The 115343-nt window shown below is 48.2% G+C and carries 96 protein-coding genes (1 of these 96 running past the window's edge); 59 read left to right on the top strand and 37 right to left on the bottom strand.

Annotation, left to right across the window (positions count from 1 at the left end; translation table 11 throughout):
* Positions 1 to 573: 573 nt before the first annotated feature.
* The 5 genes from ACO0K2_RS04460 to ACO0K2_RS04480 form a co-directional block, all read right to left on the bottom strand.
* A complete protein-coding gene (locus tag ACO0K2_RS04460; RefSeq protein WP_423016186.1) occupies positions 574 to 3162 on the bottom strand; it encodes a DUF1631 family protein in 2589 nt (862 codons plus the stop codon).
* Between the two features lie 112 nt (positions 3163 to 3274).
* Positions 3275 to 5863, bottom strand: a complete 2589-nt coding sequence (locus tag ACO0K2_RS04465; protein ID WP_423016188.1) for a DNA topoisomerase III — start codon at positions 5861 to 5863, stop codon at positions 3275 to 3277.
* Between the two features lie 170 nt (positions 5864 to 6033).
* Positions 6034 to 6498: a DUF494 family protein gene (locus tag ACO0K2_RS04470; RefSeq protein WP_423016190.1), complete on the bottom strand. Its 465-nt coding sequence runs from the start codon at positions 6496 to 6498 to the stop codon at positions 6034 to 6036.
* 277 nt (positions 6499 to 6775) lie between these two features.
* Complete coding sequence (gene dprA / locus ACO0K2_RS04475) at positions 6776 to 7885, bottom strand: DNA-processing protein DprA (RefSeq protein ID WP_423016192.1); 1110 nt, start codon at positions 7883 to 7885, stop codon at positions 6776 to 6778.
* A gap of 28 nt (positions 7886 to 7913) precedes the next feature.
* Positions 7914 to 9041 (bottom strand): LysM peptidoglycan-binding domain-containing protein, encoded by a 1128-nt coding sequence (locus ACO0K2_RS04480; protein ID WP_423016194.1) that lies wholly within the window; start codon positions 9039 to 9041, stop codon positions 7914 to 7916.
* Between the two features lie 159 nt (positions 9042 to 9200).
* On the opposite strand from ACO0K2_RS04480, the gene def reads away from it, so the two are divergent.
* The 4 genes from def to ACO0K2_RS04500 all read left to right on the top strand — a co-directional run bounded on the left by def (position 9201) and on the right by ACO0K2_RS04500 (position 12039).
* Positions 9201 to 9728: a peptide deformylase gene (gene def, locus ACO0K2_RS04485; protein WP_423016196.1), complete on the top strand. Its 528-nt coding sequence runs from the start codon at positions 9201 to 9203 to the stop codon at positions 9726 to 9728.
* Positions 9725 to 10690: a methionyl-tRNA formyltransferase gene (gene fmt, locus ACO0K2_RS04490; protein WP_423016198.1), complete on the top strand. Its 966-nt coding sequence runs from the start codon at positions 9725 to 9727 to the stop codon at positions 10688 to 10690. The genes def and fmt overlap by 4 nt, the downstream gene beginning before the upstream one ends.
* 201 nt (positions 10691 to 10891) lie before the next feature.
* On the top strand, positions 10892 to 11467 hold the full coding sequence (locus ACO0K2_RS04495; protein WP_423016200.1) for a hypothetical protein: 576 nt from the start codon (positions 10892 to 10894) through the stop codon (positions 11465 to 11467).
* Positions 11467 to 12039 (top strand): FlgO family outer membrane protein, encoded by a 573-nt coding sequence (locus ACO0K2_RS04500; protein WP_423016202.1) that lies wholly within the window; start codon positions 11467 to 11469, stop codon positions 12037 to 12039. Before ACO0K2_RS04495 ends, ACO0K2_RS04500 begins: the two co-directional genes overlap by 1 nt.
* A 29-nt stretch (positions 12040 to 12068) precedes the next feature.
* Here ACO0K2_RS04500 and nhaR read toward each other — a convergent pair whose 3' ends face one another.
* Complete coding sequence (nhaR, locus tag ACO0K2_RS04505) at positions 12069 to 13037, bottom strand: transcriptional activator NhaR (protein WP_423016204.1); 969 nt, start codon at positions 13035 to 13037, stop codon at positions 12069 to 12071.
* A 181-nt stretch (positions 13038 to 13218) separates the two neighbouring features.
* Here nhaR and ACO0K2_RS04510 point away from each other — a divergent pair, with 181 nt between their 5' ends.
* The 5 genes from ACO0K2_RS04510 (at position 13219) to ACO0K2_RS04530 (ending at position 23073) form a co-directional block, all read left to right on the top strand.
* Positions 13219 to 13905, top strand: coding sequence for a Bax inhibitor-1/YccA family protein (locus ACO0K2_RS04510; protein ID WP_423016206.1), 687 nt, complete (start codon positions 13219 to 13221; stop codon positions 13903 to 13905).
* Positions 13905 to 14858: a TerC family protein gene (locus ACO0K2_RS04515; protein WP_423016208.1), complete on the top strand. Its 954-nt coding sequence runs from the start codon at positions 13905 to 13907 to the stop codon at positions 14856 to 14858. Before ACO0K2_RS04510 ends, ACO0K2_RS04515 begins: the two co-directional genes overlap by 1 nt.
* A 306-nt stretch (positions 14859 to 15164) precedes the next feature.
* Positions 15165 to 18908: a methionine synthase gene (metH, locus tag ACO0K2_RS04520; protein WP_423016210.1), complete on the top strand. Its 3744-nt coding sequence runs from the start codon at positions 15165 to 15167 to the stop codon at positions 18906 to 18908.
* Between the two features lie 428 nt (positions 18909 to 19336).
* Positions 19337 to 20641, top strand: coding sequence for an HD-GYP domain-containing protein (locus ACO0K2_RS04525; RefSeq protein ID WP_423016212.1), 1305 nt, complete (start codon positions 19337 to 19339; stop codon positions 20639 to 20641).
* Entirely contained in the window at positions 20638 to 23073 is a 2436-nt protein-coding gene (locus ACO0K2_RS04530; protein WP_423016214.1) for a sensor domain-containing protein, read from the top strand. The genes ACO0K2_RS04525 and ACO0K2_RS04530 overlap by 4 nt, the downstream gene beginning before the upstream one ends.
* Here ACO0K2_RS04530 and ACO0K2_RS04535 read toward each other — a convergent pair.
* The gene (locus ACO0K2_RS04535; protein WP_423016216.1) at positions 23037 to 23804 is read right to left on the bottom strand and encodes a tetratricopeptide repeat protein; all 768 of its coding nucleotides are present in this window, start codon (positions 23802 to 23804) and stop codon (positions 23037 to 23039) included. The two genes, ACO0K2_RS04530 and ACO0K2_RS04535, sit on opposite strands and share 37 nt — an antisense overlap.
* 155 nt (positions 23805 to 23959) lie before the next feature.
* Between ACO0K2_RS04535 and ACO0K2_RS04540 the strand changes: the two genes are divergently transcribed.
* From ACO0K2_RS04540 to ACO0K2_RS04555, 4 genes are all read left to right on the top strand, one after another.
* A complete protein-coding gene (locus ACO0K2_RS04540) occupies positions 23960 to 24862 on the top strand; it encodes a methylglyoxal synthase (protein ID WP_423016218.1) in 903 nt (300 codons plus the stop codon).
* A gap of 90 nt (positions 24863 to 24952) precedes the next feature.
* Positions 24953 to 25444: a phage regulatory CII family protein gene (locus ACO0K2_RS04545; RefSeq protein WP_423016220.1), complete on the top strand. Its 492-nt coding sequence runs from the start codon at positions 24953 to 24955 to the stop codon at positions 25442 to 25444.
* Positions 25445 to 25548: 104 nt separating this feature from the next.
* Positions 25549 to 26124, top strand: coding sequence for a chromate transporter (locus ACO0K2_RS04550; protein WP_423016222.1), 576 nt, complete (start codon positions 25549 to 25551; stop codon positions 26122 to 26124).
* Entirely contained in the window at positions 26124 to 26717 is a 594-nt protein-coding gene (locus ACO0K2_RS04555; RefSeq protein ID WP_423016224.1) for a chromate transporter, read from the top strand. The genes ACO0K2_RS04550 and ACO0K2_RS04555 overlap by 1 nt, the downstream gene beginning before the upstream one ends.
* 40 nt (positions 26718 to 26757) lie before the next feature.
* Here the strand turns inward: ACO0K2_RS04555 and ACO0K2_RS04560 are convergent, their stop codons facing one another.
* Together ACO0K2_RS04560 and ACO0K2_RS04565 are read right to left on the bottom strand one after the other, a co-directional pair.
* Entirely contained in the window at positions 26758 to 28158 is a 1401-nt protein-coding gene (locus ACO0K2_RS04560; protein ID WP_423016226.1) for a DUF1501 domain-containing protein, read from the bottom strand.
* 10 nt (positions 28159 to 28168) lie between these two features.
* Positions 28169 to 29884: a DUF1800 domain-containing protein gene (locus ACO0K2_RS04565; protein WP_423016228.1), complete on the bottom strand. Its 1716-nt coding sequence runs from the start codon at positions 29882 to 29884 to the stop codon at positions 28169 to 28171.
* A gap of 309 nt (positions 29885 to 30193) precedes the next feature.
* Between ACO0K2_RS04565 and ACO0K2_RS04570 the strand changes: the two genes are divergently transcribed.
* Both ACO0K2_RS04570 and ACO0K2_RS04575 read left to right on the top strand, forming a co-directional pair.
* Positions 30194 to 31045, top strand: a complete 852-nt coding sequence (locus ACO0K2_RS04570; protein WP_423016230.1) for a hypothetical protein — start codon at positions 30194 to 30196, stop codon at positions 31043 to 31045.
* 162 nt (positions 31046 to 31207) lie between these two features.
* Positions 31208 to 32665, top strand: coding sequence for a PLP-dependent aminotransferase family protein (locus ACO0K2_RS04575; protein WP_423016232.1), 1458 nt, complete (start codon positions 31208 to 31210; stop codon positions 32663 to 32665).
* A gap of 97 nt (positions 32666 to 32762) precedes the next feature.
* On the opposite strand, the gene ACO0K2_RS04580 is transcribed toward ACO0K2_RS04575, so the two are convergent.
* A complete protein-coding gene (locus tag ACO0K2_RS04580; protein ID WP_423016234.1) occupies positions 32763 to 35465 on the bottom strand; it encodes a TonB-dependent receptor plug domain-containing protein in 2703 nt (900 codons plus the stop codon).
* 655 nt (positions 35466 to 36120) lie between these two features.
* Between ACO0K2_RS04580 and ACO0K2_RS04585 the strand changes: the two genes are divergently transcribed.
* The gene (locus tag ACO0K2_RS04585; protein WP_423016236.1) at positions 36121 to 37440 is read left to right on the top strand and encodes a dicarboxylate/amino acid:cation symporter; all 1320 of its coding nucleotides are present in this window, start codon (positions 36121 to 36123) and stop codon (positions 37438 to 37440) included.
* 128 nt (positions 37441 to 37568) lie between these two features.
* On the opposite strand, the gene ACO0K2_RS04590 is transcribed toward ACO0K2_RS04585, so the two are convergent.
* A complete protein-coding gene (locus ACO0K2_RS04590) occupies positions 37569 to 38825 on the bottom strand; it encodes a TCR/Tet family MFS transporter (RefSeq protein ID WP_423016238.1) in 1257 nt (418 codons plus the stop codon).
* Positions 38826 to 39094: 269 nt separating this feature from the next.
* On the opposite strand from ACO0K2_RS04590, the gene ACO0K2_RS04595 reads away from it, so the two are divergent.
* The 3 genes from ACO0K2_RS04595 (at position 39095) to ACO0K2_RS04605 (ending at position 44045) form a co-directional block, all read left to right on the top strand.
* Positions 39095 to 40399, top strand: coding sequence for a hemolysin family protein (locus ACO0K2_RS04595; RefSeq protein ID WP_423016240.1), 1305 nt, complete (start codon positions 39095 to 39097; stop codon positions 40397 to 40399).
* A gap of 71 nt (positions 40400 to 40470) precedes the next feature.
* Positions 40471 to 41745: an Hsp70 family protein gene (locus tag ACO0K2_RS04600; protein WP_423016242.1), complete on the top strand. Its 1275-nt coding sequence runs from the start codon at positions 40471 to 40473 to the stop codon at positions 41743 to 41745.
* Positions 41746 to 41819: 74 nt separating this feature from the next.
* Positions 41820 to 44045 carry a bifunctional diguanylate cyclase/phosphodiesterase gene (locus ACO0K2_RS04605; RefSeq protein ID WP_423016244.1) on the top strand — a complete coding sequence of 742 codons (2226 nt, stop codon included), beginning with the start codon at positions 41820 to 41822 and terminating at the stop codon, positions 44043 to 44045.
* A gap of 60 nt (positions 44046 to 44105) precedes the next feature.
* Here ACO0K2_RS04605 and ACO0K2_RS04610 read toward each other — a convergent pair whose 3' ends face one another.
* Positions 44106 to 44612, bottom strand: a complete 507-nt coding sequence (locus ACO0K2_RS04610; RefSeq protein WP_423016247.1) for a Spy/CpxP family protein refolding chaperone — start codon at positions 44610 to 44612, stop codon at positions 44106 to 44108.
* Positions 44613 to 44981: 369 nt separating this feature from the next.
* Here ACO0K2_RS04610 and ACO0K2_RS04615 point away from each other — a divergent pair, with 369 nt between their 5' ends.
* The 3 genes from ACO0K2_RS04615 (at position 44982) to ACO0K2_RS04625 (ending at position 47789) form a co-directional block, all read left to right on the top strand.
* Complete coding sequence (locus ACO0K2_RS04615) at positions 44982 to 45710, top strand: response regulator (RefSeq protein WP_423016249.1); 729 nt, start codon at positions 44982 to 44984, stop codon at positions 45708 to 45710.
* On the top strand, positions 45707 to 47062 hold the full coding sequence (locus ACO0K2_RS04620; RefSeq protein ID WP_423016251.1) for an ATP-binding protein: 1356 nt from the start codon (positions 45707 to 45709) through the stop codon (positions 47060 to 47062). The genes ACO0K2_RS04615 and ACO0K2_RS04620 overlap by 4 nt, the downstream gene beginning before the upstream one ends.
* A gap of 256 nt (positions 47063 to 47318) precedes the next feature.
* Positions 47319 to 47789, top strand: a complete 471-nt coding sequence (locus ACO0K2_RS04625) for a DUF2721 domain-containing protein (protein WP_423017454.1) — start codon at positions 47319 to 47321, stop codon at positions 47787 to 47789.
* Positions 47790 to 47800: 11 nt separating this feature from the next.
* Here the strand turns inward: ACO0K2_RS04625 and ACO0K2_RS04630 are convergent, their stop codons facing one another.
* Positions 47801 to 49219: a hypothetical protein gene (locus tag ACO0K2_RS04630; RefSeq protein ID WP_423016253.1), complete on the bottom strand. Its 1419-nt coding sequence runs from the start codon at positions 49217 to 49219 to the stop codon at positions 47801 to 47803.
* Between the two features lie 254 nt (positions 49220 to 49473).
* Between ACO0K2_RS04630 and ACO0K2_RS04635 the strand changes: the two genes are divergently transcribed.
* The 3 genes from ACO0K2_RS04635 to ACO0K2_RS04645 all read left to right on the top strand — a co-directional run bounded on the left by ACO0K2_RS04635 (position 49474) and on the right by ACO0K2_RS04645 (position 54347).
* Positions 49474 to 51135 (top strand): long-chain fatty acid--CoA ligase, encoded by a 1662-nt coding sequence (locus tag ACO0K2_RS04635; RefSeq protein ID WP_423016255.1) that lies wholly within the window; start codon positions 49474 to 49476, stop codon positions 51133 to 51135.
* Positions 51136 to 51775: 640 nt separating this feature from the next.
* Complete coding sequence (locus ACO0K2_RS04640; protein WP_423016257.1) at positions 51776 to 53443, top strand: methyl-accepting chemotaxis protein; 1668 nt, start codon at positions 51776 to 51778, stop codon at positions 53441 to 53443.
* A 58-nt stretch (positions 53444 to 53501) separates the two neighbouring features.
* Positions 53502 to 54347 (top strand): HDOD domain-containing protein, encoded by an 846-nt coding sequence (locus tag ACO0K2_RS04645; RefSeq protein WP_423016259.1) that lies wholly within the window; start codon positions 53502 to 53504, stop codon positions 54345 to 54347.
* Between the two features lie 29 nt (positions 54348 to 54376).
* On the opposite strand, the gene ACO0K2_RS04650 is transcribed toward ACO0K2_RS04645, so the two are convergent.
* Positions 54377 to 54592, bottom strand: coding sequence for a SlyX family protein (locus ACO0K2_RS04650; RefSeq protein WP_423016261.1), 216 nt, complete (start codon positions 54590 to 54592; stop codon positions 54377 to 54379).
* A 193-nt stretch (positions 54593 to 54785) separates the two neighbouring features.
* On the opposite strand from ACO0K2_RS04650, the gene ACO0K2_RS04655 reads away from it, so the two are divergent.
* The gene (locus ACO0K2_RS04655; protein ID WP_423016263.1) at positions 54786 to 55796 is read left to right on the top strand and encodes an HDOD domain-containing protein; all 1011 of its coding nucleotides are present in this window, start codon (positions 54786 to 54788) and stop codon (positions 55794 to 55796) included.
* 145 nt (positions 55797 to 55941) lie between these two features.
* Here the strand turns inward: ACO0K2_RS04655 and ACO0K2_RS04660 are convergent, their stop codons facing one another.
* Positions 55942 to 56286 (bottom strand): hypothetical protein, encoded by a 345-nt coding sequence (locus tag ACO0K2_RS04660; RefSeq protein WP_423016265.1) that lies wholly within the window; start codon positions 56284 to 56286, stop codon positions 55942 to 55944.
* Between the two features lie 558 nt (positions 56287 to 56844).
* Here ACO0K2_RS04660 and ACO0K2_RS04665 point away from each other — a divergent pair.
* Positions 56845 to 57345: a chemotaxis protein CheW gene (locus ACO0K2_RS04665; protein ID WP_423016267.1), complete on the top strand. Its 501-nt coding sequence runs from the start codon at positions 56845 to 56847 to the stop codon at positions 57343 to 57345.
* 122 nt (positions 57346 to 57467) lie between these two features.
* Positions 57468 to 59000, top strand: a complete 1533-nt coding sequence (locus ACO0K2_RS04670) for a DUF4080 domain-containing protein (RefSeq protein ID WP_423016269.1) — start codon at positions 57468 to 57470, stop codon at positions 58998 to 59000.
* Between the two features lie 65 nt (positions 59001 to 59065).
* Here ACO0K2_RS04670 and ACO0K2_RS04675 read toward each other — a convergent pair whose 3' ends face one another.
* The 3 genes from ACO0K2_RS04675 to ACO0K2_RS04685 all read right to left on the bottom strand — a co-directional run bounded on the left by ACO0K2_RS04675 (position 59066) and on the right by ACO0K2_RS04685 (position 61237).
* On the bottom strand, positions 59066 to 59824 hold the full coding sequence (locus ACO0K2_RS04675) for a substrate-binding periplasmic protein (RefSeq protein ID WP_423016271.1): 759 nt from the start codon (positions 59822 to 59824) through the stop codon (positions 59066 to 59068).
* A gap of 59 nt (positions 59825 to 59883) precedes the next feature.
* Positions 59884 to 60198, bottom strand: coding sequence for a metal-sensing transcriptional repressor (locus ACO0K2_RS04680; RefSeq protein ID WP_423016273.1), 315 nt, complete (start codon positions 60196 to 60198; stop codon positions 59884 to 59886).
* A gap of 157 nt (positions 60199 to 60355) precedes the next feature.
* On the bottom strand, positions 60356 to 61237 hold the full coding sequence (locus tag ACO0K2_RS04685) for a Dyp-type peroxidase (protein WP_423016275.1): 882 nt from the start codon (positions 61235 to 61237) through the stop codon (positions 60356 to 60358).
* Positions 61238 to 61491: 254 nt separating this feature from the next.
* Between ACO0K2_RS04685 and alaC the strand changes: the two genes are divergently transcribed.
* Positions 61492 to 62742 (top strand): alanine transaminase, encoded by a 1251-nt coding sequence (alaC, locus tag ACO0K2_RS04690; RefSeq protein WP_423016277.1) that lies wholly within the window; start codon positions 61492 to 61494, stop codon positions 62740 to 62742.
* 69 nt (positions 62743 to 62811) lie between these two features.
* Here the strand turns inward: alaC and ACO0K2_RS04695 are convergent, their stop codons facing one another.
* Entirely contained in the window at positions 62812 to 63306 is a 495-nt protein-coding gene (locus ACO0K2_RS04695) for a hypothetical protein (RefSeq protein ID WP_423016279.1), read from the bottom strand.
* A 9-nt stretch (positions 63307 to 63315) separates the two neighbouring features.
* A complete protein-coding gene (locus tag ACO0K2_RS04700) occupies positions 63316 to 63801 on the bottom strand; it encodes an asparaginase domain-containing protein (RefSeq protein WP_423016281.1) in 486 nt (161 codons plus the stop codon).
* Positions 63802 to 63911: 110 nt separating this feature from the next.
* Here ACO0K2_RS04700 and ACO0K2_RS04705 point away from each other — a divergent pair, with 110 nt between their 5' ends.
* A complete protein-coding gene (locus tag ACO0K2_RS04705) occupies positions 63912 to 64688 on the top strand; it encodes an L-asparaginase (protein WP_423016283.1) in 777 nt (258 codons plus the stop codon).
* Between the two features lie 10 nt (positions 64689 to 64698).
* Here ACO0K2_RS04705 and ACO0K2_RS04710 read toward each other — a convergent pair whose 3' ends face one another.
* Entirely contained in the window at positions 64699 to 65181 is a 483-nt protein-coding gene (locus ACO0K2_RS04710; protein WP_423016285.1) for a peroxiredoxin family protein, read from the bottom strand.
* 246 nt (positions 65182 to 65427) lie between these two features.
* On the opposite strand from ACO0K2_RS04710, the gene ACO0K2_RS04715 reads away from it, so the two are divergent.
* Entirely contained in the window at positions 65428 to 65967 is a 540-nt protein-coding gene (locus ACO0K2_RS04715) for a GNAT family N-acetyltransferase (RefSeq protein ID WP_423016287.1), read from the top strand.
* 41 nt (positions 65968 to 66008) lie between these two features.
* Here ACO0K2_RS04715 and ACO0K2_RS04720 read toward each other — a convergent pair whose 3' ends face one another.
* Entirely contained in the window at positions 66009 to 66983 is a 975-nt protein-coding gene (locus ACO0K2_RS04720) for a D-2-hydroxyacid dehydrogenase family protein (RefSeq protein WP_423016289.1), read from the bottom strand.
* A gap of 351 nt (positions 66984 to 67334) precedes the next feature.
* Here ACO0K2_RS04720 and ACO0K2_RS04725 point away from each other — a divergent pair, with 351 nt between their 5' ends.
* Positions 67335 to 69185: a phosphoenolpyruvate carboxykinase (GTP) gene (locus ACO0K2_RS04725; protein ID WP_423016291.1), complete on the top strand. Its 1851-nt coding sequence runs from the start codon at positions 67335 to 67337 to the stop codon at positions 69183 to 69185.
* A gap of 103 nt (positions 69186 to 69288) precedes the next feature.
* Here the strand turns inward: ACO0K2_RS04725 and ACO0K2_RS04730 are convergent, their stop codons facing one another.
* Both ACO0K2_RS04730 and ACO0K2_RS04735 read right to left on the bottom strand, forming a co-directional pair.
* Entirely contained in the window at positions 69289 to 69669 is a 381-nt protein-coding gene (locus tag ACO0K2_RS04730; RefSeq protein ID WP_423016293.1) for a DUF2798 domain-containing protein, read from the bottom strand.
* 55 nt (positions 69670 to 69724) lie between these two features.
* Positions 69725 to 70042 carry a hypothetical protein gene (locus tag ACO0K2_RS04735; RefSeq protein ID WP_423016295.1) on the bottom strand — a complete coding sequence of 106 codons (318 nt, stop codon included), beginning with the start codon at positions 70040 to 70042 and terminating at the stop codon, positions 69725 to 69727.
* A gap of 136 nt (positions 70043 to 70178) precedes the next feature.
* On the opposite strand from ACO0K2_RS04735, the gene ACO0K2_RS04740 reads away from it, so the two are divergent.
* From ACO0K2_RS04740 to ACO0K2_RS04750, 3 genes are all read left to right on the top strand, one after another.
* A complete protein-coding gene (locus ACO0K2_RS04740) occupies positions 70179 to 71159 on the top strand; it encodes a LysR family transcriptional regulator (RefSeq protein WP_423016297.1) in 981 nt (326 codons plus the stop codon).
* Positions 71160 to 71557: 398 nt separating this feature from the next.
* Positions 71558 to 73567: a sensor histidine kinase gene (locus ACO0K2_RS04745; protein ID WP_423016299.1), complete on the top strand. Its 2010-nt coding sequence runs from the start codon at positions 71558 to 71560 to the stop codon at positions 73565 to 73567.
* 143 nt (positions 73568 to 73710) lie between these two features.
* Positions 73711 to 74421, top strand: coding sequence for a riboflavin synthase subunit alpha (locus ACO0K2_RS04750; RefSeq protein ID WP_423016301.1), 711 nt, complete (start codon positions 73711 to 73713; stop codon positions 74419 to 74421).
* Positions 74422 to 74504: 83 nt separating this feature from the next.
* On the opposite strand, the gene ACO0K2_RS04755 is transcribed toward ACO0K2_RS04750, so the two are convergent.
* Positions 74505 to 74891 carry a carboxymuconolactone decarboxylase family protein gene (locus ACO0K2_RS04755; RefSeq protein WP_423016303.1) on the bottom strand — a complete coding sequence of 129 codons (387 nt, stop codon included), beginning with the start codon at positions 74889 to 74891 and terminating at the stop codon, positions 74505 to 74507.
* A 219-nt stretch (positions 74892 to 75110) separates the two neighbouring features.
* Between ACO0K2_RS04755 and ACO0K2_RS04760 the strand changes: the two genes are divergently transcribed.
* The gene (locus ACO0K2_RS04760; RefSeq protein WP_423016305.1) at positions 75111 to 76622 is read left to right on the top strand and encodes a DUF3369 domain-containing protein; all 1512 of its coding nucleotides are present in this window, start codon (positions 75111 to 75113) and stop codon (positions 76620 to 76622) included.
* Here the strand turns inward: ACO0K2_RS04760 and ACO0K2_RS04765 are convergent.
* Together ACO0K2_RS04765 and ACO0K2_RS04770 are read right to left on the bottom strand one after the other, a co-directional pair.
* Positions 76600 to 78573, bottom strand: coding sequence for a GAF domain-containing protein (locus ACO0K2_RS04765; protein WP_423016307.1), 1974 nt, complete (start codon positions 78571 to 78573; stop codon positions 76600 to 76602). The genes ACO0K2_RS04760 and ACO0K2_RS04765 overlap by 23 nt on opposite strands.
* A gap of 86 nt (positions 78574 to 78659) precedes the next feature.
* The gene (locus tag ACO0K2_RS04770; protein WP_110254407.1) at positions 78660 to 79118 is read right to left on the bottom strand and encodes an Lrp/AsnC ligand binding domain-containing protein; all 459 of its coding nucleotides are present in this window, start codon (positions 79116 to 79118) and stop codon (positions 78660 to 78662) included.
* A gap of 150 nt (positions 79119 to 79268) precedes the next feature.
* On the opposite strand from ACO0K2_RS04770, the gene putA reads away from it, so the two are divergent.
* The 3 genes from putA (at position 79269) to ACO0K2_RS04785 (ending at position 85625) form a co-directional block, all read left to right on the top strand.
* A complete protein-coding gene (gene putA / locus ACO0K2_RS04775; RefSeq protein WP_423016309.1) occupies positions 79269 to 82928 on the top strand; it encodes a trifunctional transcriptional regulator/proline dehydrogenase/L-glutamate gamma-semialdehyde dehydrogenase in 3660 nt (1219 codons plus the stop codon).
* Positions 82929 to 83372: 444 nt separating this feature from the next.
* Entirely contained in the window at positions 83373 to 84935 is a 1563-nt protein-coding gene (locus ACO0K2_RS04780) for an alpha/beta hydrolase (RefSeq protein WP_423016311.1), read from the top strand.
* A 15-nt stretch (positions 84936 to 84950) separates the two neighbouring features.
* On the top strand, positions 84951 to 85625 hold the full coding sequence (locus ACO0K2_RS04785; RefSeq protein WP_423016313.1) for an OmpW/AlkL family protein: 675 nt from the start codon (positions 84951 to 84953) through the stop codon (positions 85623 to 85625).
* 524 nt (positions 85626 to 86149) lie between these two features.
* Here the strand turns inward: ACO0K2_RS04785 and ACO0K2_RS04790 are convergent.
* From ACO0K2_RS04790 to ACO0K2_RS04805, 4 genes are all read right to left on the bottom strand, one after another.
* On the bottom strand, positions 86150 to 87016 hold the full coding sequence (locus ACO0K2_RS04790) for a hypothetical protein (protein ID WP_423016315.1): 867 nt from the start codon (positions 87014 to 87016) through the stop codon (positions 86150 to 86152).
* Between the two features lie 1225 nt (positions 87017 to 88241).
* Complete coding sequence (locus ACO0K2_RS04795) at positions 88242 to 89366, bottom strand: hypothetical protein (protein ID WP_423016317.1); 1125 nt, start codon at positions 89364 to 89366, stop codon at positions 88242 to 88244.
* An 18-nt stretch (positions 89367 to 89384) separates the two neighbouring features.
* A complete protein-coding gene (locus ACO0K2_RS04800) occupies positions 89385 to 90599 on the bottom strand; it encodes a DUF3419 family protein (protein WP_423016319.1) in 1215 nt (404 codons plus the stop codon).
* Between the two features lie 253 nt (positions 90600 to 90852).
* Positions 90853 to 91209 (bottom strand): hypothetical protein, encoded by a 357-nt coding sequence (locus ACO0K2_RS04805; protein WP_423016321.1) that lies wholly within the window; start codon positions 91207 to 91209, stop codon positions 90853 to 90855.
* A 263-nt stretch (positions 91210 to 91472) separates the two neighbouring features.
* Between ACO0K2_RS04805 and ACO0K2_RS04810 the strand changes: the two genes are divergently transcribed.
* The gene (locus ACO0K2_RS04810) at positions 91473 to 91736 is read left to right on the top strand and encodes a hypothetical protein (protein ID WP_423016323.1); all 264 of its coding nucleotides are present in this window, start codon (positions 91473 to 91475) and stop codon (positions 91734 to 91736) included.
* 47 nt (positions 91737 to 91783) lie between these two features.
* Here ACO0K2_RS04810 and ACO0K2_RS04815 read toward each other — a convergent pair whose 3' ends face one another.
* The 4 genes from ACO0K2_RS04815 to ACO0K2_RS04830 all read right to left on the bottom strand — a co-directional run bounded on the left by ACO0K2_RS04815 (position 91784) and on the right by ACO0K2_RS04830 (position 94284).
* Positions 91784 to 92182, bottom strand: a complete 399-nt coding sequence (locus ACO0K2_RS04815; protein ID WP_423017456.1) for an FKBP-type peptidyl-prolyl cis-trans isomerase — start codon at positions 92180 to 92182, stop codon at positions 91784 to 91786.
* Positions 92183 to 92311: 129 nt separating this feature from the next.
* A complete protein-coding gene (locus ACO0K2_RS04820; protein ID WP_423016325.1) occupies positions 92312 to 92584 on the bottom strand; it encodes a hypothetical protein in 273 nt (90 codons plus the stop codon).
* On the bottom strand, positions 92584 to 93315 hold the full coding sequence (locus tag ACO0K2_RS04825) for a substrate-binding periplasmic protein (protein ID WP_423016327.1): 732 nt from the start codon (positions 93313 to 93315) through the stop codon (positions 92584 to 92586). The genes ACO0K2_RS04820 and ACO0K2_RS04825 overlap by 1 nt, the downstream gene beginning before the upstream one ends.
* Before the next feature lie 75 nt (positions 93316 to 93390).
* Entirely contained in the window at positions 93391 to 94284 is an 894-nt protein-coding gene (locus tag ACO0K2_RS04830; protein ID WP_423016329.1) for a LysR family transcriptional regulator, read from the bottom strand.
* A gap of 173 nt (positions 94285 to 94457) precedes the next feature.
* Between ACO0K2_RS04830 and ACO0K2_RS04835 the strand changes: the two genes are divergently transcribed.
* From ACO0K2_RS04835 to ACO0K2_RS04870, 8 genes are all read left to right on the top strand, one after another.
* Positions 94458 to 95954: a CoA-acylating methylmalonate-semialdehyde dehydrogenase gene (locus ACO0K2_RS04835; RefSeq protein WP_423016331.1), complete on the top strand. Its 1497-nt coding sequence runs from the start codon at positions 94458 to 94460 to the stop codon at positions 95952 to 95954.
* Positions 95955 to 96001: 47 nt separating this feature from the next.
* Complete coding sequence (locus tag ACO0K2_RS04840) at positions 96002 to 97042, top strand: NAD(P)H-dependent flavin oxidoreductase (RefSeq protein ID WP_423016333.1); 1041 nt, start codon at positions 96002 to 96004, stop codon at positions 97040 to 97042.
* A gap of 39 nt (positions 97043 to 97081) precedes the next feature.
* Complete coding sequence (locus ACO0K2_RS04845; RefSeq protein WP_423016335.1) at positions 97082 to 98704, top strand: GMC family oxidoreductase; 1623 nt, start codon at positions 97082 to 97084, stop codon at positions 98702 to 98704.
* Positions 98705 to 98877: 173 nt separating this feature from the next.
* Positions 98878 to 99651 carry an ABC transporter ATP-binding protein gene (locus tag ACO0K2_RS04850; protein ID WP_423016337.1) on the top strand — a complete coding sequence of 258 codons (774 nt, stop codon included), beginning with the start codon at positions 98878 to 98880 and terminating at the stop codon, positions 99649 to 99651.
* Positions 99648 to 100370 carry an ABC transporter ATP-binding protein gene (locus ACO0K2_RS04855; protein WP_423016339.1) on the top strand — a complete coding sequence of 241 codons (723 nt, stop codon included), beginning with the start codon at positions 99648 to 99650 and terminating at the stop codon, positions 100368 to 100370. The genes ACO0K2_RS04850 and ACO0K2_RS04855 overlap by 4 nt, the downstream gene beginning before the upstream one ends.
* A 158-nt stretch (positions 100371 to 100528) precedes the next feature.
* Positions 100529 to 101740 (top strand): ABC transporter substrate-binding protein, encoded by a 1212-nt coding sequence (locus ACO0K2_RS04860; RefSeq protein ID WP_423016341.1) that lies wholly within the window; start codon positions 100529 to 100531, stop codon positions 101738 to 101740.
* A gap of 209 nt (positions 101741 to 101949) precedes the next feature.
* The gene (locus ACO0K2_RS04865) at positions 101950 to 102834 is read left to right on the top strand and encodes a branched-chain amino acid ABC transporter permease (RefSeq protein WP_423017458.1); all 885 of its coding nucleotides are present in this window, start codon (positions 101950 to 101952) and stop codon (positions 102832 to 102834) included.
* Positions 102835 to 102845: 11 nt separating this feature from the next.
* Positions 102846 to 103817: a branched-chain amino acid ABC transporter permease gene (locus tag ACO0K2_RS04870; RefSeq protein ID WP_423016343.1), complete on the top strand. Its 972-nt coding sequence runs from the start codon at positions 102846 to 102848 to the stop codon at positions 103815 to 103817.
* Between the two features lie 427 nt (positions 103818 to 104244).
* On the opposite strand, the gene ACO0K2_RS04875 is transcribed toward ACO0K2_RS04870, so the two are convergent.
* Together ACO0K2_RS04875 and ACO0K2_RS04880 are read right to left on the bottom strand one after the other, a co-directional pair.
* A complete protein-coding gene (locus ACO0K2_RS04875) occupies positions 104245 to 105396 on the bottom strand; it encodes a CsgG/HfaB family protein (RefSeq protein ID WP_423016345.1) in 1152 nt (383 codons plus the stop codon).
* A 145-nt stretch (positions 105397 to 105541) separates the two neighbouring features.
* The gene (locus ACO0K2_RS04880; protein ID WP_423016347.1) at positions 105542 to 106699 is read right to left on the bottom strand and encodes an iron-containing alcohol dehydrogenase; all 1158 of its coding nucleotides are present in this window, start codon (positions 106697 to 106699) and stop codon (positions 105542 to 105544) included.
* 163 nt (positions 106700 to 106862) lie between these two features.
* On the opposite strand from ACO0K2_RS04880, the gene ACO0K2_RS04885 reads away from it, so the two are divergent.
* From ACO0K2_RS04885 to ACO0K2_RS04935, 11 genes are all read left to right on the top strand, one after another.
* Positions 106863 to 107624: a TSUP family transporter gene (locus ACO0K2_RS04885; RefSeq protein ID WP_423016349.1), complete on the top strand. Its 762-nt coding sequence runs from the start codon at positions 106863 to 106865 to the stop codon at positions 107622 to 107624.
* A 248-nt stretch (positions 107625 to 107872) separates the two neighbouring features.
* Complete coding sequence (gene mnmG / locus ACO0K2_RS04890; RefSeq protein ID WP_423016351.1) at positions 107873 to 109828, top strand: tRNA uridine-5-carboxymethylaminomethyl(34) synthesis enzyme MnmG; 1956 nt, start codon at positions 107873 to 107875, stop codon at positions 109826 to 109828.
* Positions 109828 to 110478, top strand: a complete 651-nt coding sequence (rsmG, locus tag ACO0K2_RS04895; protein WP_423016353.1) for a 16S rRNA (guanine(527)-N(7))-methyltransferase RsmG — start codon at positions 109828 to 109830, stop codon at positions 110476 to 110478. Before mnmG ends, rsmG begins: the two co-directional genes overlap by 1 nt.
* Before the next feature lie 20 nt (positions 110479 to 110498).
* Positions 110499 to 111275 (top strand): ParA family protein, encoded by a 777-nt coding sequence (locus ACO0K2_RS04900; protein WP_423016355.1) that lies wholly within the window; start codon positions 110499 to 110501, stop codon positions 111273 to 111275.
* 2 nt (positions 111276 to 111277) lie between these two features.
* A complete protein-coding gene (locus ACO0K2_RS04905) occupies positions 111278 to 112171 on the top strand; it encodes a ParB/RepB/Spo0J family partition protein (RefSeq protein WP_423016357.1) in 894 nt (297 codons plus the stop codon).
* A gap of 94 nt (positions 112172 to 112265) precedes the next feature.
* Complete coding sequence (locus tag ACO0K2_RS04910; RefSeq protein ID WP_423016359.1) at positions 112266 to 112823, top strand: RBBP9/YdeN family alpha/beta hydrolase; 558 nt, start codon at positions 112266 to 112268, stop codon at positions 112821 to 112823.
* Between the two features lie 172 nt (positions 112824 to 112995).
* Positions 112996 to 113340, top strand: coding sequence for an ATP synthase subunit I (locus tag ACO0K2_RS04915; RefSeq protein ID WP_423016361.1), 345 nt, complete (start codon positions 112996 to 112998; stop codon positions 113338 to 113340).
* On the top strand, positions 113337 to 114176 hold the full coding sequence (gene atpB / locus ACO0K2_RS04920; protein WP_423016363.1) for a F0F1 ATP synthase subunit A: 840 nt from the start codon (positions 113337 to 113339) through the stop codon (positions 114174 to 114176). Before ACO0K2_RS04915 ends, atpB begins: the two co-directional genes overlap by 4 nt.
* An 89-nt stretch (positions 114177 to 114265) precedes the next feature.
* Entirely contained in the window at positions 114266 to 114508 is a 243-nt protein-coding gene (gene atpE, locus ACO0K2_RS04925; protein ID WP_186911982.1) for a F0F1 ATP synthase subunit C, read from the top strand.
* Positions 114509 to 114574: 66 nt separating this feature from the next.
* Positions 114575 to 115045 carry a F0F1 ATP synthase subunit B gene (locus tag ACO0K2_RS04930; RefSeq protein ID WP_423016365.1) on the top strand — a complete coding sequence of 157 codons (471 nt, stop codon included), beginning with the start codon at positions 114575 to 114577 and terminating at the stop codon, positions 115043 to 115045.
* A gap of 2 nt (positions 115046 to 115047) precedes the next feature.
* A protein-coding gene (locus ACO0K2_RS04935) for a F0F1 ATP synthase subunit delta (RefSeq protein ID WP_423016367.1) crosses the window boundary here: on the top strand, positions 115048 to 115343 show its 5' portion. Its footprint extends 238 nt past the window's final position; only the first 296 of its 534 coding nucleotides appear in the window; it begins with the start codon at positions 115048 to 115050; its stop codon lies beyond the right edge, outside the window.

Raw genomic sequence — 115343 nt, forward strand, 5'->3', positions numbered from 1 at the left:
AGCCAGGATCAAACTCTTCAGTTTAATCTCTGTTTTTGTGTTCATTTCTGAACCTTGTCCTTGCAGACAAGTCGCTCACTCAAAATACTGACAGTTCCGTCATTCATTGCTGAACGACTTTCCTATTTCTTATTTCTTGTGAAGCATTTGATATTTTTTAAGCATACCGATCTGTTAAAAACACATCGGCGCGCTTTCATCAAGTGCTCACATTTATTGACTGTTAATTGTTAAAGAACCGAATGGTTTAAATTCTTTTCCACTCAAATCAAGGTACTTATTGACCTGATTTAGCAACGAAGCGTTGTGTTCGTTTGCAGCAGAGAAGCGAGATTATGCAGCACTTTATTTACCCTGTCAACTCCCTGACTGCTTTTGCTGTTCTTTCTGATCAATCTTGTCGCTTTCGCGACAACTTCATCAAATCAAACCGCCGGAGTTGCTGGCTGCTGCTTTCTTCTAACTTCCCGTTTTAGCGGGAGGCGAACTATAGCAAAGTTAACCCTCTCGGCGCAAGGGAATATGAAAATAATTTAGATTATTCACTAGAGCAGGCGAGATAACTCGCTCATGTTATGTATCTAGCGCATCAGCTGATTTGAGCACAGATGCGATGGCTCTATCAAACAAACTGGCTGGCTCAACCAATAAGGCGGTGCCACGACTGAGGTGAGTACAAAAGTGGTCGATCGTAATTACTGCGGGAGCGGCATGTGATTTAAAACTAAGTACCATCATGTTCGTGCTATGACCAATCCAGTGAATACATCCTCGCCAGAATTTATCATTCAAACTCATTTCAATGGCAGCCCCTGCCACAAGACGTTGACGCAGAGCGTCAATATCAATAGTCCGAGTAGGAGGGGTCAAGCGGATCTCCGCATCGGGCGTAGCATAAGAACGATATTCTTCCCCCGTCAGCATCATGACATTAAGACCGAGCTCAAATAGGATATCGACGAGGTACTTGCGCATTTCGTCCGCTTTGTCTTCGGTAGCAATATCCGATATGACGAGTGCAGGCTGTTTAATAAAATCGTTAAACGTTGTCCGCACTTTTTGCAAAGACAACTCCGGCTGTGCGTCAGGAGGAGGATTCTGTGCGCGTTGATGCGCATCACCCAACCAATTCAATAAGGCATGCTGCTTAAACTGGTTGAGATCCATGAGCTCCATACCAACCCGAAGGATCTCCATCAGCGATGGCATCATCCGTGAGAATTGCTCCCGATCGTCTTGACTAACTTTGGGTCGAATACTCCAGACGACATCAGGAACAAAAGCGCGAAAATCACTCGCTAATACCGGATCTTTACGATCAGCGGTATTGATAACTTTGACCCACTCGGTTTCAAGAAAGGTGACGAACTGTGCTGGGATGCCGAACGGTACAAGTGCCGCATGCAGACTAATAGCAGTTTGTTCAAATTGGCTATAACGAATTTGTGCTTCTTCGATCGACTTCACAGTCCGTCTGATGGACTTATCCTGGATGCGCAGCTCTCGTAAAACAAAGATGTCAAAACGGTTGATAATGCGTTGGAACAACCCTGGGATCGTGCAATCGTGTTTTGCCAAGGTTTTAAAAATGCGCTCAATGTCGATATCAAACTGTAATTTTTGGGAATCGATGTGTTGCACGCCAATGCTGACTGTCGCGATACGGTTAAGTAATAGGCGTGCCGGATGCTGCCCTGAGCGTAAGAAATCCTTATCGATCAGCGCCAGCTGTAAAAACAGAAATTGGATACGAGCAATCTGGAGGCGGAGTTCAAATGGAATTAAGTAGTCAAATAAGATTGATTCGAATAGTAATGTAACAACATCAATTTTCATTTGCTCTTCACTTGAACGCGCAAGCTGGAATAACACTTCGCGCTCTTGATGAAGCAAATTAATGATGTCACCTTGTGCATTGACCAACTCGCTACGCTGGGGCGTCAGTAATTTGTGCATTAACCCGACAATGGCCGGAAAATCTAATCCAGCAAATGAAAACTTTTCAGACACGCCCCTGACGCCATCAGCAACCGTAGAGGCTGCAGCTTCATGTGCGTGCTGGAGACGCTGAACCAGCGCTCGCATGACAACCACGTTTTGAGTGGCAACTTTCTTCGCTGCAAGCACAGCAGGCGACAATGGTCGGCCACGTGATTTCGTTTCCCAACTCAAATCTTCTTCGGCACCCAAGGCCATCCTTAAGATGTCCCCTAACCCCGCTCCACCCTCAAGCCAAAATAAGGGTTGTGGTTCATGCTCGCTCGAAATGGCATGGTCAGTTGGCGGCCTAGAAAAACCTGCTGTCCCCCGCACAGCCAACAATAATTGCTCAATATTGACCGTATGTTTCGTAATTAACTGTGGAAATGCGTCATTTGTCGCTGCGTACGTGGTCGGAGGGGAAGAGGAAGGTGCGGGCGCAACACGCTTCGTTGGGCGACTAACGCCCAAGTGATGTGATTGCGCATCTTCTAATAATGTGGACAAGCTGACCTTCGGTGCCGCTGGTGGGGTTTTATTGAACTTCAATGACATATTATTCGACACACCGTGCTTCGCCAAATCTGCATTGGCTCGCTGATACATCGTTTTCACGTAGCTGCTCAACGTTTCGCCTATTTGGGTGACAAGAATGCCGGTCAGTGCCGGAGATACGTCTAATGTTTCTACCGCCTCTGAAATAGAGCGCGCTAATAAATAGGGGCGAAACGGATTTTCACGTTCACGAATATCGCTATCGTTGAACATCACTGCAAGGCGAATGTTCAAGTTCACGAGCTCTTCTTCGGCGCAGTCGCGAAACAACTGAACGACGTTGTTGAAGCGCAGGGAATCCTCAAACGCCGACGAGTCGAGAAGACCGATATTTTCTAGAGATAGGGATAATGCAGAAGAAGTTGGACGAAAGGTTTGATATGTCGTTTCAATACTACGGTCCAGCAACTGCCCGATGTGTATGTTTAGCTGACGGATTATCTCTTGGCGATTCTCTTGGAGAATAACGCGGGCATGAAAAATTTCTGCTTTTTCTAGCGGTGAATGACATGCATTCGCTTTCGCAAACAGAGACTCAATCGCTGGCGGAACAATAAATTGAATCGCGCTTTGAAAGCTATTGAGAAACTCTGCCCGTGCACTTTTGAGTAATTCCTTTGGCTGCATACAGATCCTATTGCATAAATTCCTTCATACAATATACAAAATCCGCTTTGTGTTCTGCAAAAATGTGTAAAAAGTGATGAATGACTGATGTCTTTTTTGAGAATCAATCCCTTCAAGCTGCTTTCTTTTTGCGCACAGGAACCTTTTTTGCCGCGACAGCAACAACTTCAGTCACTTCTTCGGCATTTTTTGTTTTCGCGCTAGCCTTCACCGCAGGTGTTTTCGCTTTACGCTCTTCAAATTCAAAACTGACCTTACCGTCTTTTCCACGAACGAGGAACGCTTTGAAAGGGCGGCGTGTGCGCTGTGAAACGAAACCAGGCAACAAATCAGTTTTGCCTTCGCCTAATAACTTCGCCATCTGCTCCGGTAAGATTTCTTGTTGCAGAATAATTCTGCCACTACGGAAATCGCAGGACTTCGGTTTAGCCATCGATTTTTCGCACACATAATTGAGCGGCATTTCGTATACGCCGCTGCCACACTTAGGACATGGGCCTAACGATGTTTGCGCGCTGAAATCTACGCCCTCGCCATCCTCTCCCTCGTCTTGATTCTGACCAAAATCAAATTCCAGCTTGAGATTGTTATGCTCTGTATCAGGCACAATTTTCAACACAGCAGCAAAGGGGCGACCCATTTTCGAGCGGAATCCTTGTAATGGACCAATCTCGCGTTTGGACAATAACTCTTCGACCTCAGCCACTTCGAATTGACGGCTGCCAGGTGTCTTGCTCATTGAAAATTCGCACTTAGTACAAGCAAAGCGACGGTAATTTTCTTTTACAACGCCGCCACAATGAGGACAGGGCGTATGTAGTGTTGCGTAGTCACCAGGAATCGTGTCGTTGTCGTATTCCTTCGCACGTTTGACGATAATTTGCGTCATCTGGGCAATTTCGCGCATGAACTCTTCGCGGCTGATTTTGCCTTTTTCCATTTGCGAAAGTTTGTATTCCCATTCACCGGTTAATTCTGGTGACGTCAGTTCATCGACACCCAATCCCCGCAACAAGGTCATCAATTGTGATGCCTTTGCCGTCGGAATCAGCTCTCGACCTTCACGTAATAGATATTTTTCGGTCAGAAGACCTTCAATAATCGCGGCACGTGTTGCTGGCGTGCCGAGGCCTTTACCTGCCATCGCGTCACGTAAATCACCGTCGTCCACTAATTTGCCCGCGCCTTCCATTGCAGAGAGCAGGGTCGCTTCACTATAACGTGCGGGCGGTTTCGTCACCAGGCCATGCGATGTCACTTGGTCAGCCAAGACCTTCTCGCCCTTGGCGACGGCAACTAAGGTTCCTTTACCTTCGGTGTCTTTTTCTTCTAATGCTTCTTTACCGTAAATCGCTAACCAACCGGCGTTGGTCATGACCTTACCTTCGGTTTTGAAATGGTGTCCGGTTACTTCAGTGATACGCGTTGTGACTTGGAACTCAGCAGCGGGGAAAAACACCGCCATGAAGCGCCGCGTCACCAGGTCGTAAAGCTTTTGTTCTGGCTCAGACAGGTTTTTTGGCGCCTGCCCTGTTGGAATGATCGCAAAGTGATCACTGATCTTACTATTATCAAAAATCCGCTTGTTTGGTTTGACCCAGTTATTGTTGAGGATCTGCGCGGCAAATTGATAATAGTTGTTATTTTCAGAAATGGTACTGAGCGTCTGCTTGACGGTTTCTTGGTAATCTTCTGGCAGATGGCGAGAATCAGTACGAGGGTAAGTCAATACTTTGTGCTTCTCGTACAAAGCCTGTGCAAGACCGAGTGTGTTTTTCGCTGAAAAACCAAATTTGGCGTTGGCTTCGCGCTGTAAGCTCGTCAAATCGAATAAACCAGGTGCCATTTGCGTTGCAGGTTTGGACTCTTCAGTCACATTACCTTGACGACCACGACAAGCAGCGACAATGGTGTCTGCTGCTAATTTGCTCCACAAACGTTCTGCTTTCTTTTCGGGATCATGTTCATCTTTTTTGAACTGTTGATCCATCCACCGCCCTTCATAAATGCCGGCAGCACAAACAAATTCAGCGCGAACTTCCCAGAAGTCACGAGAGACAAATTTTTTAATTTTTTCTTCACGCTCGACAACGATTGACAAGGTCGGCGTCTGAACACGTCCCACAGTAGTGAGATAGAACCCACCTTCTTTGGAGTTAAACGCTGTCATGGCACGTGTGCCATTGATACCAATTAACCAATCCGCTTCCGAACGGCAACGCGCAGCATCTGCCAAGGGCATCATGTCATCATCGCTGCGCAATTTCTGGAAACCATCACGAATAGCGGCGGGCGTCATGGATTGCAACCACAACCGTTTCACTGACTGTTTCGCTTTCGCATGTTGTGCGATCAGCCGAAAAATAAGCTCCCCTTCGCGGCCCGCGTCACATGCGTTAATCATGGCGGATACATCTTTGCGCTTAATCAACTTCGTCAGCACTTTTAGACGTGTTTCGGTTTTTGCGATGGGGTTTAAGGCAAAATAAGGGGGAATCATTGGCAAATGTGTGAAGCTCCACTTGCCACGTTTCACGTCGAATTCTTCTGGTACGGTGATCTCAAGTAAATGACCGACCGCGGATGACAGGACGTAATCATCGGATTCAAAATAATCATCATGCTTGGTGAAACCTCCCAAGGCTTTCGCGATATCGGCTGCGACGGAGGGTTTTTCGGCAATGATGAGCGTTTTTGTCATTTCGTGATTCTCGAATGGTGTTCTGTGCGTGGGAAACAATGTCGAATGTGCAACATTTTTCCTAAATAAGCGTAAGACTAACCTAAATTAGCGGGAAATGATAAGCGTGATGATCTAAAAATCACGATCAATATGCGATTTTTGTCAGAAATCTACGAATATTGAAACGATTAATGTAACAGGCGAGTAGCATTGTCGTCATCTGACAACAATAATTCATCAAACATCAACATATCTGGCTCAGTACCCTGACTCCACAACATCATCAGGACGATGATGCGTAACTTATCTAGCGGTAATGGTGACTCGTTGACAGCCAAAGCGCGTTCGATCACGATTTCTCGTTGCAATGAAGTTAACAAACCGGCAGATTCTAAAAATTGAATAAACCCGATTGCCTCGGTACCTAAAGCAGAGAGCTCAACTTGTGCATAGACGCGGAAGCCACTTGAACTCTTCGGTGCGGGCTGGGTTTCATCCGTTGTCATCGCTAAACCAGTCAGCCAGTCCAACGCTTCAGAAATTTCGTCGTCAGGAAAACCAACCGCTGACAATTTTTTGACCAAGGCTGCCGTATCCGGGCAGGCATCTGGCCGGTAATAAGTTTCGTAGAGGTAAACAAGGATATCAAACATGGCACTACTCTATCTCGTGCAGCAGTTTCGGACAAGTACCTTCGGCGACAATACACCACAGATTTTTGATTTATATTGATTTCCGGCAACACAACAGGGCGACCGGATCCATAAAATAAACTGAAGATTACCAAGAAATAACGAATAAACAAGGAGGCATTGTCCATCATGACAAAAAGTCGCGCGCCTGACGTATTCCGCTGAAATATGAACGATATGAAGGTGTCGTCATCAGATTCTATATATCAAATCGTCGCCTTTACCGCTTTTTTGCGGTTCATCCTAAACGGCGAATCAGCCCCCCAGGCAGGGATTCCACTCTTCCCGCCAGTTCTAGCTCTAATAATTGCGAGGTCAAGGAACCAATATCCAAGCCAGTATGTTGCGCTAACAAGTCCAACGGCTGGGGATCGTGTGTCATTGCTAACAATAGCGTATGCGTTGGCAATGAGTCATGCGATGTCTCCACGTCAGTCGGCGTTGGCGAAGTCGACGCGACTAGCGATACGGGCGTAAAGCGCAACTCTTCAAGAATATCCTGCGCAGACTCCACCAGCTTTGCACCCTGTTTGATGAGATAGTGGCAACCTCGCGCCAACGGAGAATGAATCGAGCCAGGTATCGCGAATACCTCTCGTCCTTGCTCCATGGCCATTCTTGCGGTAATCAATGAACCGGACTGCGCGGCCGCCTCAATGACCAGTACACCCAAGGCCAAGCCCGAAATGATTCTGTTGCGACGGGGAAAGTTGGAAGCAACCGACGGTGATCCAAGTGAGTATTCACTGACAATACAACCCTTATCCACAATAGCGTGTGCAAGATTTCTGTTCTTCGCAGGATACACAATATCAATACCAGTACCAATCACAGCAATCGTTCCGCCAACGCCTCGCAATGCACCCTCATGGGCCGCAGTATCAATGCCAGCGGCAAGTCCTGAGCTGACTGTTAAGCCAGCATGACTCAGTGCTTCCGAAAATTGGCTAGCGTTACGAATGCCCTGCACCGTCGCATGACGACTACCAACCACACCAATACTAGGGGCAGCTAATAGTTCAGGCTGTCCTTTGACGTACAGTAAGATGGGCGGATCTGGGATCTCCAGCAGCATGCGCGGGTAGTGGGGATCAGCTAAGGTAATGACGTAATTATGCGCTTGCTCTGACCACACTGCGGTCTTCTCATACAGCGCCAGCAGATCCGCACTGGGTGGCTGCAGCAAAGCTCTCGCGATTTTAGGACTGACAACGGTCGTTAGTTGTTCGTAACTACAGGCGAATATCTTGTCAGGTAAGCCAAAGGTTTGTAATAGGGCCTTTGCAGTGATGGCCCCCACGCCTGGTGTTTGCTCAAGTCTTAACCAGGCGAAAAAATCAGAAAACAACGACCACCCTCAATACCAAGGAAAACAATTATTGCGGTGAGCGGGCAACGTCACCCACTTTGACGATGTCTTTGACTTGCATAATCAAGCCATAAGACATGGTATCGAATACACGGAAAATAAAGACGTCGCCGTACAATTCATCTGGAAGTTTCACGAGGCGGTTATCATCGGTTTTGTCCCTGATCGTTTCCCCATGACGCTCTAAGGACAAGACAGTGCCGACATCAAGGCCACTCTCACTACCGCGGTTAAGGGCAACGATCTGGTTTTGTCCAGCGACGTTCACACCACCATATACACTCACGACGCGAGATTTGATTTCTTGAGATGGAGGATGAGGGACATAATTAATAATAGGCGTGGGCGGTTGAGGAATCAAACGATCACCGACCGACATTTCTTCTTTTGATTTCACGACAACGAACGTATGCACATCGCCGTCGTCACCAGCTTCGCGATCCAATTTCATTGTGCCAACAAACGCTGCCTCATAGCCGATCACCAATCCAGTGTCCGGATCTTTCAGCGCAACACCTGGTCGGAAGACTTGGAACGACGTACCGCCGTCGAGGTCACCCCGAACGTATGCTTTTTCACCTTGCCCAATGTTGACACGACCTTCACTCGCAGAAATGATGCGTGGTGTTCGGTCAAGTGCGTTGCGCTCGATCACCAGCGGCTGTGACAAAAAAGGATCGATGATTGCGGAAGGAATAGAAGGGATCGCGTCGGCACCAAGCCCCTCAACGCGGGAACGAGGTGTCCATTTAACAACAGGCACGCCCCCAGCAGCACCATCACCGACGCCGCTACCACCGACATTAGCAAGGCGTAGGCGTTGGTTCACGCGATCAAAATAAACGATTTGCCCAGGATAGATCCAGTGAGGGTTACGAATATCCTCTTTGTTCATACCCCAAACTTGGGGCCAGCACCAAGGATTTTGAAGAAACTGCGCAGAGATACCCCACAAAGTGTCACCCCTGACAACCAAATGCTTATCTGGTGCATCAGGCAAAAATGTACATTTGCTATTGTTTGCAATAGCTTGCGCCTGAGCGATCGTCGCTTCCGCAGGAGAAGCAAAAGAAACTCCTTGCGTAAATGAAAGACCTGCGGCGAGGAGGGCGGCGATTGTGCTAAACTTTTTCATGTACATTATCCGATGCAAGATGCTGCAAAACAGCAAACTGGCAAGCACGCAGGCAAACGCCGGCAAAACTTGCCAAATTGAATCAAATTCTGCCCATAAATCCTTGAACTAGCAAGAAAAACAGCGCAATTGCCTCCTCGGCTTGTTGTGAAAAGTCTTATGTCTATATTAAATATTTTGCGTTATCCCGATCCGCGCCTGCATAAAAAGGCAAAACCGGTCACTGTATTCGATGAGCGTTTAAAGAAACTCATCGCTGACATGGCAGAAACCATGTACGACGCGCCTGGTGTCGGTCTCGCTGCGTCGCAGGTTGACGTCCACGAACAACTCGTCGTGATTGATACATCAGAAACCAACGATCAACTGCAAGTCTTCATTAATCCAGAAATCATCTGGGCCAGTGAAGAGAAAAAGGTCTACGACGAAGGTTGTCTCTCGGTACCGGGTGTGTATGACGGTGTTGAGCGACCTGCTGAAGTCAAAGTGAAAGCACTTGATGCGGATGGTAAGCCGTTCGAAATTCACGCTGATGGCTTGTTAGCGGTGTGTATTCAGCATGAGATGGACCATTTGCAAGGCAAAGTCTTTGTGGAATATCTCTCGCCCCTCAAACGCAATCGTATCAAGACAAAGATGATCAAAGAAGAGCGCGAAATCGCTCGCAAAGAGGCCCATCGCCGATGAAAGTCATTTTCGCCGGTACCCCAGAGTTTGCCGCGACGGCACTGGCTGCTTTACATCAAGCAGGGCATGAGATCGTTCTGGTGCTGACGCAACCCGACCGTCCTGCGGGGCGTGGTATGCAATTACAAGCATCTGCCGTCAAGCAATACGCTGTTGCGCACCAGATTCCCGTCGCGCAACCGGTCTCTTTGCGTTTGAACGGTAAGTATCCCGAAGTTGCTGCCGAAGCAGATACCCTGCTGCAAAACACACCACATGATGTGATGGTCGTGGCTGCGTATGGGCTGATTCTGCCGTTATCGATCCTAACAATTCCCCCGCGTGGATGTCTCAATATTCACGGTTCTTTATTGCCACGTTGGCGCGGCGCCGCGCCGATTCACAGAGCCATTGAGGTCGGTGATAAGGAGACGGGAATCACCATTATGCAAATGGAAGAGGGACTCGACACAGGCCCTATGCTTCTCTCGCGTAAGGTGACCATCAGCGACACAGAGACCACGGGCAGTTTGCACGATACTCTAGCGACATTGGGCGGTGAGATGATTGTCGAAGCACTGCGTTTACTGGAACAAGACGCTCTGCCCGCAACAGTCCAGCCAGAAGAGGGCGTCACTTACGCTTCGAAGATCAGTAAAGAAGAAGCCGCGCTCGATTTTCATCAACCTGCCGACGTACTCGCCAGAAAAATCCGTGCATTTAATCCTTTTCCGGGTACACATGCGTCGTATGCGGATAAAGCCATCAAAATCTTCGCAGCACGTGCTATTCCAGATCAGCCACAGACACGGCAGCCAGGTGAGGTGCTCCGTGCATCTGCGCAAGAAGGAATCATTATTTCCTGCGGTCAAGGTTCCCTGCAACTGCTCGAATTACAAAAACCTGGTGGAAAACGTCTGCCGGCAGCCGAGTTTTTACAAGGCTTCCCACTCACGGTCGGTACCGCGCTGAACGTCAAGTGACCAACGCTATGCAGCAAAAAAACGACAGCCGAGGCGATTTTTCAGCCTCGGTTTGTCAATTGAACGTGAAAACATCTGAAACCTTGTTGGTATAGAGCAAATTCTTTGTTGTGCGGTAATACTTGTTGTATTCTCTTAGGCTCAATGATGGTCGTATCGTCTGTTGAGTCGGTCGTAACAAGAATTCAAAAAGGTAAGCGCATGAAGATACTTCTACCCGTTGCCGTGGCTGCGGTTTTACTGACGGGTTGTTCCACGCCGTTTTACGATGTTGCGAAAACAAGTGCCCCTGCCTCAGAAAAAGGAGCAGGAACACCGGTGGCGTCGAATTGGTTGCTGATTGCAAAGGACGTTGCTGATCAAATCAAGTTAGGCACCGACAAAATCGGCGCTCCTGTATTTGTGACGCCACCAGCCCATAGCAGTAAATTCGCGCAGGCGTTTTATACGCAAGTGGTCACGTCGCTGGTTAATCAAGGAGTCACTGTCAGGAAGTTTAACGACGGAACGGCTCAGATTATCGACATTGATACCCAATTGGTGCGTTTTTCAGCTGAGAAAACTGAAAACCGCCGCTTCCTTGGTATAGCGGGGATGGGTACATCGACAGACAACGCCGACGCTGCGCCTAAATACGAAGTGATTGTGACGACCTCACTAATCAAAAATGCGCAATATGTTGCAAGAAGGACGGATGCTTATCCCGTCAACGAATATGACGCATCGCTTTATAACAAAGATGCAGAATTTACTTTTAAAGTCACCGGAGGCCAATAATGTTAAAACAATTTGTACTTGCTGTTAGCTGCGGCGTGTTATTGAGTGCTTGCTCATCAATGAGCGGTTTCGGTGGCAGCAATAGCAACACTTCCGCTTCAGCCCTGTCTTGGAAAGAAGCGGAAACCAACGAATTTATTCCAACAAACCAAAAAGCGGCGGCAGCATTGATTGCAGCAGCGAGCAACTCGTTAGATAAATCACGTCCTCTGATCGTTGCAACACTGGCCAATATCAATGCGTTAGAAGAATCGTCTCCGTTTGGACGGATTGTTGCCGAACAAGTTGCTGGTCAATTCTCACGCTCTGGTTATCAGATGGTGGAAATGAAGTTCCGCGATAAAGTGTTCATTAAACAAAACGTCGGCGAGCTGTTACTGACCCGTGAAATTAAAGAAGTTGCGCAAAACCACAGTGCACAAGCAGTGATCGTTGGTACCTATGCAGAAAGCGAAAAACTGGTCTTCGTTAATTTGAAACTGATTCGTCCAGGCGACAACATCGTTCTGAGTACCTACGACTACGCGTTACCAATGGACAGAACTGTTCGCTCTTTGCTCGGTCACCGTTAATCTTCCTTGCTCGTCGTTCATTCCCCTCATTACATCTCCTCATCACTCATCTTGTTACCGACAGGATGAGTGGCGGTGGATGGATCAGATGGCGTCGATGCTCTAAATAACGATCCTTGTGCGGCATGGCTGATGGCTAATACAGCGGGATGCGTGAGTTTGCGTTGAACAGAAATCGCAAAAAATCGCTCACGGATCTCGTCCGTACTTCCGATCAAATTCACATCGTATTGCCGCATTACCATATCAGCAATCACCGATGGCGCAGCGAACATGCCAGCGCCAGCCTGCCCGAAAGCACTCATCAGTGCGCTATCATCAAATTCCCCCGCAATGCGCGGACGCAATCCTTGTTGGTCCATCCATTGTTGCAAGACGGAACGCATCGCGGCATCTTCTCCTGGAAATAAAAAGGGCGCAGCGTCCAGACATGCGGGAAAATCGGCGGGGTACTGTTGACGTAATGCCGACGTTGCAAAGAAGCTGACCGACGACTCACCTAGTAAATGGTTATACGCACGGACTTTGGTTGTCGCTGGCATCGGACTATCTGAAATCACTACATCTAGCTTGTGCGCGGCAAGGTCGGCCAACAAGATATCAAATTTTCCCTCGCGACAATTGATGCGCAAAGTTTGTGATAACTGCAAAGCGGGTTCCAATAGCTTGTACGCCACAATTTTAGGCACCGCATCTGACACGCCAACACGTAATTGCAATGTCCGCTCGGTGGGACGATGATGTAGTACCTCTTCGAGCTCTTGTCCGAGGGCAAAGATATCCTCCGCGTAACTCAGCACCAGTCGACCCGCCTCGGTTAATGCAAGATTGCGGCCACTCTTACGAAATAGTGTCTCTCCTTGGGTCTGTTCAAACAAACTTAACTGCCCACTAATGGTTTGAGGAGTAAGATGCAGTTGCTCACTGGCGCGAGCAATACTGCCCGCTTTTGCAACAGCCCAAAAATAGTACAGATGCTTGTAATTTAAATTGGACACAATGGACTCATTCTTTATTAACCGTGTTCAGCGTCGTAATTCATCGATTTTTACGAAGTATTTATCAATTATATTCGACTTTTATTACTATTCATTTGCTACTACACTGGTCTTGCTCTTCTAAAGAGCACCAAGACATGTCGCCAGACAGCAATGTCTTTATTATTTTCAGGAGAAAAGTATGAGAATCACTGGTCGTACCACACCACGTAACGTGCAAACTGTTGACTTTACCGACGCAACGGCGAGCGAAAGTTTGAAAGTGCTGCGCAACACCTACATGTTGCTTTCGATGACTTTATTATTTTCCGCGTTGACGGCAGGTCTGACGATTGCTTACGCGATTCCTGGTCCTGGCTCTATCCTCACGCTGGTTGCTTATTTTGGTCTGCTGTTCGCAACGACCAAGTTACGTAACAGCGCTTGGGGTATTTTGTCTGTCTTCGCCTTAACTGGATTTATGGGTTACAGCCTCGGCCCCATTTTGAGTCACTACCTGCATATGCCAGGCGGTACCGCCATTGTGATGACGTCGATGGGCATGACAGGGTTAATTTTCTTGGGTCTGTCTGCTTACGTTCTGATCAGCAAACGTGACTTCAGCTTTATGGGCGGCTTCTTGATGGCAGGCATGATTGTCGTGCTGGTCGCAAGCCTGGGTGCGATCTTCTTCCAGATTCCAGCGCTGTCATTGACGATCTCGGCCGTCATGGTGTTACTGATGTCCGGCATGATTTTGTTCGAAACCAGTAACATCATCAACGGTGGAGAAACAAACTACATCATGGCAACGGTTAACTTGTATGTAACGATTTTCAATCTGTTCATCAGTTTGTTGCAGCTGTTAGGCTTTGTTGAAAGAGAGTAATGATGTTGCATTCCGTCGCTCAACCCTGGATGTGGGTCGTATTTATTGGTTTTGTCTTCGCGATGTTGGCGATTGACGTATTTGCACTGGGTGGCTCACGCGCCCACAAGGTGAGCATCCGGGAAGCGGCGGTATGGTCTCTGATCTGGGTGAGCCTCGCGCTGGGGTTTGATGCGGGGCTCTGGTATTACCTCAAGCAAACGGTAGGCGTTGAGATTGCCTCGGCAAAAGCCATGGAGTTCCTGACTGGGTATGTGATTGAGAAATCACTGTCTGTCGATAACGTCTTTGTCTTTTTGCTGATCTTTGGTCATTTTTCAGTGCCAATTCAATACCAGCGCAAAGTCTTGCTTTATGGCGTCGTTGGTGCGATTGCCATGCGTATTGTGATGATTCTGGCGGGAAGCTGGGTCGTGACGCAATTTGCGTGGGTCATGTATGTGTTTGGCGTATTTTTATTGATCACTGGGGCAAGAATGTTGCGCTCTTCGGGTCACGAAGATAATGTCGACGATAATCCAGTACTGAAATTGGCAAAGAAGCTGTTGCCTTTCACAAACGAATTCCATGGTGAGAAATTCAGTATCCTACGGGACGGTAAGCGCATTTTTACCCCCTTACTGCTGGTACTGATTTTGATCGAAGTATCTGATGTGATCTTTGCCGTGGATTCGATTCCTGCGATTTTTGCAGTGACAACGGACCCGTTTATTGTTTTCACTTCGAATATTTTTGCCATCATGGGCCTGCGTGCCTTGTATTTCTTGCTGGCAGATATGGCTGATCGTTTCCATTTATTGAAATTTGGTCTGGCATTTGTGCTGATGTTTGTCGGTATCAAGATGTTAATTGTTGAGTGGATGCATGTCCCAACCGATGTCTCCTTAATGATCATTGGCTTCTTTCTCGGCGCATCTATTATTGCTAGTTTGCTCAGCACCCGAGCAAAATAAGTCGTCAGCTTCCAATTTGACAAGGTCTGTTTCCATGAAACAGGCCTTTTTTTTGGTATCAATGATTTCTGTCGGCATCGACCTTACGCAGACATCGTATATCGATCTAACCACAATGTATAAGCAAAAACCCGTAAAACGGCCACCTATTGCGTCCAAGCCATTGATCTGACGTATAATTTACGCTCTCAGCGCCGATTTGAGATTCAGATTGCGGGCGCGTAATAAGTGCTGCTAAAAGGACGTCGCCCGATCCGCCTGCATGCACAAGCCGATCGGGTTTTTTGCTTTTTGCGAGTGAACATCATGAATTTATCCCTGCCCATCTCTGCCACCGAAACCCGTTTGCGCGATATTTTGCGTCAACGCATCATGATCTTGGACGGTGCGATGGGGACCATGATTCAACGCTACAAGCTGACGGAAGAAGACTATCGCGGCGAGCGCTTTAAAGATTTTGTCGTACCGGGCAAAGAACTATTCGTCAAAGGTAATAACGAGTTATTAACCTTAACGCAGCCGCACATCATTCAAGAAATTCACGAACAGTATCTGGCGGCAGGTGCGGATCTGATTGAGACGAATACGTTCGGTGCAACGACGGTGGCACAAGACGATTACCATATGGCGCATTTGGCCTATGAGATGAACGTGCAAGCAGCCAAAATCGCTCGCGCTGCATGTGACAAGTACGCAAGCCCCGATAAACCACGCTTTGTCGCTGGGGCACTGGGTCCAACACCAAAAACGGCTTCCATTTCTCCGGACGTCAACGATCCGGCAGCCCGGAACGTGACCTTTGATCAATTGGTCGCTGCGTACCTAGAGCAAACGCGTGGTCTGGTCGAGGGTGGTGCCGACGTCTTATTGGTCGAGACCATCTTCGATACGCTCAACTGTAAAGCGGCCTTATTTGCTATCGATCAGTTTTTTGAAGAAACAGGCCAAACATTACCTATTATGATTTCGGGTACAGTGACCGATGCGTCAGGACGTATTCTGTCAGGTCAAACAGTACCTGCATTTTGGAATTCAGTCCGTCATGCCAAACCGCTCACGATCGGCTTAAACTGTGCGTTGGGAGCAGCATTAATGCGCCCCTACGCGGAAGAGTTGTCGAAAATTGCGGATACGTTTGTGTGTATCTATCCTAATGCCGGATTGCCCAATCCAATGAGTGACACGGGCTTTGATGAATTGCCTGCGGATACATCAGCGTTATTAAAAGAATTTGCAGAAGCTGGCTTTATTAACATCGCTGGCGGCTGCTGCGGAACCACGCCACCGCACATCAAAGCAATCGCCGATATCCTACAAACACAAGCACCGCGGGTTGTACCAACGATCGAACCAGCGATGCGTTTATCCGGATTAGAGCCCTTTACGATTGATGCACAATCCTTGTTCGTCAACGTCGGTGAACGAACCAACGTCACAGGGTCGAAAGCTTTTGCTCGTTTGATTTTGAATGAACAGTATGACGAAGCCTTAGCCGTTGCACGCCAGCAAGTTGAAAATGGCGCACAGGTGATCGACATCAATATGGACGAGGCAATGCTGGATTCTCAAGCAGCGATGACGCGCTTTTTGAATCTCATTGCCTCAGAGCCAGATATCGCCCGCGTACCACTGATGATCGACTCCTCCAAATGGTCTGTCATTGAAGCAGGCTTGAAATGCGTGCAAGGCAAAGCAATTGTTAACTCTATTTCGATGAAAGAAGGCGAAGCGGAGTTTTTGCGTCAGGCGACTTTATGCAAACGCTATGGCGCGGCAGTCATTGTTATGGCGTTTGATGAAACAGGCCAAGCCGATACCTACCAACGCAAAATTGAAATTTGCGAACGTGCTTACCGCTTGTTGGTCGATAGACTCAACTTTGATCCACAAGATATTATTTTCGATCCGAATATTTTTGCGGTGGCAACGGGTATTGAAGAGCATAACAACTATGCCGTCGATTTCATTGAAGCGACACGCTGGATCCATCAGCATTTACCTGGTGCGAAAATCAGTGGCGGCGTCTCCAACGTCAGCTTCTCGTTCCGTGGCAATGACCCAGCTCGCGAAGCAATCCACACTGTCTTTTTATACCATGCGATTCAGGCAGGGATGACAATGGGTATCGTCAATGCAGGAATGATTGGCGTCTACAGTGAACTCGATCCTGAACTGCGTGAGCGCGTTGAGGATGTTGTGCTCAATCGCCGCGCGGATGCAACAGAACGGATGATTGAATTTGCGGCGACCTTAAAAGCCGGTGGTAAAAAAGAAGAAGCGACCCTCGAATGGCGCAATGAACCCGTCGCAAAACGTTTAGCGCATGCGATGGTACACGGTATTACGCAATGGATTGTTGAAGATACCGAAGAAGCGCGTCTCGAGATCATGAACGGTGGTGGTCGTCCGATTCAAGTGATCGAAGGTCCGCTGATGGACGGTATGAATATCGTCGGCGATCTGTTTGGCCAAGGCAAAATGTTTTTGCCACAAGTCGTTAAGTCTGCGCGGGTCATGAAGCAGGCGGTCGCGCATCTTGTGCCGTTTATTGAAGAAGAAAAAAAGCGCAGTGGCGATAATAAGCCAAAGGGAAAAATTGTCATCGCCACTGTCAAAGGTGACGTCCACGACATCGGTAAGAACATTGTCACCGTGGTCCTGCAATGTAATAACTTTGAAGTCGTCAATATGGGCGTCATGGTGCCTTGTTCAGAAATTTTGGCGAAAGCAAAAGCCGAAAATGCCGACATCATCGGTCTATCAGGCTTGATCACACCTTCGTTGGAAGAAATGGCTTATGTGGCCAAAGAGATGCAACGTGATCCCCATTTCCGCATGATGAAGATTCCGTTAATGATCGGCGGCGCCACCACAAGCCGTGCCCATACCGCCGTCAAAATTGCACCGAACTACGAAGGTCCCGTCGTGTACGTTCCCGACGCCTCTCGTTCTGTATCGGTAGCACAGTCCCTGCTGACACCAGAGAGCCGTGATCAATACATTGCCGATCTGGGGACAGATTATGAGCGCATCCGCGTCCAGCATGCGAATAAAAAAGCGACCCCAATGCTCACGTTGGCACAAGCACGTGCCAATAAAATGAAGTTACGATTTGATGGTGAGAACACACCGATCAAACCTAAATTTATTGGTCGCCGTGTATTTAAAAATGTGGATTTAGCGACACTAGCAAACTACATTGATTGGGGTCCATTTTTCCAGACTTGGGATTTAGCAGGTCCGTATCCAGCGATTCTGACCGATGACGTTGTTGGCGAAGCGGCGAGTAAAGTCTTCGCTGAAGGTCAGGCGATGTTGAAGAAGATCATTGAAGGACGCTGGCTCACTGCCAACGGCGTGGTGTCATTGTTGCCGGCAAATTCGGTCAACGACGATGACATTGAAATTTATACAGATGATCAACGTACGAACGTGGCATTCACGTATTACGGCACACGCCAGCAAACAGAAAAGCCGGTCATTGACGGTGTTGCCCGTCCTAACCAATGCTTATCCGATTTCATTGCCCCCAAAGACAGTGGCATCGCCGATTACATCGGTATGTTTGCCGTCACTGCAGGACTAGGAATCGAGAAATACGAAAAACGTTTCGAAGAAGCCCATGACGATTACAGCAGCATCATGCTCAAATCGCTTGCCGATCGTTTAGCAGAAGCATTTGCCGAATACCTGCACGAACGCATTCGGACAGATCTCTGGGGTTATGCCGCCAACGAATCGCTCAGCAACGCCGAGTTGATCGAAGAAAAGTACACAGGTATTCGCCCTGCGCCTGGTTATCCAGCCTGTCCTGAACATACCGTTAAAACAGAGATGTTTAAACAAATGCAGTGCGAAGAAATCGATATGTTTATCACGGAATCGTGGGCCATGATTCCGGGTGCTGCTGTCTCAGGTTTCTATTTTGCACACCCAGAATCGAAATATTTCAGTGTCGGTAAGATTGGTGACGATCAGGTCAGTGATATGGCGAAACGACGTGGTGTTCCTAAAGAGGACGTTGAACGCTGGTTAGCACCTAACTTATAAAACTGTTTCCACGACCCAAGTGCCTCTGGCGCTTGGCCGTCTTACAGTGAAGCGAAGGAGAAGTGATGAAACAATCACTTCTCCTTTTTTTTGCTCCGGAAAACAAATAGTTTGTCGACGATATGCGAAGCAAATAGTTTCCTAAAAGAAAGAATGATAAACTACAATCACTTTTTTTAATATTTCTTTGCAAAAATGCACTTTTTAGCATATTACGTAGAGAGACATTGACGAAGGCAATTGTGTGGCTCATCGACGAGAAAAATGATCCGGTTTGTTGCTTCATACCGAAATATAGTGATTTTTTTACAATTACTTACTGTATCATCATGTTAATAAGTTGCATTTAGTGAAAATATCAAAAATACTATTTCAATGACTATTGCAAGGTATATTGCTATTGAGCACACGCACCGCGAGCGGATACGATGACTGATATTCATACCCAATTTATCGATTTATCCGAATTACGTCTGGGTATGTTTGTCTACCTCGACGTCGGCTGGATGGAGCATCCATTTCCAGTCAGTCATTTCAAAATCAGTCATCCCTCGCAGATTGATACGCTCCGCTCATTGGGGCTACAACGCATTCGCTATTCGCCAGACAAAAGTGATTTACCCCGAGCTGCCGTTACGCCGTCCCTGCACCAAGACGCCGATACCGATGACGTCGTAAATGCCCAAGAAGTCGAAGAAAGTGAAGAAGAACGCGCGACACGGCTTCGTCGCGACCTATTGATTAAGCAAGCGGCGAGTCTTCAAGTCTGTGAAAAACAATTCACGAGCGCGGCACAGACTTTCAGGCAAATCGGCGACCACATGCATGCCCAACCAGAAGTAGCAAGGGCAATGACCGAGCAACTCATCCATAATTTTCTCGGACAAATTTTAGGTGAAGACGAAGCGGCAATCCGGCTTTTGTCAGAAAAAGCGGGTGAAAAAAGTTCGCTACATTCTATCAATGTGACGGTGATTTCACTGCTTCTTGGGAAAGCACTGAAGCTTGATAAAACAGACATGCTGCATCTGGGTATCGGCAGTCTCTTGCACGACATCGGCAAACTGGAATTACCTGATCGTTTGCGGTGGTCTGACGAGCAATTTAGTTATGCTGAAAAGCAGATTTTTCATGAGCACGTCAGCCATAGCGTCACACTAGGTAAAAGCATGGGCTTACCTGCGAGTGCCTTACTGTTAATCGCCCAACATCATGAAAACGTTGATGGTAGTGGCTATCCAAGCCGAGTGAAAGGTGACAAATTAACACCGATCAGCCGAATTGCCGCCTTGGTTAACTTTTACGATAACCTCTGCAACCCCGCCAATCCTGCATTAGCCATCACTCCGCATGAGGCGCTATCGCAACTCTTTACACAGTACAAAGCCCGCTTCCATGAGCCCACATTAACGGCATTTATCCGCATGATGGGCATCTATCCACCGGGCTCGGTTGTGCAATTAACGGATGACCGTTACGCCTTGGTGGTCTCCGTCAACTCTGCGCGCCCGATCAAACCAAAAGTGATTATTCATGATCCTGCTTATCCACGCGAAGAAGCCTTGATCATTAATCTTGAGCAAGAGAAGCAGCTCGGCATACGCCGAAGTCTGAAACCTCTACAATTGCCGAAAGCGGCGTACGACTACCTCTCCCCACGCAAACGCTTATGTTACTTTTTTGAGCGCGGGTTGGAAGTTAACACGCACTTTGTGGCGGAAGGTAGCCCATGAAATCACATCAACTGCAATCATTAATTGATGGAATGTTGGAAGCGGTGATTCTGGTCGATCCGATTCAATTGCGGATTCTGACCGCCAATCGCACGGCGCACCAACTGCTCAAACTCGCGCCTGGGTCGCTGATAGGAAAAGGGATTGTCGATATTGCAGCTGCACCGGAAGATCTCTTTTTTTGGGAAGATGTGGCGGTCGGCCTGACAGAAAATATTCACTCCGAAACGCTCTTGCAGTGTGCTGATAACAGCATTCTGCAAGTCGAGCGCCGTGTTACTTTGGTCAACGTCGGCATGGATAGTTCCTTCTACGTTGTTGCTATCAGTGACCGCAGCAACCAACGGAAAGTTGAAAACGAACTTGAAAAATTGATTGCCGAATTAAGGGGCACTTTAGAGTCTACCGCTGATGGTATTTTGGTGACGAGTCTTGACGGCGGCATCCGCAGTTATAACCATTTGTTTTCAGAGTTATGGGGATTGCCCGACGAGCTCATGACACAGCGCGACGATGGTGCAATCTATGCATGGATGGACAAATGCATGATCGATGCGGAGCATTACACCGAACGCCTCGGCACAATCAGCCGATCTCCCTTGATGGAAGCAACCGACATTTTAGTGCTGCGTTCAGGGAAAATTTTAGAGCGCGTAACCTTGCCGCAATTCGCGCGTGGCAGACCGATTGGTCGTGTTTATTCCTACCGCGACATCACACAAAAATTAGCTGACGAAGCACGATTACAATTAGCCGCAAAAGTCTTCGAATCCAGCACCGATGCCATTTTCATCACCGACCACGAACAGAAAATAATCACTGTTAACCCCAGTTTTGAAAAATTAACGAGTTACACCGAAGCTGAAATGCGGGGTCAAACACCACGCGCGTTTTTTTCTTCAGAAAGTAATGCGGAGCTCATTGATCAATTGCTATCTCGGTTAGAAATCAAAGGATCCTGGGAAGGTGAGTTGTGGAATCGACGTAAAAATGGTCATGCCTATTTATGCATGATTACTTTGGTCAAGCTTCAGGATGATCGAGGCAATACCATCAACTATATTGGCTTTTTTAAAGACCGCACTGAAACACACGCGGCTAAACAAAAGATCGAAGAACTGGCTTTTTCTGATGCGCTTACTGGTCTACCAAATCGACTGTTGTTGGCGGAACGCATTCATCAAGCCATTACCCATGCGAGCCGCAAAGATGGCTCGTTTGCCTTACTGTTTCTCGATCTCGATCACTTTAAACAAATCAATGACTCACTTGGCCATCCATTTGGAGACCGTGTGTTACTTGAAGTCACAGAACGTTTAAAACGCTGCATACGACAAGTCGATACGGCGGCCCGTTTGGGCGGGGATGAGTTCATCCTCCTATTGCATGAAGCCGACGCAGCAGGTGCTGAAATCTGTGCGCAACGGGTGTTAGAAGAATTGTCGGCACCGATTACGCTTGATGGCATGAATTTCACGGTGACCTCCAGTATTGGCATTGCGCTTTATCCAGCAGATGGTCTGAGCATGGATGATTTGATCAAAAATGCGGATAGCGCGATGTACCACGTCAAAGAACGTGGCCGCTCGGATTTCCGTTTTTATCAACGACAAATGAACATTGGTTTGCTGTCGCGAATGAAACTGGATCATGCCATGCGGCAGGCCTTAGAAAAAAACCTTTTCCGCCTGCACTACCAACCTCAATTTGATCTGCGAACCGGCAATATCTTTGGTGTTGAGGCCTTAATTCGATGGAAAGACAAAGATTTAGGCGACGTCAGTCCCGCCCAATTTATTCCGATTGCCGAAGAATCAGGGGCGATTGTCCAAATAGGTCATTGGGTCATGCAGACGGCAATGCGACAGGCCGCAGAATGGAATCGCCAGGGACATTCCCTGCGAATGGGATTTAACGTCTCTGGATTACAATTTCAACAATCGAATTTTGTTGAAATGATTGCGACTGAACTAGCGGCGAATAATCTCAGCCCTGCTTGCATTGATCTCGAGCTTACCGAGTCCGTGCTCATCAAAGATATCGACGAAAATCTCAAGAAGCTCAATGCACTCGCGAAATTAGGTGTCAGGTTGTCGATTGACGATTTCGGTACGGGTTACTCCAGCCTTAATTATTTAAAACAATTCCCAATCCATAAGCTGAAGATTGATCGGTCGTTTGTGGAAGATTTACCTCAAGACGAGAGCAATGCGGCGATCGTCACGGCGATTATCCACCTAGCGCATGCATTGAAACTACAGGTCATTGCCGAAGGTGTTGAGACAGAAGAGCAACGGCAATTTTTGTCCGAACTGGATTGCGATGAACTACAAGGCTATTTGTTTGCCCCTGCCATGTCCTTAGAAGAGTTTGAAAAAACCTTTCTACAAGACGTTCATAATTTAGGTTGCCAATTACGTGTCTCTTCTTGAATCTGAGCGATTTGTTCTGCATTCAATCCTGCACTGACCAAGTCGCGGCTATCTAACGACTTGCTACCGATATTCAGACTTGCTTGAAGCAGATATTGATATCCGGTGATCACATCTTTTTCTGTTCCCATGCCATACAGGTAATGGCGACCTAGCTGGAACTGCGCAGAAGACAAGCCTTTCGATGCCGCCTGTTTGAGTAATGCGACGGCCATTTTTTCATCTTTAGGTAAACCATTTCCATCGTTGTACAACATCGCGAGATGATATTGGGCAGCAGGATTTTTTTGCAACGCAGCACCTTGGTATAACGCAGCTGCTTTTTTGAAGTCTTGCGGCACGACCTGACCTAGTTCATACAAAGAGCCAAGAATTAATTGCGCTGCAGAGAAATTTTGTTTGGCAGCCATATTAAACAAAGACAGCGCATACGCTTCGTCTCTGTCTTCGCCATCAGCGGTGAGATACAATAAACCGAGATTGGTTTGTGCACCTGGATGTCCTTGTTCTGCGGCGCGTTTCAACCATAGACGGGCCTCCTCTAGACTTTGATATCCAAAGTCCCCATTCAGATAAGCCAACGCTAATGTATTTTGCGCCTCGACATCTCCCATCAAGGCCCAATGCTGCACTTGCATTTCGTCTTCATCAAAATCATCGTCGCCAACGGCACTGGCGCATGACGCCATGATCGTTAGTGCAAAAAAAAGATGGAGGAATTTTTTCATCATTTTCTTTCGCTTTTTTGGACTTGATTTGATACTACGCCCGTCGCTCTCAAAAACATGTTTCTTTCGTGTCGAATAAGGTAACGAATTGTTATTCAGGAACTGACTATTTGATCTCTCGCAAGGTACACTATTAGAAATTTAAAGGGAAGGGCTCCATGTTGAATCAAGTCACCAAAAAAAAATTTCGCATCGGTCTGATTGCGAACCGCTCTCATCAAGATGCGAAAGACTCCGCCTTAGTACAATTGATTCGTGGCGCACAACACGCCATTGCATTTTTGGAACCGGAGTTCGTTGTCGTTGGCAGAACGCTTGACGCGATGGTAGGTCACGGTCTTTTAGACATCTGCAAAAACATCGAACGATTCCCGTATGGACGTGATGGTGGCTTGATGAAGCTCGTTTCACGAGTTGTTGATAGTGACCCAGCACGCGCTGTGGATGCGGTGATTTATCTGATTGATCCTGTTGATCCTTCTTCTATTTTTCCTGAAGCAGTCGCCTTAAAACGGCAATGTGTGATCCATAAAAAACCCTTTTTAGCGACATTGGCAAGCGCACGCGAGTGGCTGGAATTGGAAGCACATTCGCGAGGTGCACAATGCGACATGAGCCTTCAAAAAAGCTTTCAATTACAACATGAAAGTATTGCGCTCATCGCACACGACGCAATGAAACAAAAAATGTTGTTACTTGCTGAAAAACATTTTTCGTTACTCGATCAGTTTGCGCACCGTTATGCAACGGGAACGACAGGCGGTTTGCTCAATGCACTTGCACAAAAAATAAAAGGTGAAGAAGCAGGTAGAAATTGGGTGAAGCCTTACTTGTCAGGACCGCTTGGTGGGGACGCACAACTTGCTGAGTTAGTGTTGGATCGTGATATCCGACGAATTTTATTTTTAGAAGATCCCCATGTTGCACGGCAACACGAGGCGGATATTCAATTACTAGAAAGAGCCGCGCGCACTGTAACCGATTTTTCTCAGGTCATTAGTGAAGTCGATGGTGCCGATCACTGGCTCACGTGTTTAGAACAGCGTGTTGCACAGAACTGAAAAATGATTTAATTCGTTTCCACTTCACGCCCAACTTACACACCCTATGTGTCTCTCAGGGTGTTCATCATGGTTTCTGAAAGAAGATAAATGACGCGCAAATATGCCGATATGAATCAACATGACGCGCTGTATAAAGTCGCACGCGCCTATCCTGGGGGTCTAGAGGCCTTGGCAGCCAAGTTGGATATGTCTGTCAATGTGCTACGGAATAAACTGGCACCAAGCATTGATTCACATTACCCATCGTTTGAAGAATTATCGCAAATCGTCGAATGTTGCGATGCAGCGGGGGTCGCTGATGCTCATCTTCCACTCCATGCCTTGTTGGGACGGCACGGACTGGCTGCCTTTGTCATTCCCGAGCCAGGTCAAATCAAAGATGATGATTTGTCCCGTACCGTGTGCCGTGTCATGAGTCAGGTAGGCGATGTGGCCGAAGCCGTATCGACTGCATTGCTCGATGGTGTCATTACCGACGCAGAAGCAGATCTGATTGAGCGCGAATTTCAGGCAGCGCTCACGGTATTGGGAGAATGGCGTGCGAAAATCCGTGCTCACCGCCAATCACAGCCGTCATAAAGAACCGTCATCACGGGTAGTCATTTCGTAAAAGATCATGAACATCGCTGCGTGGATCGCCTGCATGCTTTACAATCAAGTCCTTTGTTGACGCTTCCTGTACCATGTCTGACGAATCACTCCCCTCGCATCCTCGTCCGCAATCTCTGGCCGATATATTCATTTCATTCACCCTACTGGCATTGCAGGGCTTTGGCGGAGTACTCGCCATCGTTCAACGTGAACTCGTCGAAAAGAAACAGTGGCTGACACCCGAAGAATTCGTCGAGGACTGGGCTGTAGCGCAAATCATGCCTGGTCCTAATGTCATGAATCTGTGCATGATGGTCGGTAACCGTTATTTTGGTTTGCCTGGTGCCATCACGGCGTTAGCGGGAATGATCACGATCCCACTCATTATCGTTTTATTACTTGCACTGACCTACGCTCAGTTTGCCGATCATCCTGGTGTTGCGGGTGCATTGCGCGGTATGAGTGCGGTGACCTCAGGGATGATTTTTGCGTCAGGTCTGAAACTCATCCCCGCACTCAATAAGCATCCCCTAGGAAAAACAAGTGCACTGATCCTCAGTGCTGTTTGTTTTGTTTGCGTTGGAATATTCCGCGTCCCATTGGTCTATGTGTTACTTGGATTGGGTGCTATTGCTTGGCGCTTAGTCTATAAAAAGCTGGAGAAATAATGTCCCTGCCAGCCCACCTGTTATCCATTCATATGACGTGGTCCGATTGGCTCCATCTTTGGCTCCACTTTTTGATGCTGTCCCTACTCTCTATCGGTGGTGCGATTTCAACGTTGCCTGATATGCATCGCTATATCGTCGGCGAGCATCAATGGCTCAACGACACGCAGTTCAATTCATCGATCGCTATCGCCCAAGTTGCACCGGGACCGAATGTGTTATTTATCGCCCTCATGGGTTGGAATATCGGACTGAATGCGGGCAGTATGTGGATGGGACTCTTTGGGATGTTTGTGACCATGAGTGGCATCTTGTTTCCGAGTACAACGCTGACTTTCTTTGCAGCGCGCTGGGGGCATGAAAACCGCGATCTACTCTCCGTACGGAGTTTTAAATTAGGTATGGCGCCGATCGTCGTAGGCTTGCTGCTCTCGACTGGCTGGATTATGTGCAGCTCGCACGATGTACCGACCAAGGATTGGCCGATTTGGTTGCTGTCTGCACTGTGTGCATTGGTCGTCTGGCGCACACGCTTGCATCTCTTGTGGCTCTTGGCGCTAGGGGCAATTCTCGGGTGGTTCGGTTTAGTATGACAAAACAAAAGGGCAGCAACGCGACTGCCCTTTTTCGATGTTAGACAAAACCTAGGTTGCGACTACTGGCGTTGTAGTTGGTCAAATTCGGCAGTAAGGTCAACAAGTCGCTATCTGAAACACCCAGCCATTTACCCAATGTCGCGGCGTATTGCTCTACCGAGGTGGTTGGGAGCAAACGTCCCTGACCCACATCATCCGGACCATTCGATGCGATGATCGGGGGTGTGCCATAGTAACGCTGACCGTTCACCGCGCCGCCCATAACAAAATGCATGCTCCCCCAACCGTGGTCTGAGCCGTCGTTATTACCACTGAGTGTCCGTCCAAAATCAGAGGCGGTAAAGCTCGTAACGTTGTTCGCGACACCTAACTCGACGGTGGCATTGTAAAAAGCCGACATCGCATCCGCCAAACCTGTCATCAGTTTCGGGTGAAGCGTCACGAGACCATCATGCGTGTCAAAGCCGTTCATTGATACAAAAAAGACTTGTCGTTTTGCACCGGTCGTCGCTGCAATCGAAATCATTTTGGCGACCATTTTCAACTGATCACCGAGGCTGTTCTGTGTAGGAAATACCGTTTTCAGTGCAGGTGCCGCTGCCAGCGCCGTCGACAATAGCTCATTGGCGTTGATGGCCCGTGCGTTAATGCGGTTGTATTCGTTTTCAAGCAGATGCGTGCGACTTTGCGTGACCAGTGTTTGGAGTGCACTAGAACAAGCTGAAGAACCGAACAGTGGCGATTTGATGCCATTCAACGGTACTGAGCCCGATGTTGAAATTTGGTATTGGACGGCAGTATTGCCAGCGAGGTACACCGCATTACCCGAGACATTAATGCACGTAAAGGTCGAGTTCGTATTGGATGATTGAAATAAATCGCCCATCTTGCCACCCCATCCTGATTTTGCTCCTTCGGATGACGATGATTGCCAGACCGACTGCTGGTCGTTATGCGAAAACAATTTGGGCGGAAGAGGGACACTCTTGCTGGTGTATTGTGTTTTCGTTGTGGGTTGGATGAGTGTACCAACGTTAAGAATCACCGCCATCTTTCCCGCATTAAAAATCGGCATCAATGGTGATAACTCCGGTGCGAGAGCGTACTGATGGCTAAAACCCGCACTGTCAACAGGCGTGTTGATGGGATTGAGTACGGTACCTGTCAGCGTATTCTGAGCATAACCGAGACTAGGGCGCAGACCGATATAAGCTTTATAACCTGAGGTATCGTACGGAATGAGCGTATTACCGTAATCGTTGCCGCCGTATAAAAAAATACAAACAGTAGCTTTGTAGTCTGTCGCCGTCGCGGCAGATGCCTCTGACAAAGCAGCGAGGTTCAATGCCCATGGCGTCGCAACGCCAGCAATAGACAAGGTGGATGCGCGCTGCAAAAAGGCGCGGCGTGAAGCGTTCATTGATGACTGATCAGACATGGTGGCGTCCTTATTTCTGTACGATGTATTCTGGTGCAGCAAAGACCAATGTCAGTGCGGCATATATACGGTTGGCCGTCGCTGCATCGGTGCCACTCGGCATACTGCTAATCGCCGTCGACAAGGCGGCAATGGTGGCGTCGCTTAGCTGACCGGCAGCAACGACCGTATTTATTTCCGCGAGCAATGCGGTTGGTGTTGCGGCTAAGGGCGTCAAGGTGCTGTAGTCTGGCACGATGTCCGCATTACCTTTACTGATCATTCGTTGCATAAAATTCACGTAACCCACGACCGTCGATTCATTGGTGATTTGAAATTCAGGGGCAACCAGCGAGGCGTTTGCGATGGATGTATTGGGAGGTACGTAGCCTGGTCGGAAGAAATTAAAAACGGACGAGGAGCGTAGAGGGCTCTGCCCCAGTCTCGACGCGGGGTCACTGGTGTTGCCGATGGTCCATAACTTACCCACCGAGCTGACGTTGTAAGCACGCGCCCAACTTAAGAATCGATAAATAGGCTCACGCAATTTACCAAATTGCGGATTGGTCAGGTTTGCACTATTCCGCGCTTCATCATCGAGCAATAAGGCCTTCACCACCGCAGCCAAGTTACCTTTGACGCCAGTACCATCATTAGAAAATACAGCGGCAACACGTTGTACATAAGCGGGCAACGGATTGCTAGTCACCAGTCTTTGAATGAGCTGGCGACTGACAAAAGGCGCGACGTTCGGATGGGCAAAGATAATATCTAACGCCGCAGTAAGGCTGTGCGCACCATCGAGGCCAGCCGGAACGGTGCTCCCCAAAAACGTCGAGGCGGCAGTTTCATGGCGACTAGCAACTTGTGTCAGCGGACGTTGATGGTAATCAGGTGTCGACGTGTTACTGGTCGACAAATCGAAATCCCACCCCGTAAAAATTTGCGCCAGTCCGGTAATATCGGTCAGTGTGTAGGTTTCTTGGTTCGCACCGTTGACCGTTACTGGGGTGCCGTCCGGATTAAGCTTAAGTAACCCGATCGTGAACAATTGCATCAATTCACGTGCATAGTTTTCATCAGGATGGGAATCAATCTTCGGATTCGCTTTGGCACTTCCCACGTAGGTCAAATATTGTCCCATCGCTGAGGTCAACGTAACGGCCTGCAACAAGGTACGGTAATTGCCGAACGCATTGGCTTCGAGCACATCCAAGTAATTAGCGGCGGCAAAAGTTTGCCAACCTGTCGCGGTTAATCCGTCAATACCCACCACCAAGATTTCCGCTAAGGCGTGCGTCACCCGCTGCCGTAACGTATCCGGTGACGTGATCAGTTTGTACCAAACGACTGAATCAAACCCGTTTTGTGTAAAAATATTTGCAGCGGCATCAAAACTATTTGTCTTGAGCCAACTCCAACGGGAAGCGGAAGGAGCCATGGCCATTTGGGCATCAATCCAAGCGGCATAGCCAGATGCTTGGACTTTTGCCATCTCGGTGCGTGTGGCCCCAACCGATGCCTGCGCCAAAAACCGAGATGCTTGAGCATCGGTGATGGGCGCTGCTGCGACGGGTGGCGTCGTACCGCTGGTTGAAGAAGCCGCACCGCCGCCGCAAGCCTCGAGTAATAAGCTGCTGCTAGTCGCCAGTGTGATCGCCCCTGCGGTATTTTTTTGCGAAGAGGCTAGTGAAGGATCAGAAAGTTCCGGTAACTGGTCTGCGACTTCTTGTATTGTCTGCATCATGTGCCCCGCTTGAAACGGTAAGAATATGGTCAATACCAAGTAGAGTAGAGGATCGGCTAAATCTTGCCTACAAGAATTTGTTGTTTTGAAAGTTACAAATTATGCTGATGCATGGGGCGAATAGCGTTTTTCATAGAGGAGAAGTGATGGCTCATTTTGTCTAGCTGTAATTAATTGTTACAAATTACGGCTCAATGACAAGGAAAATTCCCTGTTTATGTAAATTTCCTACCAAGCTTTGTTACAGACTACCCCGCAGATTGAGGTATCCTTGGCAACTCAAAACCCTGACTGTCCGAAACATCATCCATGAAGTTGAGCATTGAAGCACCTGACAACGAGATTGCAGAACCCGGCGAGGTTCACCTGCATCTCAGATTTCGTCCAGCCAACTTTATAGGAATCGCGATTGTTCTAATCATCCACGGCTTGCTGCTGTATTTCCTGCTGCACATGCAGATGGAAAAAAAGAAGAAACACGGTGATGACGCGGGCTCACAAACACCCATGGTATTGATTCTGGACAAGGCCACCGTCGCTAAGATGGCCGCGCCTGCCCCCAAAAAATCAACACCGAAACCACCGGTCATTGTTCATACTAAAAAAGCAATTACGCCACCGACGCCCGTTGCACCTGTTGAAACGGCCCAAGTGACGGTGAAACAACCCGCACCCATTGTCGAAGCGCCACCGCAGCAAGACATGATGAGCATGCTCAATGCCGCACGTGAACGTCGGCGTGCTCAGCAAGAAGCCGCCAATCAAGAAGAACAAGCAGCCAACCAGTCCAGTCACGGCATGAGCCCACAAGAGGTTGCCGAGGCCAATGTACGGCACAGCATGCAACAAGCGGCAGGGCGTGAAGGCACAAGCGGTGTCTTCCAAATTGTCAGTATGAGTACCCGCGTTGGGATGTTTTCCTTCCGCGGCTGGAAGCCAACCTCTGGTAGCAGCTGGAAACAAACCATCGAAGTCGATGCGGGTCTGGGAGGCAACCTGCAATTGGCGATGGTGCGTCGCATGATTGAGTTAATACGTACTCACTACACTGGAGACTTCAGCTGGGAGTCACGTCGTCTGGGACGCGTTGTCATTTTATCTGCACGTCCACAAGACAGTGAACAACTCGAAGCCTTCCTGATAAAAGAGTTTTTCGGATAAATCGCGCCACGCTGCGTTCGGGATGCATCGATTTCTAGATCACAACAGGTATTTGCAAATCGCATCTGTTCCGATGCACAACGTAAAATAATCATCTGTTATGGTAAAAACTACAGCGAACTGTATCTTTGCCACTGCCCCCATACCGCGGATGATTTGCTGATGCATGCACCTACTCTCTATCGCCAGATTGCCGAACATTATCTCAGTGCTATTCGTCATGGCACATTGACGATTGGCGATCGCATGCCCTCGGTACGCAAAATCATGCAGTTGCATGAGGTCAGCTTATCGACGGCCTTACAAATATGTCGCTACCTAGAAGCCGAAGGATGGCTTGAGGCGCGTCCACGCTCGGGGTATTTTGTCAGACAGCCACGCAGAGTACGACTTGCGCCAGCCATGGAACCCAAACCTTCCACAGCCATCGATCCGGCACAGTTTGTGGGAATTCATGAACGCGTATCAGGCATCATTGCCCAAGGGCAAAGACAGGTCCGAATTAATCTCGCACGCGCCACCGGTGCGCCAGATCTGTATCCCCACAAACAATTACGTCAATTAGCAACGCAATTACTTCGTCAGCATCCACTTCTTTTGACAAAAGCGATCTCGCCTGGTGGCAACAAAGAGCTCAAATCGGCGCTCGCTAAGAGAGCGTTGGACGTGGGAATCAGCACGGCAGCGGAGGACGTCATCGTCACCAACGGGTGCATTGAGGCACTCAATCTCGCTTTGCGTGCCGTGGCGCATGCGGGGGATGTGATTGCCGTTGAATCACCGACGTTTTACGGATTGCTTCAAGTGCTGGAAAGCTTGGGCATGAAGGCTTTAGAGATCCCCACTAGCCCCAGTACGGGTATCTCGCTCGAAGCATTGGCACTTGCCATGCAGACCTACGACAATATCAAAGCCGTCGTGGTAGTGCCGCACTTACAGAATCCCCTAGGCAGTATGATGCCTGACACCCATAAACAGCGACTTGTTGCGCTGTGCGAATCAAACCAAATTCCGCTCATTGAAGATGACTCTTATAGCGCGTTGACGAATGCGGACAAAATCCCAACGGCTGCCAAGCACTGGGACCGCACCGACAACGTTATTTACTGCGCATCGTTACACAAAATTTTAGCGCCTGGGTTGCGTCTAGGCTGGATGCTCGGTGGTCGCTGGCATGCGCGAATCAGCATGTTTAAGTATGCACAAACCCGCTATAACGAAGAACTAACGCAACTAATCGCCGCGCACTTTTTGCAATCAAGCAGTTATGACCGCCACCTACGTAAACTACGGTCGACATTGACCGAACAGCGAGAAAAAATGGCAGAAGGGATCGCAACTTATTTCCCGGAGGGAACGCGATTAACCATTCCTGATGGTGGCGTATCGGTGTGGGTCGAAATGCCACCACAAGTTTCCTCCCGCGCCGTGTTCGATGCGGCTTTACGGCAGGATATTCTTGTCTCACCGGGTTTGCTCTATTCCAACTCCAATCGCTTTGACCATTTCTTGCGTCTCAATTGCGGAACGCATTACTCCCATGAATTAGAGGACGCGCTACGCATCTTAGGACAAATCGTGAGTGACTTTGCGCGAATCAGAAAGAATGTTGCTGCATAAGCGACGGCGGAAGAAACCTGAAATTGCGTGGAATAAAAAAACTCCCGAACAAGTCGGGAGTTTTTTATTACTTCGTTCTCAAAAATGGAACTTGCAATTATTTAAATGTATAACGCATATTTACATAGAAATAACGTCCGACAAGATCATTTTTGCTTTGAACCGCGCCATCTTCGCTAGCCGCATTTGAATATACTGGCGGTTTGTCAAAGGCATTGTTAATACCGAAGTTAACACTCAGATCCTTTTTGAGTTTTGCGTTGAAGTTCATATCCCAAACGGTATAGGATGGAATTCTCGCATTGGTAATCGCTGGATCTTGGCTGTGTGTAGGATCATCAATGTTCAACGTACTTGCATACGTTCTTGCAGTAATCGATCCCTCATATTTATCGACCTCATACCCTAAACGGAAAGAGTTGCTCCATTTTGGATGATTGATGCCGTCTAAACGTGAAGTAGGATCTTCTCCTGGTGCGACACTTTGCTTGTATTCCAAGAAGTAGGTGTTAACTTCACGGAATGTAAGCTTGCCAAAGCTACCCAATTTCAAACCATAGTTCAAATCGATATCAACACCTTGAATCTGCGTCTTACCCACGTTCGTGTAAGGCAAAGTCACACTGTTAATACGACCTTTGTTCAAGCCAGGATGTTTCGCTTCCAACGCATAGTTACGTGGGTCACGACCGACTAAGGCCGCAAATCCAGGGATCTTGTCTTCGTTATCGAGCAGATATTGTGCATCTAAAGACTGAATCGTGTCCTTTTGGTTAATACCAAACCAGTCAATCGAAGCAGTGAAATCTTTAACAGGTTGCAAGACGATACCAAATGAATAGTTGTCTGCCGTTTCTGCTTTCAGATTCGGATTCCCTTGCAAATAAGCTTTCGGGCTGTAGGAACACTGTGCACCAACGTAACCCAAAGGACCGCATCGTGCCCAGTCAGCAACCGTCACATAGGCCGTTGTCGTTGAACTAATTTCTGGCAAGGTTGGCGCCTTAAACGATGTCGTCGCTGAACCACGAACTAAAATCTTGTCCGTTGGACGCCATGCTAAAGCAATTTTTGGATTCACTGAGTTACCAAAATCACTGTAATGGTCACCACGCAACGCTAATTGCATTTCCAATGTTTTAAGAACTGGAATATCGAACTCACCATAAGCAGAATACACACTACGGCTTGCTTTGCTCGATGTTGCACCGTAATTAGCAATATTACCTGCTGCCATTACTGCATCAGGCACGTCGTCGATCGACTCATGACTGAATTGGGTACCCCATGCAAAGCCAACTGGACCATTCGCAATGTTGAACAAATCCGCCTTAGACATTTTCCACTCGGCTGTCTCAAGACGAGAAGTCGCACGACGCAAGGTGGATGTCAGCATCGGATTCACCACGCTGGCTGGATTCTGATCAACGAATGGATCATAACCACCTGCTTTACCCAAGATACCAGCTTGCAACGAAGCGTTTGAAACGTCTTTCAATACCTGTTTTGTCGTGGAATCATCAATGTGATTTTGATTCAAGCTGATCGCTGCTTCACTTTCCCATTGACCGACCAAGCCGCGCCAACCACCAACCAGACGAATCGTATCACTGTTGATGGTTTCAACTTTCTGACCGGCTTCGTAGATTGCACGGAAGATTTGCAAACGATCGCCAGGAGTAAAGCCTTGTAAGGAACCGTCTGCACTCGGTCCTGGTAAGCTATTTAACCCAGGGTTCGTTGATCCTGCAGTTGCTCCAATAAAGCTAGAAGAAAAGGAGGGGAAACCTTGTTGAACCGTTGTTTTGCTAGTTGTGACACCGGCTTCAGCAAACAACTCATCTGTGTTGTTCAACTTTTTGGTGTAAATGGAAGAAATACCAAATCGCTCAATATGCGGCGACAGTTGCGTAGCAGGATTAGTAAAGCAAACGTTGTCACCTGTGTTTGAGCTAACACCAACAGTACCGTGACAGCCAGGGATCGCATATCCAGGTTCGCCGTTATCATAATCACGGAGGCTACCTCTGTAGAGGTTTGTCGTAGTGCCATCAGTACCACCAAAGCGTCGATGGTCAGGGTTGGAATAATAATCGTGCAAATTGCTCCACAAAGGATTGCGCTTAAAGGCGTCCACTGTGACCAACAAGTTTTGGCCATCAGCATCAAGATCACCAAAGCCAGCAGTAATACTTGTGTTATAAGTACCGCCGTCACCCTTCTGGTTGCTACCAACATTCGCAGTAGCTTCTACCCCTTGATAATTTTTCCGGGTTTTAAAGTTAATGACCCCGGCAACCGCGTCTGAACCATAAATCGCAGAGGCGCCGTCACGCAAAATTTCAACAGAGTCAATCGCAGCTAAAGGTAAGCTGTTCAAGTCAACGAAAGAGTTTTCAGCACCGTCTGCAAAACCGTAATTTGCCAAGCGACGACCGTTAAGCAAAATCAATACATATTTTGCATCTAAGCCGCGTAATTGCGCTGAAGCAGCACCACTTGCAAATGAACTACTCGACGTGCCGTCCAAAGCAACTGCCATCGAAGGCAACTTGCTTAACAACTCGATCACTGTGCTAGCGCCTGTTTTTTCAATTTCACTGCGCTTAATCACTTCAACAGGAGTAGGTCCTTCCGCATCGATACGCGAAATATTTGAACCTGTGATGACAATACGTTGCGCTTTTGTATCTGTCGTTGCGGTCGTTTCTTGTGCATATGCAGCTATTGCCACGCTACTTGCAAAGACTGTCAACGCGAATCGTACCGCGTTCACTCCTATTTTTTCTCTAAATTCCATACCTACTCCCAGTGATTTAATGATTTTATTTTTCCCTGATTGATGTAGGGTCACTTCAAAATTCAATGAAATCAGTTCAGCGAAATGATCTCAAAGTTTTCAGTAAAATTTTTCTAATGAAAATTTTCCCCCTATCTGACTTGATTATTAAATAATTTGTTACATCTGTGTTGCAATCTGTCGCATCTCTTACAACACTTCCCTTACCAGCGGTTAAAATGCAGAGAAGCTTCGGTTTAATAATTTTTAACAAAATAAATTTCGAAATAAATGATATAAAACAGATTTTCAATGGTTACTCATGCGGTCAACTTCTTTGAACAATTGATAACTGTATGTAAAAGTTGTTTTAATTAGTAAAAAAGCTATCTTTTGGCAGCTTTAATGACGGAAGTTATAAACTTATTAAAAATTATTCTAAAGAAGTCTGGTGACGCGTAACAATAGTGAGGGTGTCGCTGGTGTGGAAAGCCACAATAGTCGCTGTGGGCTTAATTTTTAATAATGCGCTTTGCTCATACGGTTGATCTTAGACATGTTTAGCCGTAGTTCTGATTTCGCTTTGAAATGACGTAGCAGCAGACGGGCCCAGAGTCCGCAATGGCGTTGCCTGTTTTCATAAGGGTGACCCTTTCCTTTACAACGGAGACACACTATGCAGCAGCAACCGATCTACAAATCCCTGTACTTTCAGGTGATTGTCGCCATTCTTGTTGGCGTCGCACTTGGCCATTTTTATCCTGAATCTGGCGCTGCCATGAAACCCCTCGGCGATGGTTTCATTAAATTGATCAAAATGATGATTGCGCCCATCATTTTCTGTACCGTCGTCATTGGTATTGCCGGTATGGAAGACATGAAAAAAGTCGGTAAGACAGGCGGCATGGCACTTTTGTATTTTGAAATCGTCAGTACGCTGGCATTGATCGTTGGTCTGTTTATGGTCAACATCCTGCAACCTGGCGCAGGCATGCACATTGATGTGCACAGCCTCGACACCAAAGGGATCGCTGCTTATACGGGTCCAGGCAAAATGCAGACTACCGTTGATTTTCTGATGGCAATCATCCCATCCACGATCGTCGATGCATTTGCGAAAGGTGAAATTCTGCAAGTATTGCTGATCGCCGTCTTCTTTGGTTTTGCATTGCATCGCTTCGGTGGTCGCGGAACGCTGGTGTTTGACTTCATTGAGAAAATTTCTCATGTGCTGTTTGCGATCGTTGGCTACATCATGAAAGTAGCGCCAATCGGTGCATTTGGTGCAATGGCTTTTACGATCGGTAAATTCGGTATTAAGTCGCTGTTGTCACTGGGTTACTTAATGGCGACTTTTTACGGTACCTGCTTGATTTTCATCTTCGTCATCCTCGGACTCATTGCACGCTTCCATGGCTTTAGTGTGTGGAAATTCGTGAAGTACATCAAAGAAGAATTGCTGATTGTGCTTGGCACTTCCTCTTCCGAATCCGCGTTGCCAGGGATTATCGGCAAGTTAGAAAAACTGGGCGTCAAAAAATCAGTGGTTGGTTTGGTGATTCCAACTGGTTATTCCTTTAACCTCGATGGCACATCGATCTACCTGACAATGGCAGCCGTCTTTATTGCACAGGCTACTGATACACCGATGACACTGATCCAACAACTCACCTTGTTGGCAGTACTCTTACTGACATCCAAAGGGGCTGCGGGCGTAACAGGTAGTGGCTTTATCGTTTTGGCAGCAACCTTGTCCGCCGCCAGCGACGTTCCTGTTGCAGGCTTGGCGATCATTCTCGGCATTGACCGCTTCATGTCCGAAGCGCGTGCGTTGACTAACTTGGTTGGCAATGGTGTGGCAACGATTATTGTCGGTAAATGGGGTAACGATGTGGATATGGATCGTCTCAATAAGGTACTGGATAACAAACCAGTCGCTGAGATCGAGCATCAAGACGAACATGAAGCGATGATCTCTACGGCAAAACATTTGTAAGAGCCGTCGTACTAACTGATAAAAATAGCGAACCTCGGTTCGCTATTTTTTTTGTCACTTCAAGTGACTCAGTCGTCGTATCTGCGTCTTCCCGCACACAAGAGGAAGTCAGTATTGCTGATTCAACTTCATTGATTCAACTTCACCTGACGCATGTGTTGGTAGGCGATCATCAGCGCCAGCAACTGCACGGTAGCCGCCATAAAAAAAGGCGCACCGAGCACCAGACTGCCGCGTGGCGCATGGCTTACCTGCGCCAACAAACTCGTACCCACCAGTGTCGCTGCAACGCTCATGATACTGGCGAGGGCGCTCAACGAGCCCATCGCGACCCCTTGCGACCGCGCATCAACTGCACGTGAGAAAAACGCCTGCAATGCGGGTCCCGCTGCAAAAGCCAGTACGTTACATAAAATCAGGACATACATCATCCAACCCTGCGTCGCCAACCCATATAGCGTGAGCGAAATACACGATGACATCAATCCAAACAAAATGGCGTTGGCGTCACCGACTTTCTTAATGTAGCGCCCCAAAAATACGCCCTGCATCACCACGCTAGAAATCCCGACCATAAAGAGCGACAAGCCATTCTGCATCGGCGTCCAGCCAAACCGTAGTTCTGTGGATAACACCCATGTCGTTTGCAACGTGAACTGCGCAAACATCGTTAAGCCATACACCCACACCAGCGATCCAACCCCACGCAAGTGAGCAAGACCACTCAGTCCCGCAAACGGATTGGCGGATGCAATCGAAAACGGTTTGCGATTGGATGGCGATAAGGATTCTGGCAAAGAGAAAAAACCGTATACCACGTTGGAAAGCGAAACGATCGCCGCTAAGTAAAACGGATAATGAATATTCGCTTCACCGAGTAAACCGCCCGTCACAGGGCCGCAGATAAAACCCAAACCGAACATGGCGCCAATTTTGCCCAAGGCTTTGCTGCGATTTTCTGGTGAAGAAACATCGGCAATATAGGCATTAGCAACGGACAAATTTCCCGCAGTGACGCCACCGAGCGCACGGATAATCAGCAGCCAATAAATGCTTGTTGCTTGGGTCAGTAATAAAAAGTTGAGACCAAGACCAAAAACACAGGTGAGCAATACGGGTCGCCGCCCAAAACGATCACTCAGGGCGCCAATGACAGGCGCGAAAAAGAATTGCATTACCCCGTAGATAGCCACAATCGCACCGTACCACTGTGCCTGCGCGTCCGCTTGCTGGGTAAAACTACCCACCAGACGCGGTAAGACGGGGATAATCAATCCAATCCCCAAAATATCAAGAAACACCGTAATGAGCACGAACCTCACATTGGTTGACAGCGGCGCTGTTGCTGAACTGGCAACGCCAGCCTGAGAATCGGGTGAAGTCATTCTTGTCGCTTTCATTGAAGACAAAAGAAGGGCATCATGGGCACATGATCAGTCAATGCAACAGGGAAACAACAGAATGGTGCATTGAGCGTATTTCGCTGTCATTTTGATGCAATTACAATAGTATATGATTCATCAACCTGAACCCGTGCAGAATTTTTATCTGCCTTTCGGTCCTCCGCGTTGAAGGTCTCCGCGCCCGCTGTGGGCAACAATAGACAGATCGCTTCGTGGAGTCACCGTATCGTATCGTCCAACGTGGAGTACCTATGCCGTTATTTGATCACTTTCTGGTGATTGCCTTGTTAGTCGCCATCAGCGCATTTTTCTCTATGTCAGAGATTTCATTGGCTGCTGCGCGTAAAGTGAAGTTACAGGTACTCGAATCCGAAGGCGAATTACGCGCAGCGAGGGTGCTTGAGCTTCAGCAAGAGCCAGGGCATTTTTTTACGGTTGTACAAATTGGACTCAATGGTGTCGCTATTCTTGGCGGTATTTTGGGTGAGCAAGCATTAACGCCTTATTTTGCCAAAGTCTTCCACACCTTACTCGGTGATGCAGCGTGGATTGATACAGCGAGTTTTTTGAGCTCATTTTTGTTTGTGACGTCGATCTTCATTTTGTTTGCTGATCTCATGCCAAAGAAGTTGGCAATGATCGCCCCCGAATCGGTCGCAATCGTCGTAGTCACCCCTATGCTGCTCTGCGTACGGCTGTTTAAGCCGCTGGTCTGGGCATTCAACGGATTATCCAATCTGATTTTTAATTTGCTTCATTTGCCAATGGAACGCGACGAGCAAATTACTTCTGACGAAATTTATGCGATGGTGGATGCGGGTGCTGAAGCAGGCGTCCTTCAAGCGCGTGAACATCACATGATCGGCAATGTATTCGAATTGGAAAGCCGCACCGTTCCGAGCGCGATGTCACAACGGGACAGCATTGTCTATTTCACCTTGCAAGACAGTGACGTCGTGATTCGGCAAAAAATCGCGGAGCATCCGCATACAAAATTTCTGGTATGCGATGGGCACATTGATCATGTTGTGGGTTATGTTGAATCGAAAGACATCTTAAAACGGGTCTTAACGAATCAGGCATTTTCGAAAGTACAAGAGTTGTCGATTAGGACAGCATTAGCCGTACCGGACTCGTTAACGCTCTCAGAGATGTTGGAACAATTTAAGGGTACACGGGAAGACTTTGCGGTTATCTTGAATGAATACGCACTCGTCGTTGGTGTCATTACCCTCAACGATGTGTTGAGCACCCTCATGGGCAACCTTGTGCATCCGTTTTTAGAAGATCAGATCGTCCAACGCGATACGAACTCATGGCTTATTGACGGTGCGACAACAATTGAAGATGTCTGTCGAGCACTTGATATTGATTCCTTGCCGGAGCAAGGCAGCTATGAGACTATTGCAGGCTTCATGATGACGATGCTAAAAAGAATACCGAAACGTACCGATTACGTGATGGTGGGCGCGTATAAATTTGAAGTCGTTGATATTGACCATTACCGTATCGACCAACTGCTGGTAGTGCGCGTTGATGACGCCCCAGCATCCTAACAATCCATTGCACAATTCTCACGCCGCCAGCATCAGGTTGACGGCGTTTTCGTTTTAATCAGGAAAGTTTCATGTCTCAAGCTTGCGGAGTAGATTTCGGCACCTCAAATTCAACAGTAGGTTGGCATCAGTCCAATCAACCGGCACTGTTGCCCCTCGAACAAGATAAATTAACCTTGCCTTCGGTGGTTTTTTTTAATGCCGAAGACGAAGAAGTCAGCTATGGTCGCGAAGCGCTGGCCAACTATCTGGCGGGCTACGAGGGACGCCTGATGCGCTCCATGAAAAGCTTGCTCGGAACCAGTTTGATGGATGGTCAGACCGAAGTTCTCGGTAAAAGTATCGCCTTTCGCGACCTGTTAGGGCAGTTTATCGGTGAGCTCAAACATCGCGCCGAAGTCTCTGCAGGCCAAGCATTTGACTACGCGGTACTTGGCCGCCCAGTGCACTTTATCGACGACAACCGCAACGCCGACCGGATCGCACAAAATACCTTAGAAGATATCGCGTTAGACATCGGCTTCAAAGAAGTCCATTTTCAATTTGAACCGATTGCGGCTGCGTTTGACTATGAATCGCGCATCAGTAAAGAAGAGCTGGTGTTAATCGCTGATATTGGCGGTGGTACCTCAGATTTCTCACTCGTACGCCTGTCTCCTCAACGTGCTCACGTGCTAGACCGCAGTGCGGATATTCTGGGCAACGGGGGTATCCACATCGGCGGGACAGACTTTGATAAGTACCTCAGCCTCGCGCACATCATGCCGTTACTCGGACTTGGTGGAAAATTGTCAAATCACACGGATATTCCTTCCAGCTACTATTTTAATCTGGCAACATGGCATACCATTAATCAGGTGTATACGCAAAAAGTCGGACGAGAGCTGGCAGATGTGTACCGAGATATCCAGAATCCTGAATACCGGATGCGTTTCGAGCGTCTGATCAATCTGGTGGAGGATCGGGACGGACACTGGCTGGCAATTAAAGCGGAAGAAGCAAAAATTTTGCTTTCTGACCATGACATGGTAAATTTGCAACTCGAACGATTACGTTGCAAGCAAGTATCAACAGTCTGTTCTCTGACAATTGAACAAATGGGTCTGCAATCAGCCATTGGTCATCTGAGCGTCAGTATTGCCAATGCCGTCTCGGCCGTGATTCAAGATGCAGGAATCCGGCCAGACCAAGTCGACACAGTGTTTTTTACAGGTGGTTCCAGCGGAGTACGTGGCTTGCGCGAGCAAATTGCAGCCATCGTCCCTCACGCTCGGAAAGTAGAAGGTGATTTATTTGGAAGTATTGGTGCCGGGCTAGGCCTTGATGCTGCACGCCGATTTGCATAAGCCTGCGCTTTTCGTTTGATTTGTATAGGCTATACTGAGTAGTAGCCTATAGATGTCCCCGCCAGGGAGGTTGCATGCCAATCGATGATGACGATGATTTGTTCATTGAAGAAGATTCAGCCGAAGATCCATTGTCAACACCAGCACCTCCTCAACGAAGCTGGAAAATTGCGATCGTTGATGACGACGAAGACGTCCATAAAACGACGTGTTTTGCACTCCAATATACGCAAATTCTGAACCGTCCTCTTGAGTTTATCCACACCTACTCCAAAGAAGAAACACGGCGGGTCTTTGCCACAGAATCCGATATTGCCGTCATCCTTCTTGACGTCGTTATGGAGACTGAACATGCGGGCCTTGAACTGGTCAGCTACATCCGAGATGAGCTGTGCTGGCACGATACGCGGATTATTCTGCGTACAGGCCAACCGGGCTATGCTCCAGAAGAAGAAGCCATCCGTGACTACGATATCAACGATTACAAAACCAAAAACGAACTCACCCGTAAAAAATTACTGACATCATTAACCGCGGCGATCCGCTCCTACGACCAAATTCGTACAATTGATGCAAGTCGACGCGGTCTGCATCAGATCATCCTGTCGAGTGCCTCGTTCACGGTGGATCATGGTATTCAAGGGTTTGCCGCGGGTGTGATTACGCAGATCGCCGCTCTTTGTGGTGTGCCGCCAGAGGGGCTCTTATGCGCCCAAGGGGAGCCTCACGATAACGACTCTGAACAGCAATTTAATGTCATTGCGTCTGCAGGGCACTACAGTAATCTGATGCATTGCGCCATTGATGAAATCGGCGACAAAAAAATCAAAGATGCGCTGAAATATGTATTGACCCATCGCGAGTCACTCTTTGAAGAACACCACATGACCTTGTATTTTTCAGGTCGTGGAAATCGTCCTCTCGCCGCCTATATTGATCTTCCTTATGCATTATCCGAGATCAACCACCACCTGCTAGAAGTCTTTTGTTCTAACCTCGGTGTCTGTCTAGACAATCTCAGTCTAGTCAATCAGCTCAAAAATCACGCCTATCGTGATCAGTTGCTCAAGTTACCAAATCGCTTGAAGTTTATTGAGCACATCAATGAACTGATTCAGCAAAAAGTCCCACAGCAGATGCTGGCGCTCATCGATATTGATGATTTTGCTGAAATCAACGATGTGCTCGGACACCATTACGGCGACTTATTATTGCAAGCTGTCGCTGATCGCCTTCGGGTCGATTTGGGTGAGGATATCTTTCTGGCGCGCATCTCAGGGGATGTATTTGGTCTGCTGGGTCATCAGACGCAGCTACAACCTGAGAAAATCAAACAGCTGTTCAGTGCCCCATTTATCTTCGACGAAACAGCGCATGCGGTTTCCACCTCCACCGGTATGGTGGAACTCGCCGGCTACGATACCGATGGTGCAGAAGCATTAAAAGACGCTAGTATTGCGCTAAAACGCAGCAAAACCTACCAACGTGGCAGCTACACCTTATTCACCCGAAAAATGGGTCTGGAAATTCGGGAGCGGGCAACGCTGATGCAACATTTGCACGAAGCGTTTGACGCCGAACGTTTGTTCCTGATGTATCAACCTCAGATCGAACTCAATACGAAGCGTTTTATCGGACTCGAAGCGCTGATTCGGTGGCGCACTGACGATGGACAGATGATCCCGCCAACAGACTTTATTCCTTTGGCTGAATACTCCGGTCTCATCATCAGCCTAGGCGCTTGGGTGCTGCGGACGGCCTGCTTTTTGATGGTACGACTACAACAAACAGGACTGGCGCCAGAGAGGATGGCGGTCAATGTCTCTGTCGTTCAATTTAGGCAAGATGATTTTGTGGATAACGTCCGTAAAGCACTTGCTGATAGTGGATTACGTCCTGAATGCCTCGAACTGGAAATCACGGAATCCGTAACCATGGCTGGCGCCAGCATGTTTGAAACGCGTCTGCATGATTTGAAAAAGATGGGGATTCATATCGCGATTGACGATTTTGGTACTGGATTTTCCTCGCTCAGCTACCTCGATAAACTCCCTGTTGATCGACTGAAAATCGATCGTGCATTCGTCCAGCAAATTGACACCCCGGCAGGCCCTAGAATTGCTGAGTTAATAACACAATTAGGGAAAAAACTCGGCTTAAAAGTCATTGCAGAGGGGATCGAAACGCAACAACACTGGGATGCGCTTAATGTCATGGGTTGCCATGAAGGACAGGGCTTTTTCCTCGGCAGACCGATGCCTGAAGATCTTTTATTGGAGTGGATTCAAGCGCGGACGTAAAAAAACAGGCGAGGGAATCCACCGTCGCCTGTTTTGTTTGCCGACTATGCAGTAGGCTTGTTATTTATCCATCTGTTTCGCCATCCGCTCTTGCATTTCTTTTTGCGCGTGAGCATGGGCTTCATCGAATATTTTTTGCTGATCTTGCGTTAACGTGCCGTAAAAAGCTTTCACCGCGTCCAACCGAGATTGCATCATCGCTTCGTGTCGTTTCATTTTTTCAAGCGAGGCAGCCATTCTTTCAGGCGTTGTCATTTTATCGATGTCTTTGGCAGGCATTGGTTCAGCGACTGATGCGGGTAACATCGCTTGCATGAACGTTTTCCACGCAGATTCCTGATTGGCGGTAATTTTCAGCTTGTCATGCAAATCAGCGAGGCGCTTTGCCATACGCTCTTTTACTTTCTCTTGCCATTTTTGGATTTCTTCCGGCGTGCGGACATGCGGATGATCTGCACTGACAGATGCAGCAGACGCACTCGAACTCGATTGCGCATGGACAACGCCTGCAACGTTCATGCCGACGAGGGCAAACATCACTAATAAGCTTTGTTTTAATTTATTCATATCGATCACTTTACCTACCAAAAGGATTTATTCAAAACACCTCTCACCACCAGCCATAACAACAAGGGTGGTTGACGGCGCAGAGACTGTGTTGAATAGACCCTTAGTTTTTTAAACCATGCCATCAGCTGCTAAAACTTGTCTGAGATCTAGGGAACCAGAAACAATAAACGAGTTCTAACATGTTGATATAGTGCGCTACTCTTGTATCACCTGCATATCTTTTTTGCTGCAGTTTGTATCCCTGAGTAACATTGAAGAAGCAAATCCCTTAAATCGGGTTTCTAAGTTTCATGACAAGGGTTTATCATAACAAGCTGATACAAAATCACTATTTTTTTCCAGGGAACCGAGATCATAATGGGACATATGGATACATCAAATAAAATTCTTATCGTTGACGATGACCGTGAGATCCGAACATTACTCGCGGAATACCTCGATCATAATGGCTACTCTACAATCATGGCTGCCGATGGCCCCACCATGTGGGCTGCGATGCTCGAACATCATTTTGAACTGATTGTTTTAGATCTCAACTTACCAGGTGATGACGGGTTGACACTGTGCAGAAATCTGCGTGGCAAGTCAAATATCCCCGTCATTATGTTAACCGCCCGTGGCGAGCCTCTCGACCGGATTATCGGCCTCGAAATGGGTGCGGATGATTACCTGCCAAAACCATTCGAACCGCGTGAGTTGTTAGCCCGTATTCGGAGCGTGCTGCGCCGCACACAAAACACGCACTCCAATTCTGGTAATGATGCTGCACAAAAGATCAAATTTGCAGGTTGGACACTGGATATGACGGCCCGACATCTGATCAGCCCTGATGACATGGTCGTGTCGCTGTCCGGCGCAGAGTTCCGCATGCTGAATATTTTTCTGGAACATCCCAACCGTATTCTCAACCGCGACCAATTGTTAAACATGACGCACGGCCGTGATGCAGATCCGTTTGATCGTTCTATCGATATTCAGATCAGCCGTTTGCGGCAGAAATTGCGTGAAGACGCACGCACACCGCAGATCATCAAGACAGTACGTAATGGTGGTTATGTACTTGCCGTCAGCGTTGTCACAGAAAAAAATACATGAAGATATTGTCGTCGATGTGGGGGCGGGTGTTTTCCGTACTGATGGTTGGTATGGTCTCCTCCACCGCATTGACAGTGTGGCTCGCGTTTGGAGAACGCGAAAAAACGCTGATGCAGTACCGCATTACGCACAATATCGAACGTACGGAACAAATGGCACGGGCGCTGGATGTATTGCCAACCTCCAGCCGCGAGCATTTCCTTGCAGCAGCACCACCTATGGGTCTGCAAGTTGCATCTATTCCCGCTGAGAGTTCACCTGCAACGCCAGAATCTGACTACGCAAAGGCTGTCAGTGAAAAACTCGGTCAAAGTTTTCATGTCACGTCGCTACCAACCGATCCTACTTTGTGTCCACGGCAACCGAAAGAATCGACGGTAGCCCGCCTCCCTTGTGAAACATTGGGTATCACCTTGCACGATGGCACAGGCTTACGCTTAGTCGTCACGCCACCTCGTTCCAATGCGCCATTGCACAATGACTTTTTGCAATATTTACTGATGTTTTTCGTCAGTGTGGCCATCTTGTCGTATGTGATTGCCAAAATGGCGATGCGTCCTTTGCAGCAGATGGCAGAAGCGGCCGTCGCACTTGGGCAAGATATCAATAGTCCGCCGCTTCCCGAAACAGGGACCAGTGAAATCCAACAAGCGACACGTGCCTTTAATGCGATGCAGGGTCGTATCCGTCATCACATTTCTCAGCGCACCCACATGCTGGCAGCCATCACTCATGATCTGCAAACACCTTTAACGCGGTTACGACTGCGTCTCGAAAAAGTAGGCGATCAAGAGCTGCGAGACAAACTCATTGGTGACCTGTCGGCAATGCAGATGATGATCCGCGAGGGGCTTGATTTGGCACGTAGTATGGACAGCAGTGAAGCATTACGACCGTTGGACATTGACTCGCTCATCGATAGTATTTGTAGTGATGCCGTGGAAGCAGGACAGAAGGTCAGCTTCACAGGGATTCCTGGCATTACCGTGATGGCGAGACCACAAGCATTGCGTCGTTGTCTTACCAACTTGATCGATAATGCCGTCAAATACGGTCAGTATGCGAACATCACGCTCAAACTGGATAAGGAAGATGCGAACCATGTCGTCAAGATCTTAGTGCGTGACGGCGGGGCAGGGATTCCAGTCGAGTATCAGAAAAAAGTGTTTGAACCGTTTTTTAGGATGGAAACTTCTCGTTCTCGCGAGTCGGGCGGCACGGGATTGGGACTGACCATCGCGCAAAATATCGCACAGCAACACGGCGGACAATTGCAACTCAGCAACCTCGCTGAAGGCGGGCTCGAAGTCGCCCTGATCCTTCCAGTCCATCAAACAACGGATGTATCCTAACGGTCTCTCAGATACGTTGTAGCTACCATCACCGACGAGGTCGGGAACCTTCGCGGTCTCAGCGCGCCGCTTGAGCACCACAGCGACATCGACTACCATAGTATGACGCAGCACGTGACTGGCTCCTGATCGGTCAGTCCACTTTGCTGTATTCTCTCGCTACCACACCGCAGATGCGGTGCGTTAGTGATATACATACAAAGGTACAGCCGTGATCCACGTGCTCGTCCTCACAATAAGAGAAAACATATCCATGATTAATTTACAACTCGGTGATGTTGGTCACACCATCCAATTAGCCATTGCGCCTGTATTTTTGCTGACCGGTGTCGGTACGAAATTATCCGTACTCACCAGCAGACTGGCACGCATCATCGACCGCGCTCGCGTGGTCGAACAAATATTGCGCTCACAAGAGGGAAAACAAAAAGAAATGGAAGCGGAGCTCGAAGAGGAGCTTGATGAGTTATACCGCCGCTCTCATTTGATTAACCGCGCAATTACCCTCAGTACCACGACGGGTCTCTTAATTTGTTTGGTGATTGCGGCGTTATTTCTTGGCGATGCGACAGGACTGACGCTTGATAAACTCATCGCCGCCTTATTTGTCGGCGGCATCCTGTCGCTGATCGGTAGCTTTATCTTTTTTATGCGCGAAATTTTCGTCGCAACGCTGACACTCTCCCGTCAGCATCAGCGCGACAAAATACGACGTTCGCCGCGCTGATCTCGTCTTTATTAAGGATTCACAACAACCAATGCACTGTAGGTTGCACTGCCCGCACCTGGGCAGGCAACTTGCTGCAGGTAAGAGGCACAGACCGTAAATGCTAAATTAGCCGGTGTCGCACCGGTAGCAACCGTCGGTGCGATAAAGGCGGTCGATTGTGAATTGAAATTCAATAAGGTCACTTGTGGGCCACCTGTCTGAATCCAGCTAAAGTAAATCGGTGGCGAACTCGCGCTGTTCGCCGAGACATTCGCTGTCAGGAATACCGTCGTACCGCTCGTTACCGTCACGATAGGATTGTTAATCGACAAAACGATCGGCGGTAAAGCACTGACGTAATAAACGACGGGGTACTTTTTGACCGCCGAACTCGATAAGTTCGTCGGATCAATAGGGGCACTAGACACATACAAAGTGAATGTATAGGTCGTTGGTGTCGTAATCACGCTTGGGAAAACAATTGTGGCAATCGCGTTGTTTGGATTAATGACGGAAATCGGGCTTGCCGTAGATGGCGATCCTGCTGTGTATTGCCAGAGGTAATAAATTGTCCCTGTTGTGACTTTACCGTTCGCGTCGTACAACTTACTTGCAGAACCATCTAATTGCTGTGTTGTTCCAGGGGATACGCTGCCACCGCTGACTGAAATCGGTACAGCCGTTGGTAAAACAATCGGGTTAATCGTCACCGACTGGGTCGCAGTACCAGTTTTCTGATTGCTATCAGTCACGCGACATTGCACCCCAACCGTCGTTGCCTGAGTCACGACCGGCGCGACAAAACTCGCGCTTGCCGACGTTGAGTTAATCAGGTTCAGTGTCAGACCTGCCGCATTACTTACTACCCATTGATATGTGTATGTTACTCCGCTCGCCTCAGTAGTACCGGCTGCTGCCGAGCACGTCAATGGAACCGTATCGCCGGAGGTCGCGCTCGAACTAGCACCCACTGTCACAACTGGATTGCTCGTACTCGATGCTGATTGCAGTACCTTGAGCGTCGTTGTGCTGTTGCTGGTGTTACCTTTGACATCGGTTGCAAAAAAACTGAGCTGATAGGTATCGTCAGCGGTCAAAATCGACGGCGGTGTTAATTGCAACGTACAGCTCACGCCGCTTCCAGTCGCATCCGCTTGTGTCGTGGTGCAACTGCTGTTGCCGACTGCCGTGACAGGATTAGCCCCTAACGTCAACGTCGTTATTTGCCAATACATGCTGGTAATCGCACCTGCACTGCTGCTGGCATGTCCAACAAACGTCAGCGGTGTCCCGTTAGATACCGTCAATGGCGCGGGTACCGTCACAGATACCGCACTGCTCGTTGAACCCGATCCACTACTGCTACTACCGCCGCCGCCACAGGCAGACAAGAACAAACTGAGTGTTGCGACAAGCGCATGATAAGCAAATCTTGACTGAAAATTCACAATGGCTCCACGAAGAATAAAGTGTTCTACAGGTCATCGCCGACAAAATAGAGCCCTGACATGACTAGGCTATTTGTCCAACGTCGCTCCTGAGTAATGAAAAATAAATCATTGTAACTTTATACCTGACCTTCCTACGTGATCAAATTGACAAATGAAAGAATATTTATACATTCCCTTTTACAAAGTCACGTGCAAAGAAGCGCTAACTATGGCAATCTCAATCTTCGGTTTTCATTACTCGGAGACACCTCATGAATACCTTGCACTACCCGCACTGGCCCCAAGGCTTGCCTTACCAGTTAATCGTACCAGCGACGAGCGTCTATCAAAACCTACAAATCGCCGCACTGCGTTACCCTGACAAGCCAGCGCTGATTTTTTACGACACGGTGCTGACCTATCGCCAACTGCATGATGAAGTCATTGCGTTAGCAGGATATTTACAACAAGCATGTGGTGTTCGACGTGGCGACCGCGTCTTACTCAACATGCAAAATAGCATGCAATTTGTCATCAGCTTTTATGCCATCTTACGCGCTGATGCCATGGTGGTTCCCGTCAACCCGATGTTGATGAGTGACGAACTTACCCACTATGTCCGTGATAGTGGTGCAAAAACCGCCATCGTGGCGCAGGAGGTACTACCAAGAATCGTGGATCTGCTCAATCCCGCCGATTTGCACCATATTATCGTCAGCACGTATTCTGATTACCTCATCAGTGAAACGAGCCTGACGATTCCCGAATTTGTGAAAGCACCCGCTGATGTCCCGACGCTAAGTGGTATCACAGCATGGAAAACAGCATTGGCTGCACAGTTGAAGCCTGCTGAACATGCCGCAGGACCCGATGATCTCGCCTGTATGCCATACACCTCAGGCACCACTGGTCACCCAAAGGGCTGCATCCATACCCACAGCACGGTCATGTTTAACATCGCAGCCAGTCCAGTTTGGACCGGTGTTGGTATTGCCAACCAGGTGGCACTGGCAGTCCTTCCATTCTTTCACGTCACCGGTATGCAATCGGTCATGAATGTCACCCTCTATTGCGGCGGCACGTTGGTCATCTTGCCGCGGTGGGATAGGGATGTTGCGGGTCAACTGATCACACGGTATGGGGTGACCAACTGGACTCTGGTTCCCTCGATGATGATCGATTTTCTGTCGAACCCGAGGTTAGAAGAGTACGATATCTCACGTCTCACGCGGGTCTCTGGCGGTGGTGCGGCAATGCCAGCAGCCATTGCACAAAAACTCAAAGAGCTGACCGGCCAAGTTTACATGGAAGGCTATGGCTTATCCGAGACGATGGCACCGTCGCACGTTAATCCCCCTCAACGAATGAAACAGCAATGCTTGGGGATTCCGCTCTTTAACGTCGACGCACGCGTCGTTGACCCCGGAACGGGGAAAGAGGTGCCACAAGGAGAGCAAGGAGAAATTTGGATTCATGGTCCACAAGTCTTTAAGGGCTACTGGAATGATCCCCAAAAGACGGCCGAGGCATTTGCAGAACTAGACGGAAAACAATTTTTCCGCTCCGGTGATCTGGGTTATATCGATGAAGAGGGATTCTTCTTTTTCACCGACCGACTCAAACGGATGATCAACGCCAGTGGATTTAAAGTCTGGCCTGCGGAAGTCGAGTCCATGATGTATCAGCACCCCGATATTCTCGAGTGCTGCGTCATTGCGAGTCGCGATCCCTACCGCGGTGAAACGGTCAAAGCGGTGATTGTCAAAAAGCCGCATTCGACCGTCAGCGAAGAAGACATTATTTTTTGGGCGAATCAAAAAATGGCCGCCTATAAGGTGCCAAAGATGATTGCGTTTGTGGATGTATTACCAAAGTCAGGTACAGGCAAAGTAATGTGGCGAGCACTACAAGAACAAGAGCTTGGAAAAAAATAAACGACAGCTTCATCGTTCGTCGACAACATTATTTAATTTGTTAATCGATTGATCACTTTCTTCCATTTGACTTTTGTTCACAATATTTCTTAACAGAATCTGGTGAAATAGAGGCTGCTTATCTCGTTTAACAGCGTCTGTTTCATTCGGATTGATGTAATGAAAGCGCCGTTTATTCTCGTTTCACAATGATTTTTTGAATGCTTGGTCGTTCATGGCGCATCGTTTTTTATTTGATGCACTAACAATGCTCAGGTTCTGCCTCTGTCGTGATATTTATTTGTTTGATGCACCAAGGTTGCACGCGTGAAAATTTTTTATGCATAAAGCCTCGTCTATCTGGAACAACAAAACAGGCTTTGCACCACGGAAATTCTGGCATAGTATGAGAAAAAGATAACGCTTGAACTTGATCGAGGTCAGGCGTGTTTTTAAGGTGAAATGACGAGGACATCACGTTCCCGCCAAATTGATTTTTCTTTTTATTTTTCTGGTGGTATCCCCATTGAGACGATTCTCATTGACCACGTTGCGCAGGACGCTTTCTCACTCATTTGTCGTTGGTTAATTCAAGTGATCACAAGGACGCGCCATGATGCGATGCACCAGAATAAATAATAAATAATGGTAAGGAGTCATTATGAATTTTCGTCAACTTCGGATAGGAACACGTCTCGCTATTGGCTTTGGCGTCATTTTGATTTCCTTGGTGCTGATTTTAATTTTCGGTAGCGTTCTCAGTGCCAATAATCGTAAGACGATGATGAAAGGGATTGAACTTTCACACACGAAAACGGCGTTAGCCGCGACGATGAAAACGAGTATGTTGGAAGGAGGACTGGCCATCAGAAATATCGGCCTCCAAACAGATCTCGGCGAGATAGAAAAGCAGAAACTGATCATCAAAAACCAACGTACGCGCTTCATTGAAGCGCGCGATAAACTTGTTGCGATGGGTCTCACTGCGAGCGAGAAGAGCATTCTCGATCAGGTGGCGAGTCTTGATCAACAAGTCGATGCACCAACAAAAGAAGCGTTCAAAATGCTGGTCTCGTTTAATGGTGAAGAAGCCGTCAAACTGATCGCAACACAAATTGATCCACTCCAACAAAAAGCACTTGTTGAGATCAGCAAGTTGGTCGACTTGCAGGATGCGGCATCGGTTGAGTTAAGTACAACAGCAGAAAACAGCGCGAGCAAACTGGTCGGTGTTCTGACAGCTGTCGGTGCTGTAGTCTTGCTTGCAGGGGTGGCCTTCTCGATGATTTTAACGCGCAGTATCACGCGTCCCCTGAGTGAAGCGGTCGACATTGCGCAACGGGTCGCTGCTGGCGAATTGTCTCACCGTGAAGCCGCAACGGGCAGTGATGAAATTAGTGAGTTATTAAATGCCCTCAAAGAAATGAATGACAACCTCTTTAAGATTGTCAGTGAGGTGCGTCAAGGTACGGATGCCATTGCGATTGCATCGAGCGAAATTTCAACCGGCAATGCTGATCTATCCTCACGTACTGAAACCCAAGCTGGTGCGCTTGAAGAGACAGCAAGTTCGATGGAAGAAATCACTGCGACGGTGCGGCATAATGCAGACAACGCCCGTCAGGCAAACGGCTTAGTGACATCGGCCTCTCAGTTTGCGATACAGGGTGGTGAAGAGGTTGGCAAAGTCGTCGATACGATGAATTCGATTAAAGAAAGTTCACGCAAGATTGTCGATATCATCAGCGTTATCGATGGTATCGCTTTCCAAACGAATATTTTGGCGCTCAATGCAGCGGTAGAAGCTGCCCGTGCTGGTGAACAGGGCCGCGGTTTTGCGGTGGTCGCATCAGAAGTCCGTAACCTGGCACAACGTAGCGCCAGCGCCGCAAAAGAAATTAAAAATCTCATTGGTGATTCTGTTGAAAAAGTCGACTCGGGTAGCAAGCTGGTGGATGCTGCCGGAAAAACGATGAAAGAGATTGTCACATCCGTTAAACACGTCGCCGATATCATGTCCGAAATTACGGCAGCAGGACTGGAACAAAGCACGGGTATTGAAGAAGTGAACCGTGCCATCACCCAAATGGATGAAATGACACAACAAAATGCCGCACTGGTTGAGCAAGCCGCCGCCGCTGCTGAAAGCATGGAAGAACAAGCAGAAAATCTAGCGCGTGTCGTCTCTGCTTTCAAGTTAGGGGCGCAAGCGAGCAGCACCACTACCCGGAGCAGTACTATCCGTAAAGCAGCATCACCACTGGAGGGCAATATTCTTACTGCCGCCAAAGGAAAAATGACAAAAGTACTCGGACTGACGGATCAATAAACTCTCCGTCGGATCAACAAGACGCACAGTGATGCCGCTGTGCCGCCACACCTAAACTATGAATAAATCGGAAGCATTAAAAACGATTGTGGATGAAGCGAAGGTGGGGGAACTCACATTCCCCACCAACGTCCACGCAACACTCAGAATACAAGAAGCGCTTAACTCTCCCGATTGCGGTATTGAGACTGCCGCCAAGCTGGTCATGCAAGATCCTCTTATCGCAACACGCGTCGTCGCCATCGCTAATTCCATTGCGTATAGTCGGTTTGGTGGTGGCGTCACTAATGTACGCACTGCGATCACTATTCTTGGATTTAATACCTTGCGTTCTGTCGTCATCGCCGTCGCCATGAAACAAGTGAACCAAACTATCCACAATCCCGAGATCAAAAAGAAAATGGCGACGCTGTGGGAACATTCTGCGCATGTCGCAGCATTAGCCCATTACATGGCGAGAAAAGTCACCCAGATTGATCCCGAGACTGCGTTGTTTGCTGGTGTCGTACATGAAGTCGGGGGGTTTTATCTCTTGTCGCGTGCAGAGAAATTGCCCTCTTTGTTAGACGATCATCCTTGTGACAAAGAGAATATCTTGGATGAAGACCATGAGATCTATATTGGTCGAGCGGTGCTGCGACAATTACTCGTACCTAAACGAGTGATGACGGCAATCGAGACGCTGTGGTATGGGACGCCGACATTACCTCCAGAGTCGTTAGGCGACACCCTGCTGCTTGCGAACGAATTAGCGGCAGTAACGTCACCATTGGACTATCGCGAAGACGCGGAAAGAAAAAAAGTAGACGACTTTCAATGTGAGGTCAACGGTAGATCGTTAGGTGACCTGCTTGGTGAAGCGTCAGAGGATGTTCATTCATTGGTGACGAGCCTCACACATTAAAAACCCATATCGTTCGATATGGGAGAGACTCAATAGTGCGGTGGTCTCTCATCAACAACCGTGTTTCTCTGACTGGCAGTGATGGCGAGTTCTCGCATTCTTGCTGCCATCGCCGACAACAAGGCTTCTAACTCATCGATTTTCTTTTGTTGCCGATACACTTGGGTATTAAGGGTTTCCACCAAGTCATCCTGCCTTGACAAGCGGATTTCAAGGTCAACCAGACGTTCTTCTGTATTCATCATTGTTACTTTCATCAAAGAGATCGTAGTATGCCATAGCTAGGGAGGGTGGACGCTGATCTCACGCCCCCCCCCTGTGCAGCCAATACGATATCGGCTACCATCCACTGAAGAGAACGGAATGCAAGAGCAAACGTCAAAGGTGTACCGACCTATTTCTGATTTCCAGTGGTCAGCGTAAAAACGGGGTGCAGTTGTGATCGAATTTTTTCGACGATATTTTAAAAAACCATCCACTGCGCTCGCTAGCGCTAATGGGACTACTTCGCCAACACAAGACCACGGATTAACGCTTGGCGGCATCACTATTCCAATCTCAGAATGGCTACTTAGCCCTGACCTCGATACACAATATGATGCGTGGCTATTAGGTCATCAAATAGGCGTAGCCAGTCCCTACGTTGAGAAAACAATTCTCGCTGCGCTAGAGCGACTCAGGCAATCGGGGCTTGACGCTTCGCAGCTCGTGCCGCGGGTACCGACGATATTGCTCAATGTCTTAAAGAGTTTGCGGGATAAAAACGTGTCTGCTGCCGACTTGGCGCAAGAGATCTCTAAAGATGTCGTACTGGTTGGTGAGTTGCTGCATGAAGTCAATGGCGCGTATTACAGTCCCGCACAACGCATCAACAGCATTGATAGTGCGATTCATCTGTTAGGCTTGAATGGGCTGAGAATGTTGATTGCGCGCGCCGCATTTCGTCCTATTATTCAGCATCAAACGGGGAAGCTTGCGAAAGAACTAGCACCAAGAGTGTGGGAGCACGCTGAAAAAAATGCGCTCGCTTGCCGCTTACTAGCACAACAAAGACAGCTCGATGTGTTTCATGCTTTTCTGGCGGGACTGCTCAATAACGTCGGTTTAATCGTTGCGTTCCGTCTGGTCGATCAAACTGGCATCACCGAAACATTGCCCGTGTCCGCGTCGTTTCAGAAGACCTTTTTTGCGCATGCGAACGCACTGTCAATAGAGATCGGCGAGCAGTGGGGATTTCCAGCATCCGTGTTGCACGCCATGACCGAAAAATATGATCTTCGGAACACGGGTTCGCCACTGACGCATTGTCTACGACAGGCAGATCAACTCGCAAAATTACGCCTTCTCACCAATAGCGGTCTGATGTCTGAGACTGACAGCAAGGCCTTATTGGAAGCGCATAGCGGCTTGTTACACTGCTTTGAACAGCTCAATCAGCGCCAGGAATAATCCCTGATCAAAGTAAAAATAACTGTCGTCAATAGGACGACCGACAGCCATTTTTGCTTTGATCACGTCGTCCATTCGTCTGGCGTGATAGCTGCTTATTCAGTTGCAAACGCGGGTGAATTGTCATCATGAGGCTTTCCAACGATCAGCTCGCTGTTTGGCGATGATTTGCGAACGCAACACGCTGAGCGTTGATCTCGTCATCACGGTCCATTGCCAGTTTTTCTTGCGCGGTTAAATGCTTAGCGCTGATCACAACGGTTTGGATACCTGATTGCTCTGCATCGAATGCGATTTTTTGATCTTCACTCATCCGCTGTGCAGTAATGACGACCGTAGGAATCATGTTGGCATTCGATGTTGCTGCTGTTGATGCTATTGCTGCTGTCGCTGGGTGGCTCACATTCTCAGTAAAAGCAGTGCCGACAGCGAAGAAACTGGCAACGAATGCGGTTGCTAAAATAGCGTTGTTTTTGATTGAAGTTTTCATGTTATTTCTCCTGTGGTGGTTGGTTGATGTCTCCACTTTAGTCACTCCATCGTCAAGCAGCTACCTAGATGCGACGAACTGCAAAATCGGGGGGATGAAGCAAATAAAACAAGGATAAAAGGTGTCGTATGAGCACAAGACTCGCCTTGACGTTGGCGTAAAACAGGGGACGTTACGGGGATAAGCTTGACCGAGTAAGCCCAAATGCCATGAATAAGTTACACTGGGTAAAGTAATTACAGGCTTTATTGCTGGTGATGTACTTGCATCATCGTCAAAATGGGAGAGAAGTCCCCCCAGACAGAACAAGTCACCTTACCGATGGAAAAGCCTATTTTTGTCGCTTTTATCGCTAAATTGACCAAAGTTTTTTATTCTTCATTAAGAAGAAAACGTTTATGCTGGAATTTAAAATCCCATTGAACTACTATGAAGTGCGTTCTGTTGGGGCAACCGATTGGCTTTGTCCAATGAAAATGATCGTCGATCCCGACGCCAACCATCACACTCATCACCGTGTACATTGAAGCAATGTGCGCCCTTAGGAGGAATGTCAACATGTCAAACGGAAACACGACGCATACTGATTCGGCAGACAACAATCAATCCCCTTTAGAGTTTCTCTCTTTTACTCTGGGTAAGGAAGAATACGGGATCGATATTCAGCGCGTACAAGAGTTGCGTGGCTATGAAGCAGTGACCAGAATCGCTAATGCGCCTGACTTTATGAAGGGCGTCATGAATCTGCGTGGTGTCATTGTGCCGATTATTGATTTACGGATGAAATTTGAGCTGGGCAACGCCGTCTATGACGATTTTACCGTTGTCGTCATCCTGAATATTGCCGGCCAGACCATTGGTATCGTTGTCGACAGTGTTTCTGACGTGATTACGCTAGAACGGAGTCAGATCAAACCAACACCTGAAATTGGCTCCAATATCGACGCCAGCTTTTTGATTGGCCTCGCCCCGCTCGATGAGCGTATGTTGATCCTCATGGACATCGAAAAATTGATGTCTGCGGAGGATATGGGCCTCCAACTGGCACAAGCGATGTAACGCTTATCTCTCACCCCATCAACGCTGCTGACGGCCTGTATCAAGGACGGAGGGCGGTAAGACTGGGGATTCGATGGCTGGCGCGGTACAATACGGCTTATTCTTTGCTTTTGTGCCGTGCCATGACTATCCTGCTCACTACCCTCAATGCCCGCTATGCCCACGCTTCGTTGGGCCTACGCTATTTGCTTGCGAATATGGGAGATCTGCAAAGTCAGACCCAGATCCATGAGTTTGTGATTGGCGCACGCAGTACCGATATCGTCGAAAAAATTCTTGCTTATCGCCAGCCTGGCGAAAAGTTCATCGTTGGTTTTGGCGTCTACATCTGGAACGTTGTCGAGATCACCCAAGTTGTCGCCGTCTTAAAACGGGTTGCACCGGATATTATTGTCGTTCTTGGCGGTCCAGAGGTTTCCCATGAAACCAATGATCAAGACATTATTCGTTTGGCAGATTACGTTATCACGGGTTGGGGAGATGTCACTTTCCCTTCCTTGTGCCAGCAGTTGATGTATGGTCCGACTCCGTTGATGAAAGTGCATGCAGGGCAACAGCCCCCAATGAACGAGATCAAGTTGCCGTATGCGTTGTACAGCGATCACGATATCCGCCACCGTACGCTCTATGTTGAGGCATCACGTGGCTGTCCGTTTAAATGTGAATTCTGTTTGTCAGCATTAGATAAAACCGCGTGGCCGTTTGATATCGACGCGTTTTTACTTGAAATGGAAAGCCTGTATCAACGTGGCGCGCGACTATTCAAGTTTGTGGATCGTACCTTTAACCTGAACATCAAAACCAGTTTAAAGATCATGCAATTTTTCTTAGACAAACTGGCTGCAGCACCTGACGATCCGGTTTTTGCACACTTTGAAGTGGTACCGGATCACTTACCGGATGCACTCAAAGAAGGCATCCAACAATTTCCAGATGGTACCCTGCAGTTTGAAATCGGTATCCAAAGTTTTAATCCCGAAGTACAGGCACTGATTAGTCGCAAGCAAAATAATGCGAAAGCGGCGGAAAACATTCGTTGGCTGTGCGAACACTCGCATGCCCATTTACATGTTGATCTGATTGCTGGATTACCTGGTGAGACGATGGAGAGCTTTGCCGCAGGCTTTAATCAACTGGTGGCACTTGGTCCGCACGAAATTCAATTTGGCATCTTGAAACGCTTGCGCGGGACACCGATCATCCGTCATACCGAAGCGTATCAATTAGCATTTGATCCCATGCCACCGTACACGATTCTGGCCAACAAGGATATTCCATTTGCTGAGATGCAAAGACTGGTGCGGTTTGCGCGTTACTGGGACATGGTTGCCAATTCCGGTCGTTTCGCCAATACGCTCCCAGCCATCCTTGGCGAGACGCCGTTTGAGAACTTTATGGCGTTTTCTGACTGGACCTATACCAACACCGATGCCACCCATCGCATCGCGCTGGATCGCTTGGCAGGGCTCGTAACGCGATGGTTACATGAAGAGCGGGGATGGGACAAAGAAGCGGTCACAAACCTTGTCGCAAGTGATTACGCAGGTAATATCAAACACAAGCAAGGCGGTGAGAAAAACCATCAAGGAACAGAAGCGCGCCCCGCTGTCGCCAAAGCCACACCCCAGAGACAAAGCCGCCATTTAGCAGCCTAAGCTTTTTATCCGTATATCAACGACGCATGCCCGTCGTTGATATGCCGAAAAATTGTGAGTGAGATTTATTTTACCGCCGCGTTTATCAGGCGACTAATTTCGCCTGATTTTTTGCCTGCAATAATGGCCCGATTCAGTTTGCTAATCCATTGTTCACCGTCACCGGGTGCAGAAGCGAAATACAACTCGTCTTTCATCAATGGCTTTTTCAATACCGTAAAACCTGCTTGCAGCACTTGCTCATCGTTGATCTCTTCGTTACTCAGTTGCTGATGTAAGCGCGCCTCGACATCGGCCGCTTGTGTGAAAGACGTACTCACTAGCATCAAGTCGGTACGCTTACTGATCAATTTTTTGAGGCGAGATGCATTCGAATTAATATCGTTTTCGACTTTAAATAACACCTTACTTTGCTTATCAAATTCATCGCCATAACTGGTTCCACGTGCGATGCCAATGGTTTTTCCTTTGAAATCGTAGATCGTGTCAAAGGTAAAGTTATCATCCGTTCTTTTCACAACCCAGACTGAATTGGCATAGACAGGTTCAGAAAACGTGAACAGTGCTTGTCGTTCCGTGTTTTTTGATATTCCAAAAACAAGTCCTTCGCCGTTTTTCACGTTCGCTAATACGCGCGGCATGGGATAACGACGGATATCAAATTGAATACGCAGTTGATGTTCAAAATACGCCAATACATTTCGGACGTTCTCAGGCAAAGGAATGATGTCGCCATTTTCACTGCGTTGTTCACGCACAAGTAATACGACTTTCTCAGGATCGGCAGCAACAGCCTCTGCGGTCATGACGAATGAAACGCACATCAAAATACAACGAATACATCGGTTTATTCTGCTATGTTGCAGAACAGAAGACACAGATATCATGCAAATTTTTCCAGTAACGCAGCAACACGACGACTACTTTCTGCAGAAGCCTCTGATGACGTGGCTTTCTCTGTGTGTGTAATCAAAGCACTACTCAACAAAGTAACAAAAGAACGATCAAGCGCTTTACGCGCAGCAGACATTTGCTGAGCGATTCCCTCGCAGTCATCTGGATGCTCTGCTTTGGCAATCAATTTTTGTACACCACGTAACTGACCCTCAACACGGGCAAGCCTATGCAACAAATCTTTCTTTTGTGCGTCGGTCAGTGCGGTCCCCTGGACGATTTTCAGGGGGGGAGTATCGGCCATGCTTGTTCTCCAGTTCATTGTTTGTGTTGCTCGACGAAGAGCCGTAGATCATGGGCATACTCTACTGAGTATGACTAGAGCATACTCGCGATTACACCTTACTGCCAAGTCTTCGTCTTTCAAAATTGCAACACATCAATCCATGTCACGCTCACGACTAAACGAATGAGGTGGGAATCCAATCCAACGACAGTTGCGCCTCTTTCATCGGTGGACACCAGAAATAAGCCCCCGTCAATGGTTCCGTAAATTGGAATAATCCATCCGTGATGCCATCTTCGGCACCAGACATCCGACGCAATTGGGCTTCAAATGCTTGGAATGACGTTGCAAACGCGACAAAATAAAAACCCGCATCAGCGCCAGCAGACCACGGCATCGAACGACGAACAACAAAGGCTTCTGGCTCGAAATCTTCTTGTGCTGTCCGTTTGACGTGTGCTGACGCTGGCGCGTCGTCCAGTTCTTCATTGTCGGACTGACGACGACCAATCATGTTGTCTTGCGCTTCCCGCGACATCGCGGCGAGTTTGTCAAAGTGATGTAGCCATTGTTGAACCGCCACATAACTGCCCCCGTTGGCATCAATCGCGACGGCAAGTGCATGGGTATCCTGAGGATTTTCTGTCCCATCCTCATAACCACTCAAATCACGCCCATCGGCGTATTTGAATGCATCAACTTGTTGCTGCAATGTCAAAGCAGGCGCTAAGGCTTGTTGAACGATACGCTGTTGTTGCACGAGGGTGCCACGTTCATTGTCGCGTAACCAGATCCACAATGCACCAGGGGTGGATGGCAGATTGACTTGGCTTTCTGCGATACCGCTGAAATCACGCAGGCCCTCAATGTTTGCACCTAAAAACGTGCTGAGACGTGCCCCCACACCGACCACGATATGGTTTCCATCCACCACTGTTTGTAATCGCTGTAAGGCCGCGACTACTTCAGCACGATCTGACTCAGGTTGCAGATCAAATTGCAAATATGTTGCATGTGCTGGTAATGGTTGCAAAATTCCCGGTTGGTGGTCTGACATCGCTTACTCCTTCGACTTGTAGAATGGAAAACAGATAACACATCATTGTTTATCGCGGCGATAGGATAGCGCAGGACGCATCTTTACGTCAGTGTGTTGGGGAATGGTGTTGCGTTTCTTTTTTGTTTTTATACAAATAAAGTGCTTGTCATGATCAAAGTATGCGCCTTACAATCAAATCGTCTTTGTCGTCACTGACAAGGACGCGTCGCTCAGACGGTTCTGGGCGTAACGTTTTTTGAGACAATTTGATCATGACAACACCATTAACTCCGCCGGGCCGGGGTTTAGCAGGCGAGGACAATGTGACGTCCCAACCTGACTTTTCCTTCGCGCGTATCAATCGCCTTCCCCCTTACGTTTTCAATATCACTGCTGAGCTGAAGATGGCTGCACGCCGTCGCGGTGAAGATATTATCGACATGTCGATGGGTAACCCCGATGGGGCGACGCCAAAACACATTGTGGATAAACTCGTAGAAGTTGCGCAACGTCCTGACACCCACGGCTATTCTGCCTCGAAGGGGATCCCGCGATTACGACGCGCCATTTCACGTTGGTACAAAGATCGCTATGCCGTTGATATCAATCCAGATCACGAGGCAATCGTCACGATTGGTTCCAAAGAAGGTTTGGCGCACTTGATGTTAGCGACGCTGGATAAAGGCGACACCGTGCTCGTTCCTAATCCAAGCTATCCCATTCATATTTATGGTGCGGTCATTGCGGGTGCAGATATCCGCTCGATTCGGATGAGTCCCGGCGTGGATTTTTTTGCAGAATTGGAACGCGCGATACGTGAGACCTATCCGAAACCGAAGATGATGATTTTTGGTTTTCCTTCCAATCCGACAGCGCAGTGTGTTGAGCTCGATTTTTTTGAACGGGTCGTGAAGCTCGCGAAAGAACATAAGATTTTAGTGGTCCATGATCTGGCTTATGCTGACATCGTGTACGACGGTTGGACCGCACCATCGATCATGCAAGTCGAGGGCGCGCGCGATGTCGCTGTCGAATTTTTTACCATGTCCAAGAGCTACAACATGGCAGGGTGGCGCATTGGGTTTATGGTTGGTAACAAAGAATTGGTCGCTGCCTTAGCGCGCATAAAAAGCTATCACGATTACGGCAGTTTTACCCCTGTACAAGTCGCGGCGATTGCCGCCTTGGAGGGTGATCAACGGTGTGTGCATCAGATTCGCGATACGTATCAAGCGCGACGTGACGTGTTAGTGAAAGGCTTGCATGAGCTAGGCTGGATGGTAGAAAAACCGAAAGCGTCGATGTATATCTGGGCACATATTCCTGCACATTATCGTCATCTCGGCTCACTCGAATTTGCGAAACAAGTGTTAGAAAAAGCTAAGCTGTGCGTTTCTCCGGGTATTGGTTTTGGTGAATACGGTGACGAGTATGTGCGCTTTGCGTTGATCGAAAACGAAGCGCGTATCCGCCAGGCATTACGTGGGCTCAAGACCATGTTTAAAGAAGATGGTCTCGTGTAGCGCATAAAAAAATAGGGCGGATCATGAAATAGATCCGCCCTATCGATGTCGACGTATCAGCCGCTGATACTACTCAGGCCAGATCGATAACACCAGTTGTTCAATGTCGTTCGGGTTACTGATTTTCTTTTTGGCTTCCACCCAATCAGCAGGCTCCGGTACTGCTTTCTTCGTAAAGACTGGCGTGTCTATCGACATTTTGATTGCGAACACAAACACGCCACTCTGCACGTCCATCACTGGTAATTTCTGAACGATATCGTAAATTTGATTATCGTAAAACTCGTGCACCGCTGGCTTCATATCCAACCAAGATGTCACAACACCATCGGCTCGAATGGCGACGACGAGATAGCCGGAACTCGGCGGCATCTTCACATTTTTCAACGCTCGGTAAATCGCCGATTGTAATTTGCGTGAATAACGCCCCAGGTTATCCACCGTGATGCCTTTGGCTTGCATCGTTTGTTCTGACTGAAAGAAATACAGCGAGTCAAAACGGGTTTCTGCTGCAGAAACCAGCGTTGAAAAACACAGCAAGAATGTCGCGAGCAGCAGTCTCATTCGTTGTCCTTATTTATTCACAAATACACCAGCACTACGGTTTTTTTGCACATCGTTCCATGGGAAAATTTTTCCATTCATCGCGACGTGAACGCCTGCTGGTAAAAGTTGTGCAGCAGCACAGGCAAAGCCAAGATTAAAGAAAGCATCCGAGTTCGCAATGTCATACGGAATCATCGCGCCTGTAAAGACCACGGTTTTACCCAAGGCTGCGGCACCTAATACTTCAGCCGTTTCACGCATCGTATCGGTGCCGTGAATAATCACAATCGCTTTTTCTGGGGAGCGCTGACAGGCTTCTAAAATGGTCTGACGATGGCTGTCATCCATATCCAAGGAATCCATTAGCATACAGACTTCCAATTCCACTGGCACCGTCAAACGTGCGCGTTGGATAACTTCTGGCAAATGGCTCTCTGAAAAACTCAGTTTGCCTTCGATTTCGTTGTAATGTTTATCAAAAGTACCGCCTGTGGCGAGGATGCGCAGTGTCATGATCTAGTTATATGTGGATGTTGGAATAGATGCATTGTAACGCGGCGATCGTGATCCTGAAAACTGCTACACTACCGCGTTACGTATAAACACTAGCTCATCGCAACAACATGAAAGTGATCGCTCCAGGAACCGTTATTTTCCATCGCCATCGCGGCTTTGGTGTCCTGACCTCTGTGAATTTGCTCACAGGGTGGGTCGCAGCGCGCTTTGGTGATGAAAAACGGGTACTGGATCTGAACTTATCCACGGATGAAATCCAACATGCCGACGGAGAACCGATTTTATTTCGTCGCCATCCCCCAGAGCGGATGCCCCACGCTCGTCTGATGGCAATGGTGCGGGCGCTCCACGCCGCCGGTTATCAAAAACTGTACTTATACACATGGCCCAAACCATCGGGATTGCATTGGCGATGGCAGTTATTCACAGGCACGCGTAACTGGATGGCGCGACCTTGTCGTGAGGGTTGGTATGGTTCGGGCGCTGATTACAACGTCAATCCAGTCATGGGCTGGGGTGACGCGCCTGGAGCAAGCACGGAAGAACTCATTCATGCCCTTGCGCAATTCGATCCTGCGGGTCTGGCGCAGGCGCTCGGAAAAGACGAGGACCATACCGCGTGGTTTGCCGATGTGTGCGACAAGCTATTGCCTGATTTTGCCTACAGTTTAGGGGCAGATAGTCCGACAAGCCCGTTACCGTTGTATTTACCGGTGATTGGGGTGCGGCAACGGCAAACGGTACCTGTGGATATGACACTGCGTTATCCACCGGGCTGGGAGCAAACTTGGAGCCCAGAGAGCCGCGCGCTGCATTATCAGCAACGCGCTGTGGTGAGACATGACGTTATTCCTAACGCATGGTCATTGCCACTCGAATTCTAATTGCTGCATGTCACGTTCCGAGCGATTCCCACAAGTTATCCCAATCGCTTGGCAAAAACGTACCTTCACGCTTGAGCAATAGTTGACCTTTTGGGTTAAACACAAAATGGGTTGGCTTTGTTACAATCTGGCCGAAATTATCGTTGTGACTCGGATTGTTCCGCCATAACATCGGAAAACGCTGCTCTTTAGGGGTGGTGAGTTTCACTAATTGTGAATACCCATCAAAATCCTGTTTTTGTGGGTCGATATTTACGGCTAACAACACAAAATTGTGTTTAGCATTATTGACATAAAATTCTCGCATAAGCTTGAGATCATGGGTGCACAGGTTACAAGCAGCGGTAAAAAAGCTCACCAGTACTGTCTTGCCGGCATAATCACTCAAGGCGATGGGTTTCCCATTATCATCAATGCCCTTCAGCACCATGACTGGCAAGGGAGCAGCATCATGCTTTTGGTTGGGTTGCTGTGCATAAGTTGAAAAACTCACGCTCGCAGCGCTGAGTACCAGCAAACACAGCATGACTCGACGCCATTGTCTTGCATAGAACATGTTTAATCCTTGTCGAAAAAGTGATCATAAAGGGGGAAAATCACAAATAATCGCGAAACAGCACAGCATCGTGTCGATCATACGTTAACTGTTGAATATGTCGATTTGTTTGCAAGAAACTGACAATCTTTCCCCGATTCATTGTTGATAGTTACCCACAGATTTCACCTCAAACACAATTTCATGACCACACCAAAGACCTCCTTCTCTGTACGACCTGCGTGCTCAGGCGACGCAAAACGCCTTTCCGTTCTCGCATTACAAGTCTGGCTACACACCTATGCGTGGTCAGGCATTTCTGAGGTAATTGCTGATTATGTGCTGGCGGAGCTCACTCCCGCGACATTTCAGCACTTATTGGCCGATGCAGATCAGCATGTCATCGTGGCGGAAGAAAAAGAAAACCTGCTAGGCTTTGCCGTGATTAATCGTTCCTCGACGTATGACAATAACGGCGACGATAAAGGTGTGCATGCTATTGAACTCGCGACACTCTATGTACAGGCGCACTTTATCGGTCAGGGTGTGGGGCGTACCTTAATCGAAGCAGCTCAGCACTGGGCACGTCAACAGCATGACAGTCGCCTTTGGCTCAAGGTGAATGCGCAAAATCATCGTGCCAAAGCGTTTTATGCACACCTCGGTTATCTCAAAACAGGAAGCGTCGATTTTATGTTGGGCGGTCAGGCGCATGCGAACGATGTGATGTTGGCATGTGGATAGCATTTGACTTATCCACATGCCACAAGCACAGCACCGTCGAATCACCCCCCAAGGATGTTCTTTGGCGTGCCCTGTGCGAAGTCGAGAATATTCTGAAACGCGACTGAAAAATACAGCTCATAACTGTCTTTTTCGACATAGCCCAGGTGCGGCGTCGCCAGCACGTTTTCACGGCGCAGTAAAGGATGGTCTGGTGTAACGGGCTCTGACTCGAAAACATCGATGGCTGCAAACCCAGGACGTCCACCGTCAAGCGCCTTGAGAAGTGCCTCTGGCTCCACCAACTCAGCGCGGCTCGTATTGACGAACAACGCGTCCGCTTTCATCGTTTCGAGATCCGACTGCTTTACAATGCCGCGCGTGGCGTCATTTAAGCGCAGATGCATGGAAATAACATCCGCTTCAGCAAAAAAGGCCTCTTTTGAGGAGGCCGCTTGGTAGCCATCCGCAACGGCTTGCGCCAGACTCGCCTCACGCCCCCACACCACCACGTGCATGCCAAAGGCCTTGCCATAACCAGCGACGAGTTTGCCGATCTTGCCATACCCCCATATCCCCAAGGTACGTTTTTTGAGTACCCGACCTAGCTGGTTGTGTGGCGGGCGAATCGACGATGCCTGCCACGTCCCTTGCTGTAACAAACTGGCATAGTTAGTCAGCCGACGTGATGCGGCCATGATCAGCGCCCACGTGAGTTCGGCGGGTGCTGTGGGATCACCAATACCTTCCGCGATAGCGATGCCCAATTCTTTTGTCGTTTCGACATCGATATTGCCTGACACTTTTCCGGTCTGCGAAATCAGTTTTAAGTTCGGCAATCGCTGCAACAACTGTCGCGTCAACTTGGTGCGTTCACGAATCAATACCAGTGCATCAAACTGGGCAAGTCGAATGGCAAGCTGACCCACGCCGATGGCGCGGTTATGAAAGACTTTAACCTCATGGTCTTTGAGTAGCTGGAAGCAGTCCAGTTGGCGCACGACATCTTGGTAGTCGTCCAAAATCGCAATTTTCATGAAAACTTTCCTCAGTCTCTGTGAACAGATGAAACTGTTTCACTTTCATATTTAGTATTACTATGTTAATAAATTTGATGCAAAATTAGCCGTAAGCACAACTCGCGTGTACAATTATCTTTTAAGTAGCTTTTTGATTCTTCCGTTTGCCGCCCCTACCTCAAATGGCAAACGCTAGCTGGAATCGGGATCATCATCCTCGTTTCCTATTATCCGACAGAACCGCCGCGATGGTGTACGCCTTGCTTGAGCCGGGATTTTTCCCCTGAGCTCGCAATCCTGCAACATGAGAACGACGATCCTGCCGTGCCGCTACACCGGTTTTTTTATTGAAATGGCATTGGAGGCAGTATGAATCAACCAATCATGCAAGGCGTGGCTGCAGTGAACGCACCCGCTTACGTGAAACACCAGAAACTGATCAATTGGATCGCAGAAATTGCGGCATTGACCAAACCCGCCAACATCGTCTGGTGCGATGGCACCCAAGAAGAGTACGACCGCTTATGCGCACAAATGGTTGCCGCTGGCACCATGAAAAAACTCAACGAAGCCAAACGCCCAAACAGCTATCTGGCGTGTTCCGACCCAAGCGACGTGGCGCGTGTTGAAGACCGTACTTACATCTGCTCTGAAAAGAAAGAAGATGCCGGTCCTACCAACAACTGGATGGCACCTGCAGAGATGCGTGCAACGCTCAACCCGTTGTTTGACGGTTGTATGCAAGGTCGTACAATGTACGTCGTACCATTCTCGATGGGTCCTTTAGGCTCACCAATCGCCCATATCGGCGTGGAATTGTCCGACTCGCCTTACGTAGCAGTCAACATGCGTATCATGACCCGTATGGGCAAAGCAGTGTATGACGTCCTCGGTACAGACGGTGACTTCGTTCCTTGCGTTCACACTGTTGGCGCGCCATTGGCAGCAGGTCAGGCAGACGTTGCATGGCCATGCAATAGCACCAAATACATTGTGCATTACCCAGAAAGCCGTGAAATTTGGTCCTTTGGCTCTGGCTACGGCGGCAATGCATTGCTCGGTAAAAAATGCTTCGCTCTGCGTATCGCATCAACCATGGGACGTGATCAAGGCTGGCTGGCTGAGCACATGCTCATCCTAGGCGTTGAATCTCCAGAAGGCAAAAAACATTACGTGGCAGCCGCTTTCCCATCTGCTTGTGGCAAAACGAACTTTGCAATGCTGATTCCAGCGATCAAAGGCTGGAAAGTCACGACCATTGGTGACGATATCGCTTGGATCAAACCTGGTGCAGATGGTCGCTTGTATGCGATCAACCCAGAAGCAGGTTACTTTGGCGTGGCACCAGGTACCAACACGGCCACCAACTCGAATTGCATGTCATCTTTGACTGCGAACACGATCTTCACGAACGTTGGTTTGACCGACGATGGCGATGTATGGTGGGAAGGCATGAGCAAAGAAGCGCCAGCACACCTGATCGATTGGCAAGGAAAAGACTGGACACCAGAAATCGCGAAAGAAACCGGCCGTAAAGCCGCGCATCCCAACGCGCGTTTCACGGTAGCAGCGACACAAAATCCTGTCATTGATGCCGCCTGGGATGATCCAGCTGGCGTGCCGATTTCGGCATTTATTTTCGGCGGCCGTCGTTCGACCACCGTACCGCTGGTCACCGAAGCACGCAACTGGGTCGAAGGCGTCTACATGGCAGCGACCATGGGCTCTGAAACGACAGCAGCAGCGGTGGGTCAACAAGGCGTTGTCCGTCGTGATCCATTTGCGATGTTGCCATTCATGGGTTACAACATGAGTGACTACTTCCAACATTGGCTCGACATGGGCAAGAAAATCGAAGCAACCGGCGCGACACTGCCAGCGATTTTCTGTGTGAACTGGTTCCGTACTGATGAAAACGGCAAATTTGTTTGGCCTGGTTTCGGCGATAACATGCGTGTTCTGAAGTGGATGCTCGACCGTATCGAAGGCAAGGCAAACGGCGTTGAAAACGTTTTTGGTGTGACGCCAAGTTTTGGTGACTTGAACTGGGATGGCTTGAATTTCACGCAAGAACAGTTCACCACAATCACATCCATCGACAAAGCCGCATGGCAAACGGAGTTGGCACTGCATACCGAGTTGTTCGAGAAACTCGCGTACCACCTGCCACCAGAACTGGAAGCGACACGCGTTGCCTTAGAAAAACGCTTGTCAGCCTAAGAGGTATCTACATCCCCACAAAAAGCGCGACGTGTTCGCGCTTTTTGATGACCCAAAAAAAACGCGCTTTCAAGAGCGCGTTTTTTTCATTCGTCTTTTGATCTCAACGAGAATAAGGTGCGTGCATCGCAGATGATGGCATGCTTTTTGCGTCACGATGATGTGTCGTCGACTGCTGCTGACGTGTTTGGTGCACCTTCGTGAGCGAACGATAGAGTCGCTTGCTGATGTAGACCATCGGGAATGCGATTGGCCATGTTGTGAGCCAGGCTTCCATCCACGCAGCAAAAAAGTCGTTGGTGAAACCAATCCACAGCAGTCGTAGAAGGGCGCTAAACAAGAGCGTGGCCACGCCTGTGCTGAGAAGACTCGGCAGCATCGAAGCGAGGCTGCGCGAGCCTGCCAGTAGAGGAGGCGATGTGCGATATTTCAGCGCAGGTTGCGCAGAAGTGTGTTTATCGCTGTACACTGGCAAATGCTGCATTGCAAAATCCTGAAATGGGATGACGGTTTGCCTGGTTATTCGGTAAATCTTGCAATCAGCCGCGTGCTGCTAACGCGCGGAGCTCTGCTGCCATGTTTGGCGAGCTACGATCAAGGTCGTTAGCAATGCGACGAATTGCCAAAGAATTACGCAGGTGACGCAGTGCTGTTTTTTCTTCGCGTGTTTTCTTTGGTGCAACAACAAGCTTTAACGCCTGGGCAACACCGGACAACAGCGGCTTAAATACGACGAACAAGGAAGCAAACAGGCCCAAACCAAGCAGGGGGCGAATGGATGCCATGATAGAACTGATAGCAACTTCAGCCATCGGAATAGCGCTGGTAGCTGGGAATGCAATTGTGAGGAAGCTCATGATGATCTCTACGGTATATTTTGTCTGATGGAAGCATTTTATTGCATCGCAACATATACTTCTAATTTCTATTTCCTATAATTAATATACTGTTTGTGAATAATTGCTTTTAATAATATAAACGGGGACAAGTAATATGAATTTTTTGACACTGGATCTCAATTTATTACGGGTATTTGACGCAGTGATGGTGGAACAAAACCTCACGCGGGCCGCAGATAAACTCGCGATGACGCAACCAGCAGTGTCGAATGCCTTAAAGCGATTACGTTATTCACTGGACGATGAATTATTGATCCGTACGGCTTACGGGGTAAAACCGACACCCCGAGCCGAATTGCTATGGCCGACGGTGCGCGAGGCGCTCGCTAAATTAGAAACAGCAATGGCACCTGGTAATTTTGATGTATCCAAGGCGCAAATGACGTTTAGGATGGCGATGGCCGACGCCACAGCAGCGCTCTGGATGCCAACACTGGTGGGATCAATCCAAACCGAAGCGCCTGGGATCAATGTGCGGATGGTGCCACTGACGACCCGTGAACCAAGACCGATGCTGCTACGCGGTGATATCGATATCGCTGTCGGTTTTTTCCCAGGCGTGGTGGCGCAACTGTCGGGTGGACAGGCTGCGGGCAACAGTGCAATTCGGCACGAACGCTTATACACAGGTCACTATGTCTGCGTTATGCGGCAGGGACATCCATTGGCCCATTCTCCGCTGACATTGGATAACTATTGTGCAGCCAACCATCTGTTGGTCAGTTTTTCTGGACGTGCCCACGGCCTGATTGATGAGGTCTTGGCGAAAATGGGACGTGAGCGCCGTATTTTGCTAACGATTAATCAGTTTTTTACTGCAGGACGGGTAGTGGCACATTCTGATTTATTAACCGTGCTACCACGCCATTTGATCTCCGCAACAGGAATGACCGAAGCCTTAGTGTGGAAAGAATTACCCTTTGATACACCTGAAGTGCATGTCGACATGTTGTGGCATGAACGCGATAGCCGCAATCCTGCCCACGTCTGGTTACGCGATAACCTCATGAACATGACCCATTCCAATTTAGTCCCCGAATTGGAACGTGACGCAGAAATTGGTCACGAAGACTAACCCCGTCTAGCCCTACCTCACTCAAACAACGCACGATCGACACAGACTTGGTTTGTGTCGAAGTGTATCCTGTTGTTACAAATATTTATATTCCCCTTATTGCCTCGAGAAAAGAATATTGATAACCTCTTCATCAATATTTAACAGTTGTTGACAATTATCTTCGCATCCGAAGACAATGCGTCAAGCCTTCAGTTTCAGACAACAATAGCCTGGTGAGTGAGCGTAAGGCCAGGAGTACCCGTCCATTCAGGTACGCATTAAGCTGGTTGAAAAAATCGCGGTCAAGCAAGGTGGTGCAAAGTCTTTGCCCTATTTTTGCCCGTTTTATTGGCGGACTTCGTTCTCATTTCTACAAAATAATGGTCTTTTTATTGTTGCGGCGCTGGCTTTTCTGCATGCTCACTGTGTCATTTATCTTGTTAAAGGGAATGACAGCGCAGGCGGCTGCCCTCGAATTACACCCAGACACGCAACATATCTCCCTCGAATCACAATTAGAGGTGTTTGAAGACACGACCGGACAACGGACACTCCAAGACATCACGCAAGCTTCTTTGCAACAACAATTTATGCCTTTGCACGGCAATCTCAATGCCGGTTACACACGTTCTGTCTATTGGCTAAAAATGACGATTCGTCGGTCCGACGCAACGACCTCACGACATTGGGTCATCGAAATGACGCCGCCCATGTTGGATGATATTCGCTTATACCTAATAGATAGTCATGGCGGTGTAGAAACTCATGCAGCCGGAGACCATCTTCCGTTTAGTCACCAAGAAATACACCATCACTATCCATCATTCCAACTTTTTGTTGACGATACCCAAACGCACACGCTGTATTTCCGTCTGCAAACCAGTAGTACCTTATTTTTTAAAGCGAATCTATTCAATCCTCTCACTTTTAGTGTGGCATCTAATTTCGTGTCGGGCCTCATGGGTATCTATTACGGCATCATGCTGGCAATGATTCTCTATAACGGGTTGTTGATGATCAGCTATCGCGATGTGTCAATGCGCTATTACCTGTTATTGTCTGTGAGTACCTTGTTGGCCGGGATGAGCGTCAACGGACATGTGGCAATGTACCTGGCGCCAGATTGGCCGTGGCTGGTTGATCTACTACCTTCCATCACACCGCAATGCATGGTGTTGACGTCGTCCTTATTCATGTGCAGTTTTTTAAAGCTGAAATCTCGTCTACCTAGAATGTATCTCGCGTTTAGGCTGCTACAACTGGCATCTGTGTTGGTGTTGGGTAGTATGCTGGTCGGATTTCAGCCCCATGTCGCAACAGCGGCGCAGATTCTGGGACTTCTTCAAATTAGTCTATATCTGCCGGTCTCGCTGATGGTTGCTCGGCGTGGGTACGCACCGGGCTATATTGTTTCGGTTGCCTCTGGAGTATGGCTCGTCGGCGTTGTGCTCGTGCCTCTGCGTAATTTGGGTGTACTGGATTCAAACTGGGCGACGGATTTTGGCTTTCAAATCGGCTCAGCCGTTGAGGTGATTCTGCTGGCGCTAGCACAAGCCTACAAGATTCGCTTAATGCAACGGGAGCGAGATCTCGCGCAAAAAGAATTACTGAAACTGTCACAGCGTGCAGAATATGAGCTCGATGCCAAAGTGAGATTGCGCACGGCAGAACTGCAACAATTAATTCAACGCTTAGAAAAATCAGACAAAGAAAAAAACGACTTTTTGAGTATCGCCGTCCACGATTTAAAAAGCCCGCTCACGAGCATGATCGGGATGAGCGAGCTGCTACTCAACCTGTATCATCGCATTCCCAAAGACGAACAACAAAATTATCTGGGTCGCATTAATGCGAGCGGAAAAAGGATGATGCACATCGTCACCAACTTACTCGATATGAACGCGATGGAAAGTGGCGATGTCAAATTGCAAAAGCAATCGGTCAATCTCAGCAAACTGTTAAACGAGATTTCATTGCAATACGAAGAGATGCTCAAAGCAAAAGATCTCACCGCGATCATTCAATGCGAAAGTGATGTCATCGTCACTGCTGACATGAATGCCATGACCCGAGTATTGGATAATCTCATTTCGAATGCCATCAAATTTTCACCTGCAGGAAAATTCATTTGGTTGACCGTGAGCCGCGATCAGGAAAAGGGGCGATTTGAGGTGCGCGATCAAGGGCCAGGCTTATCCGAAAACGATCAGCAATTTCTGTTCACCAAATTTTCAAAATTATCAGCGGTACCTACCGCTGGCGAACACTCCAGCGGCCTTGGTTTATCGATCGTAAAAAAATTGACTGAAGCGCAGGACGGTGCTGTGCACTGTCATAGCCACATTGGTGAGGGCGCGAGCTTTATCGTTGAACTGCCGCTCGATCATAGCGCCGCCGCCCAAAAAACCATTGCTCAAGCGGCATAATCGTCGGTCCCGCGCATGGTTAGGGGTGCCAATGAGCATCACTGCACATCGACAATCGCAATTCGATTTACAATCACCATAAAGAAGCAAGATTCAGAAGCAAGATTCTTATCCATTCCTCTCTTCATTGATATCATTTACTTATGTTTACAGGCATCGTTCAAGGCGTCGCGCGGATTGCAAAGATCACCGACAAACCAGGCTTACGCACATTTCATATTGCTTTTCCTGAAGGTTTTGCAAAAAATTTGGAGATCGGCGCCAGTGTTGCCGTTGATGGTGTGTGTCTGACGGTGACGCAACTGCATGGTGACCATGCCGCTGACTTTGATGTCATGCAGCAAAGTCTGGCGATTACAACGTTGGGGAGCTATCACGTCGATGGCGCGATTAATGTTGAACGAGCAGCAAAGGATGGTGCTGAAATCGGCGGGCATCCTCTTTCAGGTCATGTCGATTTTACGGCGCACGTTGGCGCTATCCGCGTCTTAGAAAACAATTATGTGATCCGTGTTGCCGTACCACCAGAATGGCTGCGTTATATCTTCGCGAAAGGCTACATCGCCATTAACGGTGCCAGTCTGACGATCGCCGAGGTGAACCGTGAAGAAAGCTGGTTTGAAGTCTGGCTTATCCCTGAAACATTGCGTATGACGGTCTTTGCTCAAAAAGCGGTTGGTGATGCGTTGAATATTGAAATCGAACGGACAACACAAGTGATTGTCGATACGGTACGAACAATGCTCAGCGACACCTTAGGACCGCTGCTTCCTGCGCTAGAATCGCTACTCAAGCAACAAGGCAGTTCCACTGAAAATCTCGTTGAACTCCTCCAATCAACAAGCAAAAAATAACGCTTGGCAATAATGAGGCAGCATCAGGACATAAGCACACCACCTTTGTCCTGATGCATCGTTGGTCACCCAACCTTGTGTCTTTATTCGTCCGTCACTTTTCCCATCTCAAGCAACACTTCGTGTGCTGAGCGGAATGCATCAATAGCGAGCGGCATACCGCAGTACACACTCGCGTGCAGTAAGACCTCCTGTATTTCTTTCATCGTCGCGCCATTGTTGATCGCACCGCGAACGTGACCTTTGATTTCGTGTGATCGACCTAAAGCGGTCAGCATCGAAATCGTAATCAAACTGCGCGTCTTTAAATCGAGTTCGCCACGGCACCACACGGTTCCCCACGCGTTGCGTGTCACAAATTCCTGCAAAGGGCCAGTAAATGCATCAACGTTACTAAAGGCTTTTGTCACAAAAGCCTCGCCCATGACTTGTTGCCTTATTTGCAAACCATCGTTAAATTGTTTGTCCATTTGTCATTTGATTTAATAAAGATTTTAAATTTCTGCGGAAATTCAACTTACCATTCTTTACATGAGAATTCATCTCTGCCGAGATGTTTTTCCGAAAAATAATGATGCGATGTTGTCAGATGGATGCGTCTTGCTATCGAAGTCTGCACCTCTGCAATCACACACATAAAGCGTGCATCAACCAGTTGCTTTGATGGATCTAATCCGTGGAAACCAAGTATGTTTTCAACCGAACAAATTGAGCCGCCCATCGCCCCTTGGAAAGTACTCATCGTCGATGATGAACCAGATATTCATGGTGTGACGACATTGACGCTTGGTCGCCTGAAATTTGATCAGCGTCCCATCAAATTTTTACACGCGTATAGTGGCCAGCAAGCAAAAGCTATTCTGAATGAAGAGCTCGATATTGCGTTGGTATTTCTTGATGTTGTTATGGAGACTGATGATGCCGGTTTGGAAGTGGCACGCTGGTTACGTCTCGATAAAAAAAATCAACTCACCCGAATTGTGTTGCGTACCGGACAGCCTGGCCAAGCACCAGAAGAAAGTGTGATTATTGATTACGATATCAACGATTACAAAGAAAAAACGGAGCTGGATCGAAAGAAATTATTCACCACAACTTTCGCTGCGTTGCGTGGTTACCGCGATATCATGCTGGTCGAAGAAGCACGTCGTTTTCAAGCGAACTACCGGGCTGGCTTGGAGCGCGTCATTGCTGCCTCCTGCCATCTGTACCAACAACGCAACTTACATGATTTTGCTCATGGCTTGCTACAACAAGTGGTAGCGCTATTGCAGTTAGAAAAGAGCATGTTGGTGAGCGTGCGTGGTGCCTCCGCAATCTCTGGTAACGATCATTACGACGTCCTAGCAAAAATCGGTGAGTTCGAGAATGAAGAGCAAATTTTTTCGCCAGACCTAGTAGAAAAATTAGACCCCTCACGTGCAAACCGCATTACCCATTTATTTGATGATACCTACGTTGGCTACTTCCCTAGTAGCACCGGAAAAACATCCTTGTTTGTCCTGCAAGGGCTCCGCAATATTTCAGATATTGATACGAAATTGTTAGAGATATTTTCAAATGGCGTCTCCATTGCTTTTGATAATATTTTGCTCGGTCAAGAAATTACGGAAACGCAAAGCGAACTCATTATGCGACTGGGAGATGTCGTCGAATCGCGTTCGCATGAAGCGGGAAACCATGTGCGCCGAATGTCTGAGGTGTGCTATCTCATCGCCATCGGCTCAGGAATGGATAAAGAAGAAGCGACATTGTTAAAGCAAGCAGCACCAATGCATGATATTGGAAAAATCGCGATCCCTGATGCCGTGTTATTGAAATCAGGGTCACTGGATACGAGTGAGTGGGATATCATGCGCCAACATCCACAAATCGGGATGTCCATTCTAGATGGATCGCAGCGCCCCATCTTACATGCCTCGGCAATTATCGCGCATCAACATCATGAAAAGTTTGACGGTAGCGGTTATCCACAAGGATTAAAAGGAGAAGAGATTCATCCCTTTGCACGTATCGTCGCCGTGGCGGATGTGTTTGATGCACTCATCCAAAAGCGTTGTTATAAACCTGCTTGGCCGATCGAAAATGTCAGTGCACATCTTCAACAAATTGCGGGAAGCCATCTTGATCCTCACTACGTTGCGGTACTCATTCACCACCTCGATGAAGCGCTGGTGTTTAACGATGTATATCCGAACTGACAGTGGTGACTTCGAGATACCGTGGGCAGCGAATTTGATATCGCAAGCCGTGCCCCTCCTGACTACTCACTTTGATTTGCCCTGCTAAGGGTCCGGTCACCAGATTGTAGATAATGTGCGCACCTAACCCACTGCCGCCCTGTCCGCGTTTGGTTGTGTAAAAAGGCTCAAATAATTTATCCAGTTGATCCGCGCGCATCCCTTTTCCGTCATCCGCATAAATGAGCGTCAGTGTATCGACGCTATCGCTATCTTGAACGACGTCGATCCGAATGGTGCCTTGAGAAGCACCATCAAAACCATGAACTAAGGAGTTCATCACCAAATTTGTCACGACTTGAGAAAGTGCACCAGGGTAGGTATGCATTCTGATCTCCGCTGGACATTCAAGAACAACCTGAAATGGTGTGGCTTTTAATTTGGGTCTCAGAGAAAATAAAATTTCTTCTAAATAGGTTCGTACATTAAATTCACGAAGACTTTCAGAAGATTGATCAACAGCGACCTGTTTGAAACTTCTGATCAAGGCGGCACTACGCTGAATATTGGTGGTGGTAATACGTATCGCTTGATCTAAGGTATCAAAAAATGTGACTAAATCCGACTTACTCAGCTTTTCGTCTTTTAATGCTTTGGTGATGAGATGAAGCTCTTCCGCAATATGACTCGTTGCGGTTACACAGATGCCTAAAGGGGTATTAATTTCATGTGCGATTCCCGCAACGAGAGCCCCAAGAGACGCTAACTTTTCCTGGCTAATGAGTTCATCTTGCGTCGCACGTAATGTTTCTAATGCCTCGTTCAGCGTCACATTTTTTTGCTCTAGTTCTAACTTTGCTTTGAGTACATTTTCACGGGCGCTAATGCGTGCGAAAGCCGCTGCAACGTGGTTAGCAACAAATGCGACCACCTCTAAATCGGACTCTGTGTAGTGTAACGTTGGCTGATAACTTTGAATGATAATGACACCATACAAATGACCATCCGCAAACAAAGGTGCTCCTATCCAACTTTGCAGTTTGGTATTGCCCAGCACTTGAATTTCGCCTTGCTCAATTAATTGTTGTAGCTTCTCTTGATTGAGTAATTGCGCTTGTTTTTTTCTCACAACATAGGAAGTAAGTCCAGCACCTAATGGAAAACGTGAACCAACAACATCATCGTCAATTTCATCAACAAAATAGGCAATACTAAATTCTTGCGTCTCCTCATGAAATAAAGCCAGGACGAAATTTGGTACGGCCATGAGATCGTTGAGAATCGCATGCAATCGCGAAAACTCTAATGCCTCTGCGGAAAATAAATTCGATAACTCTGCGATCTGATACAAAGCACGCTGAAGCGCTTCTGCGCGTCGTCGCTCTTCGACCTGGTGTTCTAACATGGCAGTACGCTGTTTGACGGCACGCTCAAGTCGATCAACGCTCATTAAGTTTTGCAAAGCGGTAGAAACATGACCAGCGATCAGGCCAAATAGTTCTTGGTCTTCGTTTGAGTAATGATGATCCTTGTCATAAATCTGAATCACCATCGCACCTAAAATGCCACGCGCTTGGTCCAGCAATGGGTGCCCCATCCAGTATTCTGGTCGAGTACCTGTTCCCCATGCTTTGTTTTCACGCTCTCTTGCTTCATCATCCGCTGCTGTCATGAAGAAAGCTTGACGATGCGAAATCACCCATGCTGTTGGCGACTGCTCTGGACTGGCGAGAGGGAAATAGGCTGTAGGGGGTGGAAAGGTATCGAGCTCATCGACTCCATAGACAAAACGGAGTGAATTTTGCTCTTCATCAAAAATCGCGACGTAAAAATTAGCCGCATACATGATGCGGCTAATCGATTGATGTACTGATCGTAAAAATCCAGCGAGATCATCCGAGGAGATCGACATACGGCTGATTTCAAGAACAACTTCTTGCACGGCTTCCAACCGTCTCAGTCGAGTTTCCATCGACGCTCCTCTGGCTGATTGTTCAGATCATTATCGCTGCGATCAACGGACGACAATCAATCGACGTCGATGTCACAACGATTATCTTACTTGATCGGCAGGCAGCTGGTGTTTTTGACCTCTTCCATGACAGCGTAAGTGTGGGTTTCCCGCACACCGTTGAGCTGAAGCAAAGACTTACCTAAGAAATCGCGATACGCGTTCATATCCTTGACGCGTGCTTTGACGAGATAGTCAAAACCACCTGCCACCATATGGCATTCCAACACTTCGGGAATTGCCTGAACACCACGTCTAAACGCATCAAACACATCCGGTGTTGTCCGGTCTAACACAACTTCAATGAACACCAACAAAGCGACATCGAGCAAATGAGGATTAAGTTGTGCTGTGTAACCAAGAATGTACCCTGACTCTTGCAGCTTACGCACGCGTTCGAGACAGGCCGCTGGTGACAGATTGACTCTGGTCGCCAGTTCTACATTGCTGATACGGCCATCATTTTGTAATTCGGCCAGAATTCTTTTACTGATTTTGTCGAGCATAAGAAGTCAAAAATCGTCAAGTAAGGGGTTAATAATATTCGGTATTATTTTCTCACAAAAAAGAAAATTTCGATATACGTTCTCAATACCAGAATTAATCCTCAAAGAGCATCTATACAATGAAATCATATTTGTTTTGACTATTTTTATATGATTGAGACCACTGTGACCACGCCTTCTACCCCTTTTTCGACCCTCCAATCGGAGCTTTTACCACCAGCAAGCCCGTTGAGATTGGCAATTACGCAAGTTTATCGCCGAAACGAGGTTGATGCAGTGCAATGGTTACTTTCACAGGTCAACCCCCACGACAATTTACAAAAAGATGTTGCGCAACTTGCACACAAGCTCGTGACAGCGGTACGTGAACAGCGTACTCGTGCATCAGGCGTTGATGCACTGATGCACGAATTTTCGTTGTCCTCGGAAGAAGGCGTCGCCTTGATGTGCTTGGCCGAAGCATTGCTTCGAATTCCTGACCACCAGACGGCCGACCGCTTGATCGCCGATAAGATCAGTAAAGGCGACTGGGCTAAGCATTTGGGCGAATCACCATCCTTATTCGTCAATGCAGCGACCTGGGGCTTGTTAGTCACAGGCAAATTAGTCAGTACCAATAGCGAAACCGGTCTCGGTGCGGCGTTAACACGTCTGATCGCAAAAGGTGGCGAGCCATTGATCCGCAAAGGCGTGGATCTGGCGATGCGCATGTTGGGTAACCAGTTTGTGACCGGACAAACGATCGACGAGGCCATCAAAAATAGCCAAGAGAATGAAAAACGTGGTTATCGCTACTCCTATGACATGCTCGGCGAAGCAGCATTGACAGCAAAAGATGCCGCGTTTTATTACAAATCATATGAGACAGCCATCCATGCCATCGGTAAAGCATCTAACGGACGCGGCATCAAGAATGGCCCCGGTATTTCTGTTAAGTTATCCGCATTACACCCTCGCTATTCTCGGGCACAGCGTGACCGCACAATGAACGAATTGCTGCCATTGCTCAAACAACTACTGCTGCTGGCGAAGCAATACAACATTGGTCTCAATATCGATGCCGAAGAAACCGATCGTCTGGAATTATCCCTTGATCTGATGGAAGCACTGGCATTTGATGCCGATCTAAAAGGGTTTGAAGGGATTGGTTTTGTCGTCCAAGGTTACCAAAAACGCTGCCCATTTGTGATCGACTATTTGATCGATTTAGCGCGTCGCAGTGGTAGTAAATTTATGGTGCGTTTGGTCAAAGGTGCGTATTGGGATGCAGAGATTAAACGTGCGCAGGTTGATGGCTTAAGTGATTTTCCTGTTTACACACGTAAAGTGTACACAGACTTATCCTATTTGACTTGTGCACAAAAATTGTTGGGTGCCACCGATGTCATTTATCCTCAGTTTGCAACGCATAACGCATTGACGCTCTCAACGATTTACACCTGGGCAAAACAAGCAGGTGTCACTGATTATGAATTCCAGTGTCTGCACGGCATGGGAGAAACCTTGTACGACCAAGTCGTCGGCAAAGATAAACTCGACAAACCTTGCCGTATTTATGCGCCAGTCGGCTCTCATCAAACGTTGCTCGCCTATCTGGTGCGACGCTTGTTAGAAAACGGTGCGAACTCGTCATTCGTCAATCAAATCGTCGATGAAAATGTCTCCATCGATACGCTCATTGCTGATCCGATCAAGGTCGCGCGTGAGTTGGGCGGAAGGCCACACAACGGAATTTCCTTACCCGCAGAGTTGTTTGGTTCAGAGCGCAAAAATTCTGCTGGTCTCGATTTTTCGAATGAGATTACGTTACGCGACATCGCTGACCATTTTTCTGCATCGGTTCAACAAAAATGGGCGGCGACATCCTTGTTAGCAGGCGATATCAGCGTGGGACAAAGCCATGCCATTATCAATCCTGCGAATCATTTAGATGTGGTTGGTGAAGTCATGGAAGCGACATCACAAGATGTCCAACAAGCGCTCGCATCTGCTCAGCATTTTGCTCTTGAGTGGCAAGCAACCGCACCAGTGACTCGCGCAGCTTATTTGAAAAAAGCCGCAGATTTACTTGAATCACAAACCAAAGACTTTATGGCGTTAGCTATTCGTGAAGCAGGTAAATCGCTGCCGAACGCGCTAGCAGAAGTACGTGAAGCCGTTGACTTCTTACGCTATTACGCAGCGCAAGTAGAGGGCCAAGTCAATACACAAGCGTTAGGTCCTGTGGTTTGTATTAGCCCTTGGAATTTCCCACTCGCCATTTTTATCGGCGAGGTCAGTGCAGCGTTAGCGGCAGGTAATGTCGTGTTAGCGAAACCTGCAGAACAAACACCGTTGATTGCATTCAAAGCGATCCAACTCTTGCACGAAGCGGGTGTTCCACGCGCAGCAGTTCAATTGTTGCCAGGTACCGGTGATATTGTCGGGGCCCAGTTGGTGGCCGATTCACGAGTGAAAGGTGTGATTTTTACAGGCTCAACAGAAGTCGCGCAGATCATCAACCGTACATTGACACAGCGCGCTATCGCCGAGGGTATTGATATTCCACTTATTGCTGAAACAGGTGGTCAGAACGCGATGATTGTCGACAGCAGTGCATTACCAGAACAAGTGGTGAATGACGTTTTATCGTCTGCTTTCGATAGTGCTGGACAACGTTGTTCTGCATTACGTATCTTGTGCTTGCAAGAAGATATTGCGGATAAAACCATCGAAATGCTGCACGGCGCGATGCAAGAATTACGTGTTGGTAATCCAGATCGTCTTGTGACAGATATCGGCCCTGTGATCGATGCTGAAGCACAAAAAAATCTGCTGCAGCACATCACAATGATGCGCGATAAAGCGATTTCTTTCTTCACCTTAGATTTACCAGAAGCATGCCGTTTAGGGACGTTTGTTGCGCCGACGGTGATTGAAATTGCGAACTTGAACGAACTGAAGAAAGAAGTGTTCGGTCCTGTTTTACACATTCTGCGTTTCAAACGCGATCGGTTACCGAATCTGATCGAGCAAATTAATGGTACTGGTTTTGGACTGACGTTAGGAATTCACTCCCGCATCGACGAAACAATCAACTTCATCACTAGTCGTGCACATGTCGGTAATATTTACGTTAATCGAAATATTGTCGGTGCAGTAGTAGGTGTTCAGCCATTTGGCGGTGAGGGAAAATCAGGCACTGGTCCTAAAGCAGGTGGTCCGTTATATCTGAAGCGTTTACAACGCACACCGCAGATTGGTCTTGGTGGCCATACCGTCTATGAGCGTCAAGCGCCAACACCTCTGGAAGCGTTCATGGTGTGGGCAAAGACAAAGAATCTGCCGCATCTATCCACCCTCGGTGAGCAATATATGCATCAGAATCCCTACAAAATCACGCAGGTGTTGCCAGGTCCAACGGGAGAAAGAAATACCTTATCTTTCGCACCGCGAGGCACGATCTTCTGTGCGGCAACAACGCTTGAGTGCTTGTTAAATCAATTAGCAGCAACGCTAGCGACAGGGAACACCGCAGTGATTCCTCAGCTATCTTTTGCGTTATTACCGAATGACTTCCCTGACACATTACGTTCGTTCATTCGTACGGGTGAAGCCGTCGATAGTCATGCACAGATTGCGCTGGTTGAAGGTAGCCTCGTCGCGACCTACAAAGCACAGTTTGCGAAACAAGAGGGAGCGATCGTCTCTGTCATCGAAACACACGAAAAAACAGAAGTGCCTTTGTGGCGTCTCGTTGCTGAACGTGCTTTGTGTGTCAACACGACGGCGGCCGGCGGCAACGCGAGTTTGATGAGTATGGCAAGTTAATTTTTGTTGGCTGTTGGCTGTTAGCTGAGGAAATTGGCGGTCATCGACTGCCATGAACCATTGCCGACGTTGATCACGATAAAAACCCTGTTCGATGTCAGGGTTTTTATTTTTTGTCGAATGCGTGCTGCACCACAAAGAATCACAGATGGCATATCAACGTCTCAATTCATTTCCCACTACAATGACGACGCTACGATGGAATCGATGTAAGCGTGAAAATAAGCGCCATCACGATCCATCATTTCGTTCGTATTGTTAGAAAATTTTTCAATTTATTTGGCGTGATGTGAAAAAGCAGTCGTTGTGTAGTTTTTTTTAAGAGGATTTACTCTAGAATTGCTCTATTAGCTATTCACTCGTAATGCCGGGTGCGATACTACCCGATGAGTTTTAGGACGACCGTTCCATTACTTGCAAATAATTCTACTTAGGAGACAAAAAATGCGTCAAATCCATTTGACCTTGGGCGTAATCACGGCCGCTCTGTTGAGCGCCTGCGGTGGCGGCGGATCCGCCGGCCCAACAATTAACACCAGCACTGCTCGCGGCGTGTTAGTCGCGAACCCACCAAATCTGGTACCTATTCCACAAGCAAACGGCACAGCAGTTCCACAACTGGATCCTGTGACTTTCGCGGCAATGCTGAATGCAGCACAACCTGGTTTGACCCAAATTACTGGTACACCGGTTTGCTCGATTTCAACGTACTACATGAAGTACAACACTGTTGGTAGCAAAGGCGAACCAACAACAGCAACGGGCGCGATTTTTGTACCATCAGGTTCAGCAGCGCAATGTTCCGGCCCACGTCCAGTCGTTGCTTACGCTCACGGTACAACGGTCACACAGTCATTCAACATGGCTAACCTGCAATCTAACCAAGAAGCAGTGTTGGTTGCAGCGACATTTGCAGCACAAGGTTTCATCGTTGTTGCACCTAACTACGCGGGCTACGATGTCTCGTCATTACCTTACACAGGTTACCTCGATGCTGCGCAGCAATCCAACGACGTAATCGATAGTGTTCGTGCTGCTCGTCAAGCATTCCCGAACATCGGTGCACAAGATTCAGGTAAATTGTTCCTGACAGGCTATTCACAAGGTGGTTTCGTTGCATTGGCTACACAGCAATCAATGCAAAACAATTACGCAAGTGAATTTAAAGTGACGGCGCTGGCGGGTGGTTCTGGTCCTTACGCCACTGAGTTGTTAGCTGATGCGATTTTTGCGAAACAACCAAACTTAGGTGGCACAGCGTTCTTGCCATTGATTACTAACGCATGGCAAGCACACTACGGCAATATCTATACGAATGGCAATCCATCGAATATTTACGCGGCACCGTATGCGGCAAATGTTCAAACAGCGATTCCAGGTAATTACGCTAGCATCAATGCGATGTATGCGACAGGTGTATTGCCAGCAACAACCATGTTCTCTTCGACTTATGGTTCTATCGTTGCCAATCTGAGCTACGGCGGTCAGTTGCCAGCACAGTTAGCACCGTTCTATGGCTCCACGAATCTGGTGAATGATCAGTTTGCTACAAGCTTCTTGCAAGATATCGGTGCAAATCCTTGTAACCAAAATCCAGCTGCGCCACTGACATGCAAACCAACCAACACAGTGCGTCAAGCAGCCGTTGCTAACGATTTGCGTGTCTTACCGTTACCGAATGTGCCTGTCTTGTTGTGCGGTGGTAAAGCTGACCCAACAGTCTTCTTTGCGAGTACACAAGCAGAACAAGCGTTCCTTGCATTGAATGGTTTCCCATCACAATACTTAAACGTACTTGACGTTGATTCATCACCGACAAGCGCTTCTGATCCATTTGCTGCTGCTAAAGTCGGTTTTGCTGCCGCTAAAGCACAGGTAGTGGCTGCTGCGACTGCTGCTGGTCAGTCTCCAGCCACGGCTGTTGCCAGTGCTTATCATGGCACATTGGTTCCACCGTTCTGTAACGCTGCCGCTGCAGGTTTCTTCAAAAGCGTTTTAGCACAATAATAAGGAGACAAAATCATGAAAAAAATTCAAATTGCCTTGTGTGCCTTGTTAGGTCTGACTTCTATTGGCGCAATGGCCGAAGATAAAAATCTGATCGCAGCGGGTGTTGGTTATATCAGCGTCAATTCTAGTTCGCCTGATTTTTCAACGAATGGTCCTGCGTTTTTGACACCACAACCAGCAGGTATTACTGTCGGTAGTGCAACGACCTTGTTGTTCGGTTTTTCACATATGTTGAACGATCACTGGGCTGTGGCACTGGCGGGCGGTATTCCACCAAAACACGATATCAATGGTCGCGGAAATTTAGCACCATTTGGCGTCATCACAACAGTAAAACAGTTTGCGCCAACGGTATTCGCGAATTACCATTTTATGGAGAGTGGTGCAAAGTTCCGTCCGTTCGTTGGTCTGGGTATTAACTACACGAAGTTTTATGATATTACTTCGCAACCATCTGGCAACTTGGCGTCCGGTGGTCCAACATCGATTACCTTGTCTTCTTACACTGGTTTAGCGGCGACTGTGGGCATGAATTACAAGATCGCTGAACACCTGTATTTCAATGCGAACATCGCTGCAGCGAACGTGAGCACAGACATGGTAGCGACAACGGGTAGTATCCAACGCTCTACGCATGTAAAACTGAACCCAATCTTGTACTCTGCGGGTCTGGCTTACAGCTTCTGATCTCGTTGACGTTACAGCATCATCAAAACCGCCGTGTAAAAACGGCGGTTTTTTTTGCTCATTTATTTGTCAGGAAGCACTGTTGCGCCATTTCCCGCTGGTTGCACCGCCCCTCTCGGTCGTTGCCCATCGGTGTAAGGTCTTCTATGCGCGTCCATGAACAAAGGTGGCAGGAGGCTGCAGAAGCATCGCTATTGCGTCTTTAGAGGATCTTTGTAGCGTTTTTATCGTTCAGTTAGGTGATGAGAGCAAGGCAGAGAGAAGTGGGCGGCAGGGGGTGTTTATCACGATCTTGTAATAGCTTTGCGGGGATGAGGTACCAAGCACGAGTGACGGGTACCATAAGATCTGCGTGCGATTGTTGTACGCTGGATGCGGCAATGAACTTAAAAAAAATGATTCAACATCAAAAAAGACGATTAAATATAATTGTTGTTAATTTCTTTTAATTCCAGTTTAAATTCATTATTTATGCGCCAATTGACGTTAAATGATAATTCTATTTTGAAATTTTCAGTGCGAAATTATACCGGTGGTACAGGGTTATTTCCCTGTATTAAACGATAACTTTTTCCATCAAATGTATATCGTGCTGTTTGTTTCACTTCAATGGTGCGCGTCCCATTTTTATCCGGGGCAGGCTTGAAGCCAGAAAAGCTCAATATCAAATCATCGTGTGATTTATTTTTGTTGGTTGACACAAATTGCCAATTCGCCGAAACGTCCCAACAGTCATGGCGCTGGCGGTCGCACATACCGTCATTATCTGAGTGGATCAAAATAGGCTCACCAGACAAGTCAGTCATTTGAGACGCGGTGAGGTCAAAAATAGCCAATTGGGTGAAGGAATAACCTTGCCCTGTATTACCGTGTAAAACAAGTAGCCCGGGTGTCGTTTGCCCTAACATCGTCCATTTGACGTCGCCAATTGAGCCAAACGAGCCCAGTGCTGCGATATTTTCTTGTCTTTTAACGACCTGCCATTGCTCGTTGTGTCGTTTAAAAAAAATAATCGTTAATAACCCCGCTTGCGCATGCGAAGAAAAAACTCCGTCGTGTCGATCTGCAATCTGTCCATTCAGTACCAAAACCGCCTGTTCCTGGTCGATCAACTTGGCATCGATCGGTTGAACGACATAGCGCTTCCGTAATGACCTGTTGTCGATATCACTGAGCGCAACAACAGCATCTTGAGTACGTTCACGATAACTGTTGCCAAACGCGGCTTTCATCAGCGGCGGGATAGGTATCGCCGTGAGGTTTACTGATGCACTTTGTGTTGTGTTGCCAATTTGTGCCACGGTGGATTGGTCCGCATGTACGAAAGCAGGCACCACTGCCATGGTAAAAACGGTTAATCGAGCAACAAGGTATGACAACAAGGAACGCATTGTTTGATTCTTTAGATGGTTTTTATTCGTTTTATGAGCGCCAATGTCGACGCCTTTTTCACCAGATTTTTACCCTATTCACCGCGTTCTCGACAGAGGTAGCGCTCAGTGCTGAGCTTTTCTTGTTGATAACTCATCGCTTATCCCCAATGAATCAGCAATCACTGTGCAACTGTCCGAAAAAAAATTGACGATCACGATATTTTTTTCTTTCTGCTATCTGAGGTTGAGCACAAAACGCTTGTACTTTTGATTTGAAATCATCCGTTTTTTCTGAGAGTTGTTTTTCTAAGTAACGGATTCTAAAGGATTTTTTTCAAAAAGAGTTAACCGGGATTTTCGGGGTGTGAATAGCTTTTAGTTTAATAACTTTATATATAAATAGTAGTTATTGTTAACAGTGGCATGACGTTGTGGATAACTTGGTATACATCCACAGAATCAATTGTTTACGTGATTTATAACCCGGTGAAAAAAGTCTGTATATCCACAGGACAGATTTTGTATAAAAAAAAACGATCAACGATAAATCTGACTTACGCACAATACATACAGTGGATATACCTTCACTTATCCACAGAAATATTTTTTATTTCGTCGTTTTTTTTGACATTGCTGGCGTTAAAACAGCGTTTTCACCACCAAAAACCAACAGCGACGAAGCGCAGTGCTGTTGGATAGGGATAAAAATCGGCATTTTCCATCGATAGAGACGTCAAATGTGCCAAATGACCGCGGTGTACCTTGTCATTGATTGATGGATGAGATGAAAAAGTGGTTTGACGTGCATGGGATTGGTGAACAAAAAGGAAAATTCAAAAAAAGGAGGTGTTTTTTAGGTAAAGGATAAAAATGAGAACATCTGAAAACGTTTGAAGAGACGTTTGAAGAAATGATTGAAGAAGCGTTTGAGGAAACGATGACGTTGTATCTGATTTGTTGGGGTATTCGACGGCTTTTGTTCAATGCAGCGAGAAACGGTTTATTTAGTAAACTTAGTTTATATATACATAGTAGTAATGGTTAACGTTGCGTTTTTTTGTGGATAAGTCTGTATTTGTCCACAGAAACAAGTACTTATCCACTGTATAGGTAGGAGGATAAAGTCTGTATGTTTTGATGATAGATTTGGGATAAAAAAAGCGACTGTGGACATGAGACGAGTTTTCCCCAATCTATGCTGGGGATATGATGCCGCTTATCCACAGGGCTTTGAGGACAGGCTTTATAGTTGATCAGCGCGTTTGAGCATGGTTGGCGCGAATTGCTGAAAGAGTTTGATCAACAAAGAGGTGGCTTTTCGTTGTCTGGTGGGAAGATGTTGGTCGTAGACCGCGGTGTATTCAAGGGCGGGTACCCCCCCACGTGCGCGTTTGAATTGGCTGGCGCCGGAGCTATAGTGTAAGCGGCATCCTCTATTTTTTGCTTCACTTAAGAGGATCGCCATTAAACGTCGGTACAAACCTAATTCCTGCGGTAAGCCAGTGTCATAGCCAATTAAGGGGGTGGTCAGCCAACCGCTTTCTGGGTGAATATAGAGTCCAAGGACACCCACCCATCGACCCTGCCAGCGTAATCCAATCAGTTCTAAGAAGGTCGTCTCGAGACATAATTCAAAAAATGCCGGACTAAAATCGGGATTGAGGTGAGAATGTTTATCGATGAACAATTGACGGAATACATCGCGCAGTTCTGTGAGGTCATTAAGGTGCAATTCACACTGGCGGACAATCTCGACATCGCCGTTGACTAATAATTTTGCATCTTGCTTGACGTGATTTCGTTTCCAGACTTGTTTCTCACTGGGATCACAGAGATAAATCATCCTAGAAGGCATCATTTTCCAGCCTTGCGCTTGGAGATTTTCCATCAAAGCAGGCGACACCTCGGGACAAATATTACGGATCATCAAGGGAATATCGTGATGACGACCACACATGACGCTCGTCATTTCCGCAATATCATCGCTGTGCCATTCGGGGTATAAATTCGTCGAGATCAAGTAATTACCAATAATGGCGGCTTGATCTAGCTTGCTTGCACGCATCAGGGCCGAAAGGGGACCAAAAATCAGGCAGGAGCCTGCTTTGACGACGTTGGCCAGTGCTGGAGGCACGTGACGAATGAGTTCATGGCGTGCATAACGCAACCAGGTCGAGCGTGGGCTGGCCACATAGCTTTCTTGCCAGTCGCTGTGGGTCAGTAGGGTCACTGGGTAGCTGTGCCCTGCGATATCAACAGCGTGGATGTCAGCGGTGACATTGCTGACCCAATGCTTGCCACCGCGTGATCGTGCGGTGAGCAACCATAGCGCATCAGCCACCATGCGTGGTGGAAGTGGAGTAGTCAATTGAGAATGAAATTCTGGTCAAATTTTGGTGTACAAGTGCATGCCACCATAGATCGCTGATCTGTCAGTGGCGTAGAGTGCACGGTTTTTCTCGGTGTCGGTGTGCCACAAAGAGAGAATGGACGCAGGTAATTTTTGTTCTAACGGAGATGTTTCGCCGCCTGTACGGAAAACTACCTTAGCGTGAGGTGCAGCGGTACGGGTCACTTCTTCCCATAGCGCAGTGAGTTGCTGTTCATCCATCCAATCTTGCGCGTCCAAGAACAGATACGCATCCATGGATTCACGTGGTTGTTTTTGTAAAAACTGTGTGAGTGTCATGTGGTGCGGATGCAAGCGATCGATATTGCTTCGTAATGCATCAAAATGCTGTTGCTGCAGATACAGTGGCAAGGCTTTCTGTTTGCTGGTGTCATAGCGACGGCCTAATGCTTGTTGAGCGAAACAATTTTCATCGAGTGGAAAATCGCAGCACAAATGACGCATTCTTTCTTTGAACAAGGTGTGCAAACCCTCTTTGGCATCGTGTTTGAGTGCTTCAAATTGCGAAGGAGGAATGCCAAGGCTGTAGAGCGCCAATGGTTGTTGTGCCAGTAATTTAAATAAACGCGTTTCAAATGCTGGCGCAACGTATTGGTCAAAGTACGTTTGTTGCTCTTGTAAGTTGTTGGCCTCGAGGACTTTACTGAGGTTACCGCCCATCATCCGTACAAAATAATGTGCCAGGCCAATAAAGTTACCCAACAAGCCGTGTTGATATGCTTGATGAGCGAAGTAGTGATAACGTGGCTGTCCTGAAATCGAGCGACTTTCCCAGAAATTGCTCGCATCATCGGACAAATGTTCGCGGATATGACGTTTATAACGCTTAATGTTATCGCTTTGGTTTGCATCACCCAGATATGCGAGCACGGCGTCGTAGTCTGGTAAATGTTTGATCGCCATTTGTTTCATGTTCAACATGGCCAGATGAGCGGCGTTGAGGTCAACCGCATGGACGGCAGCGGGATTGGCGGATAAATAAGCAAGGGCATTGCATCCACCAGACGAAATCGTCAGGATATTGGCACCTGGTTTGAGGGCTAAGGCATCCAGATCCGATTGCGGATCTTCCCAAATTTGCGCATAAACGAGACGGCTAAACCAGTGAGCAAAAAGCTGATCGGCGATTCCTTTACGACCAGAGGTGGTGGAATTGAATACGGCACTGTCGATCAATGCTTTGCTTGACATGGTTGTCTCCCGCGAAGATGTTAACGTTAGCGAAAAACCGCCTCGTGACGGCCGGCAACACGGTGCGTGATCGTCCGGGACAAGGTTTTTCGTTGAGTTCGATGTAATCGGTAGCGGTGACTTTAGGTCGCTGAGGTGACAAGCCGGTGACAAGCAGATGAATATTTAATGAAATAGCTTATGTGTTTTTTGCAGACCACAAACTGTGGATAAGTTTCTGTATAACTTTTGGTGATGGGCAGAAATAAAGAGATTAATCGCGCTGATGACGAACGGTTAATTTGCGTCGACGAGCTTGGATAAACAGAAATAACTGATACGCAAAATACAGTGACGCTAGTACTGGCATCGAGGCAATTAAGATAAACACCACTCCCGTGACAGGCACATCACCCGACCACGTACGAATCGGATCGTTGGCGTGGGGATTTTGTTTTTCTGGGGGCATTTTAGGTAAATCAATTTGGACGCCAGCACTTGAACTTGCTGCGTCAGAAGGCGACACCAGAATCACCGACTGCGTTGGTGGTGCAGGCTGCTCTTCCGCAAAAACGGTAGGTGTGAAAATCTGTAGGGCGAGGATGAGGGCGAGCTTCAGTGTCATTGTCATGCGCTTTAGTAAAAAGAACGGTCCATCTGGTCATCGAGACGGTGTTCGCATTTTATCTAACATTGACGTTGTTGGTTGGACTATTGGTGATCGCGTCAGTACGAGAGTAGACGGTGATGGAAGGACGATGAGATGGTGATCGTAGAGTGCTTACCTACGTGTTTGTCGCGAGACAACGACAACAAATAGCAAAAAATACACGATTAATTTGTTATATAGAGGATAATTTATTGCTGGTGTGACAAATTACACATGGAGGCACTATGTCTGGAATTGTTCAATTTATGCTCTCTTTGCTTGTCATGGTCTTGATCGCCGCTGCGACGGTTCGACAATCCCGACCATTAATGAATGCCGCGTTTGGTGCGTTGATCGTGTCAAGTCTCGTTAGCTGGTATCAATACATATTTCCCGCCGGAATTGAGCCGCTCTTTTTTATCGGCACGCTGGCACTGGTCTTTGCGCTATGCAGTTTTTTTTATGCGGTTTATTCGTTTGAGATTATTCCGCATCAGGATGTGGAATAACCTCTGTGTATAACATCAGGAGGCTGTCGAACACCTGTTGTCCAGCCTTATTTAACGTCAATCAATTCAACATCAAAAATCAACGTTGCATTGCCTGGAATCACTGTACCTGTGCCGCGGGACCCATAAGCGAGTGCGGGTGGAATAATCAGGGTACGTTTTCCACCGACTTTCATGCCGACGACGCCCTTATCCCAGCCTTTAATCACTTTACCGATGCCAATAGGAAAGCTGAACGGTTCACCACCGACGGACGAATCAAACTTAGTGCCATGTTCTTTGTATTCCAGCGGATCGTAGAGCCACCCGGTGTAATGGACAACGGCAATATCACCGACTTTGGCTTCTTTTCCGGTACCGACTCTGACATCAATTTTTTGTAAATTTTCGCCAAAAGTGGCGTTGTCAGTGACTGTTTGCGCTTCGCTTGATGCTGTGGATAACATAGTGAATAACATTGTGGACAAGCCCAAAGCAGCCGCAGTAAAAAGCGTTCTAGAGACTGCCGGAAAGCGTGATTTCATGACTGACATATCCTTTGATAAATGTAAATATAATGACAACGTGAGAAAAAATTAACGGTCCTGCTCACGTGATTGTTGTAATTTTTTTTCAAACGCCTGATCGAGCTTGCTGGCCTTTTTGGGTGCTTGTTTTTCAAGTCCATTAACAAAATGCACGAAAGCATCCATTTCTAGGGGGTCGTGAACCGCGATGGGGGCCGCGCCATCGACACTGAGCGTGAGGTAGAAACGACCATCCGCCATCGTCACCATGGAGTACACGCCTTGTGTACTACGTTCTTTGAGGCGTTGAACTGCATTACTCGCTTTGGTCGTCCGTGCCATTATTTGATTCCATTCTTGCGTAAAATTTTGCCCATCGTGCCATCGGCATCGATTGCTTTGTTGAGTTTGTTGAACAACTCAATCCGTTGTTTGTCCATGTGGATATTACACAGCATATTGAGTTCAATGGTTTTATACTTGATTGCCGTTGCAATGTCTTTGGCAACGCCTTGTTGCTCAGCAATGTACATGCCATGGAGTTCAGAAACAATCCAATAATCGAGCCGTTTATTGACCAGTAAACGTGGGTTTTCCTCGTCTTCGCCAGCAAAGACGATGTGATAGCCTTGGTCTGTGAGTTGCAGACCGGTGGCTGCATTGCGATACGAGCCAATCTGCCATTCCTTGGCATCTTCAAAACGTTTGAGTACGCGTGGATCGTCTTTACGTCGGTATAACACCCATTGATCGGTGGTGAGTGGTCCTACCCAGTGGTAAAAATTTTCTCGTTCTGGTGTACGGCGAAAACCAAACAGACAGGTGTTATCGTCGTTGAGGGTGTTGTTGAGGCCACGCGCCAGAGATGTACTGCTGATTGCTGGTGTTTCACCCGCTCTTTTCATGATTTCCATGATTTTGTCGACTAAAAAGCCGCGTATCTCTCCGGTTTTGCTATCGGTATAGCTAAACGGTGCAAATTCTTGAATAATCAGTTTGATGCTCTCCGCCTGGCTAGCAAGCGGTACGAGCAGGCATCCAATCATCAGCGCTGTTGCACATCGTTTTGACACGGATTGCTTTCTGTAACGAGAAGGGAGATGCATTCTCAAAAAATAATAGGAAATAATCAGAATAAGTGGCAGATTTTAGATGATTAATTTCCAGCATTGGCTAACTAATTGAAAACTCTCCGCAATCATCGCTTCACTTTGACGTTTTTCTTGGCAAATGAGGCTCAAATGCGTTTTGATATGAACCGCATCGGCAATCACTAAGCCATGGACATGCGCTTCACGCATGGCAATCGAATCTCGGATGAGACTTAAACCGACGCCAGATTTCACCAGATCCAACATTGATTGCTCTTGGTCGACTAAAGCCACTTTGTTGGGCGTGATGCCATGTTGAGAAAAAATCTGACTTAAAAGACGGTGATGGGCGGATTCGGGTGGGGTCCAGATCCAGGGCAAATGGGCAAGTTTTTCCCAAGGTTGCCCGACTACCCGACTATTCCATCCACTTGGGGCAACGACGCGGTACGTAAAATCAGTCAACACCAGTTGATGCAAGGGTGTTTTTCCATCGTGAGGGAGATCCCCCAGATAAAAACCAATATCCAGTTGTCCACTGCGAACTTGTTGTAGAACCCAACCAGACATGCCGTGCTGCAGACGTGTCGCGATCTGTGGATAAGTTTCAACGAGACGCTTTAAAAATACGCCTAAGCGGGTAAATTCGGGATCAAGAATGGTGCCGATGGCTAATTCACCCGATAAGGTGGAATGCAGTGCATTGGCCGTCTGTCGGAAGTCGTTACACACAGCGAGAACTCGTTCTGCATAGGGCAAGAGTTTGGCACCATCATTGGTCAAGCTCATGCCGTTGCTGTTGCGGCTGAACAATTGCAACCCGAGTTGCTCTTGTAAGGACTTTAACTGCAGACTCACAGCTGGTTGCGTCAGATGGAGCCGTTCGGCAGCCCGTGTCAGGTTGCCTTCGCGGGCGATGGTAACAAAGGCGCGGAGTTGCGTGAAATCCATGATCGTCACTTGATGTTGAAGGAGTGGTGGTGACCGCCGTTCTGGGCGAGCTGTGCTACTTATCATAGCATTATAAGAAAATTTTATATTGCTATTGAAAATAACTCATTGGATTTGATGTGACAGGTACATTACGCTTGGATCCAATTTCTTTTACTCATTAAGGCGCGCTTATGACATCCGTACTCCAGCACTACATGAATGGTCAGGTTTATGCATCCACCAGTGGTCGTCAACAAGACGTATTTAACCCTGCCACGGGACAAGTCGTCGCTCAGGTGGCATTAGCGAGCGTGGCGGAGGTGGAAGCGGTTGTGGCAGCCGCAAAAGCAGCGGCACCAGCGTGGGCTGAAACGGCACCGCTCAAACGTGCGAGGGTGATGTTTAAGTTTAAAGAGTTGCTGGATCAGCATCATCAGGAGCTAGCGGCATTAATTACCCGTGAGCATGGCAAAGTGTTGTCGGATGCGATGGGTGAAGTGACGCGTGGTATTGAGATTGTTGAATTTGCCTGCGGCATGCCACAGTTATTGAAGTCGCAGTTCTCGGACAATATCGGCGGTGGTATTGATAACTACAACTTGCGTCAGCCATTGGGCGTGACAGCGGGCATCACGCCATTTAACTTCCCATTTATGGTACCGATGTGGATGGCGCCGGTGGCGATTGCGACAGGGAATACGTTTATTCTGAAGCCTTCTGAACGCGATCCTTCCTGTTCACTCATGATTGCCGATTTATTGCGTCAGGCAGGTTTGCCGGATGGCGTGTTTAACGTGGTGCAAGGTGACAAGACGGCTGTGGACGCCTTACTGCAACATCCGGATGTTGCTGCGATTTCTTTTGTAGGCTCTACCCCAATCGCTGAATACATTTACAGCGAAGGCACGCGTTTAGGCAAGCGGGTACAGGCCTTGGGTGGTGCGAAGAATCATCTGGTGGTGATGCCTGATGCGAATCTTGACCAAGCAGTCGACGCATTAATGGGCGCTGCTTATGGTTCTGCGGGTGAGCGTTGCATGGCGATTTCTGTCGCAGTGGCAGTGGGTGATGTAGCGGACCAATTAGTCAGTGCGCTAGTTCCTCGCGTGAAAGCCTTAAAGGTAAAGAACGGGATGGAAAGTGATGCAGAGATGGGGCCAGTGGTAACGGCAGCACACAAAGCCAAAATCGAAGGATACATCGCCGACGGTATTGCAGAAGGTGCAACGTTGTTGGTCGATGGTCGCGGCTTGACGGTCCCTGGACACGAAGCAGGATTTTTCTTGGGTGGCACTTTGTTTGACCACGTAAAAGAAGGCATGAAAATTCATCGTGAAGAAATTTTTGGCCCTGTATTGTGTGTTGTCCGTGTGCCTGATTTTGCGTCGGCGGTGGCGTTGATCAACCGCCATGAATTTGGGAATGGCGTGTCACTGTTCACCTCGGATGGCAACACGGCACGCGAATTTTCTCGTCGGATTCAGGTCGGGATGGTGGGTATTAACGTCCCAATTCCGGTACCGATGGCATGGCATTCGTTTGGTGGTTGGAAGCGATCTCTGTTCGGCGATATGCATGCGTATGGCGAAGAGGGTATTCGCTTTTACACACGCTATAAATCGATTATGCAACGCTGGCCAGATAGCATCGGCAAAGGGGCAGAATTTACGATGCCCGTGGCTAAATAATCACTTGATTCAATAACACCCTTTGTTTGGGTTGAACGGGATTTCCTATGCTTCGTTTGCACGAATTGTTTCCTCATCCAATCATCCAAGGACCGATGGCGGGCGGTGCGTCGACACCGGCGCTGGTCGCTGCCGTGTCGAATGCCGGCGGCTTGGGATCCTTAGCGTGTGGGATGCTTTCTCCTGAAGCAATGCTTGAACAGGCGTGGGAAATTCGACAGGCTTGTAGCAGGTCTTTTGCGATGAATTTGTTCGTGCAAACAGCGCCAGCACCGACCCCAGAAGAAATCCAAGCGGCGAGTGCGTTGCTCAAACCTGTATGGTCACAATTCGGGTGGGATGCATTGCCCCTTCCGGCGAAGTGGTGTGAAGATATGGAGGCGCAATTTGAGGCATTACTGCAAGTAAGCCCAGCGGTGGCAAGTTTTACGTTTGGCATTATTTCGAGCGAGCAACTTGCGCAACTCCATGCGTCGGGTATTTTTGTGATTGGAACAGCGACCCATCTGGCAGAGGCGCTTGCATGGCAGAACCTTGGTGCCGATGCGGTTTGTTTATCTGGGGTTGAAGCGGGTGGTCATCGCGGTACCTTTATTGGTGAACAAGAGGCCGTCTCGTTTTCGACAAGCGAATTGCTGGCGCAGGTAGCACCGCAATTGTCGATTCCCGTTATCGCAGCGGGTAATATCGTCACTGGAGAGGATATCTCATCGGCATTGTCTGCAGGTGCGGCTGCCGTACAAATGGGAACGGCTTTTCTGGTGACGCATGAATCTGGGATTCATCCCGCATACAAACAACAATTACTTGCCGCAACCACAGATACCACGCGTCAGACACGGGCATTTACAGGCCGTTTTGCACGAGGCTTAGACAATCGGTTTATGCAAGTCATGGCAGAGGTGGCGGCGCAGGTCCCCGCTTATCCAGTGCAGAACGCCTTGACTGCAGCGATCCGCTCGGCAGCAGCGAAAAATAACGATCCACAGTGGATGTCGATGTGGTGCGGCCAAGGTGTGGCACGCGCCCGTGCCATGGGGACAGCGGAACTGATGCGTGATCTGATTTCGCATTGTCAGACACATTAACGATCGACGCCGATCAATAAAAATAGCCAGGAATATTCCATGAAATCAGTTGGGCAATTTGACTATATCGTCGTTGGTGGTGGTAGTGCTGGGTGCGTCTTGGCGAACCGCTTATCTGCCTCTGCAGACAAGCAAGTATTGCTGATTGAAGCGGGAGGAAAAGATGACTATGTTTGGATTCATATTCCTGTCGGCTATTTGTACTGCATCAACAATCCGCGCACTGATTGGATGTTCCGCACGGCGTCGGAGCCGGGATTAAACGGACGCAGTTTGATCTATCCACGCGGAAAAGTACTTGGTGGTTGTTCATCAATTAATGGCATGATTTATATGCGCGGTCAGGAGCGCGATTACAACGAGTGGGCCGCGCTCACAGGAGACGATAGCTGGCGCTGGGATCAAGTATTGCCACTGTTTAAAAAGAGCGAAGATCATTACAGCAAGGATCGTCGCTTTCATGCGCAAGGCGGCGAATGGCGCGTGGAAAAACAGCGGCTCTCATGGGAAATTTTGGATGCGTTTCGTGATGCCGCAGAACAAGTGGGTATTCCAAAGACGGATGATTTTAATCGCGGCGATAACGAAGGGTGTGGTTACTTTGATGTGAACCAACGACGTGGTATTCGCTGGAACGCATCGAAGGCATTTTTACGCCCAGCAGCATCGCGCGATAACTTAACGATCATGACTGGATGTCAGGTGAAACGCTTGCGGTTCACAGAAGATGAACACGGAAAGCGCTGCACAGGTGTTGAATTTATTGGTGGTGGAGAAGCGTGGTGTGCGGATGCTTTGAAGGAGACTGTCTTAGCGGCGGGGGCGATCGGCTCACCCGCTATTTTGCAACATTCGGGTGTGGGTGACCCAGCGCATTTACAGCGTCTTGGGATCCCTGTTGTTCATGCGTTGCCGGGTGTAGGCGGCAATTTGCAAGATCATTTACAGATCCGTTCTGCATTCAAAATTCGCGGCGCGAAAACGCTCAATACCATGGCCAATAGCTGGTGGGGAAAAGCTGCGATCGGACTGGAATACATGCTCAAGCAAAGCGGCCCGATGTCGATGGCACCTTCTCAGCTTGGAGCATTTACACGCTCAGATCCAAGTCAAGAAACGGCGAATCTGGAATACCATGTGCAGCCTTTGTCGCTCGAAAAATTTGGTGATCCGCTCCATGATTTTCCGGCATTTACAGCAAGTGTCTGTAACTTGCGTCCAAGCTCGCGTGGTCATGTGAAAATCACGAATCCAGATCCATTGGCTGCACCAGAGATTGTGCCCAATTATTTGAGTACAGCTGAGGACCGGAAGATTGCGGCTGATTCCTTAACTCTGACAAGGAAAATCGTTGCTGCTCCGGCTTTACAAAAATATCAGCCAGAAGAAATGAAGCCCGGCGCACAATTTAGAACGGAAGAAGAGTTAGCACGTGCGGCTGGTGACATAGGAACAACGATTTTTCATCCTGTGGGGACCTGTAAGATGGGACGTAAGGACGATGTCAGTGCAGTGGTGGATAGTCAGCTCAAGGTTTATGGTATCGAAGGCTTACGCGTGGCGGATGCCTCCGTCATGCCGACAATTACCTCGGGTAATACGAATTCACCAACGATCATGATTGCCGAAAAAGCGGCTGAATTGATGCTGAAAAGTCGGTGATAAAAAAATCTTTGATTTTTCATGGAATTGGGTCTTGCACTGACAAGGAGTTACTCGTTACTATCAGTTCCACATAAAAAAAATTCTGACGACGACACGATCGCAGAAAAATAATGCCCGCTGCAATGACGGCGGGTTTGTCATGTTTCAGGCAAGACAATAAAGGAGATGTGATGACTCAAGTCATCCTGGAGACGAAGCATCTGACCAAAGAGTTCAGAGGCTTTACCGCTGTTAACGATGTTAACCTGCAAGTCCAGCGGGGACACATTCATGCACTGATCGGCCCGAATGGCGCCGGCAAAACCACTTGTTTTAATTTACTCACCAAGTTCCTCACGCCAACATCAGGTCAGATCTTGTTTAATGGTCGTGATATTACCTCCGATAAGCCTGCCCAGATTGCGCGTCAGGGGATTATTCGGTCGTTTCAGATATCGGCGGTATTCCCACATATGACCGTCTTAGAAAACGTTCGTATTGGCTTGCAGAGAACCTTGGGTACCTCTTTTTATTTCTGGAGAAGTGGTGCCAGTCTTCAGCGGCTGGATGACCGCGCTATGGAATTGTTGACCCAAGTTGATCTGGCGGATTTTGCGGACACAATGACGGTTGATCTGCCTTACGGTCGTAAGCGTGCATTAGAAATCGCGACAACCCTGGCGATGGAACCAGAAATGATGTTGCTCGATGAGCCCACACAAGGAATGGGTCATGAAGATGTCCACCGTGTGACCGAGTTAATCAAAAAAGTATCTGCAGGTCGCACTATCCTCATGGTGGAACACAACATGAAAGTGGTGTCGGGTATTTGCGATCGCATTTCAGTACTGCAACGGGGGGCGATTTTGGCGGAGGGAAGTTATGCTGAAGTATCCGAAAATCCACAAGTGATGGAAGCCTATATGGGTAGTGCCAATGCTGAACTGGAAGGAGCGCACGGATGAGTGGTAACGCAACAATACCCAGTTTAGAAATCACTGGTTTGCAAGCGTGGTATGGCGAGTCGCATATTTTGCATGATGTGAATTTGCGTGTGAATCAGGGTGAAGTAGTGACAATCCTAGGGCGCAATGGTGCCGGCCGAACAACCACGATGCGCGCCATCATGGGATTAACCGGTCGCCGTCAGGGATCCATTAAGATCAACGGCGTCGAAACGATTGCATTGGCAACACACAAAATCGCGCATCTTGGTGTGGGTTATTGCCCGGAAGAGCGGGGGATATTTTCATCGTTATCCACCGAAGAAAATTTGATGTTACCGCCGTTGGTGTCACGCCATGATACGGGAATGTCGGTGGACGAAATTTACGCCATGTTCCCTAACCTTGCCGAGCGTAAGCACAGTCAAGGTACGCGCTTATCTGGCGGTGAACAACAAATGCTTGCTGTGGCGCGGATATTGCGGACGGGTGCGAAATTGCTGTTGCTTGATGAGATTTCAGAAGGCCTCGCACCTGTCATTGTGCAAGCGTTAGCGCGCATGATCATGACCTTAAAATCAAAGGGGTACACCATCGTCATGGTGGAACAAAATTTCCGCTTCGCCGCACCACTCGCGGATCAATTTTATGTGATGGAACATGGACAGATGGTCGAGCATTTTTCTGCTTCGGCATTGTCCGAAAAAATGCCCGTGTTAAACCAGTTGTTGGGTGTATAAAACAAAGAAAAAAAGATCGTTTCAAGAAGATCATCAACGAGTCAACAAGTTCGTAGAAATAATGTAGAAGTGAGTTGTAAAACGCAGTACCGCTTGACGTGATGCGATCGTCGTTTTCCGCCTCGTCGGTATTGATCCTTATTTCCTGGAGAAGACAAATGAAAATCAAATCAAACGTTCTCGCGCTGGCAGTTGCTGCTGCGTGTGCTGGTGTTGCTGGTAGTGCTGCAGCGCAGGTATCTGGCGATGTGGTGAAGATCGGATTTATTTCCGATTTATCTGGTGTGTATTCAGACATCGATGGTAAAGGTGGTATTGAGGCGATCAAGATGGCGATTGCCGATTTTGGTGGCACGGTACTCGGAAAAAAAATTGAATTAGTCAGCGCCGACCATCAAAATAAAGCGGATATCGCTGCGAGTAAAGCGCGTGAATGGTTTGATCGTGATGGCGTCGATATGCTCATCGGTGGAACAAATTCTGGTACCGGTTTGTCGATGGCGAAAGTAGCGAATGAAAAGAAAAAGCCATTCATTTCGATCGGTGCTGGAACCGCGGTATTGACGAATGATGAGTGCACGCCCTACACCGTTCACTATGCTTACGATACGGTCGCCTTGGCAAAAGGTACAGGCTCTGCGGTCGTGAAACAAGGTGGTAAGAGCTGGTATTTCCTGACGGCAGATTATGCGTTTGGTGCTGCCTTAGAGGGCGATACAACGAAAGTGGTCAAGGCAAGCGGTGGTAGCGTGAGCGGGTCTGTGAGACATCCTTTGTCTGCTTCTGATTTCTCTTCGTTCTTACTCCAAGCGCAATCATCGAAAGCGCAGATTTTAGGATTAGCCAACGCAGGTGGTGACACCATCAATTCCATTAAAGCCGCCAATGAATTTGGACTGACCAAGACGATGAAATTGGCTGGTTTGCTCATGTTTATTAACGATATCCATTCGCTGGGTCTGAACCTTACGAATGGCATGTATTTGACTGATAGTTGGTACTGGAATCAGTCCCCCGAGGCGCGGACATGGGCACGTCGTTATTTCGAGAAGATGAAAAAAATGCCGTCTAGCTTACAGGCAGCGGATTACTCCGCCACGATCCAATATCTGAATGCTGTGAAAGCAGCGGGTAGTGACGATACTGAAAAAGTCATGGCGAAGTTGCGCAGCATGAAGTTCAACGATATGTACGTGAAGAACGGTTATGTGCGTGCAGACGGCAGCATGATTCATGACATGTACCTGATGCAGGTGAAAGCGCAAGCGGATTCGAAAGAGCCATGGGATTATTACAAGGTGATTCAGACAATTCCGGGTGAACAGGCGTTCACAACGAAGGCCGAGTCGAAGTGCGCTCTGTGGAAATAAACTGAGCATAAACGAAGCGCTTGACATCGGGTGGTGTGGTTGATGAACACCTTGATGTCGGTCTCGTTGTTCACCTGTCGCCCGCTTGCGGGTGACAGGGTCGCTTCGGTCAGTGTTGAGGTTTGTCGGCTTTGTTTGGTTTGGCGGACGCTGTCCTTTTTTGAGTTGATTCTGCGATGCTTGCAGATGATTTTTTTTCGAAGAGTGCCATGGAGATTTTTGGTATTCCGCTACAGGCGATGATGGGCCAGTTATTACTCGGTCTGGTGAACGGGTCGTTTTATGCGATGTTGTCGCTCGGTCTGGCTGTGATTTTTGGCTTGCTGAATGTGATTAACTTCGCACACGGTGCGTTGTACATGATGGGTGCTTTTTTGGCCTGGATGGGGATGGAATATGCTGGCATCAATTATTGGTGGATGCTCATTGCTGCGCCATTGATTGTTGGGATTGTTGGGGTCGTGATTGAACGTACGATGTTGCGCTGGCTCTACAAACTCGATCACCTTTACGGACTTCTGCTGACCTTTGGAATTACCTTGATGTTAGAAGGTATTTTCCGCTCGGTATATGGGGTATCGGGTCAGCCTTACTCTGTTCCTGAGGCACTCAGTGGTGCGACAAATCTCGGCTTTATGATTTTGCCTAATTACCGTGCATGGGTGGTTGTGGCGTCGCTGGTGGTGTGTTTTGCGACATGGTTTGTGATTGAGAAAACCAAGCTTGGCGCCTACCTTAGGGCGGGTACCGAAAATCCGAAACTGGTCGAAGCCTTCGGTGTGAATGTGCCTTTGATGGTCACCCTGACGTATGGCTTTGGTGTGGCATTGGCGGCGTTTGCTGGCGTGCTTGCTGCACCTGTGATTCAAGTATCTCCATTGATGGGCTCTAACTTGATTATCACCGTGTTTGCCGTTGTGGTGATTGGTGGAATGGGCTCGATTCTGGGATCTATCCTGACAGGATTAGGCCTCGGCGTTATCGAAGGTCTTACACGGGTGTTTTATCCTGAATTATCCGCCACGGTCGTGTTCATTATCATGGCGATTGTGCTCATGATTCGTCCAGCTGGTTTGTTCGGTAAAGAGAAATGATCGGGGCTGAAATGAATAAAAAAATAGCGTATGGCGTTGCGCTGATCTTTCTGTTGGTGGCACCACAGATTGCGTATCCTGTGTTTTTGATGAAAGTTTTATGCTTCGCCTTATTTGCGTGTGCCTTTAACCTGTTAATCGGTTTTACGGGCTTACTTTCGTTTGGTCATGCCGCATTTTTTGGTGCTGCTGGGTATGTCACTGGTTACTGCTTACGTGATGCGGGTTGGTCGTTTGAAGCGGGGATGGTCGCTGGTGTTATGGTGGCGGCAGCGATTGGTTTGGTCATGGGCTTGTTGGCGATTCGGCGTCAGGGGATTTACTTCACCATGATTACCTTGGCGTTGGCGCAGATGCTGTACTTCGTGTTCTTGCAGGCGAAGTTCACAGGAGGCGAAGATGGCTTGCAAGGCGTACCGCGAGGGAAATTCTTTGGCGCAGATTTGAGTTCCGATATGACGATGTACTACGTTGTATTAGCGATTTGCGTGGCGGGGTTTGCGTTGATCGTCAGAACGATTCACTCACCATTTGGTCAAGTACTGAAAGCCATTAAAGAAAACGAGCCTCGCGCGGTGTCGTTGGGCTACGATGTGGATAAGTACAAGTTACTTGGCTTTGTGCTTTCTGCGGCGATTGCTGGCTTAGCAGGGGCGACAAAAACAGTTGTGATCGGCTTTGAGACATTGACTGACGCGCATTGGGCGATGTCGGGCTTGGTCGTGTTAATGACGCTGGTGGGTGGATTAGGGACCATGGTGGGGCCGATGGTCGGGGCCGTGGTGATTATCGCTTTAGAAGACAAGTTGGGTGATATCGGCACGTGGCTGGCCGATGTTTCGCATATCGAATGGTTCCGCACCCTAGGCGATTCTGTCACGCTCGTGACGGGTTTTATTTTTATCGTGTGCGTCCTGTTGTTCCGCAGAGGGATCGTCGGTGAGTTATCGGCGTTGTTTGGCGCGAAGCAGCGTTCTGCTTGAGGTGTATCTCGGCTGTCTGTCGTTCGCTCTGCGTTGATGGGGGGCATGAGAAATGACATGATGGCCGCTTCCATGATTTGAATCGGTGATGAGGTCTCACAATGAAAATTGTGGGACCTTTTATTTTGGGAGGATCCTTCTGTGGTGCGAAGTGTCATTTAACGCGATTTAAGGGGTGTTGGCGACGTTTTTTTAATGCGCTCGACTCTTTGTGGGGTGGCATGCCTTTTTTCGCCTAAGACACGATTTAACGGCTCGCTGCGATAGGGGATAATTGAATATGATGAAGGTAGCCTGTGGGTATCTCGATAGTTGTCCACAAGCTGCTATGTTGCCTGATCAGGCCAGACGATGAGCATCAAGAATGTGTTACTAGATGACCGGATAAAAAAAAGAGAGCGCTGTCATCGCGCTCTCTGTGTCTAGATTATTGCTTGTGACCGGTGAAGGTGCCCTGCTTGTTACTGCCGTCATCAATTTGCCACATCCCCACGAGGGAGCCGCTTTGGGGGTCGATGGTGCCCATGTATCTGGCACCGCCTGCTTTGCCAGCACCAACAAGGTTGAGTTCCCCATTGGCTGTGATGTTGCCGGTCACTGTGAAATTCATTTTGAATTTTGTGGAATTGCCCATGCCAGTGACTTTTCCGCTACTGCTCACCATCACGTTGACTTTACCTTGATCGTCACCATCAAACTGTGCTGTGTAAACGCCCACCAAAGCGGCAGGGATGACGTTACTTGGCGTTGAAGGTGCGGGTGTCGCTGGAACCACAGCGGGGCGGGTGCTATTGGTTGCTTGGATAGAGTTTGCCGCATTGGCTTTTGAACTCTGTGATGTCGATTGAATGAGCTGTGGTTTATCGCGAACCGACAAAACGATTTTGTTATAGTTGTCGAGTAAGCTTGCGGCGATCAGCTTTCCTTCTGGTGTTTTGCTATAACCCCCGGCACTTGCCCAGCCCATGCTCCCCCAGCCCCAGCCACTGAGGCTAAAGTTCATTTTGCTTGCTTGGCCCTCTGCGCTGGCGACTTGAATTCCGGAGCGGACGTCCGCTAGTAATAAGGTCGTTTCTGCTTCCTTGAATTTCACCCCGCCTGCGAGTCCGCCAATGGCGCCGAGTACGCCGCCCATTTTTCCAAACAGACCGCCGACTGTACCACCCAAGCCGCCCGAATCATCAGAAAACTGCACTGACGGTGTCATGACAAAGTCGGCTGCTTGCATTTGTCCGCCACCAACATTTGAACCATCTTGTAATTGACCGCCCGCCGCCAAGGCACGCTCTTGCTGCAGGTTCTGTAACGCGATACCTCGTTCGACCACCGTGAAACATCCCGATTCCTGCACGATCATCCGTAACATCGTGGAGGGAGAGCCGAGACTGTAGCGTCCAAGATAAGTCAGTATCTGGCTTTGGGGTTCTGCGACGGCGAGGGTACCAAAATTGCGGTTACATTTTTCGATGGAGCCTGGTTCGATGCTGCTCTCAGCCAAGGCGCTATTGGCTGAGAGTAGGACGAAGACGCTGCACATGACACCAACACTGAATGGCTTATTGTTGAACGGGTTACGCATTGATTCTCCTTGTTATTTCTGGTCAATTTGTAAAGTATAACCAGAATGTTATTGGTAATAAAAATGAATGTATTTCAAATTGTTACCGTTTTTAGAGAATGCAATGCCGTCGTTGTAAAGGTGGTCTGTTAGTCGTTTGTCGCGGTTACAGAACTTCTGCGTAAATATGCCGAGCATGATGCCAATCGACTTCGCGGGGGTTATTGCCGAGTAAGCGTGTTTGGAGCATGGCGTCAGTCGCTAACTGATCAAGATCTTTCTCGGCAATACCGACTTGATGGAGGCGTGTAGCGATACCGAGTTCTTGTGCCAAACGTTCGAGAGCGTTAATCATCGCGGCGCTTTTAGCATGGCTGCTGCCTTGCTCTTGAGGAGCAATAATGTCGGCGAGTTCGGCATATTGATAGTGGGCGACAGGCGCGTTAAAGCGAAGCACTGGCGGTAAAACTAATGAGTTGGATAAGCCATGAGGGACATGGAAAATGCCACCAATCGGATAGGCAAGGGCATGGACAGCGGCACAGGGCGCATTGGCAAAAGACTGACCTGCTAATAAAGCACCAAGCAACATCGACTGACGTGCGATCAGATTTTGTGGATCATGACAGACCGTGCGGATATTGTGCCAGAGTAGTTGCAGTGCCTGACGTGCCAACATGTCTGAAAGAGGATTCTTTTTGTACTTTGTTGTGTACGCCTCGATCGCATGCACCATGGCGTCAATGCCGGTTGCTGCACTGACGGCAGCGGGTAGACCAAGCGTGAGTTCGGCATCGAGGATGGCGATGTCAGCATACAGCTGTGGTGCGACGACGCCCATTTTTGTGGTTGCTCCCGTTGTGACGATGGAGATGGGGGTCGCTTCGGAGCCTGTTCCTGCAGTGGTTGGAATCTGTATCAAAGGCAGGCGGCTTCCTTTGACATTGCCAATGCCATACATGGTGGCAAGTGCTTGGTCGCTGCCTGCGAGGACGGCGATGAGTTTAGCGACATCCATCGAACTTCCGCCACCAAGTCCAACGACCAAATCAATCCCTTGTTCTCGTGCGTGCTTTACCGCTTGCAATACCACGGCTTCAGGGGGATCTGCGACGACGTCCGAAAAAATACTCACATGACGTTGACTCGCTTTGATATCGTCGATAGCGGGTTGTACAAGACCTGTCTTGAGAAAACCGGCATCCGTGACAACCAACACATGTGTCGTTGCTGGGAAATACTGGGCGATCGTTTTACCCAATAGTTTTGATGCACCGGTATGGCTGATGATGTGGGGGACTGTCTGGAACTCGAAGTTATTCATGGGACAATTTTCCTGTTGTGGTGAAAGTTTCTGACAACTGTGCGACCTGACTGTGTGTAGACTTGCTATCCTCTGTAGCTTGCCAGAACTTGGCGACTTACGCAAAGTAGCGATAGCGTGTGGGTAATGATGATAAGTTGAAATACAAGATAAGGTTGATGACATGGTAGATGTATTGCTCTTGGGTGGTGCGGCGTTCTTTGCTGGATTTGTGGATGCGATTGTTGGCGGCGGGGGATTGGTGCAAGTGCCTGCTTTATTTTCTTTGTTACCAGGTACAGCACCGGCAACGTTGCTTGGCACGAATAAGTTTGCAGGTATTTGGGGTACGAGTGTCGCAGCCAAAAATTATCTTCGCAAAGTACAGATTCGTTGGGCGATGGCATTGCCTGCGGCATTGATGGCCTTTGTTTGTTCTTTTGCCGGTGCGTACTTGGTTACGCATATATCGCCCGAACAATTGCGGAAGGCATTGCCATTTGTGTTGGTGGCCGTAGCCATTTACACCTTTAAGAAAAAAGAGTTTGGTGCTTTGGATAAACCTGTCTTTTCAGGACAAAAGGAAGTGTTGCTAGGAATGGCGGTAGGTGGGGCAATTGGTTTTTATGATGGCTTCTTCGGACCTGGTACGGGCAGTTTTTTCATGTTCTTGTTTGTGCGCTTTTTTGGCTATGATTTTTTACGGGCTTCCGCAGTGGCAAAGGTATTGAATGTCGCATGCAACGCTTCCGCGTTGGCGTGGTTTGGTTTTAGTGGACATGTCTTGTGGCTGACCGGCGGCTTGATGGCGTTTTGTCAGGTGGGTGGTTCGTTGACCGGATCGCACATGGCCATCAAGCACGGTACGGGGTTTGTGCGAAAAATGTTCTTGTTTGTCGTGATCGCGTTAATATGCAAGACGACCTACGATGGGTTCTTGAAGTGATTGTTTCACGTGAAACAATCGAAATGGCTTGTTGTTAAAATGCTGACGGCTAAAATGATTGCCAGCTTGTCGTGATGAAAAATGTGGCACTTTCGGTTTGCTTTCAGAGTGTGTTGTGAGTGAGGTCCCGATGTTTCACGTGAAACATCGGGACTTATTTTTTGAAGATTCACAATTTGAAAACGGGTTCAACGCGAAAACAAACTATAATCGTGCCTCTCAGAGTCCTTGTTTGTCAGAAGCTAGCCATGTTTTATCCTAAAGAATTTGATGTGATTGTCGTCGGTGGTGGTCACGCCGGTACAGAAGCTGCCCTCGCCGCCGCGCGAATGGGGCAGTCCACATTGTTATTGACCCACAATATCGAGACCCTTGGTCAGATGTCCTGTAACCCCTCCATTGGTGGGATTGGTAAGGGACATTTGGTTAAAGAGGTTGATGCCATGGGTGGTGCAATGGCCATCGCTACGGATGAGGCGGGTATTCAGTTCCGTATCCTGAATTCGTCCAAAGGTCCCGCAGTCCGAGCGACAAGGGCCCAAGCAGACCGGATTCTGTACAAACAAGCGATCCGAAGCCGTCTTGAGAATCAGCCGAACCTTTGGTTGTTCCAACAGGCGGTCGATGATTTATTGGTCGAAGGTAATCGCGTTGTTGGTGCCGTTACACAAGTCGGTATTCGTTTCCGCGCCCGCGCCGTTGTCTTGACTGCCGGCACTTTCCTCGACGGAAAGATCCATGTCGGATTGAATAACTACTCCGCAGGTAGAGCAGGTGATCCACCAGCGATTTCCTTGTCTGCGCGTCTGAAGGAATTGGCGCTGCCTCAGGGACGTTTGAAAACAGGTACGCCACCGAGAATTGATGGTCGCAGCATTGATTTTTCTGTCATGCAAGAACAACCAGGCGATCTCGATCCGGTTCCTGTCTTTTCGTACATGGGCAATACAGCAATGCACCCTAAGCAAGTGCCTTGCTGGATTACGCACACCAACGAGCAAACGCACGACATTATCCGTGCCGGCCTCGACCGCAGCCCGATGTACACGGGCGTGATCGAAGGCGTGGGGCCACGCTACTGTCCTTCGATTGAAGACAAGATTCATCGCTTTGCGAGTAAAGAATCACATCAGATCTTCCTTGAACCAGAAGGCCTGACCACCAACGAGTTTTACCCGAACGGCATATCCACGAGTCTGCCATTTGATGTGCAGTTAGAACTGGTGCGCTCTATGCGGGGGCTAGAGAATGCTTACATTCTGCGTCCTGGCTATGCGATTGAATACGATTACTTTGATCCTCGCGGATTGAAGTCTTCCTTGGAAACGCGCCAAATCGAAGGCTTGTTCTTCGCGGGGCAAATCAACGGCACGACCGGCTACGAGGAAGCGGCTGCGCAGGGTATGTTGGCAGGGCTGAATGCAGCGCTGCAAACGCAAGGTAGAGAGGCATGGGTACCGCGCCGTGACGAAGCATACCTTGGCGTATTGGTTGATGATCTGATTACGAAAGGTGTTCAAGAGCCGTATCGCATGTTCACAAGCCGTGCAGAATTCCGCCTGAGCCTGCGTGAAGACAACGCCGATATGCGTCTCACAGAAATCGGTCGCCAACTGGGATGCGTCAGTGATGCCCAGTGGCAGTCGTTTGAACAAAAGCGTGAAAGTGTTGCACGTGAAATGGAGCGTCTGCGTTCTACGTGGGTGAATCCACGGATTCTGGCAGCGGCAGAAGCCGAACGCGTCGTTGGTAAAGCATTAGAACGTGAATACTCCTTGGCAGACCTACTACGCCGCCCACAAGTTACCTACGACAGTCTCATGGGCTTAGTTGGTATGGAAGGTCAAGCGTTGGCAGGCCCTGGTGTCACCGATGAAGCTGTGCGTGAACAAGTCGAGATTCAGGTCAAGTATGCAGGTTATATCGACCGTCAGGCCAAAGAAGTACAACGTCACGCCCACTTTGAAAACCTCAAAATGCCGGTGGGTTTTGATTATATGGAAGTCAACGGCTTGTCGATTGAAGTGCGACAGAAACTGAATAAGCATCAACCCGAGACCTTAGGGCAGTGTGGACGTATCTCCGGTGTAACGCCAGCGGCGATTTCACTCTTGCTGGTGCACCTGAAAAAGCGCGGATTTAAAGAGTTTGCCGCAGCACCTGATGCGCTAGAAGAGACAACGTCCGAGGTAGGAGAGGCTTGATGAGTATCAACGATACAAGTAGTTTGCGGAAAATGCTCGCCGACGGTGTGCAAGAATTGGAATTGCCACTGACCGATGCACAAATCGATCAGATGATGGCGTATTTGTCACTGTTATCGAAGTGGAACTCTGTTTATAATTTAACAGCAATCAGAGATCCAAAAGAAATGGTGAAACAACACCTACTGGATTCTTTGTCGGCAGCGCCCGCATTTGTTGGGGCGAAAAATGTACTGGATGTTGGCGCGGGCGGTGGATTACCGGGCATGATGTTGGCGATTGCGTATCCTGAGACAAAGGTCTCGATGATCGATACCGTCAATAAAAAGACAGCATTTCTGACCCAAGCGAAAACAGAGCTGGGCTTGCGTAATGTGACTGTGCATACAGGGCGCGTTGAAGCCTTACAAGTGACCGAGAAGTTTGATGTGATTACGTCACGGGCATTTTCAGAGTTATGTAATTTTATTAACTGGTCAGGTCATTTGCTGGCGGATGGCGGGCAATTTATTGCCATGAAAGGTGTTGCACCGGAGCAGGAAATTGAACGTTTACCGCAAGGGTGGGAAGTGACAGGCGTACAAGCCTTATCGGTTCCTGGCTTGCAGGCAGAACGCCACCTTGTCTTTGTTAAAAAATCACCAGTCTGACTTACCCACGGAATCCCTGTATGGCAAAAATCTTTTGTGTAGCAAACCAAAAAGGTGGCGTGGGCAAAACCACAACCACCGTTAATCTTGCCGCCGGACTGGCAAAATTAGATCAACTCGTATTACTGGTTGATCTCGATCCCCAAGGCAACGCCACGATGGGGGCGGGCATCAACAAAGCCAAACTCACTTCGTCTGTGTATGAAGTTTTACTCGGTATTACGGATGTCGCGACAGCCCGTCTGCGCTCAGAATCGGGACGGTTTGACGTGTTACCCGCGAACCGTGAACTCGCTGGTGCGGAAGTCGAGATGGTGGAATTAGAAAACCGCGATAAGCGCCTACGCGATGCGCTTGCGCTCGTGAGTAATGATTACGATTTTATTTTGGTGGATTGCCCACCCGCTTTATCGATGCTGACATTGAACGGTTTGTGTGCTGCCAATGGCGTCATCATCCCAATGCAATGCGAATACTACGCGCTGGAAGGTCTCTCTGACCTCGCTAATACGATCAAAAAAGTCTCCGCAAATCTCAATCCTGACCTGAAAATCGTCGGCCTGTTACGGGTGATGTTTGATCCGCGGATGACCTTATCCCAACAGGTCTCTGACCAGTTAGAGCAGCACTTTGGGGATAAGGTATTTAAAACGCTCATCCCTCGAAATGTCCGTCTCGCGGAAGCGCCTTCCTATGGCATTCCTGGCGTCGTTTTTGATCCCTCTTCAAAGGGTGCTCAGGCCTACATTGCGTTCGGCGCGGAAATGGTCGAAAGAATTAAGCAGTTGGAAAAATGAATATGGTCACTAAAAAACAAAAGGGACTGGGTCGCGGTCTGGATGCGTTGTTGGGCGGCGCTGGCGACTTTGCCGATGCCGTTCCCACGATAACTGGTGCGCCTACCAGCCTCTCCGTGCAGCAGATGCAAGCGGGTAAGTATCAGCCGCGTACTCGCATGGATGAGGGCGCTTTGGCCGAATTGGCGGCGTCTATCAAGGCGCAAGGCCTGATGCAACCGATTCTCGTGCGCCCGATCGGTCACAATAACGGTGTTACGCGCTACGAAATTATCGCTGGTGAACGTCGCTTCCGCGCTTCTCAAATGGCGGGTCTGGAAGAAGTGCCTGTACTGGTGAAAGATGTGGATGACCAGGCTGCGGCAGCGATGGCGCTGATTGAAAATATTCAGCGTGAAGATCTGAATCCGCTGGAAGAAGCCCAAGGTATCCATCGTCTGATCACTGACTTTTCTTTCACCCACGAGCAAGCAGCAACCGCCGTCGGACGTTCCCGTAGTGCAGTATCTAATTTGCTGCGCTTGTTGAATTTGGCGAAGCCAGTGCAAACGATGTTAATGGCAGGTGACATTGACATGGGTCATGCGCGTTCCTTGCTGGTCACCGATGCCGCTACCCAGATTCAGTTGGCGAATCAAATCGTTGCTAAACGCATGTCAGTGCGTGAAGCAGAGAAGTTAGTAGCAAAGACTACTTCCGAGATGAGCGCGACAGGTAAGCCCCGCGACAAAGCTGAAAAGTCGCGTGACATTACCCGTTTGGAGGAAGAGCTATCTGATCTACTTGCAACGCAAGTGACCCTGAAAATGGGGAGCAAGGGCAGGGGGCAAATGCTGATTGATTTTGCTGATCTGGATTCTCTTGATGGCGTTATCTTGAAAATACGCGGTCAATAAGTTCTCAACGAAGCTGCAAACCATGACAGGTTTTGCAGCTTTTTTTTCGTCCTCGTTTTTTAACGGGTCCTTTTACTCTTGCTCTTCGTTCCACGTGAAACTTCTACTTCTCCCCGGTTTATACAATTCAGGTCCACAGCATTGGCAAAGTCTTTGGGAATCCAGCTTACCCAATGTCGTACGCGTACAACAAGATAATTGGGATCAGCCCGAACTTGATTTGTGGATGGCGCGATTGACTGAATATCTCGATGCTTGTAAGGAAGACGTCATTTTAGTTGCCCATAGTCTGGGCTGTGCTTTAGCTGTGCACTGGATTTCGTCGTACAAGTCATCGGCGTTACACGTGAAACAATTGGCGCGGATTAAAGGCGCCTTGTTAGTTGCACCTCCAGATGTAGGACGAACTACCTTTCCTGCTACCAGCTTTAGTCCTATGCCTGAACTACCCTTATCTCTGCCCGTTAAGGTCATTGCGTCTGACAATGATCCTTGGTGTGATATCGCTTTGAGTAGGCAATGGGCCCATTGTTGGGGGGCGGAATTTCACTCAGTTGGTGCACGGGGACATATAAATGGTGAGTCTGGCCTCGGGAGCTGGGAACAAGGCCAGGCTTGGGTTGCCGCATTAAGCCAGAATGTAGTGAGCTGATAAAAAAATGAGCAGTGTCTCATTCTGGTGCACCGCAGGTATCGTTTGACGTTGTTACGCACTACCACGTATAATTCCGTGGTTTTGATAGGCAAGGATGTGCGCTGCCCGCCAATTTTTTGTGGCGAACGCAGAAACAACTAGCGATATCCATAAATAGAGTGAGGAAAGCATGGCGCGTATCGTACTGCTCCAAATGGTGGCAGCCCTGATCGTCGCGTTGCTTGCTGGTGTATTTGGGACGATTTCTTTGGCATTGTCTGCCTTGCTTGGCGGACTCTGTTGTGCAATTCCAAACGCTTTTTTCGCGTTGCGCTTAACAATGAGCGCCCGAAAGCCTGGAGGAGCAAACCCGATGAGTTTTTTCTTCGGTGAATTTATCAAGATTGGATTAACAATCGCCCTGATGGGTGCGGTTGTTACCTTGTACCACGATGTCAACTGGCCGGCTTTTTTGATCGCCTTCATCGTAGTACTGAAAAGTTATTTCATTTTACTCTTTAGACAACGACCATGAGCGCAACCGAGAACGCACCAACAGCGTCAGAATATATTGTCCATCACTTAGGGCACTTATCGACACATCATCAAGAAAAAATCGTTGATTTTTCCATCCTCAATTACGACACCATTTTTTGGTCTGTCTTTTGCGGCATCATCGGCTGCGTCGTTTTGTGGCTAGCTGCACGTAAAGCAACAGCAGGCGTACCAGGTCGCTTCCAAGCGGCAGTCGAAATCTTGGTCGAAATGGTCGAAGAACAATCCAAAGGCATCGTACACGGTGACCGTTCGTTCATCGCACCATTGGCACTGACAGTGTTTGTATGGGTGGCATTGATGAACTCACTGGATTTCTTGCCAGTGGATTTGTTTTCTGGCCTGTTCCGCTTGCTGGTGAGTTTGGGTGTTGCTCCTGAATCGCTGGCTGAGATGCATCACCGCGTCGTTCCTACTGCTGACTTGAATGGCACGATCGGTATTTCCTTAGGCGTACTGGCATTGATGCTGTATTACAGCGTCAAAATCAAAGGCTTGGGTGGCTTCCTGCACGAATTGGTCTCTGCACCATTCGGTATCAAAATGGCCCCATTCAACCTGATTCTCCAAGTCATCGAATTCGCGGCAAAAACGGTCTCCCTGGGTATGCGACTGTTCGGTAACATGTTTGCAGGCGAATTATTGTTCTTGTTGATCGCTTTATTGGGTTCAATGGCAACAGTATTTGGTGTTGCAGGTCACCTGATTGCAGGTTCCATCTGGGCGATCTTCCATATTCTGATTGTGTTCTTACAAGCGTTTATTTTCATGATGTTGACACTGGTTTACATCGGTCAAGCGCACGAACATCACTAAGATTGCAGTAAGTAGTAAGTGTTGATTTAGTTTTAGTTTTTTGGTTTTAGTTTTAGCTTTTTATTATTTTTAACTTTTAAGGAAATGTCATGACTGATTTATCTTTTGTTGCTTTGGCTTGCGGTTTGATCATCGGTTTGGGCGCGATCGGTGCTTGTATCGGTATCGCTATCATGGGTGGTAAGTACCTGGAAGCATCTGCACGTCAACCAGAATTGATGAATACATTGCAAACTAAGATGTTCTTGCTGGCTGGTCTGATCGACGCTGCGTTCCTGATCGGTGTTGGTATCGCTATGTTGTTCGCGTTCGCAAACCCGTTCCACGCTTAATAGTCTTTCCTTTTCGTGCCGGAAGTCGCTGACTTCTGGCTTGATCCATCTAGATAAGGAATTACCGTGAACCTTAACTCAACTTTGTTTGTTCAGTTTGGGGTTTTCTTCATCTTGGCATTGTTCACCATGAAGTTTGTGTGGCCGCCACTGATGAACGCGCTCGATGAGCGCGCGAAGAAAATCGCCGACGGACTGGCAGCTGCCGACCGTGGCCGCGCTGAAATGCAAGCTGCTGAAAAGCGTGTACAAGCTGAATTGGCTGGTGCGCGTGATGAAGGCCAAAAACGTATCATTGACGCAGAAAAACGCGCTCAATTGATCATCGAAGAAGCCAAGAACACTGCTTATGCAGAAGCGGGTCGTATTGTTGCGGCTGCTCAAGCTGATGCAGAAAATCAAGTTACTAAAGCACGCGAAGAATTGCGCGACCAAGTTGCTACTTTAGCAGTCAAGGGCGCAGAGCAAATTCTGAAACGTGAAATCAACGCATCCGCTCACGCAGATCTGTTGAATCAACTGAAAACCGAGCTGTAATCATGGCCGAACTCGCAACGATCGCTCGTCCTTACGCTGAAGCGCTATTCCGTGTTGCCCAAACCGGTAACCTGTCCGCCTGGTCGGAACTGGTCACTGAAATGGGTCATGTGGGTGCGAATTCCGATGTACAAGCTCTTGCACACAACCCAAAAGTCTCAGCACCACAAAAAGCTGAGATTTTCTTGTCTGCGCTCAAATCGCCAGTCACTGCTGAAGCAAAAAACTTCGTAGCGACACTCGCTGACTATGATCGCCTGACTTTGCTGCCTGAAATCGCTTTCCAATTTCACGCTCT

Source organism: Undibacterium sp. MH2W (assembly GCF_049340215.1).
Classification (GTDB): Bacteria; Pseudomonadota; Gammaproteobacteria; order Burkholderiales; family Burkholderiaceae_D; genus Undibacterium.

What these genes read in the sequence shown, in the direction of transcription:
- ACO0K2_RS04460 (WP_423016186.1), bottom strand. Translation starts at nt 3,162, where the DNA reads ATGCAGCCAAAGGAATTACTCAAAAGTGCACGGGCAGAGTTTCTCAAT.
- ACO0K2_RS04465 (WP_423016188.1), bottom strand. Translation starts at nt 5,863, where the DNA reads ATGACAAAAACGCTCATCATTGCCGAAAAACCCTCCGTCGCAGCCGAT.
- ACO0K2_RS04470 (WP_423016190.1), bottom strand. Translation starts at nt 6,498, where the DNA reads ATGTTTGATATCCTTGTTTACCTCTACGAAACTTATTACCGGCCAGAT.
- ACO0K2_RS04480 (WP_423016194.1), bottom strand. Translation starts at nt 9,041, where the DNA reads ATGAAAAAGTTTAGCACAATCGCCGCCCTCCTCGCCGCAGGTCTTTCA.
- def (WP_423016196.1), top strand. Translation starts at nt 9,201, where the DNA reads ATGTCTATATTAAATATTTTGCGTTATCCCGATCCGCGCCTGCATAAA.
- fmt (WP_423016198.1), top strand. Translation starts at nt 9,725, where the DNA reads ATGAAAGTCATTTTCGCCGGTACCCCAGAGTTTGCCGCGACGGCACTG.
- ACO0K2_RS04495 (WP_423016200.1), top strand. Translation starts at nt 10,892, where the DNA reads ATGAAGATACTTCTACCCGTTGCCGTGGCTGCGGTTTTACTGACGGGT.
- ACO0K2_RS04500 (WP_423016202.1), top strand. Translation starts at nt 11,467, where the DNA reads ATGTTAAAACAATTTGTACTTGCTGTTAGCTGCGGCGTGTTATTGAGT.
- ACO0K2_RS04510 (WP_423016206.1), top strand. Translation starts at nt 13,219, where the DNA reads ATGAGAATCACTGGTCGTACCACACCACGTAACGTGCAAACTGTTGAC.
- ACO0K2_RS04515 (WP_423016208.1), top strand. Translation starts at nt 13,905, where the DNA reads ATGATGTTGCATTCCGTCGCTCAACCCTGGATGTGGGTCGTATTTATT.
- metH (WP_423016210.1), top strand. Translation starts at nt 15,165, where the DNA reads ATGAATTTATCCCTGCCCATCTCTGCCACCGAAACCCGTTTGCGCGAT.
- ACO0K2_RS04525 (WP_423016212.1), top strand. Translation starts at nt 19,337, where the DNA reads ATGACTGATATTCATACCCAATTTATCGATTTATCCGAATTACGTCTG.
- ACO0K2_RS04530 (WP_423016214.1), top strand. Translation starts at nt 20,638, where the DNA reads ATGAAATCACATCAACTGCAATCATTAATTGATGGAATGTTGGAAGCG.
- ACO0K2_RS04535 (WP_423016216.1), bottom strand. Translation starts at nt 23,804, where the DNA reads ATGATGAAAAAATTCCTCCATCTTTTTTTTGCACTAACGATCATGGCG.
- ACO0K2_RS04540 (WP_423016218.1), top strand. Translation starts at nt 23,960, where the DNA reads ATGTTGAATCAAGTCACCAAAAAAAAATTTCGCATCGGTCTGATTGCG.
- ACO0K2_RS04545 (WP_423016220.1), top strand. Translation starts at nt 24,953, where the DNA reads ATGACGCGCAAATATGCCGATATGAATCAACATGACGCGCTGTATAAA.
- ACO0K2_RS04550 (WP_423016222.1), top strand. Translation starts at nt 25,549, where the DNA reads ATGTCTGACGAATCACTCCCCTCGCATCCTCGTCCGCAATCTCTGGCC.
- ACO0K2_RS04555 (WP_423016224.1), top strand. Translation starts at nt 26,124, where the DNA reads ATGTCCCTGCCAGCCCACCTGTTATCCATTCATATGACGTGGTCCGAT.
- ACO0K2_RS04560 (WP_423016226.1), bottom strand. Translation starts at nt 28,158, where the DNA reads ATGTCTGATCAGTCATCAATGAACGCTTCACGCCGCGCCTTTTTGCAG.
- ACO0K2_RS04565 (WP_423016228.1), bottom strand. Translation starts at nt 29,884, where the DNA reads ATGATGCAGACAATACAAGAAGTCGCAGACCAGTTACCGGAACTTTCT.
- ACO0K2_RS04570 (WP_423016230.1), top strand. Translation starts at nt 30,194, where the DNA reads ATGAAGTTGAGCATTGAAGCACCTGACAACGAGATTGCAGAACCCGGC.
- ACO0K2_RS04575 (WP_423016232.1), top strand. Translation starts at nt 31,208, where the DNA reads ATGCATGCACCTACTCTCTATCGCCAGATTGCCGAACATTATCTCAGT.
- ACO0K2_RS04580 (WP_423016234.1), bottom strand. Translation starts at nt 35,465, where the DNA reads ATGGAATTTAGAGAAAAAATAGGAGTGAACGCGGTACGATTCGCGTTG.
- ACO0K2_RS04585 (WP_423016236.1), top strand. Translation starts at nt 36,121, where the DNA reads ATGCAGCAGCAACCGATCTACAAATCCCTGTACTTTCAGGTGATTGTC.
- ACO0K2_RS04590 (WP_423016238.1), bottom strand. Translation starts at nt 38,825, where the DNA reads ATGACTTCACCCGATTCTCAGGCTGGCGTTGCCAGTTCAGCAACAGCG.
- ACO0K2_RS04595 (WP_423016240.1), top strand. Translation starts at nt 39,095, where the DNA reads ATGCCGTTATTTGATCACTTTCTGGTGATTGCCTTGTTAGTCGCCATC.
- ACO0K2_RS04600 (WP_423016242.1), top strand. Translation starts at nt 40,471, where the DNA reads ATGTCTCAAGCTTGCGGAGTAGATTTCGGCACCTCAAATTCAACAGTA.
- ACO0K2_RS04605 (WP_423016244.1), top strand. Translation starts at nt 41,820, where the DNA reads ATGCCAATCGATGATGACGATGATTTGTTCATTGAAGAAGATTCAGCC.
- ACO0K2_RS04610 (WP_423016247.1), bottom strand. Translation starts at nt 44,612, where the DNA reads ATGAATAAATTAAAACAAAGCTTATTAGTGATGTTTGCCCTCGTCGGC.
- ACO0K2_RS04615 (WP_423016249.1), top strand. Translation starts at nt 44,982, where the DNA reads ATGGATACATCAAATAAAATTCTTATCGTTGACGATGACCGTGAGATC.
- ACO0K2_RS04620 (WP_423016251.1), top strand. Translation starts at nt 45,707, where the DNA reads ATGAAGATATTGTCGTCGATGTGGGGGCGGGTGTTTTCCGTACTGATG.
- ACO0K2_RS04635 (WP_423016255.1), top strand. Translation starts at nt 49,474, where the DNA reads ATGAATACCTTGCACTACCCGCACTGGCCCCAAGGCTTGCCTTACCAG.
- ACO0K2_RS04640 (WP_423016257.1), top strand. Translation starts at nt 51,776, where the DNA reads ATGAATTTTCGTCAACTTCGGATAGGAACACGTCTCGCTATTGGCTTT.
- ACO0K2_RS04645 (WP_423016259.1), top strand. Translation starts at nt 53,502, where the DNA reads ATGAATAAATCGGAAGCATTAAAAACGATTGTGGATGAAGCGAAGGTG.
- ACO0K2_RS04650 (WP_423016261.1), bottom strand. Translation starts at nt 54,592, where the DNA reads ATGATGAATACAGAAGAACGTCTGGTTGACCTTGAAATCCGCTTGTCA.
- ACO0K2_RS04660 (WP_423016265.1), bottom strand. Translation starts at nt 56,286, where the DNA reads ATGAAAACTTCAATCAAAAACAACGCTATTTTAGCAACCGCATTCGTT.
- ACO0K2_RS04665 (WP_423016267.1), top strand. Translation starts at nt 56,845, where the DNA reads ATGTCAAACGGAAACACGACGCATACTGATTCGGCAGACAACAATCAA.
- ACO0K2_RS04670 (WP_423016269.1), top strand. Translation starts at nt 57,468, where the DNA reads ATGACTATCCTGCTCACTACCCTCAATGCCCGCTATGCCCACGCTTCG.
- ACO0K2_RS04675 (WP_423016271.1), bottom strand. Translation starts at nt 59,824, where the DNA reads ATGTGCGTTTCATTCGTCATGACCGCAGAGGCTGTTGCTGCCGATCCT.
- ACO0K2_RS04680 (WP_423016273.1), bottom strand. Translation starts at nt 60,198, where the DNA reads ATGGCCGATACTCCCCCCCTGAAAATCGTCCAGGGGACCGCACTGACC.
- ACO0K2_RS04685 (WP_423016275.1), bottom strand. Translation starts at nt 61,237, where the DNA reads ATGTCAGACCACCAACCGGGAATTTTGCAACCATTACCAGCACATGCA.
- alaC (WP_423016277.1), top strand. Translation starts at nt 61,492, where the DNA reads ATGACAACACCATTAACTCCGCCGGGCCGGGGTTTAGCAGGCGAGGAC.
- ACO0K2_RS04695 (WP_423016279.1), bottom strand. Translation starts at nt 63,306, where the DNA reads ATGAGACTGCTGCTCGCGACATTCTTGCTGTGTTTTTCAACGCTGGTT.
- ACO0K2_RS04700 (WP_423016281.1), bottom strand. Translation starts at nt 63,801, where the DNA reads ATGACACTGCGCATCCTCGCCACAGGCGGTACTTTTGATAAACATTAC.
- ACO0K2_RS04705 (WP_423016283.1), top strand. Translation starts at nt 63,912, where the DNA reads ATGAAAGTGATCGCTCCAGGAACCGTTATTTTCCATCGCCATCGCGGC.
- ACO0K2_RS04715 (WP_423016287.1), top strand. Translation starts at nt 65,428, where the DNA reads ATGACCACACCAAAGACCTCCTTCTCTGTACGACCTGCGTGCTCAGGC.
- ACO0K2_RS04720 (WP_423016289.1), bottom strand. Translation starts at nt 66,983, where the DNA reads ATGAAAATTGCGATTTTGGACGACTACCAAGATGTCGTGCGCCAACTG.
- ACO0K2_RS04725 (WP_423016291.1), top strand. Translation starts at nt 67,335, where the DNA reads ATGAATCAACCAATCATGCAAGGCGTGGCTGCAGTGAACGCACCCGCT.
- ACO0K2_RS04730 (WP_423016293.1), bottom strand. Translation starts at nt 69,669, where the DNA reads ATGCAGCATTTGCCAGTGTACAGCGATAAACACACTTCTGCGCAACCT.
- ACO0K2_RS04735 (WP_423016295.1), bottom strand. Translation starts at nt 70,042, where the DNA reads ATGAGCTTCCTCACAATTGCATTCCCAGCTACCAGCGCTATTCCGATG.
- ACO0K2_RS04740 (WP_423016297.1), top strand. Translation starts at nt 70,179, where the DNA reads ATGAATTTTTTGACACTGGATCTCAATTTATTACGGGTATTTGACGCA.
- ACO0K2_RS04745 (WP_423016299.1), top strand. Translation starts at nt 71,558, where the DNA reads ATGCTCACTGTGTCATTTATCTTGTTAAAGGGAATGACAGCGCAGGCG.
- ACO0K2_RS04750 (WP_423016301.1), top strand. Translation starts at nt 73,711, where the DNA reads ATGTTTACAGGCATCGTTCAAGGCGTCGCGCGGATTGCAAAGATCACC.
- ACO0K2_RS04755 (WP_423016303.1), bottom strand. Translation starts at nt 74,891, where the DNA reads ATGGACAAACAATTTAACGATGGTTTGCAAATAAGGCAACAAGTCATG.
- ACO0K2_RS04760 (WP_423016305.1), top strand. Translation starts at nt 75,111, where the DNA reads ATGTTTTCAACCGAACAAATTGAGCCGCCCATCGCCCCTTGGAAAGTA.
- ACO0K2_RS04765 (WP_423016307.1), bottom strand. Translation starts at nt 78,573, where the DNA reads ATGGAAACTCGACTGAGACGGTTGGAAGCCGTGCAAGAAGTTGTTCTT.
- ACO0K2_RS04770 (WP_110254407.1), bottom strand. Translation starts at nt 79,118, where the DNA reads ATGCTCGACAAAATCAGTAAAAGAATTCTGGCCGAATTACAAAATGAT.
- putA (WP_423016309.1), top strand. Translation starts at nt 79,269, where the DNA reads ATGATTGAGACCACTGTGACCACGCCTTCTACCCCTTTTTCGACCCTC.
- ACO0K2_RS04780 (WP_423016311.1), top strand. Translation starts at nt 83,373, where the DNA reads ATGCGTCAAATCCATTTGACCTTGGGCGTAATCACGGCCGCTCTGTTG.
- ACO0K2_RS04785 (WP_423016313.1), top strand. Translation starts at nt 84,951, where the DNA reads ATGAAAAAAATTCAAATTGCCTTGTGTGCCTTGTTAGGTCTGACTTCT.
- ACO0K2_RS04790 (WP_423016315.1), bottom strand. Translation starts at nt 87,016, where the DNA reads ATGCGTTCCTTGTTGTCATACCTTGTTGCTCGATTAACCGTTTTTACC.
- ACO0K2_RS04800 (WP_423016319.1), bottom strand. Translation starts at nt 90,599, where the DNA reads ATGTCAAGCAAAGCATTGATCGACAGTGCCGTATTCAATTCCACCACC.
- ACO0K2_RS04805 (WP_423016321.1), bottom strand. Translation starts at nt 91,209, where the DNA reads ATGACAATGACACTGAAGCTCGCCCTCATCCTCGCCCTACAGATTTTC.
- ACO0K2_RS04810 (WP_423016323.1), top strand. Translation starts at nt 91,473, where the DNA reads ATGTCTGGAATTGTTCAATTTATGCTCTCTTTGCTTGTCATGGTCTTG.
- ACO0K2_RS04815 (WP_423017456.1), bottom strand. Translation starts at nt 92,182, where the DNA reads ATGTTATCCACAGCATCAAGCGAAGCGCAAACAGTCACTGACAACGCC.
- ACO0K2_RS04820 (WP_423016325.1), bottom strand. Translation starts at nt 92,584, where the DNA reads ATGGCACGGACGACCAAAGCGAGTAATGCAGTTCAACGCCTCAAAGAA.
- ACO0K2_RS04830 (WP_423016329.1), bottom strand. Translation starts at nt 94,284, where the DNA reads ATGGATTTCACGCAACTCCGCGCCTTTGTTACCATCGCCCGCGAAGGC.
- ACO0K2_RS04835 (WP_423016331.1), top strand. Translation starts at nt 94,458, where the DNA reads ATGACATCCGTACTCCAGCACTACATGAATGGTCAGGTTTATGCATCC.
- ACO0K2_RS04840 (WP_423016333.1), top strand. Translation starts at nt 96,002, where the DNA reads ATGCTTCGTTTGCACGAATTGTTTCCTCATCCAATCATCCAAGGACCG.
- ACO0K2_RS04845 (WP_423016335.1), top strand. Translation starts at nt 97,082, where the DNA reads ATGAAATCAGTTGGGCAATTTGACTATATCGTCGTTGGTGGTGGTAGT.
- ACO0K2_RS04850 (WP_423016337.1), top strand. Translation starts at nt 98,878, where the DNA reads ATGACTCAAGTCATCCTGGAGACGAAGCATCTGACCAAAGAGTTCAGA.
- ACO0K2_RS04855 (WP_423016339.1), top strand. Translation starts at nt 99,648, where the DNA reads ATGAGTGGTAACGCAACAATACCCAGTTTAGAAATCACTGGTTTGCAA.
- ACO0K2_RS04860 (WP_423016341.1), top strand. Translation starts at nt 100,529, where the DNA reads ATGAAAATCAAATCAAACGTTCTCGCGCTGGCAGTTGCTGCTGCGTGT.
- ACO0K2_RS04865 (WP_423017458.1), top strand. Translation starts at nt 101,950, where the DNA reads ATGGAGATTTTTGGTATTCCGCTACAGGCGATGATGGGCCAGTTATTA.
- ACO0K2_RS04870 (WP_423016343.1), top strand. Translation starts at nt 102,846, where the DNA reads ATGAATAAAAAAATAGCGTATGGCGTTGCGCTGATCTTTCTGTTGGTG.
- ACO0K2_RS04875 (WP_423016345.1), bottom strand. Translation starts at nt 105,396, where the DNA reads ATGCGTAACCCGTTCAACAATAAGCCATTCAGTGTTGGTGTCATGTGC.
- ACO0K2_RS04880 (WP_423016347.1), bottom strand. Translation starts at nt 106,699, where the DNA reads ATGAATAACTTCGAGTTCCAGACAGTCCCCCACATCATCAGCCATACC.
- ACO0K2_RS04885 (WP_423016349.1), top strand. Translation starts at nt 106,863, where the DNA reads ATGGTAGATGTATTGCTCTTGGGTGGTGCGGCGTTCTTTGCTGGATTT.
- mnmG (WP_423016351.1), top strand. Translation starts at nt 107,873, where the DNA reads ATGTTTTATCCTAAAGAATTTGATGTGATTGTCGTCGGTGGTGGTCAC.
- rsmG (WP_423016353.1), top strand. Translation starts at nt 109,828, where the DNA reads ATGAGTATCAACGATACAAGTAGTTTGCGGAAAATGCTCGCCGACGGT.
- ACO0K2_RS04900 (WP_423016355.1), top strand. Translation starts at nt 110,499, where the DNA reads ATGGCAAAAATCTTTTGTGTAGCAAACCAAAAAGGTGGCGTGGGCAAA.
- ACO0K2_RS04905 (WP_423016357.1), top strand. Translation starts at nt 111,278, where the DNA reads ATGGTCACTAAAAAACAAAAGGGACTGGGTCGCGGTCTGGATGCGTTG.
- ACO0K2_RS04915 (WP_423016361.1), top strand. Translation starts at nt 112,996, where the DNA reads ATGGCGCGTATCGTACTGCTCCAAATGGTGGCAGCCCTGATCGTCGCG.
- atpB (WP_423016363.1), top strand. Translation starts at nt 113,337, where the DNA reads ATGAGCGCAACCGAGAACGCACCAACAGCGTCAGAATATATTGTCCAT.
- atpE (WP_186911982.1), top strand. Translation starts at nt 114,266, where the DNA reads ATGACTGATTTATCTTTTGTTGCTTTGGCTTGCGGTTTGATCATCGGT.